The sequence below is a fragment of the Bogoriella caseilytica genome (genome assembly GCF_003752405.1).
Classification (GTDB): domain Bacteria; phylum Actinomycetota; class Actinomycetes; order Actinomycetales; family Actinomycetaceae; genus Allobogoriella; species Allobogoriella caseilytica.
The window spans coordinates 683878-798647 of the sequence record NZ_RKHK01000001.1 but is presented as its reverse complement, the minus strand read 5'-3'; the positions used below and the strand labels follow the sequence as shown (position 1 = coordinate 798647).

106 protein-coding genes and 1 pseudogene (2 of these 107 only partly in view) are annotated in these 114770 nt (G+C 69.5%); 76 read left to right on the top strand and 31 right to left on the bottom strand.

The genetic code is table 11. The annotated features are described in order from the left end of the window. Window positions 1-3808, top strand: partial view of a DUF4011 domain-containing protein gene (locus tag EDD31_RS03650; protein WP_170163172.1) — the 3' portion only. The gene continues 2774 nt to the left of window position 1, outside the view; only the last 3808 of its 6582 coding nucleotides appear in the window; its start codon lies beyond the left edge, outside the window; its stop codon occupies window positions 3806-3808. Between the two features lie 6 nt (window positions 3809-3814). On the opposite strand, the gene EDD31_RS03645 is transcribed toward EDD31_RS03650, so the two are convergent. After that, window positions 3815-5722 (bottom strand): hypothetical protein, encoded by a 1908-nt coding sequence (locus EDD31_RS03645; protein ID WP_123302951.1) that lies wholly within the window; start codon window positions 5720-5722, stop codon window positions 3815-3817. Window positions 5723-6100: 378 nt separating this feature from the next. Between EDD31_RS03645 and EDD31_RS03640 the strand changes: the two genes are divergently transcribed. Further along, window positions 6101-6670, top strand: a complete 570-nt coding sequence (locus EDD31_RS03640; RefSeq protein WP_123302950.1) for an Ltp family lipoprotein — start codon at window positions 6101-6103, stop codon at window positions 6668-6670. A gap of 150 nt (window positions 6671-6820) precedes the next feature. On the opposite strand, the gene EDD31_RS03635 is transcribed toward EDD31_RS03640, so the two are convergent. The 3 genes from EDD31_RS03635 to EDD31_RS03625 form a co-directional block, all read right to left on the bottom strand. Beyond that, window positions 6821-7999, bottom strand: coding sequence for a PD-(D/E)XK nuclease family protein (locus EDD31_RS03635; protein WP_245990857.1), 1179 nt, complete (start codon window positions 7997-7999; stop codon window positions 6821-6823). Between the two features lie 63 nt (window positions 8000-8062). Next, window positions 8063-8686, bottom strand: a complete 624-nt coding sequence (locus tag EDD31_RS03630; protein WP_123302949.1) for a TetR/AcrR family transcriptional regulator — start codon at window positions 8684-8686, stop codon at window positions 8063-8065. 3 nt (window positions 8687-8689) lie between these two features. After that, window positions 8690-9622 (bottom strand): alpha/beta fold hydrolase, encoded by a 933-nt coding sequence (locus tag EDD31_RS03625; RefSeq protein ID WP_245990855.1) that lies wholly within the window; start codon window positions 9620-9622, stop codon window positions 8690-8692. Between the two features lie 393 nt (window positions 9623-10015). Here EDD31_RS03625 and EDD31_RS03620 point away from each other — a divergent pair, with 393 nt between their 5' ends. Both EDD31_RS03620 and EDD31_RS03615 read left to right on the top strand, forming a co-directional pair. Then, a complete protein-coding gene (locus tag EDD31_RS03620; protein ID WP_123302947.1) occupies window positions 10016-10603 on the top strand; it encodes a hypothetical protein in 588 nt (195 codons plus the stop codon). A 31-nt stretch (window positions 10604-10634) separates the two neighbouring features. Further along, entirely contained in the window at window positions 10635-10949 is a 315-nt protein-coding gene (locus EDD31_RS03615) for a transcriptional regulator (RefSeq protein ID WP_211336045.1), read from the top strand. Between the two features lie 44 nt (window positions 10950-10993). Here the strand turns inward: EDD31_RS03615 and EDD31_RS03610 are convergent, their stop codons facing one another. Then, window positions 10994-11629 (bottom strand): DUF4203 domain-containing protein, encoded by a 636-nt coding sequence (locus tag EDD31_RS03610; RefSeq protein ID WP_123302945.1) that lies wholly within the window; start codon window positions 11627-11629, stop codon window positions 10994-10996. Window positions 11630-11955: 326 nt separating this feature from the next. Here EDD31_RS03610 and EDD31_RS03605 point away from each other — a divergent pair, with 326 nt between their 5' ends. The 6 genes from EDD31_RS03605 to EDD31_RS03580 all read left to right on the top strand — a co-directional run bounded on the left by EDD31_RS03605 (window position 11956) and on the right by EDD31_RS03580 (window position 18578). Continuing rightward, a complete protein-coding gene (locus tag EDD31_RS03605) occupies window positions 11956-13332 on the top strand; it encodes an SHOCT domain-containing protein (protein WP_123302944.1) in 1377 nt (458 codons plus the stop codon). Next, window positions 13333-14643 carry a TFIIB-type zinc ribbon-containing protein gene (locus tag EDD31_RS03600; RefSeq protein WP_245990852.1) on the top strand — a complete coding sequence of 437 codons (1311 nt, stop codon included), beginning with the start codon at window positions 13333-13335 and terminating at the stop codon, window positions 14641-14643. It abuts the gene before it with no gap. Further along, window positions 14643-15011 carry a growth/differentiation factor gene (locus tag EDD31_RS03595; RefSeq protein ID WP_123302943.1) on the top strand — a complete coding sequence of 123 codons (369 nt, stop codon included), beginning with the start codon at window positions 14643-14645 and terminating at the stop codon, window positions 15009-15011. The genes EDD31_RS03600 and EDD31_RS03595 overlap by 1 nt, the downstream gene beginning before the upstream one ends. A gap of 83 nt (window positions 15012-15094) precedes the next feature. Further along, window positions 15095-16321 carry a toxic anion resistance protein gene (locus tag EDD31_RS03590; protein ID WP_123302942.1) on the top strand — a complete coding sequence of 409 codons (1227 nt, stop codon included), beginning with the start codon at window positions 15095-15097 and terminating at the stop codon, window positions 16319-16321. A 2-nt stretch (window positions 16322-16323) separates the two neighbouring features. Further along, window positions 16324-17109: a hypothetical protein gene (locus EDD31_RS03585; protein ID WP_123302941.1), complete on the top strand. Its 786-nt coding sequence runs from the start codon at window positions 16324-16326 to the stop codon at window positions 17107-17109. 230 nt (window positions 17110-17339) lie between these two features. Then, window positions 17340-18578, top strand: a complete 1239-nt coding sequence (locus tag EDD31_RS03580; protein ID WP_123302940.1) for a hypothetical protein — start codon at window positions 17340-17342, stop codon at window positions 18576-18578. Between the two features lie 82 nt (window positions 18579-18660). Here the strand turns inward: EDD31_RS03580 and EDD31_RS03575 are convergent, their stop codons facing one another. From EDD31_RS03575 to EDD31_RS03555, 5 genes are all read right to left on the bottom strand, one after another. Beyond that, window positions 18661-19062, bottom strand: coding sequence for a VOC family protein (locus EDD31_RS03575; RefSeq protein WP_123302939.1), 402 nt, complete (start codon window positions 19060-19062; stop codon window positions 18661-18663). 18 nt (window positions 19063-19080) lie between these two features. Beyond that, window positions 19081-19581: a GNAT family N-acetyltransferase gene (locus EDD31_RS03570; RefSeq protein ID WP_245990849.1), complete on the bottom strand. Its 501-nt coding sequence runs from the start codon at window positions 19579-19581 to the stop codon at window positions 19081-19083. Window positions 19582-19590: 9 nt separating this feature from the next. Further along, window positions 19591-19923 (bottom strand): DUF1905 domain-containing protein, encoded by a 333-nt coding sequence (locus EDD31_RS03565; protein WP_123302938.1) that lies wholly within the window; start codon window positions 19921-19923, stop codon window positions 19591-19593. Between the two features lie 71 nt (window positions 19924-19994). Then, entirely contained in the window at window positions 19995-21590 is a 1596-nt protein-coding gene (locus EDD31_RS03560) for an ABC transporter permease (protein ID WP_123302937.1), read from the bottom strand. Beyond that, on the bottom strand, window positions 21587-22528 hold the full coding sequence (locus EDD31_RS03555; RefSeq protein WP_123302936.1) for an ABC transporter ATP-binding protein: 942 nt from the start codon (window positions 22526-22528) through the stop codon (window positions 21587-21589). Before EDD31_RS03555 ends, EDD31_RS03560 begins: the two co-directional genes overlap by 4 nt. A gap of 57 nt (window positions 22529-22585) precedes the next feature. Here EDD31_RS03555 and EDD31_RS03550 point away from each other — a divergent pair, with 57 nt between their 5' ends. The 3 genes from EDD31_RS03550 to EDD31_RS03540 all read left to right on the top strand — a co-directional run bounded on the left by EDD31_RS03550 (window position 22586) and on the right by EDD31_RS03540 (window position 24571). After that, window positions 22586-23197: a TetR/AcrR family transcriptional regulator gene (locus tag EDD31_RS03550; protein WP_211336044.1), complete on the top strand. Its 612-nt coding sequence runs from the start codon at window positions 22586-22588 to the stop codon at window positions 23195-23197. Between the two features lie 79 nt (window positions 23198-23276). Next, entirely contained in the window at window positions 23277-24200 is a 924-nt protein-coding gene (locus tag EDD31_RS03545; protein WP_123302935.1) for a hypothetical protein, read from the top strand. After that, the gene (locus EDD31_RS03540) at window positions 24200-24571 is read left to right on the top strand and encodes a GntR family transcriptional regulator (RefSeq protein WP_123302934.1); all 372 of its coding nucleotides are present in this window, start codon (window positions 24200-24202) and stop codon (window positions 24569-24571) included. Before EDD31_RS03545 ends, EDD31_RS03540 begins: the two co-directional genes overlap by 1 nt. Before the next feature lie 54 nt (window positions 24572-24625). On the opposite strand, the gene EDD31_RS03535 is transcribed toward EDD31_RS03540, so the two are convergent. After that, entirely contained in the window at window positions 24626-25483 is an 858-nt protein-coding gene (locus EDD31_RS03535; protein ID WP_123302933.1) for a helix-turn-helix domain-containing protein, read from the bottom strand. Between the two features lie 61 nt (window positions 25484-25544). Next, the gene (locus EDD31_RS14945; protein ID WP_245990847.1) at window positions 25545-26249 is read right to left on the bottom strand and encodes an Atu4866 domain-containing protein; all 705 of its coding nucleotides are present in this window, start codon (window positions 26247-26249) and stop codon (window positions 25545-25547) included. Between the two features lie 124 nt (window positions 26250-26373). Between EDD31_RS14945 and EDD31_RS03525 the strand changes: the two genes are divergently transcribed. Then, window positions 26374-27027: a CatA-like O-acetyltransferase gene (locus EDD31_RS03525; protein WP_123302932.1), complete on the top strand. Its 654-nt coding sequence runs from the start codon at window positions 26374-26376 to the stop codon at window positions 27025-27027. Here EDD31_RS03525 and EDD31_RS03520 read toward each other — a convergent pair. Together EDD31_RS03520 and EDD31_RS03515 are read right to left on the bottom strand one after the other, a co-directional pair. Then, on the bottom strand, window positions 27024-27743 hold the full coding sequence (locus tag EDD31_RS03520) for a response regulator transcription factor (protein ID WP_123302931.1): 720 nt from the start codon (window positions 27741-27743) through the stop codon (window positions 27024-27026). The genes EDD31_RS03525 and EDD31_RS03520 overlap by 4 nt on opposite strands. Next, window positions 27740-28933, bottom strand: coding sequence for a sensor histidine kinase (locus tag EDD31_RS03515; RefSeq protein WP_170163171.1), 1194 nt, complete (start codon window positions 28931-28933; stop codon window positions 27740-27742). Before EDD31_RS03515 ends, EDD31_RS03520 begins: the two co-directional genes overlap by 4 nt. 127 nt (window positions 28934-29060) lie before the next feature. Between EDD31_RS03515 and EDD31_RS03510 the strand changes: the two genes are divergently transcribed. Next, entirely contained in the window at window positions 29061-29942 is an 882-nt protein-coding gene (locus tag EDD31_RS03510; RefSeq protein WP_170163170.1) for a GAP family protein, read from the top strand. Window positions 29943-29986: 44 nt separating this feature from the next. Here the strand turns inward: EDD31_RS03510 and EDD31_RS03505 are convergent, their stop codons facing one another. Together EDD31_RS03505 and EDD31_RS03500 are read right to left on the bottom strand one after the other, a co-directional pair. Then, complete coding sequence (locus EDD31_RS03505) at window positions 29987-30646, bottom strand: potassium channel family protein (protein WP_123302929.1); 660 nt, start codon at window positions 30644-30646, stop codon at window positions 29987-29989. A gap of 76 nt (window positions 30647-30722) precedes the next feature. Beyond that, window positions 30723-32126, bottom strand: coding sequence for a TrkH family potassium uptake protein (locus tag EDD31_RS03500; protein WP_123305085.1), 1404 nt, complete (start codon window positions 32124-32126; stop codon window positions 30723-30725). Between the two features lie 248 nt (window positions 32127-32374). Here EDD31_RS03500 and EDD31_RS03495 point away from each other — a divergent pair, with 248 nt between their 5' ends. The 8 genes from EDD31_RS03495 (at window position 32375) to EDD31_RS03460 (ending at window position 39379) form a co-directional block, all read left to right on the top strand. Continuing rightward, window positions 32375-33568 carry an acetoin utilization protein AcuC gene (locus EDD31_RS03495; RefSeq protein ID WP_123302928.1) on the top strand — a complete coding sequence of 398 codons (1194 nt, stop codon included), beginning with the start codon at window positions 32375-32377 and terminating at the stop codon, window positions 33566-33568. A gap of 415 nt (window positions 33569-33983) precedes the next feature. Continuing rightward, window positions 33984-34190: a helix-turn-helix domain-containing protein gene (locus EDD31_RS03490; RefSeq protein ID WP_123305083.1), complete on the top strand. Its 207-nt coding sequence runs from the start codon at window positions 33984-33986 to the stop codon at window positions 34188-34190. Window positions 34191-34317: 127 nt separating this feature from the next. Next, entirely contained in the window at window positions 34318-34416 is a 99-nt protein-coding gene (locus EDD31_RS03485) for a 30S ribosomal protein bS22 (protein ID WP_109274628.1), read from the top strand. A gap of 22 nt (window positions 34417-34438) precedes the next feature. Beyond that, window positions 34439-35266: a DUF3027 domain-containing protein gene (locus EDD31_RS03480; protein ID WP_123302927.1), complete on the top strand. Its 828-nt coding sequence runs from the start codon at window positions 34439-34441 to the stop codon at window positions 35264-35266. Then, window positions 35263-36519: an MFS transporter gene (locus tag EDD31_RS03475; protein WP_245990837.1), complete on the top strand. Its 1257-nt coding sequence runs from the start codon at window positions 35263-35265 to the stop codon at window positions 36517-36519. The genes EDD31_RS03480 and EDD31_RS03475 overlap by 4 nt, the downstream gene beginning before the upstream one ends. Then, the gene (locus EDD31_RS03470) at window positions 36516-37538 is read left to right on the top strand and encodes a putative sulfate exporter family transporter (protein ID WP_170163169.1); all 1023 of its coding nucleotides are present in this window, start codon (window positions 36516-36518) and stop codon (window positions 37536-37538) included. The genes EDD31_RS03475 and EDD31_RS03470 overlap by 4 nt, the downstream gene beginning before the upstream one ends. Before the next feature lie 10 nt (window positions 37539-37548). After that, window positions 37549-38793 (top strand): AGE family epimerase/isomerase, encoded by a 1245-nt coding sequence (locus tag EDD31_RS03465; RefSeq protein WP_123302924.1) that lies wholly within the window; start codon window positions 37549-37551, stop codon window positions 38791-38793. An 82-nt stretch (window positions 38794-38875) separates the two neighbouring features. After that, window positions 38876-39379, top strand: coding sequence for a ClbS/DfsB family four-helix bundle protein (locus EDD31_RS03460; RefSeq protein WP_123302923.1), 504 nt, complete (start codon window positions 38876-38878; stop codon window positions 39377-39379). A 15-nt stretch (window positions 39380-39394) separates the two neighbouring features. On the opposite strand, the gene EDD31_RS03455 is transcribed toward EDD31_RS03460, so the two are convergent. From EDD31_RS03455 to EDD31_RS03430, 5 genes are all read right to left on the bottom strand, one after another. After that, the gene (locus tag EDD31_RS03455) at window positions 39395-40774 is read right to left on the bottom strand and encodes an NAD-dependent succinate-semialdehyde dehydrogenase (protein ID WP_123302922.1); all 1380 of its coding nucleotides are present in this window, start codon (window positions 40772-40774) and stop codon (window positions 39395-39397) included. Continuing rightward, entirely contained in the window at window positions 40771-41982 is a 1212-nt protein-coding gene (doeA, locus tag EDD31_RS03450; protein WP_123302921.1) for an ectoine hydrolase, read from the bottom strand. Before doeA ends, EDD31_RS03455 begins: the two co-directional genes overlap by 4 nt. Continuing rightward, window positions 41979-43238 carry an aspartate aminotransferase family protein gene (locus EDD31_RS03445; protein ID WP_123302920.1) on the bottom strand — a complete coding sequence of 420 codons (1260 nt, stop codon included), beginning with the start codon at window positions 43236-43238 and terminating at the stop codon, window positions 41979-41981. The genes doeA and EDD31_RS03445 overlap by 4 nt, the downstream gene beginning before the upstream one ends. 312 nt (window positions 43239-43550) lie before the next feature. After that, window positions 43551-43886: a DUF2530 domain-containing protein gene (locus EDD31_RS03435; RefSeq protein WP_123302918.1), complete on the bottom strand. Its 336-nt coding sequence runs from the start codon at window positions 43884-43886 to the stop codon at window positions 43551-43553. 65 nt (window positions 43887-43951) lie between these two features. Continuing rightward, complete coding sequence (locus EDD31_RS03430; RefSeq protein WP_123302917.1) at window positions 43952-44347, bottom strand: hypothetical protein; 396 nt, start codon at window positions 44345-44347, stop codon at window positions 43952-43954. Between the two features lie 100 nt (window positions 44348-44447). On the opposite strand from EDD31_RS03430, the gene EDD31_RS03425 reads away from it, so the two are divergent. Continuing rightward, window positions 44448-45926: an NCS2 family permease gene (locus EDD31_RS03425; protein ID WP_123302916.1), complete on the top strand. Its 1479-nt coding sequence runs from the start codon at window positions 44448-44450 to the stop codon at window positions 45924-45926. Window positions 45927-46022: 96 nt separating this feature from the next. Here the strand turns inward: EDD31_RS03425 and EDD31_RS03420 are convergent, their stop codons facing one another. Further along, window positions 46023-46562, bottom strand: a complete 540-nt coding sequence (locus tag EDD31_RS03420) for a YceI family protein (protein WP_123302915.1) — start codon at window positions 46560-46562, stop codon at window positions 46023-46025. A 275-nt stretch (window positions 46563-46837) separates the two neighbouring features. On the opposite strand from EDD31_RS03420, the gene EDD31_RS03415 reads away from it, so the two are divergent. From EDD31_RS03415 to EDD31_RS03385, 7 genes are read left to right on the top strand one after another with little or no spacing between them, the layout of a single operon-like run. Continuing rightward, window positions 46838-47605 carry a histidine phosphatase family protein gene (locus tag EDD31_RS03415; protein WP_123302914.1) on the top strand — a complete coding sequence of 256 codons (768 nt, stop codon included), beginning with the start codon at window positions 46838-46840 and terminating at the stop codon, window positions 47603-47605. Further along, a complete protein-coding gene (locus tag EDD31_RS03410) occupies window positions 47602-48180 on the top strand; it encodes a TlpA family protein disulfide reductase (protein WP_123302913.1) in 579 nt (192 codons plus the stop codon). Before EDD31_RS03415 ends, EDD31_RS03410 begins: the two co-directional genes overlap by 4 nt. Window positions 48181-48192: 12 nt before the next feature. Beyond that, window positions 48193-48978, top strand: a complete 786-nt coding sequence (locus tag EDD31_RS03405) for a cytochrome c biogenesis CcdA family protein (protein ID WP_425453684.1) — start codon at window positions 48193-48195, stop codon at window positions 48976-48978. Continuing rightward, complete coding sequence (gene resB, locus EDD31_RS03400) at window positions 48978-50555, top strand: cytochrome c biogenesis protein ResB (RefSeq protein ID WP_123302912.1); 1578 nt, start codon at window positions 48978-48980, stop codon at window positions 50553-50555. The genes EDD31_RS03405 and resB overlap by 1 nt, the downstream gene beginning before the upstream one ends. Then, window positions 50552-51619: a c-type cytochrome biogenesis protein CcsB gene (gene ccsB / locus EDD31_RS03395; RefSeq protein WP_123302911.1), complete on the top strand. Its 1068-nt coding sequence runs from the start codon at window positions 50552-50554 to the stop codon at window positions 51617-51619. The genes resB and ccsB overlap by 4 nt, the downstream gene beginning before the upstream one ends. Window positions 51620-51655: 36 nt before the next feature. Continuing rightward, complete coding sequence (locus EDD31_RS03390; protein WP_123302910.1) at window positions 51656-52168, top strand: PLD nuclease N-terminal domain-containing protein; 513 nt, start codon at window positions 51656-51658, stop codon at window positions 52166-52168. Between the two features lie 5 nt (window positions 52169-52173). Beyond that, window positions 52174-52539 (top strand): DUF4229 domain-containing protein, encoded by a 366-nt coding sequence (locus EDD31_RS03385; RefSeq protein ID WP_123302909.1) that lies wholly within the window; start codon window positions 52174-52176, stop codon window positions 52537-52539. Here the strand turns inward: EDD31_RS03385 and EDD31_RS03380 are convergent. Together EDD31_RS03380 and EDD31_RS03375 are read right to left on the bottom strand one after the other, a co-directional pair. Then, window positions 52465-53358, bottom strand: a complete 894-nt coding sequence (locus EDD31_RS03380; protein WP_123302908.1) for a 1,4-dihydroxy-2-naphthoate polyprenyltransferase — start codon at window positions 53356-53358, stop codon at window positions 52465-52467. The two genes, EDD31_RS03385 and EDD31_RS03380, sit on opposite strands and share 75 nt — an antisense overlap. Next, the gene (locus tag EDD31_RS03375) at window positions 53342-54682 is read right to left on the bottom strand and encodes an AMP-binding protein (protein WP_123302907.1); all 1341 of its coding nucleotides are present in this window, start codon (window positions 54680-54682) and stop codon (window positions 53342-53344) included. Before EDD31_RS03375 ends, EDD31_RS03380 begins: the two co-directional genes overlap by 17 nt. A 62-nt stretch (window positions 54683-54744) precedes the next feature. Between EDD31_RS03375 and EDD31_RS03370 the strand changes: the two genes are divergently transcribed. Then, window positions 54745-55830: a DUF3048 domain-containing protein gene (locus tag EDD31_RS03370; RefSeq protein ID WP_211336043.1), complete on the top strand. Its 1086-nt coding sequence runs from the start codon at window positions 54745-54747 to the stop codon at window positions 55828-55830. Between the two features lie 103 nt (window positions 55831-55933). Continuing rightward, a complete protein-coding gene (locus tag EDD31_RS03365; RefSeq protein ID WP_123302906.1) occupies window positions 55934-57526 on the top strand; it encodes an OFA family MFS transporter in 1593 nt (530 codons plus the stop codon). A gap of 28 nt (window positions 57527-57554) precedes the next feature. On the opposite strand, the gene EDD31_RS03360 is transcribed toward EDD31_RS03365, so the two are convergent. Next, on the bottom strand, window positions 57555-58553 hold the full coding sequence (locus EDD31_RS03360; protein ID WP_123302905.1) for a 1,4-dihydroxy-2-naphthoyl-CoA synthase: 999 nt from the start codon (window positions 58551-58553) through the stop codon (window positions 57555-57557). A 14-nt stretch (window positions 58554-58567) separates the two neighbouring features. Here EDD31_RS03360 and EDD31_RS03355 point away from each other — a divergent pair, with 14 nt between their 5' ends. The 6 genes from EDD31_RS03355 to EDD31_RS03330 all read left to right on the top strand — a co-directional run bounded on the left by EDD31_RS03355 (window position 58568) and on the right by EDD31_RS03330 (window position 64689). Further along, a complete protein-coding gene (locus tag EDD31_RS03355) occupies window positions 58568-59374 on the top strand; it encodes a DUF308 domain-containing protein (protein ID WP_148058855.1) in 807 nt (268 codons plus the stop codon). A gap of 252 nt (window positions 59375-59626) precedes the next feature. Beyond that, a complete protein-coding gene (locus EDD31_RS03350) occupies window positions 59627-59827 on the top strand; it encodes a hypothetical protein (RefSeq protein ID WP_148058854.1) in 201 nt (66 codons plus the stop codon). Window positions 59828-59924: 97 nt separating this feature from the next. Continuing rightward, window positions 59925-60677 (top strand): hypothetical protein, encoded by a 753-nt coding sequence (locus EDD31_RS14840; RefSeq protein ID WP_211336042.1) that lies wholly within the window; start codon window positions 59925-59927, stop codon window positions 60675-60677. A gap of 83 nt (window positions 60678-60760) precedes the next feature. Continuing rightward, window positions 60761-61690 carry an o-succinylbenzoate synthase gene (locus EDD31_RS03340; RefSeq protein WP_123305077.1) on the top strand — a complete coding sequence of 310 codons (930 nt, stop codon included), beginning with the start codon at window positions 60761-60763 and terminating at the stop codon, window positions 61688-61690. Beyond that, window positions 61687-63360, top strand: coding sequence for a 2-succinyl-5-enolpyruvyl-6-hydroxy-3-cyclohexene-1-carboxylic-acid synthase (gene menD, locus EDD31_RS03335; RefSeq protein WP_211336041.1), 1674 nt, complete (start codon window positions 61687-61689; stop codon window positions 63358-63360). Before EDD31_RS03340 ends, menD begins: the two co-directional genes overlap by 4 nt. A 102-nt stretch (window positions 63361-63462) precedes the next feature. Continuing rightward, complete coding sequence (locus tag EDD31_RS03330; RefSeq protein WP_245990831.1) at window positions 63463-64689, top strand: MFS transporter; 1227 nt, start codon at window positions 63463-63465, stop codon at window positions 64687-64689. Here the strand turns inward: EDD31_RS03330 and EDD31_RS03325 are convergent. Continuing rightward, window positions 64686-66038 carry an isochorismate synthase gene (locus tag EDD31_RS03325; protein ID WP_123302901.1) on the bottom strand — a complete coding sequence of 451 codons (1353 nt, stop codon included), beginning with the start codon at window positions 66036-66038 and terminating at the stop codon, window positions 64686-64688. The two genes, EDD31_RS03330 and EDD31_RS03325, sit on opposite strands and share 4 nt — an antisense overlap. A gap of 18 nt (window positions 66039-66056) precedes the next feature. On the opposite strand from EDD31_RS03325, the gene EDD31_RS03320 reads away from it, so the two are divergent. From EDD31_RS03320 to EDD31_RS03235, 18 genes are all read left to right on the top strand, one after another. Beyond that, on the top strand, window positions 66057-66758 hold the full coding sequence (locus EDD31_RS03320; protein ID WP_123302900.1) for a demethylmenaquinone methyltransferase: 702 nt from the start codon (window positions 66057-66059) through the stop codon (window positions 66756-66758). A gap of 247 nt (window positions 66759-67005) precedes the next feature. Then, the gene (locus EDD31_RS03315) at window positions 67006-68313 is read left to right on the top strand and encodes a geranylgeranyl reductase family protein (protein ID WP_123305073.1); all 1308 of its coding nucleotides are present in this window, start codon (window positions 67006-67008) and stop codon (window positions 68311-68313) included. A 14-nt stretch (window positions 68314-68327) separates the two neighbouring features. Continuing rightward, window positions 68328-68690: an NADH-quinone oxidoreductase subunit A gene (locus EDD31_RS03310; protein WP_123302899.1), complete on the top strand. Its 363-nt coding sequence runs from the start codon at window positions 68328-68330 to the stop codon at window positions 68688-68690. Window positions 68691-68699: 9 nt separating this feature from the next. After that, window positions 68700-69254 carry an NADH-quinone oxidoreductase subunit B gene (locus EDD31_RS03305; RefSeq protein ID WP_123302898.1) on the top strand — a complete coding sequence of 185 codons (555 nt, stop codon included), beginning with the start codon at window positions 68700-68702 and terminating at the stop codon, window positions 69252-69254. Then, window positions 69251-70084 carry an NADH-quinone oxidoreductase subunit C gene (locus EDD31_RS03300; RefSeq protein ID WP_211336040.1) on the top strand — a complete coding sequence of 278 codons (834 nt, stop codon included), beginning with the start codon at window positions 69251-69253 and terminating at the stop codon, window positions 70082-70084. The genes EDD31_RS03305 and EDD31_RS03300 overlap by 4 nt, the downstream gene beginning before the upstream one ends. Further along, on the top strand, window positions 70081-71463 hold the full coding sequence (locus EDD31_RS03295) for an NADH-quinone oxidoreductase subunit D (protein ID WP_123302897.1): 1383 nt from the start codon (window positions 70081-70083) through the stop codon (window positions 71461-71463). Before EDD31_RS03300 ends, EDD31_RS03295 begins: the two co-directional genes overlap by 4 nt. After that, window positions 71463-72392, top strand: coding sequence for an NADH-quinone oxidoreductase subunit NuoE (nuoE, locus tag EDD31_RS03290; RefSeq protein ID WP_123302896.1), 930 nt, complete (start codon window positions 71463-71465; stop codon window positions 72390-72392). The genes EDD31_RS03295 and nuoE overlap by 1 nt, the downstream gene beginning before the upstream one ends. Continuing rightward, window positions 72389-73720 carry an NADH-quinone oxidoreductase subunit NuoF gene (gene nuoF, locus EDD31_RS03285; protein ID WP_245990829.1) on the top strand — a complete coding sequence of 444 codons (1332 nt, stop codon included), beginning with the start codon at window positions 72389-72391 and terminating at the stop codon, window positions 73718-73720. Before nuoE ends, nuoF begins: the two co-directional genes overlap by 4 nt. Then, entirely contained in the window at window positions 73717-76353 is a 2637-nt protein-coding gene (locus tag EDD31_RS03280; protein WP_123302895.1) for an NADH-quinone oxidoreductase subunit G, read from the top strand. Before nuoF ends, EDD31_RS03280 begins: the two co-directional genes overlap by 4 nt. Further along, window positions 76350-77771, top strand: a complete 1422-nt coding sequence (nuoH, locus tag EDD31_RS03275) for an NADH-quinone oxidoreductase subunit NuoH (RefSeq protein WP_123302894.1) — start codon at window positions 76350-76352, stop codon at window positions 77769-77771. The genes EDD31_RS03280 and nuoH overlap by 4 nt, the downstream gene beginning before the upstream one ends. 106 nt (window positions 77772-77877) lie before the next feature. Continuing rightward, window positions 77878-78486, top strand: a complete 609-nt coding sequence (gene nuoI, locus EDD31_RS03270) for an NADH-quinone oxidoreductase subunit NuoI (RefSeq protein WP_245991273.1) — start codon at window positions 77878-77880, stop codon at window positions 78484-78486. After that, window positions 78483-79466: an NADH-quinone oxidoreductase subunit J gene (locus EDD31_RS03265; protein WP_245990827.1), complete on the top strand. Its 984-nt coding sequence runs from the start codon at window positions 78483-78485 to the stop codon at window positions 79464-79466. The genes nuoI and EDD31_RS03265 overlap by 4 nt, the downstream gene beginning before the upstream one ends. Then, on the top strand, window positions 79463-79762 hold the full coding sequence (gene nuoK / locus EDD31_RS03260; protein WP_123302892.1) for an NADH-quinone oxidoreductase subunit NuoK: 300 nt from the start codon (window positions 79463-79465) through the stop codon (window positions 79760-79762). The genes EDD31_RS03265 and nuoK overlap by 4 nt, the downstream gene beginning before the upstream one ends. Window positions 79763-79784: 22 nt before the next feature. Next, entirely contained in the window at window positions 79785-81746 is a 1962-nt protein-coding gene (gene nuoL / locus EDD31_RS03255; protein WP_245990824.1) for an NADH-quinone oxidoreductase subunit L, read from the top strand. Window positions 81747-81766: 20 nt separating this feature from the next. Continuing rightward, window positions 81767-83359 (top strand): NADH-quinone oxidoreductase subunit M, encoded by a 1593-nt coding sequence (locus EDD31_RS03250; RefSeq protein ID WP_245990822.1) that lies wholly within the window; start codon window positions 81767-81769, stop codon window positions 83357-83359. Beyond that, window positions 83356-85104: an NADH-quinone oxidoreductase subunit NuoN gene (gene nuoN, locus EDD31_RS03245; protein WP_123302890.1), complete on the top strand. Its 1749-nt coding sequence runs from the start codon at window positions 83356-83358 to the stop codon at window positions 85102-85104. Before EDD31_RS03250 ends, nuoN begins: the two co-directional genes overlap by 4 nt. Before the next feature lie 130 nt (window positions 85105-85234). Continuing rightward, window positions 85235-86182: a polyprenyl synthetase family protein gene (locus tag EDD31_RS03240; RefSeq protein WP_123305062.1), complete on the top strand. Its 948-nt coding sequence runs from the start codon at window positions 85235-85237 to the stop codon at window positions 86180-86182. A 129-nt stretch (window positions 86183-86311) separates the two neighbouring features. Further along, the gene (locus EDD31_RS03235; protein WP_123302889.1) at window positions 86312-87730 is read left to right on the top strand and encodes an FAD-dependent oxidoreductase; all 1419 of its coding nucleotides are present in this window, start codon (window positions 86312-86314) and stop codon (window positions 87728-87730) included. Here the strand turns inward: EDD31_RS03235 and EDD31_RS03230 are convergent. Further along, entirely contained in the window at window positions 87660-88376 is a 717-nt protein-coding gene (locus EDD31_RS03230) for a hypothetical protein (RefSeq protein WP_148058853.1), read from the bottom strand. The genes EDD31_RS03235 and EDD31_RS03230 overlap by 71 nt on opposite strands. A gap of 173 nt (window positions 88377-88549) precedes the next feature. Between EDD31_RS03230 and htpX the strand changes: the two genes are divergently transcribed. The 10 genes from htpX (at window position 88550) to EDD31_RS03180 (ending at window position 100107) form a co-directional block, all read left to right on the top strand. Continuing rightward, complete coding sequence (gene htpX / locus EDD31_RS03225) at window positions 88550-89404, top strand: zinc metalloprotease HtpX (RefSeq protein WP_123302887.1); 855 nt, start codon at window positions 88550-88552, stop codon at window positions 89402-89404. A 149-nt stretch (window positions 89405-89553) separates the two neighbouring features. After that, window positions 89554-90276 carry a biliverdin-producing heme oxygenase gene (locus EDD31_RS03220; protein ID WP_123302886.1) on the top strand — a complete coding sequence of 241 codons (723 nt, stop codon included), beginning with the start codon at window positions 89554-89556 and terminating at the stop codon, window positions 90274-90276. A gap of 108 nt (window positions 90277-90384) precedes the next feature. Continuing rightward, entirely contained in the window at window positions 90385-91482 is a 1098-nt protein-coding gene (locus EDD31_RS03215) for a heme/hemin ABC transporter substrate-binding protein (RefSeq protein WP_123302885.1), read from the top strand. A 53-nt stretch (window positions 91483-91535) separates the two neighbouring features. Next, window positions 91536-92612 (top strand): FecCD family ABC transporter permease, encoded by a 1077-nt coding sequence (locus EDD31_RS03210; protein ID WP_425453718.1) that lies wholly within the window; start codon window positions 91536-91538, stop codon window positions 92610-92612. Further along, window positions 92609-93502 (top strand): heme ABC transporter ATP-binding protein, encoded by an 894-nt coding sequence (locus EDD31_RS03205; RefSeq protein ID WP_123302883.1) that lies wholly within the window; start codon window positions 92609-92611, stop codon window positions 93500-93502. The genes EDD31_RS03210 and EDD31_RS03205 overlap by 4 nt, the downstream gene beginning before the upstream one ends. Continuing rightward, entirely contained in the window at window positions 93499-94794 is a 1296-nt protein-coding gene (locus EDD31_RS03200; protein WP_123302882.1) for a hypothetical protein, read from the top strand. The genes EDD31_RS03205 and EDD31_RS03200 overlap by 4 nt, the downstream gene beginning before the upstream one ends. Beyond that, the gene (locus tag EDD31_RS03195) at window positions 94791-96170 is read left to right on the top strand and encodes an HtaA domain-containing protein (protein ID WP_123302881.1); all 1380 of its coding nucleotides are present in this window, start codon (window positions 94791-94793) and stop codon (window positions 96168-96170) included. Before EDD31_RS03200 ends, EDD31_RS03195 begins: the two co-directional genes overlap by 4 nt. A gap of 13 nt (window positions 96171-96183) precedes the next feature. Then, on the top strand, window positions 96184-98076 hold the full coding sequence (locus EDD31_RS03190; RefSeq protein ID WP_123302880.1) for a WxL domain-containing protein: 1893 nt from the start codon (window positions 96184-96186) through the stop codon (window positions 98074-98076). Between the two features lie 105 nt (window positions 98077-98181). Beyond that, the gene (locus EDD31_RS03185; protein WP_170163168.1) at window positions 98182-99219 is read left to right on the top strand and encodes a COG1470 family protein; all 1038 of its coding nucleotides are present in this window, start codon (window positions 98182-98184) and stop codon (window positions 99217-99219) included. Between the two features lie 54 nt (window positions 99220-99273). Next, complete coding sequence (locus EDD31_RS03180) at window positions 99274-100107, top strand: siderophore-interacting protein (protein ID WP_245990816.1); 834 nt, start codon at window positions 99274-99276, stop codon at window positions 100105-100107. 19 nt (window positions 100108-100126) lie between these two features. Here the strand turns inward: EDD31_RS03180 and EDD31_RS15135 are convergent. Continuing rightward, window positions 100127-100249: pseudogene (locus tag EDD31_RS15135) on the bottom strand (N-acetyltransferase family protein); the annotation flags it as partial. A gap of 320 nt (window positions 100250-100569) precedes the next feature. On the opposite strand from EDD31_RS15135, the gene EDD31_RS03170 reads away from it, so the two are divergent. The 3 genes from EDD31_RS03170 to EDD31_RS03160 all read left to right on the top strand — a co-directional run bounded on the left by EDD31_RS03170 (window position 100570) and on the right by EDD31_RS03160 (window position 105615). Next, a complete protein-coding gene (locus tag EDD31_RS03170) occupies window positions 100570-102756 on the top strand; it encodes a BCCT family transporter (RefSeq protein ID WP_123302877.1) in 2187 nt (728 codons plus the stop codon). A 98-nt stretch (window positions 102757-102854) separates the two neighbouring features. Continuing rightward, window positions 102855-103844 (top strand): ABC transporter ATP-binding protein, encoded by a 990-nt coding sequence (locus tag EDD31_RS03165; RefSeq protein WP_123302876.1) that lies wholly within the window; start codon window positions 102855-102857, stop codon window positions 103842-103844. Beyond that, the gene (locus tag EDD31_RS03160; protein WP_245990814.1) at window positions 103837-105615 is read left to right on the top strand and encodes an ABC transporter permease; all 1779 of its coding nucleotides are present in this window, start codon (window positions 103837-103839) and stop codon (window positions 105613-105615) included. Before EDD31_RS03165 ends, EDD31_RS03160 begins: the two co-directional genes overlap by 8 nt. Window positions 105616-105832: 217 nt before the next feature. Here EDD31_RS03160 and EDD31_RS03155 read toward each other — a convergent pair whose 3' ends face one another. From EDD31_RS03155 to EDD31_RS03145, 3 genes are read right to left on the bottom strand one after another with little or no spacing between them, the layout of a single operon-like run. Continuing rightward, window positions 105833-106501: a hypothetical protein gene (locus EDD31_RS03155; protein WP_123302875.1), complete on the bottom strand. Its 669-nt coding sequence runs from the start codon at window positions 106499-106501 to the stop codon at window positions 105833-105835. A 31-nt stretch (window positions 106502-106532) separates the two neighbouring features. After that, a complete protein-coding gene (locus tag EDD31_RS03150; protein WP_123302874.1) occupies window positions 106533-107819 on the bottom strand; it encodes an ABC transporter permease in 1287 nt (428 codons plus the stop codon). After that, window positions 107816-108622 (bottom strand): ABC transporter ATP-binding protein, encoded by an 807-nt coding sequence (locus tag EDD31_RS03145; protein WP_123305058.1) that lies wholly within the window; start codon window positions 108620-108622, stop codon window positions 107816-107818. Before EDD31_RS03145 ends, EDD31_RS03150 begins: the two co-directional genes overlap by 4 nt. 135 nt (window positions 108623-108757) lie before the next feature. Between EDD31_RS03145 and EDD31_RS03140 the strand changes: the two genes are divergently transcribed. The 6 genes from EDD31_RS03140 to EDD31_RS03115 form a co-directional block, all read left to right on the top strand. After that, entirely contained in the window at window positions 108758-110347 is a 1590-nt protein-coding gene (locus EDD31_RS03140) for a family 20 glycosylhydrolase (RefSeq protein ID WP_123302873.1), read from the top strand. Window positions 110348-110393: 46 nt separating this feature from the next. After that, the gene (locus tag EDD31_RS03135; protein WP_123302872.1) at window positions 110394-111371 is read left to right on the top strand and encodes a metal ABC transporter solute-binding protein, Zn/Mn family; all 978 of its coding nucleotides are present in this window, start codon (window positions 110394-110396) and stop codon (window positions 111369-111371) included. Continuing rightward, entirely contained in the window at window positions 111361-112104 is a 744-nt protein-coding gene (locus EDD31_RS03130) for a metal ABC transporter ATP-binding protein (RefSeq protein ID WP_123302871.1), read from the top strand. The genes EDD31_RS03135 and EDD31_RS03130 overlap by 11 nt, the downstream gene beginning before the upstream one ends. Then, window positions 112101-112985 carry a metal ABC transporter permease gene (locus EDD31_RS03125; RefSeq protein WP_123302870.1) on the top strand — a complete coding sequence of 295 codons (885 nt, stop codon included), beginning with the start codon at window positions 112101-112103 and terminating at the stop codon, window positions 112983-112985. The genes EDD31_RS03130 and EDD31_RS03125 overlap by 4 nt, the downstream gene beginning before the upstream one ends. Window positions 112986-112989: 4 nt before the next feature. Next, window positions 112990-113673 (top strand): metal-dependent transcriptional regulator, encoded by a 684-nt coding sequence (locus EDD31_RS03120; RefSeq protein ID WP_148058852.1) that lies wholly within the window; start codon window positions 112990-112992, stop codon window positions 113671-113673. A 133-nt stretch (window positions 113674-113806) separates the two neighbouring features. Then, window positions 113807-114770, top strand: partial view of an MFS transporter gene (locus tag EDD31_RS03115; RefSeq protein ID WP_170163167.1) — the 5' portion only. Its footprint extends 299 nt past the window's final position; 964 of the gene's 1263 nt are visible here — the first part of the coding sequence; it begins with the start codon at window positions 113807-113809; its stop codon lies off the right edge, out of view.

Genomic DNA, 114770 nt, shown 5'->3' with positions numbered 1-114770 from the left:
CGATATCGTCAAGAAGCGTCTCGACGGTGTCGGCCTTGGCGCTTTCAGCCTCGACGTCCACGGCAAGAACCAGACCGTCACCGCCGTGAGGCAGCAAATCAGCGACGCGCTCGACGTGACGGCTCCGACGTCCTCGTCGTGGGAAGCCCTTCGCGCGAACTACCGAGCGCTGGTTGAGTCACTCGCGCGTTACCCCCGGCACCTGCACGAGGCCGGGCCGGTCGACATGTCCGCCTGGGACGCGCGCCAGGTGCTTCTCGAACTGAAGGAAGCCGTGGCTGACCAGGCGGCGGTGTCGCTGGAGGTGCCGCGTGGCATCGTCATGGGCCAGGTCGAGCTGAACGACGTATACGACGCTGGTCGTGACCTCGGTAACGCTCTGATGGACCTCGGTGTTTGTCCAGATCAGTCACCCTGGCGTCTCGCCGGGGTCGTCGACCCCGCGGCGATGGACCGTAACGCGGTCGCCCGAGTGTTGCAGGAGCTTCGCGAGTCTGAAGCCGCGCTCAGCGACTCCGCCGTCCGTGACATCGCGGCCATCGCCGCCACGCCGTCGGAGCTCGGCGCCATCGCAGCTTGGCTCGACTCCGTCCACGCTGGCCTGGGTCGCAGTTCGGGGGAGGCCGCGCAAGTTGTCACCCTCTCGTGGCGCAACAACGCCCAGCACGCCCGAGGTGCGGTGAGGCACTTCCGCGAGCACCAGGGCGGGCGGCTCGGTGACTTCCTCCCTGGTGTGCTCGATCTCGACCTCGATGGGATCGTCAATCGTTCGGTCGAGGCCGACGGGCGCATGTTCGGTAAGAAGAAGCGCCGCGCGTCGATCCTCGCTGACCTGCAGCACGTCATGCGAGGCCCGGCGACCTTCCCGCAAAAGCAGCTGACAGCGGTTCTTCGTAACCTGGCGACACTGCGGGACGAAATGCGCGGGCTCGTGCAGCACGTCGCCACCCTGCCGGGCATCTCACTGCCTTACGGATGGAACCCACTGGACGAGGGACAGGCTGACGCGCTGGACCGCGCGGTGCACAGTCTTGAGGTACCCGCTCACCTACGTGCCGTCCTTGGCGCGAGCCGGCCCGATGTGGAGACGATCAGAGTCTCGGTTGACCGGATGACCACTGAGGCTCTCAGCGGTCCCTCTAGCAGGGTGCCTAGCGGTGACGCCGTCCGACGACTCGACGGGGCGTGGACCGCGTTCCGTCAGCAGCTCGGCAGCACGGACAGCGAAGTCGCTCGCTGGCTCGGCTCCCGAACCCGTGGAGAGGCCCTGCGTGCTGACCTGCAGCACTGGGCCGCTGATGGCGCAGGTGGCGCGTTCATTGGTCTGCAGCGCTGGCTGCGGGTGCGGTTCGCCCTCGCGCGACTCGAGGCCCTCGGCCTCGGCGCAGTGACCGAACCGGTCCGTACCGGCGCCCTGCGCGGCGCGGACGTGGAGAACACCGTGCGGCTCGGCGTCGCCCGGGCCGTGCTCGATGAGCGGCTCGACTCCACAGGTTTGGCCGGTTTCGACGGAAGCGAACGTGGACGTCTGGTCGAGCGGTTCCTGTCCTCCGGTGAGGACGTGCGGGAGCGGATGGTTGCTGAGCTCTCCGGCCGCATCGTGCGGGCACGCACCTTCGACCCGGTAGCCCGCAAGGGCGACGTCGCCGAGCTGCGCGGGCAGCTGGGCCGCCGCCGGGGTGGCATGTCTTCGCGGCGCATGCTGCAGCGCTTCGGCTCGCTGGTCACCCAGATCACTCCGTGCTTCCTCATGAGCCCCGCCTCGGTGGCTCGGTTCCTTCCGGCGGACGCGATTGACTTCGACGTCGTCGTCTTTGACGAGGCTTCCCAGATCCGTGTCCCGGAAGCCATTGGTGCGATGGGGCGGGGACGGGCCGTGGTGATCGTCGGCGACTCCAAGCAGATGCCCCCGTCCTCGATGTTCGCCGCGGCTGGACCTAGCGAGGACGAGGAGGATGAGCTCGCCGACGACTCCCTCCCGGTCCCGGTGGATCTTGAGTCGATCCTCTCCGAGGGGGTGGAGTCGCGACTGCCCCAGCTACTCCTGACCTGGCACTACCGCTCCCGCGACGAGTCCCTCATCGCGTTCTCCAACAGCCAGTACTACGAGGGACGCCTGTCCAGCTTCCCCACGCCGCCAGCTCACGGAAAGGTGCCGGCCCTGCACCTGCGCCGGGTCGACGGCGTGTGGGAGGGCGGTGGTCGCGGCGCAGCTCGTATCAACCGCGCCGAGGCTGACGCCGTCGTCGCGGAGATCCGCAACCGCCTCTCCACACGCCCGGAGCGGAGCATCGGCGTGGTCACCTTCAATACGCGTCAGCGCGACCACATCCTTAACCTCCTCGACGAGGTCCGGCAACGAGACTTTCGCGTCGAGGAAGCACTGTCCCGGGCGGATGAGCCGCTCTTCGTCAAGAACCTCGAGAACGTTCAGGGCGACGAGCGTGACGCCATCCTCTTTACTCTGGCGTTCGCGGCCGACGCACGTGGGAAGGTGCCGCTGAACTGGGGTCCGCTCAGCCGGGCGGGCGGCGAGCGCCGCCTCAACGTCGCGGTGACACGCGCGAAGGAGCAGGTGGTGGTTTTCTGCTCCTTCGAGCCACACGAGCTGGACCTGTCCCGTTCTACCTCCATGGGCTTGGCCGACCTCAAGGATTACCTGCTCGCGGCGCGCAACGGTATCGAGGCGGCCGGCCTGCGTCGGGCCGAGGCGCGAGACCTACATCTCGAGGACGTCGAGCGGGCGCTGCGTAGTGCAGGGCTTGAGGTGCGGACGCACATCGGGCTGTCCGACTTCACCATCGACCTTGCCGTGCGCGCCGGGTCGGAGCGCCCCTGGGTAGCCGTCATGCTCGACGGTCCGGCGTGGGCAGGGCGTGGCAGCGTCGGTGACCGCGAAGGGCTCCCGAGCACCGTATTGACCAGCCGTATGGGATGGTCGCGCGTTGAGCGCATCTGGCTGCCCACCTGGGTGCGCGACGCCCAGCCCGTGGTCGCCCGCGTCGTCGCTGCCGCCTCCGAGCCGCACGCCACGGCACCCGAACCTGAAACGGTCGACTCGCTCGGCAACGCGGACTTGCCGGGGGTGGTTGAGCGTCCGACGAATCAACCTTTCGCTGTGGTAGGTGCTGGACGTCCCACCGTCATCGACAGTGAGTCGATCCCGGTGCCCGAACTCACCCCGCCGGGAAGCATCGAACCGATAATCAGCGCCGCACTTGCCCCACCGGTTGTCACCGCGTCCGTTGCGGCCACGACGGCACAGCCCCGCTTCGAGCCAGCATCGACCTCGGTTAAGCACGGTTTGTGGATGCTCGCCGACCACAGGCGGTCCTCGGTGGCGGCCATCCGAAAGGAGATCGGCGACGTCGTCCAGACGGAGGGGCCGGTGCTGGAAGAACGACTCGTGCGCATCGTCGCAGCCCGGTTCGACCTGAGCAGGGTACGTGAGACCCGGCGGGCGCAGATCCTTGCCTGCGCACCCCGCGGGCTTGCCGTCGAGGCGAAGAACGGTGACGTTGTCTACTGGCCCGAGGGCATGAATGCGGACGCCTTCACCGCCTACCGACTGCCCGACGACAAGCGCGATATTCACGATGTGCCGTACCAGGAGCTTCGCAACGCGATGGTCGATGTCGTTCGCAGTGCGCACGGCATGGAACACGAGGACGCACTGCGGGAGACTGCGCGGGTGTTTGGCGTGACGCGTTTGGGTGCCAAGGTCCGCGAGCGCTTAGAGGGCGTGTTGCAGGCGGCGGCTAGGGAGAACTTTCTCACTGCCCAAGACGAGCGGGTATTTGAGGCGTAGCGGAACTCAGTTAGTTGCCTGCGTTGGGAGATGCGGGCCGATATAGCCTACGTACACGCAACCGTCGACGGCTGTCGCGTCGTGATAGTGGAGTCGAGGCGAAACCATCGCTAACCGGGCGATCTTAAAGTGCGACCCCATGAACACTCGACCGTTGCTGTCGACTCCGGTCGGCACCGGTAGTATGCGCGGGCTAGAAAACTTTGGGTTCTTCCTGACATCCTCGCTCTCGTTTGCGGCATGCCGGTTCGCGGAGAACGTGGCGTACCCCTCGGGCGGATGGGTGAGATATTGCTGAACTCCGCCTACCACCTCACCCGACTTCTTTCCGCGGGCGTAGTGCTCGAGGGCCACGAGAGCGCTCCATGCTTTGGCCGCTGCTCCCACAGGCATCTTCTGGTCCAGTACCTCGCAAGGCGTCTCGTCGCCAGTGAAGCGCACGTGCGTGAACTCGTCGAAACGGACAAGGAGCTCGGCGAAGCTCTCAGGCGTGATTTCCAGTCCAGAGGGGTCGTCCGGGTCGGCCCAAGCGGACTCTTGTTGCCCTGCCTCCATCAGGCGTCGCCGAAGAGTTAGGACCGTTCGCTCGAGCTCAGACGCAGTCTGCTGGGCATCCGCCCACTCCAACTGGGCGTCCTCTGATTCTCTGCGTGACTCGGCGAGCTCATCTTCGAGTCGTAACAGCCGGTCGTTGAGCGCCTGGGCGCGTCCCACGGCCCGCTGGTGGGAGGCAGATAGCTGGGCGAACTCCGCTTCGCGGATTACCCAGTGGCCACGTTCGGTCGCCAAGCTCCGCAGCAGTTCCTCGCTGAGGTCGGTAGCGAACAGTTCGCGGGCCAGCTGTGCGAGTCCGTCCGGCGTGGTCGGAGTTGCTCGCGCAGAATGCGGGCGCGTTGTCTCCTGGGTCGGATCTGGCGTTCGCTGCGCTTCGTTCGCCTTAGCGCGCTTGGCCTCCGGGAGCGTTTCAGTGGTGCTGACCACGTGCTCAGAAGAGAGGGTGACCTTTTTGTCTTGGCCTACCAGTGCGGTCGGACGCCAATCCAGGACGCGGGCGTCGGTGGCCGCGAGCAAGCGTGACTCCACGCGCCCAGCCCATCGGGGCACTGAGGTTTTGAGGGCCAAGTCGCGGGCGCGCAAACCAAGCAACTTACGAATCCGCCCGGGTGGGCTCTCCAGGATAGTCTCGGTGGTGAGGAACCGGTGTCGGAGCGCGTCGAGATTACTGCTGGGATCGAGCCCGGGTAGGTAGGTGCGGAGCGTGCCTGGTCTGACGGCATGGCGGGCTCCGACAGCCTCCGCGAAGCGCTCCGTGGCCTTTCCGTCGAGGACATAACCTGCTGACAACCCGACGGTTTCGCGAAGCAGCCCTTCGACATAGTCCGCCCAGCGATTGATCGGCAGAGTCTCACTGCTGCCAGCTACGAACACGGGACCTCGGCGCTCACGGCTCGTGAGTACGTCGATCAGCCCATCCACTTCATCCGCGCCAAGCAGAGTAGGGCAAGGCGTGAGCGGGGCCCCGTGATCATCTCCTGGGAGCTTCGCAAGGAGCTCCCGCGCAACACGGGGGCGTGCCGCCCACACGTCGTCGACACCTTCCTGCTCCACATCGATCCACACCCACGGACGCTGGCCCGCCCCAGCCGGTGTGTGGGCGATGATCTGCGTAATCCAGGCCCCCCTCGGGTCCGAGTCCTCACGAAGAGTAAACAATGCGGATGAGGAACCGTCCGCGTCGGTTTCTGTGGTGATGACTGCTTCGGCACGGTCACCAACCTGCGCCACGTCGCCGTTGGCGGTCAGCGCCTGAGGTGCGTACTGCTTGCCTTGTAGCCAGGTTTGCACCTGCGCGAGTACAGCCGGAACGGGATCCCCGTCCACATCTACGGTGAAGATCGATCGGTACCCCAGCACAACAGCTCCTTCGTTGGGCCGCCGTCGCGGCTACCCACACTTTACGGGCCCTAGCGGTGTGACCATACGAAGTTCTGACGGCTTCCCGTCCGGGACGATCACCACGAGGTACAGTTCTAGCTGTGGCGAGGGTGGCAGGGATTGCTCCGTCCACACTTTGTGCTAAATCTCCAGCTCTGGCGCGTAGGCGAGCGAGTCGGTGGTGCGGATTGGTATGCGCTTGGCAATCTCGGCCGTCCGCCGTTTCCGGGTAGAGATAGCGGTGCTCCGACCGTTCGGCCTTGCCGGCGCCTTAACGGCATTGCGGAAGAATCCTTGTGCTGCTGGCAGGCCTGCCGCCGGGACCGGCAATTCTATGTCGAACTAGAGGGAGAGGGCATGGACCCGAATTCGGAACTGCAAAAAGCTCAACACTCCGCCCTGAACCACTATCGGTGGGGCATCAAAGAATCGGCGCAGCGGACGCAAGCCCTGCGGGCCGAATTGCGAGAGATTGAGGCGGAGTCGGCAGGTGTAGTGGGCCGGAATGACGAGGCGTTATCGAGCGCGGACTCTTACCTCGATTCGATGCCGTTTTCGCGTGCGGGTTTGATTGGGCAGTTGGAGCACGACGGCTACTCGTCGGGGGGTGCGACGTTGGCTGTTGATCAGGTGACGGTGGATTGGCGGGAGCAGGCCGTGAGGGCTGCCGAGAGTTACTTGGAGACGATGCCGTTTTCGCGTGCGGGTTTGATTGGGCAGTTGGAGCACGACGGCTACTCGTCGGGGGGTGCGACGTTGGCTGTTGATCAGGTGACGGTGGATTGGCGGGAGCGGGCCGTGAGGGCTGCCGAGAGTTACTTGGAGACGATGCCGTTTTCGCGTGCGGGTTTGATTGGGCAGTTGGAGCACGACGGCTATTCGACGGGGGATGCGACGTTGGCTGTTCATCAGGTAGCGGCGGAATAGCCTGGTCGTCCGTAGGGTCGTCTGGAATTCATTTAGCGCTCGCTGGCTGTCCAATGCTGACATTATCTGTCAGGAGGGCCTCCGGGATGAGTATTGGTGTGGTGATTCCCTCCCATGCCGAAGGTCCCACAACCTCCAGAGGAACTACACTTAGTCCCCGCAGAGTGCCAGCAAAGCGTCGTGCAGGCGGGTGTCGTCGCTGCTAAGGCCGCTGAGAACCTCGTCGAGGCCGACGCCGGTCTGCGCCATCCGATCGATGGTCTCGCCGCCGACGGGAGCCAGCCGGGAAACAAAGATCTGGGAGTAGTCAGGGTTCGAGATCGGCGCAGGAGCGCGTTCGTTCTGCACGACGGCCGTGGGCCCGAACACCAAGAACAACGGCGGACGGTCATCAGCTCTGTTGATCACCACGCGCCACTCCCACTGGCCCACGTAAGGCGTCGCGACCGCGGTGATGCGCCCGGCGGACTGGGATCTTTCGAGTTGAGGAACCAACTCGTGTTCGGCGAACCACCTCAAGCTCCGCTTCACGGTGGCGAGCGTCTTGCGCCCTTCTTCGAACTGTCGCTTGGCATGCAGGGCCAACACATCGCCGAACTCCTGCGCGGCCTTCTCCTGAGGCCGGTGGCCGTACCTCCCGCTCTCACCGGTCTCGCACATCGCCTTCAGGAACTGGATCTGATCGTCCGTGCTCACAACCCCGGGTCCTTCTGTGTAGTGCTCCACAAGCTCATTGATGAACGCGCCTTGGCGTGGATGATCGCGCCGCCAGGCCCGGTCGCCCGTGATGTGCCCCTGCAGGCTCTCGAGCAGTTCGCCGTACGTCACCACGACGGCCTGCTCCCAGCCATCACGGAGCAGATGGCTGACGCGCCGCACACACAGCATGACCACGACGCTCTGCCTGCCGCCGCTCGCACCGTGGGCGAGGTAGCGCTCGTATCCATGCCCGTGGCCGTCCGACCATTCGTAGTTCTCCACCACGATTCCCGCGCGATCACTCGTGAGCACGATGTCGGCGATGTCCTTCCCGAGGCCCTCGTCCCCGGAGGTGTCGACCTCCTGGGTGACCCGGTAGCCGTGGGTCGGCAGCGAATCCGCGGCAGGCAGATGCGCGTTGACGTGCTCGACGAAAATCCGCTGGAAGGCATCGCCCAGCTGGTGGGTGCCGTTGATATCCAGCAGCCAGGCGAAGACGTTGGACAGCTGCTTCTCGTGCGTGCCGTGGTGCATCACCTGAAAGACGTTGAACTGCTCGGCCAGGCTCCGCGACAGCGAAGGCACCAGCATGGTGACCACATGGTCGAGGGGGGTCTCGGATGTGGGCACCTCTCGAGGCTACCCACGGCCCGATCTACGCGCGCCGTTCCGCCCTCGCGCGCAGGCGGTTCGTCAGACGGTGGCGTGGATGCACGTTCGAATGAGCCGCCCGGCCGCGGTCATGTCGAAGGTGGAGTCGGTGAGCCACGCCGCGACGCTGGCATCGATCATGCCGGTCAGCGCTGTCGCCACAACGGCCGCGGGCTCTGCGGGATCGGCATGGGTGTGCCCGGCCGCCCGGGCGGTATCGATGAGCTCAATCAGCGGCAAGGTCCGAGACGGCGTGCTGGGCCGGTCCTCGATGCCAGTGGGGTGGGCATCATTGACGGACTCGGCGATCAGGCGTGCATGGTCGGGATGGTCGAGCATGTAGTCCAGATGCGCCTGGGTGAAGGCGACAATGCTGTCCATCGGGGTGTTGGCGGCGATGACGCTCTCGTGGACGAAGGTGGCGAACTCGTTGATGACGAAGCCGTAGGCCTGTTCCACGAGGCCGGCCTTGGTGCCCACGTGGTAGATCACGGCCGCTTTGGTCACCCCGATCTCGTCGGCAACGCTTTGCAAGGTGCATGCCGACCAGCCCGCGCGTCCGATGATCGCGATCGTGGCGTCCAGGATCTGCTGCCGTCGGGCGATCTCGGTGACGGTAGGGGGCCGGCCGTCGGCGTCACGGGTGCCGCGGGAGCGGGTGGGCATTGCTCAATTGTCCATGAACGCCGCGACCTCCTCAGCAATACTCGCCGGCTCTTCGCCCGTGATCGCGTGCGAGGCGCCGTCATAGGTCACCACGGTGCCGTGAGTGAGAAGTCGTTCGGCGTTCGCGGCGGCCTCGGCGCTGTCGTGCATGCGTGACTGGCCGGCCATGATGACCAGCATCGGGATGTCGATCTCTTGAAGCTGCTCGTCGTCGAAACGCGTTGGTGCAGGGCTCCCAAGGGCGAAGTGCTGCATGCCGGCTTCGATCATCTCAGCGATCGGCTCGTCCTCGACCGGGGCGTCATTCGCTGTCCAGCTCGCGAAGTCCTCACGCCAGGACTGTGGGAACCAGGAGACCGAGGCGGGAAGTGAGCGGGCCACCGCCCCGAGCGACAGGTCGCCGAACGTCATCACCGGGTCCACCACGATGACCCGCGAGACGGCCTCAGGCTGGTGCACCGCCAGGTTCGCGGCAATCCACCCTCCCAGCGAGTGGCCCATCACCACGGGGTCTCCCGGCAGCTGTTCGAGCACCTGAGCCAGCCATCGCGCATCGTCTTCGTGCCTCTCGATCGGACGCGACTGAATGCTTCGGCCCGGTTGGCCCAGGAGGTCGAGGACGTACACAGGCTGCGTGGCTTGCAGGGAGTGGATGTTGTCGGCCCACATGGGCGCACCCGACTGCGTCCCGGGAAGCAGGACCAAGGGGTCCGCTTCTGCCCGGCCAGGATCCGTCGCGTCATAGCGCAGAACCCGCACCACGCCGTACTCGGTCTCGAACGAGAGCCTCTCCGAAACCTCAGGGCCCTCCGCGATCGCCCGCTCATACGCGGCCAGATACTCCGTCTGGCCGGCCGCGCTGCGGAAGTGGCCGACCGGCGCGGAGGACGCGAAGATCAGCGCGCCCGCGACCAGACCAACCGTTGCTGGCAGCAAAATCCGCGCTATCCGGCGCCAGCGAGGGCGCTGTCGCTGTCCTTGCCTGCCAATCTCGCTTGCCTCGGCGGATGCCTCCGGCGTTCCTCTCGACGCCGCCTCGCTGCCGCCGTCGTGCCCCTGTGCGGATCTCACACGCTTCACTAACCTCATAGTCAGTTATCTAACCACATGGTTAGTCGTAACTCAGTACGGGTCGCGTGCGGCACTGATGGCGTCCGTCGTCTCTGGGCGTGGCGTACTTGCACCGCAACTCCCACGGCGGGCAACGCGACCTGACCCGCGAACCGCACTGGCTGAAGGTCACCCATCACCACCGTTGTTTGCGCGACAAACTTGACTGTGTGAGCATGGAGACATCGAGTTTGCAGCGCAAACAAAGGAAGGTGAGTCATGTCTGCCGAACAACTGCCCATCGATCCGCAGCGGGCTCGGGCCATCGCGCAAGAGTTCGACATGCTGCAAGGGCTGATCCTCGTTCCCGCCGGGATCGGGACGGTCTTCTTCGGCGTCCTGTATCCGATCAGCTTCACAACGGGCACGCTGCTGCTGTTGGCCGCGATCGGACTGGGCATGCCACTGACCACAAGCTGGTATGCCAAGCACTATGGTCGAGTCCGCACCAGCAGGAAGCGGGACGCCGCCGCGGCGGTCATCGCCTTGCTGGTGATCGCCGCCCACCTCGTGGCCCTCGGCCTCGACCATTTCGAGCAACTGCCGGTGATGGTCTCCCTGCTACTGGCCGCGGTCGTGCTCTGGGTCTCCATCCGTGTCGCCGCTCGGCGACTGGGAATGCGGGCCGTCGACCACCTCGTGCCGGCAGCGCTCGCGGTGGCGGCACTGGGACCTCTGGCCGTGGGTACTGGGGAGTTTCCCGCTGTGCCCTACTTCTTCGTCCTCACGGGCACCGGTCTCGTCATCCTGGGATTCGCGTGGCATCACAGGCTGGTCAATCTTCTCGGTGACCCCCATGCCGCATGAGCCTGCAGCACACTCACGCCCAGAAGGCACTGTGCCCGGGTTTGATCGCACCGTTCACGAGCCTGCGCGCCTGGCCGTCTTGACGGTGTTGGACGGAACCGCGAAGGCGGATTTCGTCTTCCTGCTCAGGCTACTGGGCCTCACCCAGGGAAACCTCTCCAGCCACCTCTCGAAACTCCAAGCCGCTGGACTGATTACCTTGACCAAAACGGCTGGTGGCATCGGCCCGCGCACCTTCGCCGCTATCACCGACTCAGGAAAGGCCGCAGTACAAGAGCACTGGAAGAAGCTCGATGAGCTACGCAAGCTGAGCGGTGATCAACAGGCCGGCACCGGTGTCGACTAGCCCGCGGGCGACTCCCGCTCCATCGAGCGTGCCGGCCGTCGTCCCTACACCCGCCCCTGACCTGCCCAGGTCCTCCGCACCGAGCTCATCCGCCTCCGCCGCGCGTGCCGCACCTGCACCACGATGCCCACCACGGCGAGCACGAGCTGGCCCACGAACCACGCCGGCTGGTCCGCGACCAACCGGGCCTCGGTCACGCCGTCGAGGTCGACGGCGTCCAGCAGCAGCATCAGGCCCGTGATCGCCACGCTCGCGCCGGCGAAAGCACTGACCACGATGAGCACGAGCTCGGGCAAGTTGGTCACGATCGCCAGCACACCGAGCAGCGCGCCGCCGACGACCCCGGCGATGATGAGCGCCCAGGGCGATTCCGCCCCCAACGCCGAGCCGACGGTCTGGCCGAGCACGAAGCCCATCGAGGCGAAAGCGAGCACCACGGCCAGGGCGAAGAACAGGTAGGCGAGCCCGGCCGCCACCAGCGCGAGCACGATCGCCGCGATCCAGCCGGCGGCCGAATCCAGATACCCCTGATCGGTGAAGGCAGCCACCAGCGCGGCGCCGAGGTTGAAGCCCACGAAGGCCCCCCACAGCGCCAGCAGCACCCGCATGGCGCTGTTCCCGCGCAGCGCCAGCAGTAGGCCCACGAGCAGGGCCAGCACACCCACAACGACGTCGGTCATCGCACACCTCCTCAGGTCAGGCCTTTCATCATCACCGATCCGGCCCGAGCGTGCGGCACACCGCCGGGGTCCGACCCCGCCGCAGATCCCCCGTGGGCGGTGCTGAGCGGCTCGGCACGTCCGCTTTCCGGCGGGCACCGGTCTCCGAGCACGGGTGAGCGTCGGGCGCCACCGCGGGGGAAAGGCCGCTATCCAAAACACCACGATCGGCCTGTTCCGACTGGTACGTTCGTCGCATTCAATGACTGACGGAGTGCAAGCGCGGCAGGCCCAACGTACGGTCGGCCGACTGCAGGCGCGTTCGACGAGCTCCTGGAGGAGTGCACATGGGTTTCATCAAGGCTTTCTCGGGTGCACTGGGCGGCTCGATGGCCGACCAGTGGAAAGACTTCCTCGTCCCGCCACGCGGCCTCGCACCGACCGCCGCGATCTTCCCAGCAGTACCCCAAGGTCAGAACGCGGGGCGCGGCTCGAACACCAAGGCCTCCGAGCACATCATCACCAACGGCAGCAAGATCGTCGTGCCGGAGGGATACGGCCTCGTCACCCTCCAGGACGGAGAGATCACCGGCTTCATCGCCGAACCCGGCGGCTTCATCTACACCTCCGAGGACCAGAACTCGAAGTCGGTCTACGCCGGCGACGGCATCGTGGCCTCCACGGTGAAGATGTCGTGGGAGCGCTTCAAGTTCGGTGGCCAGCCGGGCTCACGCCAGCTGGCGTTCTACGTCAACCTCAAGGAGATCCCGAACAACCGCTTCGGCACCCAGTCGGAGATCTACTGGGACGACGCATACCTCGGTGCCCAGGTGGGTGCCATCACCCGCGGCACCTACACCCTGCGGATCGTGGACCCGATCCTGCTGGTCAAGCAGTTCGTGCCGCTGACCTATCTCAGCGCCTCGGCACGTGTGTTCGACTTCTCCGACCTGGACAACGACGCGGCCAGCCAGCTCTTCAACGAGGTGGTCGGCTCATTGGCGCAGGCCTTCTCGCTCTACACCAATGATCCGAGCCAGGGGAATCGGATCAGCCGGATCCAGTCCGACTCAGTGGGCTTCGCGCAGTCGCTGAGCCAGGCGGTCGAGGACGGCTACCGGTGGACGTCCGACCGGGGCCTGACGATCGAGAAGGTCGCGCTGCAGGCGATCGAGTACGACGAAGACACCCGCAAGCTGCTCAGCGACGTCAAGAAGGCCGATGCGCTCGGCGGCGCACGCGGCAACTCCTACATGCAACAGGCCGCCGCCCGGGGCTTCCAGGCAGCCGGGGAGAACGGCGGCGGGGGAGGCGCGGGCATGGCCTTCCTCGGCATGGGCATGAACGCCGCAGGCGGAGCTGCCGGCGGTCTGCAACAGCCGGTGGTGCCCGGGCACCAGCAGAACTACCAGCAGGTGCCCCCGCAGCAGCAGTACGCCCCGCAGCAGTACGCCCAGCCCGCTCCGGGCTACGGCCCGCAGCAGGGGCAGCCACCCCAGGGCTACGGCCCCCAGCAGGGACAACCCGCCCAGGGTTACGGGCCGCCACAGGCGCAGGGCCAGCCGCCACAGGCGCAGTCGGCGCCGGCTGCGCCGTCGAGCGAGCCCGCACCCGCGCAGGAGGACCCGGTGGCCAAGCTCGGTCAGCTCAAGCAGATGCTCGACCAGGGGCTGATCACCCAGGACGACTACGACGCGGCCAAGGCCAAGGTTCTTGGGCTGTAGATGACCACCGCGCACAACCCTCCTGATCCAGCCGGCCACCAGGAGTTGCCGACGGCGGCGGTTCCCCCCGCCGTCGCCGAGCCGGCCACCGCTCCAGGCGAGCCCACTGCGCCCGCCGGGCATGTCGCTCCAGGCGAGCCCGCCACGCCGACCGTCGTCAGCCATGACGACGCCCAGGACGGGCTGGCGAAGTGCCCCCGCTGCGGGGCCACCGAGATTGCGCTCAACGTGGCCTCGGGCATGCTGCGGTGTGCGTTCTGCCGCCACGAGTGGACCGGCCAGGGCGGGTCCGATGACCTGTTCATCAACCAGGACATCACCACCCTGGCCGGGATGGTCATCGGCGCCGGGTCGCAGGACATCGTCGCCTCGACCGATGACGTCCTGACCTTCAAGTGCTCGGCCTGCGGGGCCGAAGTGGTCGTCAACACCGCTGAGAGCACCCAGTCCCGGTGCCACTGGTGCCGGAACAAGCTCTCGATGAACCAGCAGATCGCCAACGGTGCAGTGCCTGACATCGTCCTGCCGTTCTCCCTGAAGAAGGAGCAGGCGGTCGAGCGGATCCAGGCTTTCGTGAAGAAGCGCCGGGCCTTCGCCCACCCTCAGTTCCTCAAGGAGTTCGCCCCGGAGAACGTCATGGGCGTCTACCTGCCCTACATGGTGGTCGACATCAACGCCCACGCGCAGTTCGCCGGCGAGGGCGAGCACCGCACGCGGACCTACACCATCGGCAGCGGCGACAAGAAGCGCACCGTCTATGACGCCGACGTCTACGGTGTGCGGCGCGAGACCGACATCTACATCAACGACCTCACGGTCGAGTCGTCCTCGGAGCGGCGTGACCAGAACACCTCGGTCAACTCCAACAACATCATCAACTCCATCATGCCGTTCGACGTGGAGAACGCCGTGCGCTACGACTCCAACTACATCGCCGGTTTCTCCTCCGAACGGCGGGACTCCGACATCGACCACCTGGCACCCCTCGTGCAGACCCAGGCTCGGGACATTGCCCGATACAAGGTCGCCGAGGAGACGTTGAGCTACTACGACCGCGGTGTGCGCTGGGAGAACCAGCAGATCGACATTCGCGGCCAGCGCTGGGCCGCCGCCTACCTGCCGGTCTGGCTCTACAGCTACCAGCAGCGCAAGTCCAACGGGCAGACCTTCCTGCACTACGTGGCCGTGAACGGCCGCACCGGCGAGACGATGGGAAGCGTCCCGGTCAACCAGGCCAAGCTGCTCGCGATCTCTGCCGCCGTCCAGGCCGCAGGAATGGTCATCGGCAGCATCATCATGGTGGTGGGCTGATGAGCACCGCGATCCCGCTGTCGATGGCGAGCGGCGACATCTTGGCATCCAGTTCCGACGGTGGCGGCTCGATCGGGCTGCTGTTCTTCCTGTCCGGCTTCCTGTTCTACGGTCTGATGTTCCTGCGGTACCGCAACACGGACAAGCATCATCGACACGCCCAGGAGACCGAGGCGAAGCTCGCCAACGTCCAGGCTGGCGACGAGCTGCGCGGCAAGCGCACCCGGCTGCGTGAGAAGCGGATCAAGGGCGCCAACGAACGGCAGGTCGAAGGCGTGCAGTCCAGTGGCGCGATGGCCGGTCTGCTCGGCAGCGGGCCCGGTGGCTCCGGTGGTTCCGTCCGCAAGATCTTCGACACCTTCCGATAGCCGGCCCAGGCACCTGCGCCCCCACCTGGCCGGGCCATTCCTGAGATAATCGGGGCAGACCCCAGCCCTGAGGAGCGTCCAGGATGTCGAACCCCCTCGATCTCGGTGACCACGAGCCCACCGGAGTGCCGAATCCGCTGCGGCTGGACGCGCCTGCCCCGGCCGAGGAGGCCGAGGTGCACCAGCCGGAGAAGGTCGGCGGCGTCATCCTGGTGGACGCCGAAACCCAGCAGCAGCACGCCGAAACGGCCACGACGTTCCTGAACGAGCTGCTCGAGGCCCCCCTGCACAGCCCCGAGTTCCAAGCCAAGCTCGCCCAGCTCACCCGCCTGGGCGCGGACACCATGAACCAGGCCGCGGACTCCTCCAACCGCATGCTGCAGCGCCCCGCCGCCGCCCTGGCCGCCACCGGGGAGGACCCGGCCTCGCGCACCGGCAACAGCCTGGCCGAGCTGCGCAGAATAGTCACCGAGCTGGACCCGAACCGCCACGACCTCACCGGCGGCAAGCGGCTGCTGAAGTTCCTGCCCGGCGGGAACTCCATCGAGAAGTACTTCCGCAAGTACGAGTCCGCCCAGGACCAGCTCGACGCCATCACCAAGGCGCTCCAGGGCGGCCAGGACGAACTCCGCATGGATAACGCCGCCATCCAGACCGAACGCGAACACCTCTGGGCGGCGCTCGGCCAGCTCGCGAACTACGCCGTCCTGGCCCGCCACCTCGGCGATGGTCTCGAGGAGCGCATCGCCACCCTGCGCAGCGAGGGCAAGACCGACGAAGCCACCACGCTGGAGACCGACGCCCTGTTCTACGTGCGCCAGCGTCACCAGGACCTGATGACCCAGATGGCGGTCTCCGTCCAGGGCTACCTCGCCCTCGACGTCGTGAAGAAGAACAACACCGAACTCATCAAGGGCGTCGACCGCGCCCTGGACACCACCATCGGTGCCCTGCGCGTGGCGGTCATCGTCTCCCAAGCCCTGGCCCAGCAGCAGATCGTGCTGAACCAGATCGAGGCGCTCAACTCGACCACCTCGGACATGATCCTCTCCACCTCCGAGCTGCTGCGCTCCCAGGGTGCCGCCATCCAGCAGCACGCCGCCCAGGCCACCGTGGACCCGGCCAAGCTGCAGCAGGCCTTCGACAACGTCTTCCAAGCCATCGACGAGATCGACCGCTACAAGGTCGAAGCCACCCGCTCGATCAAGCAGACCGTGCAGGTGCTCGAAGGCCAAGTGGGCCAGGCCCGACTCCAACTCGAACGGAGCCGCTCCTCCGACGCCACCGGCGACGAGCCCCCGAGGAGCTAGCGATGTCGCGACTCACCCTCGGCAACGTCGTCAAAGTCTGGCTGGTCCTCCTCGGCTTCCCGCTGCTCGCCTTCCTGGTGCTGCTCATCGGCGGGGTGAAGAAGCGCCTGCCGGTGGTGCTCGAGGGGCTCGTGTACGCGGCCGGTTTCTCGGTGAGCCTGCTGACGCTGGACTTCCTCGGCCTCGGCGGACTGCTCGCCCTGACCGCGATGGGCGTCTCGGGCGTGCGCGCCTGGCACCTGCGCGACCTGTGGTTGCCGAAGCGGCGCCGCTGGTGGCACCGCTTCACTCAGCCCGAGGTGCTCGAGCCCGTCTCGGCCCTGCCACCGCCGGAGGCCGCTTTGGAAGGGCCGGAGGGCCGGGCCGCGGCGCTCGGCTGGGTCGCATCCCTGGGGCAGCAGAGCCAGCAGCAGCTCCCCGCTCACGCCTACGGCAGCTTAGAGGAGACGCTGCAGAAACTGGGCGCCGTCGTCGAGGCGGAACGCGCCGAACCCACCCGCGATCCGCGCTTCGAGTACGAACTGGACGCCATGGTGCGCCAGTACCTGCCCGGGGTGCTGAACGGCTATCTCGCCATCCCGCCCGACATGCTCCAGGCCCGCCAGCCCAACGGGCGGACCCCGAACGAGGAGTTCGCCGAACAGCTCCAGCTCCTGGCCCGCCAGGCCGAGAACCTGCGCCAGGGCCGGCACAGTGAGCTGCCTTCGCACCTGACCACCACCGGCAACTTCCTGCGCGAGAAGTACGGGCAACGGCGCGAGGAGCCGTTCGACTTCGGGGTGAAGTAGCCCGCGCGCCGGGCGCCGGGCGCGATTGTGGTCAGAATGCGCCGCTATTCCGGCGACATTCCGCACGAGTAGCGACCCCAAGTGACCACAATCGCGCGAGGTAGCGAAGAGGATTGCAGCGCTCGATAAGCGGGTCCCGAGGGATCAACAGGGCATAGGATTTCTGGGCCGGTGCTCAGCCCCCGGATACCGATGACGTCCCGCCCGGGGCCCTGAACAAGGAGCGAGCTATGGCTAGCGAGATCCAACTCATCAGCGATGGCGACGGGCTCGCAGTGATCGGAGATTCCGGGGCCGTGGACCGGCTGATCAAAGCCCAGGGGCTGCAGACTCGGGACCTCGGGCTCCCGCGGCTGCAGACGGCTTTGACGGCTTCCTCCGGCTTCGCGCAAGCCGGCTCCGAGGTGGCCGCCCATGCCGGGCGCTGGGTCAAGCTCACCGAAGAGTCAGCGCGGAAGCTCGCGACCTCGGAGATGATGACTGGCTCGAAGGAGATCTTCAGTCGCGCTGTCTTCGTCGATGACAAAGGCACCATCACTGGTCTGGCTGAGATCGTGAAGCCCGGCTTGTCGTGGGCGTCCAATCCAGCGGTGCTCGCTGGCGCGGCTGGCCTGATGGCCCAGCTCGCCATGCAGCAGACCATGAACGAGATCACCGAGTACCTCGCGGTGATCGAGGTGAAGGTCAATGAGGTCCTGCGTTCGCAACGCGACGCCGTGCTGGCCGACATGATCGGCGTGGATTTCGTCATCGAGGAAGCCATGGCGATCCGCGAGCAGGTCGGCCGCGTCTCCGAGGTCACCTGGTCCAAAGTGCAGGGCACGGCCACGACGGTGGCGCAGACCCAGGCGTACGCCCTCCGGCAGCTCGACGGTCTCGCAGACGACCTCGAGAGCAAGAGGCTCGGTGATCTAGCGGAGGCAGCGAAGACCGCAGAGCTCAAGACCCAGGAGTGGTTGGCGGTCCTGGCGCGCTGCTTCCAACTGCAGGACGCGATTGCTGTTCTTGAACTCGACCGCGTGTTGGATGCCTCTCCTGATGAACTCGACCAGCACCGGCTCGGGCTGCGCACAGCTCGCGACAACCGTTCCGCTCTCATCGCCGAGACCGTGGAGCGGCTGATGATGCGCATGAATGCCGCCTCCGGAACGGCGAACGCCAAGGTGTTGTTGCAGCCGGGAAACGCCCGCTCCATCCTGAAATCCGGTCATCACGTATGTGACGCGGTCATCGAGTTCGAGGATCGGCTGGGAATCGAGGAGCAGCGCCAGTCCATCGAGGCGCGCCGCTGGGCGGAGGCCGCCACGGAAGCCCGGGACAAGGCGGTCACCGCCGGCGTCGACGGTCTGGGAGCGGTTCGTCGCCGGGGCGTCCAGACGTTCGGGAAGGCCAAAGTCGGCCTGAACCGCTTCTCCACTGGAGCCTCTGCGCGTTTGTCTCGGCGGGATGCCGAGACCGACGACGAGTAAAGGCTGCTCGGCGCCGCGCCATGGGTGGCGGCCCTATCCGTCGAACCGGGTCGTTCTCCCCGCGGTAAGAACGACGAGGACGTCACCCCGCCTGCTCGGCCACCTCGGCCTCGCTGCGGAGGATGCAGAACTCGTTGCCCTCCGGGTCGGCGAGCACCACCCAGCCGCTGCCGGGCCCGTACTTGCCGCGATGGTCGGCCACCTCCGTGGCCCCCAGTGCGCGCAGCCGGTCCAGCTCCTCGTCACGTGTCCCTTCTTCAGGCCGGAGATCGAGGTGGATCCGGTTCTTGTCCTGCTTCTTGTCGGGCACCTCGAGGAACAGCAGAGAGTGGCCGCCGTCGGGCCGGACGATCATGCACGCCTCGTGACCGGGCTCGTTCGGGTCGTCAGCAACATCGACATAACCCAGCACCTGCTTCCACCACTCGGAGAGCTGGAAGGCGTTCTGGCAGTCGATCGTCGTATGGGAGATGAAGGAAACCATGGGCCCTACCTTCCCGCGTCACGCCGGCTTGTGCGAGAGCTTTTCTTGCGGAGCCGGTGATCCGAGCTCCAACCTCATGAAGATGCTCATCGGATCCGGCGTGTAGTCACCGAAGGGGCCGGTCTCGACGAAACCATGGCGGGCATACAGCCGTCGAGCCGCGGCGAAGTAGTCCATCGAGCCGGTCTCCAGGTACACGGTGGCGTAGCCCCGCTCGCGGGCAACGCCCACCAGGTGCCGCAGCATCGCGGACCCCACGCCGCGCCCGCGCGCCGCCCGGACCGTGCGCATGGTCTTGAGTTCGGCGGCCTGCGCACTGAGGCGCTTGATCGCGCCGCAGCCCAACAGTGCGCCGTCCTCGCTGCGCGCGGTGTAGAAGCTGACCGCAGGATCCCGGAGCGCGTCGGTACTCAGCGCGTGCACGCTCTCCGGCGGCGAGGTCGCGTACATGTCCACCAGATGCTCGCGCAATAGCGCTGTGACGTCCTCTGCTGTCAGATCCCCGATCCCGAAGTGCACAGCGGCAGCTTATGGCTGGTGGCGCCCCGGCCCCGCCTCGCCGGCGGCCTCCAGATCCACCAGGCGCAGGCGCAACGACACCGTCTCGCCGATCGCCAGGCGCTCTGCGGTACGCACCGCCTTCTTGATCGGCAGCACGTAGGTCTCATCCGAAGGGAAGATCGAGGTGCGCCACACCGTGCCGCCCACGGTCACCTCCACCCGCAGCGACCCGAAGCCGCGCTCAATCGGCCCGGCCAGATGCAGGATCTCGTCCGCAACCTCGGCCGGCAGGGACACGAAGGTCCACGTGTCGGTGCGCACCTCCCACCGCCACAGCTCGGCGTCGAAGGTGAAGTCCATGGGGAGGAATGGTGGCGGGTGGGGCCGGGCTGGTCAAAGCCCTCGCCCGGCGCGTGGGGCGATCGTCAGTCTCAGCCCGCGCGCAGGTCGCGCCGTCGGATGGTCAGCGCCGAAACTGCGAAGGCCACCACGGCGCCCGCGCCCAGTCCCAGCACGGCCGTCAGCGCAGGGTCCTCCCGCGGCAACGTGCCCACCAGGTGCAGCGGGGAGAGGTCTCGGGCCCAACCGGGCAGGCGCAGCGTCTCGGCCAGGAAGCCGACCACGACGATCCACCCGACCAGGAGCCAGATCAGTCCTGCCAGCTGCGGCGCCGCCGCACCCAGCAGGGCGGCCACCGCAGCCACGAAAGCCACCGGCACGGCGTACCCGGCGCCGACTCCGAGCGCATGGCCCACGGCGGCGGAATCACCAGTCACCGCCCAGGTCGCCAAGCCCAGACTCGCGGTGCCCAGCGCCAACACCGCTAGGGACAGTGCGGTGACCACGGCCCACCAGCCAAGCCACAGCCGCAGCCGCGGCACCCGGGTGGCCAGTAGCGCCCCCAGCCGTCCGGATGACTCCTCAGTGCTCAGCCGGCCCGCACCCTGCGCTGCCACCGCAGTAGCCGCCAAGCAGATAACCACCACGGCCAGGCTGGTGACGATGTCGACCCCGCTGCCCACGCCCAGAGCCTCAACCAGGTTGGGGTTCGCGTCGATCAGCTCGGACATCTCCTGACTGAGCGCGCCGAAGCAGGCGGCCCACAGCACCGCGATCACCGTCCAGGTGAGCGTCGGTCCCTGCATCATCCGCCAGGTCAGCCCCGGCACGGTGGCCAGCGTCGGCCGGGCCCGCGCGGGCCCTGGCCGAGGAGTGAGCACCCCGGCGCCCAGATCGCGGCCGCGGGCGATGACCACCGCTCCGGTCAGCAGGGCCGCCCCGCTCGCGGCATAGGCGAGCAGCGGCCAGGCCTGCGGCTCGGCGAAGGCACGGACCTCGGGCAGCCAACCCAGCGGGCTGAGCCACACGGCGTCCCAACCGAGCCCGTCGACCAGCGCGCGCAGCAGGTAGACGCCGGTGAGCAGGCCCAGGCCCATCAGGTAGGCGGTGCGGGCGGACTGGGCGAGCTGCCCGAGCAGCAGTCCGGCGGCCCCGAAGAAGGCCATGACCAGCGCGACACTCGTCGCATACCAGGCCGAGGCCGCGGTGGGCACGCCGACCGCCACCAGCCCGGTGAGCATGAGGGCGCAAATGGCCAGGCACGTCCCGGCGAGCAGGATCGCGCCGGACGCGAGCGGGGCCAGGCGGCCCACCTGCCCGGCGGTGAGCACCTCGGTGCGCCCCGCCTCCTCCTCGCGGCGCGTGTGCTTCACTGCCACATGCATGGCCAGCAGCGGGAACAACAGTTGGCCCATGAAACCGACCTCGAGTGCGGAGATCCCGCCGATGGTCTCCAGCCCGTAGCCGCGGCCGTTGAAAGCCAACGCGGCCGGCGAGGCGCCGATGGTCTCGGCGTACACGAGCCGTTCGCCGGGGTCGTCGTACAGCACCGCAATGCTGGCGGCCGTCAGCGTGACCAGGCCGGCGGCCACGACCACGATCAGAAGAAGGCCGATCCCGCCGGTGCGCAGCCCCAGCCGGGTCAGGCCCGCGGCGCCGGTCGTCAGGCCTCGCAGACGGGTGCTCATCGGGGCACCTCGGCCCCATCTGCGGCGGTGGGGTCCTGGTAGTGCTCGAGGAAGAGCTGCTCCAGGCTCGGCGGGTGCACGGCCAGATCACGGGGTGCGGCGGTGCTGAGGGCAGCGACGGTGGCGGGCAGCGCGGCGTGGGTGGTGAACAGAGTGGTGCGGATCCCCTGGGCGTGCTCCTCGTGGGAGAGCTCGGTGACGCCATCGATCTGCGCCAGCTCACGCGGGGCCTGCGCCGAGATGAACTCGATGGACGTCAGCGTGCCGGCGCGCAGCTCGGCCAGCGTGCCGCTGGAGACGGTGCGCCCGCCACGGATGATGGTCAGGCGGTCGCACAGCGCCTCCACCTCGGCCAAGATGTGGCTGCTCAGCAGCACCGTTCGTCCGTCGCGACTGAGCTCGGCGACCACCTGCTGGAAGATGGACTCCATGAGCGGGTCCAGGCCTGAAGTGGGCTCATCCAGCACGAACAGCTCGGCCTCACAGGAGAGAGCGGCGACCAGCACCACCTTCTGGCGGTTGCCCTTGGAGTAGGTGCGCGCTTTCTTCGTGGGGTCCAGCTCGAAGCGCTCGATCAGCTCATTGCGGCGCTGGGGGTTCATGGTCCCCTGGAAGCCGCCGAGCAGGTCGATGCACTCCCCGCCGGACAGGCCCGGCCACAGCGAGGTGTCCCCGGGCACGTAGGCGAGGCGTCGATGGATGGCCACCGGCTCGTGCCAGGGGGAGACGCCGAACACCTCAGCGGTACCCGAGTCGAGGCGAAGCTGCCCGAGCAGGGCGCGGATCGTCGTCGACTTGCCGGCCCCATTGGGGCCGAGGAAGCCGTGCACCTCCCCGGCGCGGACGTGCAGGTCCAGCCCGGCCAGCGCATGGGAGGTGCCGAAGCTCTTGTACAGGCCTTCGGCACGAACGACAAAATCTGAAAGTGACTCGCTCATGACAGTGACTGTACCGGATACTCTGACAGTGACTATCACTTGAAGCTTGGAGATGCTGTGCCGACCCCTCCCGACCTGCCGCCGCCGCCCCGGCCGGGCCTGCGTGAGCGCAAGAAGGTAGCCACGATGCGTCACGTGCAGAGCGTCGCGCTGGGCCTGTTCCTCGAGCGTGGCTTCGAGGCGGTCACCGTCGAGGAGGTCGCCGAACGGTCCGAGGTCTCGGCCAGCACTGTCTACCGCTACTTCGGCACCAAAGAGGGCCTGGTCCTCCATGACGAGTTCGACGACCAGGTCCTCACCGGGCTCACCCACTTCCTGCACCAGGGGCTCACTCCGTGGCAGGCCTTCGAGGGGGCGCTCGAGCTGGTAGGTGAGGCCCACTTCGTCGTCGAAGAGGAGGCCACACTGGCCCGGATCCGGCTGTGCCTGCAGAACCCTTCGGTGCGGGCTGCGGCGCATCTGATGCTTGAGGAGATGGTCGACGGGCTGGCCGAGATCACCGCGAAGGCCGGGCACTTGACGTTCCCGCAAGCGCGGGTGCTGCTCGGCGGCATCGGCGGGGCTCTCTTCGCCGCCTTGAAGAACTGGCACGACGCCGGCGGCGAGGGTGGCTGGCGGCGGCATGTATCCGAGGCGGTCGAGACGGTCAAGAGTTCCGTGCCGGGGTAGATCGGCGCTGACACTCTCGTTCTGTGTTGACACAAAACCGCCATCGCCCTACGTTTGTGTCAACACAAAGGAGGTCCTCATGATGATCGACGCGCTCGTGATCCTGGTGGCCGGGCTGCTCATCACCCTGCTGCCCCGGAGTCGGCGGTACGCCTCGTTCCTCACCTGGCGGGCGAGCCGGAAGGCCGGCGGGCAGGTGCCACCCGAGCGCCTGCCGGCGCTGCGAGAGCGCGCCGCGCGACGGGAACGTGCCACCGGTGTCGGGATCCTGATCGCTGGCGTGGTCTGGCTCCTGGTGAGCCAGTTCTGGCCTGGCTGGCGTGAGCAGCCCGGTGCCCTCTATCTGGTGCTGTCGCTCTTGGTCGTCTTCAGCGCCGCGTGCCTGGCGGTGGTGGAGATCGTGTGGCCGGGCGATGTCTCCGACGGACCGCGCTTCGCCCGCGCCACCTCGCCCACTTTCGCCGACTATGTGGCGCCACAGACGCGGGTGGTGAGCGGGCTCTTCGTCGGTGTCAGCGTGGTGGTGCTGGCCGGATCCCTGGCGCTCGCTCAGTCGCAGTGGTTCGATGCGGCGACGCTGTGGCGCAGCCCGGTCCCGTTCCTCCTGGCCGCGGTGCCAGTGCTGGCGCTGCTCTTCGCGCTCGCGATCAAACGGGTGCTCGATGCCCCGCAGCCGGCCCGCGACCAGCGCGAGCTCTACTGGCAGGATGCGATCCGCGCTGAGACCCTCTACACGCTGGCTATCCCCCCCGCCTTCGTCGGAGCGTTGTCACTCTTGATCGCCGCCGCCTCGCTAGACAACGCGGCCTCGGCGACGGCCACGGCCACCGGGGAGATCGGGCCGGACTGGACCGGCTGGTTGCTGTTCGTCGGCTACGTGCTGCCTCTGCTGGCCATCATGGCGGCCGCCGTCGCGATTGCCAGTGCGGGTGGAGTGATGCGCCAGTTCAACCGGCGCCTATGGTCCACCGTCGCTCCTGAAACCGGGGCGGAGGCGAACTGATGGTGCGCCTGGACCCGCACTCCGAGGAGCCTCCCTTCGCCCAGCTGCGCACCCAGCTCACCGCGCAGATCGCCGATGGCACTCTCAGCGAAGGGGACCGGCTACCCACCGTGCGCCGCCTAGCGGGGGACTTGGGTATCGCGCCGAACACCGTGGCCCGCGCATACCGCGAGCTCGAAGGCGACGGCCTGATCGTCGGCCGGGGCCGCTCGGGCACCTTCGTCACGGGCCCCGGCGGCGGTCAGCAGCCCACCGCAGCCGACCGGGAGGCCGCTGCCGAGGCGGCGCGCGCCTACGCCCGGGCCGTGCGCTCCCTGCGCATCAGCACCGGCGAGGCCCTGGTGATCGTGCGCGAGGCCCTGCGCGCCTGAGTAGTGCGCCGCTGGGGTTCCCCTGCCCTGCTCCGCACGCCGCGACCCTCGTCCTTAACCTTCCGGCGGCGCGGAGGGCATCCCTCGGGCGTCCCGGACAGGTGCGGCGTGCAGTGAGGCCAGCAAGGTCAGCTTCTCGGCGCTGGGTGAGCCCGCAGGAGCGTGGTAGACCACCAGCTGCCAGCCGGCAGAGCCCCGGACCTCGAAGGCGTGGTAGTCGAGCGTGAGATCACCGACGTCGCGGTGCGAGAAACGCTTCGAGTCGTGAGTCTTGCCGCGCACATCGTGGGTGGCCCACAGGCGCCGGAACTGTGCGCTGCCGGCGCAGAGCTCGACCACCAGCTGCCGCACGGAGTCTGCGGACTCCACATGCCCCAGCGCCAGCCGGAGGTTGGCCACAGTCGCCTCCGCGGCCCGGTCCCACTCAAGATGGAAGCGGGTGGCTGCCGGATCGAGGAAGGTCATACGGGCGAGATTGTCGACCCGCTCGAAGTCGGCGTATAGCGCGGCCGTGAGGGCATTGTGCGCGAGCACGTCGAGCTGGTGGCTGATCACCATCGCCGGAGTGTGCGGCCAGGCCTCGAGCAACTCGATCAAGGCGTCTGGTGCCGCGTGCCGGACCGGAGTCGCGGCCACCGGAGCCAGCTCCGCAAGACGGAATGCGTGCTGGCGCTGATCGGCGTCGAGGCAGAGCGCTGTGGCAAGTGCATTCAGCACCGACGGTGAGGGGTTGCGCTCACGCCCCTGTTCCAGGCGGGTGTAGTAGTCGACACTGACGCCGGCCAGCATGGCGACTTCCTCGCGCCGCAGGCCCGGCACCCGGCGGGAGGTCTGCACCGGCAGTCCGACGTCGCCGGGCTGAACCTGGCCACGGCGCGCATGAAGGAACGCGCCGAGCTCTGAGTTGCTCATGGCCCCACGCTAGGGCGCGAGTCGTGGGCCAACCAGGCCCTGGCGCCCCCTGGTTGCGCGGTCAGTGCCGGACCATCACGAAACCGGCGTGGTGCAGCACGCCGTCAACCAGCTCGCCGAAGGCCCAGAAGCCGGAATCGTCAAAGTAAGTGATCCGGGTGCCGTGCACCCAGTACCGGCCGGTGTAGGCGTCCCGGCGACCACCGCGGGTCTCGGAGTACCGGCCATCCGGCAGGAGATGCTGCACGAGATCGCGGCGAGCGTCCCGCCAGGCCCCGGTCCAGGCGGATCTGACCGCGGGATCGGCCAGGTCTTCGCCGGCGCTCCGGGTCGGCTCGCCCTGCCAGGCCTCGAGCTGTCCCGAGACCCAGACCCCGAGCAGGTCGGCGGGGGAGACGACGAGCATCGAGCGCACCTGGGAGGCACTCACCGGGCGGTGGACCACAGCAAAGGTGGCGAGGTTGCCGGGCAGCAGGTCGTAGCTGCGCCGGTGCTGGGGCGGCAGCTGATTCACGATGGTGTCCACCATGAGCGGTACGGCATAGGTGCCGCCGGCATCAACTACTTCCGAGGCCGGCTCGGTGAGGGAGGCCGTCAGGCGTTCGCCCGCGAGGTGCAGATCCTCGCGGATGATGTAGGCGGGTCGCCACACCTGCGCGCCCGTGATGAGGGTGGTGGCGGCAGGGGACGGAACGGGCGGGCTGGGGTCGGAGGCAGCGCGGACGGCCATCCGTCCGGCCGGAGCGGAGGCGGGGTGAGAAGTCATGGCTTGAGCCTCGCGCGATGCGAGCCCGTGGAGAAGGCCCTGCTGCACCCAGGCAGGGCGCGCCGCCCAGTGGTGCACCGAAAACTCCTCGCGAGGTGCTGGGCGGTGCTGTGAAGATGGCCGGATGATCCTGCCCGAACCGATCGACCTCGAAACCTGGACTCGCCGGGAGACGTTCGACCACTACCGCGAGCAGGTGCCGTGCACCTACGCCATCACCGTCGAGATCGACGTGACGCAGCTCCTCGCGGCGCTGCGACGCGCCGGGCGCAAGACGTACCCCGCGCAGATCTGGGCGATCGCGAACGCCGTCAATCGTCGCGGTGAGTTCCGGATGGCGCTCACCGAGGTGGGCGCGCCCGCGACGTGGCCCGTCGTGCATCCAGCGTTCACCGTGTTCAACGCGACGCGCGAGACCTTCGCTGTGGTCTGGTCGCAGTACGACCCGGACTTCGTCACCTTCCACGAGCGCACTGCCGATGTCCTCGCGGAGGCGGCCTCAGCGACCACCATGTTCCCGCAGGGCGAGCTGCCGCCGCACGTGTTCGACGTCTCGAGCCTGCCGTGGACGCACTTCACCGGATTCTCGCTACAGATCGACGGCGGTACTCGGCATCTCCTGCCCATCTTCACGATCGGCCGGCATATCGACCGGGACGGGCGCACGTACATGCCGCTGGCCGTCCAGGTGCACCATGCCTCCGCCGACGGCTTCCATACCGCGCGACTCGTCGATGACATCCGCGAACTGATGGCGGCGCCGGGATGGGTGGGCTAGGACCCCAGCCCGCACTCCCGGGCGAGCACCGCGGCCTGCATGCGGGAGTTCAGGTGCAGCTTGGCCAGCACGCTGGAGACGTGGGACTTCACCGTGGCCTCGGTGATCACCAGTTCCCGCGCCAGCTGGGCATTGCTCAGCCCGCGCCCCAGTGCTGCGAGCACCTCCCGCTCCCGCGCGGTGAGCACCGCGAGCCGGTCAGTGGCAGCCGAGGTTCCGCCACCGGAGTCGCCGCCACCGCTCACGCCGTCGTCATCCCTGCCCGCCGGTCCGCTGCCGCTGTCCGCAGATCCGCCGCCCCGCCCGGCGAAGGCGTCCAGCACCCGCCGGGTGACCTCGGGTGCCACCACGCCGTCCCCGGCAGCCACGCGCCGGATCGCTTCGACCAGGTCGGCCGGCTCGGCGGACTTCAACAGGAAACCGGCAGCTCCGGCCCGTAGCGCCCCGAAGACCACCTCGTCGAGGTCGAAGGTGGTCAGCATCAGCACATCGGCGCTGGACTCCGCCACGATCTGCCGGGTGGCCGCGATGCCGTCCGTGCCGGGCATCCGCGCGTCCATCAGCACCACATCGGGGCGTAGTGCCCGCACCTGCGTCACCGCGGCCGCGCCGTCGGCGGCCTCACCGGCCACCGCGATGTCCCCTGCGCTCTCCAGCAGCAGACGCAGCCCGCTGCGCACCGTGGCGTGATCGTCGGCGATCACCACCGTGATCATGGCTGACCCGGCTTCATCGGCAGTACCGCTTCCACCAACCATCGCCCTGCCTCCTCTTCGGTGCGCAACCGTCCACCCACTAGCTGCACTCGCTCCTGCATAGCCGCCAGCCCGGTCCCGCCACTGAGCGTGGCCGCCAGCCCGCCCTCCGTCCCGTCCGCGGGCAGCGGGGAGGCCACGCGCAGCGTCAGCGCGCCCCGCCCGCTGCTCAGCTCCACCCGAGCCGCGCCGTCGCCGTGCTTGGCCGCATTGGCCAAGGACTCCTGCAGCACCCGCAGCAGCACCGCGCGCGGGGCCGGGGGCAGCGCAGGGGGCGCGCCGTCGACGTCGATGGACAGACCGGACGCCCGGCCGCGCGCCAGTACCTGCTCCCAGGTCACCTCAGTGAGCAACTCGCCGGCCCCGCCGTCCTCCTCACCGCGCAATACCCGCACCATCTGCCGTAGCTCCTCCAGCGCCTCCACGCTGGTGGCGCGAATGGTCTCCAGGGCCTTGCGGTCCCGCGCGGACTCCGGCTCGGCGTGCAGCACCCCGCCCGAGGTCAGCGCGATCGAAGCCACCTGCGCGGAGACGACGTCGTGCAGCTCGCGAGCCATGCGGCGCCGCTCGGCCTCGATCGAGCCCTGCCGGCGGCGCTCGTACTCGGCCACCAGTGCCGGTTCCCGCTCCGCGGCCAGCCGTTCCTTCAGCGCACGGTCCTGCATGGCCGGATAGCCCTGGCGCACCTCCGAAGCCCACCACAGCGGCACGAACAGCACGCCCACGCAGAGCAGCAGCGCATTCAGCGGGGAGAGCCCGGCATCCACCACCGCCGTGAGCGCCACCAATGCCGCCGTCACCGTCAGTGACCCGACCCGCACCCGCCGCACCTGCGCCGGCGAGGCGCGCAGCACCTGGTTGTAGATCAGATCCGTCAGGCACAGCACCACCCCGATGCTCAGCCCGAAGCTCAGATCTGCGAGGACGACGCCGGCGCCGCAGAGCAGCGCGAGCGTGGGCCAGCGGACCTTCGCGGCCAGTGCCCCGGCCATCGCCGCCAGTGTCAGACCATGCCACCACGGCGCGGGCTCCAGCCCCCAGCTCTCCCAGGGGAGGAAGCCCGCCCGCTCGTACCAGCCGGCCAGCAGCGTCAGCGCCGCGAACACCACGTAGCCCGTGGAGTGCAGATGCGCGCGCAGCTCACGGTTCATGTGCCGATTGCAGCACAGCGCGCGGCCGCCGTCCTCCATCGAAAGATCGAGACCGCGGCGGTCAGTGCCCTGGCCTCCCACCCTTTGGCCGATGTGCGCCGGGGCGGCGCCGGCCCAGGATGCCGGGGTGATCGACACTCTGACCTTCTTGGCGCCGCTCGGCGGGGCCGGAGCACTCGACCTGGCCGGGCCGCTCGGCGGGACCGGAGCACTCAACCTGGCCGGGCCGCTCGGCCTCACCGGCTCCCTGAGCGTGCCCGAGGGCGGCGGCCTGGCCGGCGTCCTCGCCATCCTCGCGCTCATCGACTCCACCAGCTTCGGCACCCTACTGATCCCGCTGTGGCTGCTGCTCAGCCCCGGGCGGCTGCGCGCCGGGCGGGTGCTGATCTATCTGGCCGTGGTGGCCGGGGCCTACCTGCTGATCGGGCTCGCGCTGCTCACCGCCCTGCTGACCGTGGGGGATGTGGCCCTGAACCAGGTGCAGAGCTGGCGCGAGCAGCCGGTTTTTCTGCTGGCCCAGGGCGCACTCGCCGCGGGACTGATCCTGTTCTCGCTACGCCTGGACCCGATGACCGAGGCCGGCAAGGCACGCAAACGCGAGCGCGAGGCTGCGCGCGGCAGCAGCGGCCGGGTGAGCCGGCTGCGCGAGCGCGCCGTGGGGGAGGGCGCCCGGGGCGGGCTCGCGGCCCTGCTCGCCCTGGCGCTGAGCGCCGTGGCGCTGGAGATCGCCACGCTCATCCCGTACCTGGCCGGCATCGGCCTGGTGGCCGGCGCCGACCCCGGCGCACCGGCGTCCGCAGGCCTGCTCCTGCTGTACTGCGCGGTGATGATCGCCCCGGCACTGCTGCTCCTGCTCGGGCGGGTCCTCGCACACCGGCACCTGGAACCGCTGCTGCGCAGGCTCGAAGGCTTCCTCAGCAAGCACGCCCACGGCACGGTGGCCCTCGTGCTCTTCTTGCTCGGGATCTTCCTCGGCCTGAACGCCCTGGAGGGTCTGGACCTCGCGTGAGGTGCGCTGGAGTGCGCCCGGCCCGGCAAGCCGGCACCATCCGCTCAGCTGCGGTGCGCGAACTTCTCCAGCATCGCCGAGTCACCGGAGACGATGAGCAGATCCTTCGGACCGATGCGGGTGGAGGAGTCCGCGTAGGCGAAGGGCTCACCAGGGGACTTCACGCCGAGCACCATCACCCCGTACTTGCTGCCGATCCCGGCCTCACCGAGGGTCATGCCGTGGGTCTCGCGCGGCGGGCGCATCTTGACCACCGCGAAGCCGTCCTCCATCTCGATGTAGTCCAGCATGCGGCCCGAGACCATGTGCGCCACGCGCGCCCCGGCGTCGTACTCCGGGTACACCACGTGGTGGGCGCCGATGCGGCGCAGGATCCGACCGTGCTCGGCGGAGATCGCCTTGGCCCAGATCTGCGGCACCTTCAGGTCCACCAGGTTCGCGGTCACCAGCACCGAGGCCTCGATCGAGGTGCCCACCCCCACCACGGCCACGGGGAAGTCCTTCGCACCGAGCTGGCGCACGGCGTCGGGGTTGGTGGCATCGGCCTCGACCACCGCCAGGCGGTGTGACCACTGCTGGGCCAGGTCGATGTCCTTCTCCACCGCCAGCACCTCGCGGCCCAGCTTGTCCAGTGTGTTGGCCAGGGCCGAACCGAAACGCCCCAGCCCCACCACCAGGGTCCCGGTCTCCCGTTTATCGCTCATGCCCCCATCATGCTCTCTGCGCGGCAGGGGGCAAAGGTGGCGCCTACCCGAGGCGGCGGGTGGCGCTCGGGCCGGGTCAGCCGATCACCGGGCGCTCGTTCGGCCGGCGGATCAACCGGCGCCGCTCGCGCAGGGCGAGGGCGGCCGCGAAGGAGATGGTGCCGGTGCGCCCGAGGAACATCAGCGCCGAGAGCACGTACTTCCCGGCGTCGGGCAGCTGATCGGTGATGCCGGTGGTCAGGCCCACCGTGGCGAAGGCGGAGATGACCTCGAAGAGCACCTCACCCAGGCGGAAATCGGTGATCAGCAACAGCGCCAGGGTGCCCGCACCCACCAGGGTCGCGCCGAGAAAGGCCACGGCCACCGCCAGGCGCACCACGGAGGAACCGATGCGCTTGCCGAAGGCCTCGACGTCGCGGTCACCTCGGGCCTCGGCCACGATGGCGAGCACCATGACCGCAAAGGTGGTCACCTTGATCCCGCCGGCGGTCGAGGCCGAGCCGCCACCGACGAACATCAGCGCATCCATCACGAACCAGGTGGACTCGCTCATGGCCGAGATGTCCACAGTGGCCAGGCCCGAGGAACGTGGCGCCACCGAGTGCACGCCCGCCGCAAGCAGCCGATCGACCGGATCGAGAGCCCCGAACGTGGCCTCGTTGCCCCACTCCAAGGCTCCGACGGCGATCGCCCCGGCCACCGCCAGGATGCTGTAGGTGGCCAGCGTCAGCTTGGTGTGCAGGGTCCAGGTGCGCCACACCCGGAAACTGCGACGGCGGCTCCTCTTGCGGTGGCGCAGCGACTTGGAGATGTCCAGGATCACCGGGAAACCGAGGGCTCCGACTGCGGCGCCGAAGATCAGGGGGAGCCCGAACCACCAGTCGCCGGCCAGCGGCTCGATGCCTTCGACCAGGACGACGAACCCGGCGTTGTTGAAGATCGAGATCGACATGAACAGGCCGTGCCAGATGGCCGTGCCGATCGAGTCACCGAGCGCGAGGAAGCGCGGCACCAGCACCAGGGTCAGTACCGTCTCGATCACCAGAGAGGCGATGACGACGGCGCGCACCAAGGTGCCGACCTCACCGAGTCTGGCCTCCTTGGTCTCCGAGGCGGCCAGCATCTTCTGCGTCAGGCCGATGCGGTGAGAGATGGCCAGGGCGAGGATCGAGGCGAGGGTCATGATGCCCAAGCCGCCCACCTTGATGGCCACCAGGATCACGGTCTGGCCGAAGTTCGACCAGTACTCCGCGGTGGGCACCACCGTCAGACCGGTCACGCACACCGCGGAGACGGCGGTGAAGAGCGCATCGGCGAAGGAGGCGCTCTCATCCCCGGCTGTGGCCTGCGGCAGGGAGAGCAGCGCAGTGATCACCGCGATGATCGAGGCGAAGATCGTCAGCGCCAGGCGGGCCGGCGAGTGGCGCGCCACGTGGTCGATGCCGTCTTGCACGCGGCGGATGAACCCGCCTCGGGGGATGGGTAAAGAGCGGCGCGGCCGGCGCGGAGCCGGCCCCACGCCGGATTCTGGCGGGACGCCGTGACGATGAGCGTGATGCTCGTGAACCACCCGCCAACTCTGGCACACACCCGCAGCATCGTCAGCCGACGCGGACCAGGCATTGGTATCCGCGTTCCGGACGCTTCGCCACGCTATTCGTGCCCTGGGCCGGCGTAGACGTGGTTAGTGTGGGCATCTATGGAGAGGCACCTGTGTCGTCGTCGGTGATGGTGTGGTCCGACGATCTCGTCGGATATGACTTCGGTTCCGGCCATCCCATGCGCCCGGTCCGCCTGGTGCTGACCTTGGAACTCATGCGAGCCCTCGGCGTCCTCGAGGTGTCGGGCCTGGAGATGCGCGCGGCCGCCGAGGCCGGTGACCATGACCTGCAGCGGGTGCACACCCCGGCCTACATCGCCGCGGTCAAGCGGGCCGAGGCCGACGGGGTCAGCGATCTCGACGCCGGCCTGGGCACCGAGGAGAACCCGGTCTTCGCCCAGATGCACTCCGCCTCGGCGCGGTTGGCCGGGGCCACCCTGGAGGCGGCGCGCTCGATCTGGCCGGCCGGACCCGGTGATCTCGGCCAAGCCCCCACGCGGGCGCTGAGCCTGGCCGGCGGAATGCACCACGCCATGGCCGGCCGCGCGTCGGGCTTCTGCGTGTATAACGACCTTGCCGTGGCAATCTCTTGGCTGCTGGATCACGGTGCGAGGCGCGTCGCGTACGTGGATCTCGATGCCCACCACGGCGACGGCGTGGAGCGTGCCTTCTGGGATGACCCCCGGGTGCTGACCGTCTCGGTGCATCAGCACCCGAGCACTCTCTTCCCGGGAACTGGCTACTCCACCGATATCGGCGGAGCGGAGGCTCCCGGGACGGCGGCGAATGTCGGCCTGCCGGTGGGCACGAGGGATGCCGCGTGGTTGCGCGCCGTTGATGCGGTGGCCAGTCCGCTCGTGGCCCATCACGCCCCCGACGTGCTGGTCACCCAGCATGGCTGCGACTGCCACGGCAACGATCCCCTCGCCGGGCTGAACGTCTCGGTCGATGCTCAGCGGCAGTCCGCGATCATGATGTCCCGGCTCGCCGCGGATGCCGGAGCTCGCTGGCTGGCCACCGGCGGGGGAGGGTACGACGTGCTCAGCGCGGTGCCACGGGCGTGGTCACATCTGGCCGCCGTCGTCGCCGGTGCCCCGATCGATCCGCAGACACCGGTGCCCACCGGATGGCGCGAACTGGTGACCGAAGCCGGCGAGCCCTATCCGCCGCGTGCGATGTCCGACGGCGTGGAGGCCTCGGTGGTGGAGAACTTCCCGCGATTCATTGACGGCTACAACCCCGAGGACGCCGTGGACCGCGCAATCATGGCCACCCGGCAGGCTGTCTTCCCCGGGCACGGCCTCGACGTCTTGCTGGACTGACCAGCCCCTCCGGCCCTCCTCCGGCCCTCCTCCGGCCCTCCTCCGGCCCTCCTCCGGCCCTCCTCCGGCCCCCTCCGATCGATTGTGGTCAGTTGGAGCCGCTCTGACGCCGATTCGGCCCTCGAAACCGGCACGAACTGACCTCAATCGCGAGGGGTGGGGCCGGGTGGAGGCGGGGGCGGACCCGGGTGGAGACGAGGGGTGGAGGCGAGGGGCGGGCGCGGGTGGCGGCACAGGTCGGGGCCCGGGTGGAGGCCCCGGAAGCGGGCGGCAGCGGCGGGCTGAGCGGGGCCGGAAACTGCGACTCGCGAGACGTCTGCGACGGGAGAGGTTTCCCGATGAGGTGGTTTACCTCTATATTGCGATGTGCGTAACCGCTGCGACTTCGCGGCAATCACGAGAGACAAGGGTGGAGATGGACCAGCAGCAAGGTGCCCCACGGTTCCTGACCGTGGCCGAGGTCGCCGCCCTGATGCGCGTCTCCAAGATGACCGTCTACCGCATGGTTCACTCCGGCGAGCTCCCTGCCGTGCGCATGGGCCGTTCCTTCCGCGTCCCCGAGGCCGCGGTGGAGAAGCTCATCGCCGACGGCCTCGGCGACGAGTGGAGCGCCGCGCGCTGAGTGCAGTGCCACTGCCTCGACCTGCCGTCTCGACTGTCACGGCCGCTGTCAGCGGTTAGACTTTCGGGGTTGTGCGCTGTTTCGGCAGCGTCCCCCATCACCTGTCACCAACGAACGAGGTACCTCAGTGGGCTCCGTCATCAAGAAGCGCCGCAAGCGGATGTCGAAGAAGAAGCACCGCAAGCTGCTGCGCCGTACTCGCCACCAGCGCCGCAACAAGAAGTAAGACCCTCGGCGCAGCCCGACTGATGCCCGCGACGATTACCCGCGCCCGCCTGACCGCCTCCACCAAGGAGGCGGTGCTCGCTGCTGCCGTGGACCTGGCACGCAGCGCCGCCATCGATGTCGGTGGCGAGCAGGCGGTCGGTGAGCACTTGGGCGTCATCGTCGACGGCGAGCGGCTGCTGACGCACGTCTTCGCCTCCACCGCTCCGGGCTACCGGGGCTGGTGCTGGGCGGTGACGCTGGCGCGCCCGCCGCGCGGACGCCGGGCCACCGTCTGTGAGGTGGAGCAGCTCCCGGGCGAGGAGGCCATCCTCGCGCCGGAGTGGGTGCCCTGGGCCGATCGGCTCAGCCCGGAGGACGTCGGCCCGGGCGATGTGCTGCCCTACCTCGAGGACGACCCCCGGCTCGAGCAGGGCTACGAGGCCACCAGCGAGGACGATGCCGATCTGCTCGGTGGCCAGCTGCTCTTCGAGCTGGGACTCGGCCGTGAGCGGGTGCTCTCCGCTGAGGGACGCCGGCAGGCGCTCACCCGCTGGTACGACAGCCGCGGCCCGGAGGCCCCCGAGGCCAAGGCCGCGCGGTCACAGTGCTCCACCTGCGGGTTCTTCCTCAAGCTCGCCGGAAGCCCACGGCGGCTCTTCGGCGTTTGTGCCAACGAGTGGTCGCCCTCCGATGGTCAGGTGGTCTCGCTGGACCACGGCTGTGGAGCGCACTCCGAGACTCACGGGCCCAAGCCAGCCTCCCTGTGGCAGCCCACTGAACCGGTGATCAGCGAACCGAGCCTGGAAGTCATCGCGACCGAGCCGCTCCGGCCGGCCGCAGAAGCTGGCGACGCCCCCTCTCCGGAGTGAACCGGCCGCAGGCTCCCCACCGGCCGATGTTCCCCTTCCGCTCGGTGGTGCTCGGCGCCCTGATCCCGGCGTTCATCCACGCGATCGGCGTGGGCGCGATGGTCCCGGTGATCGCGCCCTCGGCCACCTCACTGGGTGCGAGTCTCGCGGCAGCCGGCTTCATCGCCGCGTTGCTGCACATCGGGCAGATCCTCGCCGATCTCCCCGCGGGCGCCTTCGCCGCGCGCGTGGGCGACCGGCGAGCCATGCTCGTCGCCGCAGTGGTGGCGGGCCTCGGCTTCGCCGGCGCAGCCCTCTCCCCAGGGCTGATCACCCTCGGCCTGGCCATCCTGCTCATCGGCGCGGCCTCCGCCGTCTTCCACCTGGCCCGGCACTCCTACCTCACCGAGATCACCCCGCCGCTGCAGCGCGCCCGGGTGATGTCCACCCTCGGCGGCGTGCACCGTATCGGGCAGTTCCTCGGGCCCTTCCTCGGCGCTCTGGTGATCTACAGCGGCGAGGTGCACGCGGTGTACCTCCTCGGCACTCTGACCTCGGTGGCGGCCGCAGCCACCGTGCTGCTCTCCCGCGAGGAGAAGCGCAGCCCGGCCGTCACCGACGGCGTCGGGACCGGGGAAGCGACGCCGCTGGCGCCGGAGCCCAGCCTGCTCGCCCTCGCCCGGAACTACCGCTCCATGCTCTCCACGCTCGGTGTGGGTGTGCTGCTGATCGGCGCGATCCGCGGCGCCCGTGAGACCGCCATCCCGCTGTGGGGGGAGTACCTCGGGCTCGATCCGGCGGTGACCTCTCTGATCTACGGCCTGGCCGGCGGGGTGGACATGCTGCTCTTCTACCCGGCGGGCAAGCTGATGGACCGCATGGGCCGCCTGTGGGTGGGGGTGCCCGGCACCTGCGTGATGGGCGCGGCACTGCTCGCCATGCCCTTCACCGTGGGGCCGGCCAGCCTGGCCGCGGTGGCCGCCGTTCTCGGCTTCGGTAATGGCATGACCGCGGGAATCCTGATGACCCTCGGCTCCGACGTCGCCCCGGCCGCCGGCAGGGCGCGATTCCTCGGCATGTGGCGGGTACTGACCGACACCGGCGCTGCCGGTGGTCCGCTGGTGGTCTCCGCCGGCGCCGCGCTCGGATCGCTGGCGGCGGGGATCTGGGCGGCCGGCGTCCTCGGGCCGGCTGCGGGCGGTGCCCTGGCGCGCTGGCTGCCCCGGTGGTCGGTGCATGCCAATCGCACCACCAGGCGGCGGGCGGGACTGTGACCGCGTCACTCCTGCGCCCCTGGCCGCCACTCCTGCGCGCCTGGCCCGCGTTGCTCGCCGCCGGCGCCGCGGTGGGCCTCGGTCTGCTGGCCCCGCTGATCAGCCCCCTCCTCATCGCGCTGGCTCTTGGCGCCCTGTGCGCGAACACCCCGGCGGTGCGGGCGCTCTCCGCCGTCGCCCCCGGTGCGAAGACGATGTTGCGCCTCGGCGTGGTGCTGCTCGGCACCCGTCTGACCTGGGAGGCAGCTGCCGCCCTCGGCTGGCGCGGCGTGGTCGTGGCGGTGGTGACCACCGCTGCAGTCTTCGCCGTGACCTGCTGGGTGGGCGATCGCCTCGGGCTGGAGCGCGGCCTGGTGACGTTGGTCGCTGCGGGCTTCGCGATCTGCGGCGCCGCGGCCATCGCCGCCGTGGAATCAGGCATCCGCCGCCGCGATCGCGATGTCGCGCTCGCCTTGGCGATGGTGACGATCTTCGGAACCGTCATGATTCTGGCGCTGCCCCTGGCCGCGAACGCCCTGCAGCTGAGCGACCTGCAACTCGGGGTCTGGGCGGGCGCTTCGATCCACGAGGTCGCTCAGGTGGTGGCGGCCGCTTCCGTGGCCGGCACTGTGGCCCTCACGTCCGCCACGACGGTGAAGCTGCTCCGCGTGGCGCTGCTGGCCCCAGCAGTGGTGGCCGCGCGCTGGCGCGACGACCGGTCCCAGCCGGCACCAGACACAGCCGCCGCAGCACTCAGCTCGCCGTCCGCGGTCCCCCGCCGGGCCCCGCTCCTGCCGTGGTTCGTCGTCGGCTTCCTCCTCGCCGCCGTGGCCGCTTCCGCCGGGCTGGTGCCGGACGCTGCCCGGCCGGCCATCGACAATGCGGGCTTGGTGCTGCTCGCCGCGGGCATGTTCGGCCTCGGCCTGGGCATCCGGGTGCGTGATCTCCTGCCGGTTCCCTGGCGCGTGGTGGCGTTGTCCTCCTTCTCCACTGCCGTTGCCGCTGGACTGGCGCTGCTACTCGTGCTGACTTTGTGGTGAGATCGAGACCATGTCCTGGTTGAACAACGCTGCCCATGCCCGCTGGCTCGAACAGGAGAGCGACGCCCTCCTGAGTTTCGGGGCCGGATCTCGTACACCGGTCGCCTTCGGTGCCCTCGACGACGCCGGGCAGGTCCCCCCGGGCGCCGGCCACGAGTTGTGGATCACCTGCCGGATGACCCACTCCTTCGCTCTGGGCGCCCTGCTCGGCCGCCCCGGGTACGCGGCGCTCGTCGACCATGGCGTACGCGCCCTCACCGAGGTCTTCGCCGACGGTGAGCACGGTGGCTGGTTCTCTGCCGTCGGCCCGGACGGCCTCCCCGACGCCACCGACGAGGCCGCCACCCGCAAGGACGCTTACCCGCACGCCTTCGTGCTGCTCGCCGCCTCCTCCGCCACAGCAGCAGGACGTCCCGGGGCTGCCGAGCTGCTCGCCCGGGCCCAGCGCGTCCAGCTCGAGCACTTCTGGCGCGAGGACGACGGCATGGTGGTGGAGAGCTGGGACCGCAGCTTCACCGAGCTGGAGGACTACCGCGGCGTCAACGCGAACATGCACACCGTCGAGGCCTACCTCGCGACGGCCGACGTCACCGGCGATGCCGTGTGGCTGGACCGCGCCGTGCGGATCCTGCGCCGCGTGGTCGATGACTTCGCCCGTGGGCAGGACTGGCGCCTCCCGGAGCATTTCGACCCGCAGTGGCAGATGCTCCCGGACTACAACCGCGACGAGCCCGCTCACCCCTTCCGGCCCTACGGCGCCACCCCCGGGCACTGGTTCGAGTGGGCACGCCTGACCCTGCAGGCCGGCCACGCGCTGCAGCAGCGCGGCAGGGAGTTGGAGCCCTGGATGCTCGAGGGTGCCACGGCGCTGGTCGAGCGCGGTCTGGGCGACCATGCGGCCGACGGCGTGGAGGGCTTCGTCTACACGGTCGACTTCGACGGTACGCCGGTGACCACGCAGCGCATGCACTGGGTGGTCACCGAGGCGATTGCCGCCCTGGCCGCGCTGCACCGCGCCACCGGCGAGGAGCGCTACGCCGAGTGGTATCAGCGCTGCTGGGACCACGCCGCGGAGTACTTCCTCGAGGCGCCCGGCCAGTGGCGCCACGAGCTCGGCGCGGACCTCCAGCCCGCGCACGGCACGTGGTCGGGCAAACCGGACATCTACCACGCGCTGCAGACCACGCTGCTGCCCCGCCTGCCGCTCAGCCCGGCGCTGGCCCCCGCTCTCGCCGCGGGTCTGCTCGAGGCCTGAAACAGTCTCCGCGTCGTAGAATGGTGTGCGAGAGCTGAGGTGTGGCTGATCCACCGCAGCCCGTGGAGAACCGAGGCCGGTCATGGCTGTTCCAGCAACGAAGGACGAGCTCCTCACCGCGATCGAGAAGACCTTCGCGCAACTCGACCATGACCTCGACCGGGTGCCTCCCGCAGCAGCGCGGGAACCCGTGCTCGAGGGGCAGGTCAAGGACACCATGATGAGCCCGGCAGATCTGCTCGCCTACCTCATCGGGTGGAACCGGCAGGTGCTCATTTGGCATCAACGCCGGGCTGGCGGGCTCCCCGATGAGCTGCCCGCTCCTGGTCTCGCCTGGAACGAGCTCGGTCTGCTTGCCCAGCGCTTCTACGGCGACCATGCCGACGACGGCTGGGAGGAGTTGCGCCTTCAGTTCCGTGAGGCCAAGGACGACGTCGTGGCCCTCGTGGAGGGATACTCCGACGACGAGCTCTACGGGGCACCCTGGTACGGGAAGTGGACCATGGGGCGCATGATCTCCTTCAACACCTCCTCGCCCTATGCCAACGCCCGCCGTCGACTCCGTGCCTGGCTCCGCACCCGGTGAGCTCCCGCGCCGCGATCAACCCCGGCGCGGCCCCACCCACACCTGCTGGGCGTTGACGAACTCCAGGACGCCCTCGCGGCCCAGCTCACGGCCGTAGCCCGAGCGCTTCACCCCGCCGCTGGGCAGCCGCGGATCGGTCTTGACGATGCCGTTCACGGCCACCTGACCGGCGACGATCTGCCGGGCGATGGCCTCACCACGATCGGTGGAGGTCCACACGCTCGCACCGAGGCCGTAGGGCGTGTCGTTCGCGAGGTCCAGCGCCTCCTGCGCCGAGCCCGCCCGCAGCACAGCGGCCACCGGCCCGAAGGTCTCCTCCACGCACGCCGTCATACCCGGGCGCACCTCGGTGAGCAGGGTGACCGGGTAGAAGAACCCTGGCCCCTCCGGCAGCTCGCCGCCGAGGCGGCACTCGGCCCCGGCCTGAACCGTCTCGACCACCTGGCGGTGCAGGTTCTCGCGGAGGTCCTCCCGGGCGATCGGCCCGATCTGCGTGGTTTCCTCGCGCGGGTCGCCCACCACCAGCGCGTCGAGCCGCTCGTGCAGCAGCGCGACGAACTCGTCGTGCACGGCGTCCTCGACGATGATGCGCTTCGCGGCGATGCAGGACTGGCCCGCGTTGATGATCCGCATGGTCGCGATGGTCGCGGCAGCGGCCTCGAGATCGGCATCGGCCAGCACGATCGCCGGGTCCGATCCGCCGAGCTCGAGCACATGAGGCTTGATCTCTGCGGCTGCCACCGAGGCCACGGCCGAACCGGCCCGGTCCGAACCGGTGAAGGAGACCGCCTGGATCCGCGGATCCCGGATCGCGGCCTCGACGTCCGGCGTCTGCACGAGCAGTGCCTCGACCAGCCCCGGGGGTGCGCCCACGGACTCATCGAAGAGCGCGGCGATCGCCTGGGCGCAGCGCGGCACCCGCGGGTCATGCTTGAGCACGCCGGTGTTCCCCGCCATGAGGGTGGGAGCCAGGAAGCGGAAGGCCAGCCAGAAGGGCGCATTCCACGGCAGGATCCCCAGTACCGGCCCCAGTGGCAGGTACTGCACATAGCTGCGGGTGGCGTCCGAGGGAATCTCCTCGGTGGCCAAGTAGGCGGTGGCGTGCTCGGCGTAATGCTCCGCAGCCCAGGCGGCCTTGTCCACCTCGGCCCGGGCCTCGGTGATCGGTTTGCCCATCTCCAGGGTCATCAGCGGGGCGAGTTCCTCACGCTCGGCGCGCAGCCGACCGGCCACGGCGTGCAGGACGGCGGCACGCTCGGCGATGCTCCGCTGGCTCCAGCCCCCGAAGGCCCGGTGCGCCCGGCCGATCACCTGCCCGACCTCCTCAGGGCCGGCGGCCGGGACCTCGTGGGCGACCGTGCCGGTGCGCGGGTCGATGACGGTCAGCACACTCATGCTTCCTCCATGTTCTCGACGGCGCTCAGCACAGGCGCCGTCTCAGCCGGGGTGACGGTGAAGTCCTCGGGCAGGTCGAAGAAGGAGGCGCAACCGTCCGCGGTGACCCGGATGGTGTCGGAGATGCCCACGGTCTTGTCGCCGTCCACGCCCCACATCCACGGGATCACATGGAAGGTCATGCCCTCCTCCAGCACGGTGAAGTCGCCGGGGTTCAGGCTCAGGATGTATCCCTCGTCCCAACTGGGTGGGAAGGCGATCCCGATCGAGTACCCGGACCGAGTGACCAGGCGGGCATCGACGTCGTTGTCCGTGATGATGTTGCGCACGATCGAGTCGGCATCGGAGACGGTGAGCCCAGGGCGCATCTCGGCCTTGAGTTCGCGCAGCGCCATCTTCATCCGCTCCTGGGCCTTCTCCATCGACGGGCTCAGCTCGTCCAGCACCACGGTGCGCATCATGGCGGTGTGGTAGCGCCGGTAGCAGCCGCCGACCTCGAGGAACACGTGCTCCCCGGGCTGGACCTCGCGGCCCTCCCATGTGGCGTGACCGATCATCGACCGCGGCCCCGAGGCCACGTAGGGCATCACCGCGGGGGGTTCACCCCCGGCGCGGAACATCGCGGCGCTGATCGCCGCACCGATCTCGTTCTCGGTCACCCCCGGCTGCGCGGCCTCCAGCCCGGCGGCGATCCCGGCCTGGGTCGCGATCGCCGCCCGGGTCATGATCTCGATCTCCGCGGGAGACTTGCGGCGCCGGCCCTCCTCGACGATGCCGAAGCAGTCGCGCAGGGTGCCGCGCTGGAAGCTGGTGTGGATGCGGTCTTGCTGGTAGGCGGGGAAGAAGTAGCTGTTCCGCTCGTAGCCGATGCGCTTGGTGGCCAGATCGAACTCGGTGAGCGCGGCGATGAGCTGCTGGATCGCGTCCCCGGTGTCCGGGTAGGGCCGGGTGATCTCCACCCAGGTGCGCTCGATGACGTTGGACTCCTCCATGGCGCGCGTGATCATGAAGGGCTCGTCCTCGAGCGGGACGACCAGGGCCTGGAAGAAGGAGTACCCGGTGGTCTGGTAGTCGGTGAGGTAGATGAGGTTCTCGGGGTCGGTGATGATGACCGCGTCCAGGAGCCGGGCTGCCATGCGCTCCCGCAGTTCGGTGATCCGGCGCTCGTACTCCTCGGGCGCGAAGGTCATGTCGTCACGGCGCCTCATCCCGCGACCGCCGTCGCAACCGCCTGGTCGAGCAGGCCCAGCCCTTCGGTGAGGTCGTCCTCGGGGATCGTCAGCGGCGGGATCAACTTGATCACTTGCCCGTTGGTGCCGCACGGGCCGAGCAGCAGGCCACTGTGGAAGGCGAGGCTTTGCACCTCTTTGGCCAGCGCGCCGTCGTGCAGGTCCAGGCCCTGCATCATGCCGCGGCCGCGCACCTCCCAGCCGCGGCCCGGATGGGCGGCGGCAATGTCCTCGAGCGTGGCGCGCATGGTCTCGCCCTTGGCGTGGACCGCAGTCATCAGCTCGTCGTCGGTGAAGTAGTCCAGTGCCACCGCCCCGGCCACGAAGGACAGGCCCTGCCCGCGGAAGGTGCCGGTGTGGGCACCGGGGGACCAGTGCGCATCCACCTCCGGCTTGTTGAGGTTCATCGCGATGGGCGTCCCGAAGCCGCCGAGGCCCTTGGCGAGGGTGATGATGTCCGGGTCCAGGCCCATGCCGTCGAAGCTGAAGTAGGAGCCGGTGCGCCCGCAGGAGGCCTGGATGTCGTCAATGATGAACAGCGCACCGACGTCCCGGGCGAGCGCCTGGATGGCGTGCAGCCACTCGGCGCTGGCGACGTTGACGCCGCCTTCGGCCTGCAGCGGCTCCACCAGGAAGGCCGCCGGGGGCTTCTGCCCGCTGGAGGGGTCCGCGAGGGCCTGCCGGTAGGCCTCCAGCCCCGCCAGGCCGCCACCGGGGGAGCTCTCGTTGGGCAGGCGCACCACGTTCTCCAACGGCACTCCGGCCCACTGGCGGAAGGCGTCGTTGGCGGTCGCTGCCAGCGAGCCGAGGGTCATGCCGTGGAAGCCGTGGCTGAAGGCGACGACGTCGCTGCGACCGGTGGCCAGGCGCGCCAGCTTGAGGGCGGCCTCGACCGCGTTGGTGCCGGTGGGGCCCATGAACTGCATCTTGTGGTCCATGCCGCGCGGCTCGAGGATCACCTCGCGGAAGCGCTCGATGAAGTCCCGCTTGGTGGTGGTGTAGGTGTCGAGGCTGTGCGCGACACCGTCCCCTTCGAGGAAGGCGATCATCGCCCGCTTCATGCGTTCGTTGTTGTGACCGAAGTTCAGCACGCCGGCCCCGGCGAAGAAGTCGATGTAGGACTTCCCGTCCTCATCGACCTGGCGGGCATTCGATGCCGAGGCGAAGACCGTGGGGTACGCGCGGCAGTAACCGCGGACCTCGGACTCCCACTGCTCGAAGGGGGTGGTATCCATGTGTGCTCCTTCTATGGCGGTGTCGCGGCCTCCTGGGCGGCCCGGACGGCGGATGAGCTGTGGGGTGGCGTGACGTCGCCGTGGCGTGGCAGGTGCACGCGGGTGACCCGCTCCGGCTGGTCGCCGTTGACGCCGGAGCGGGGGCTGAGGACCGGTCCACGGCGGTGGTGGCGGATGCCGTGTGGCTGCCAGGCGCGCACATGACCTCCTCTACGGACGGCGCACGCGCACGTGGGGCCATCGACTACCGGTCGGGTGATTCTGGACACTTCGACGACCGTAACCGTCAGGACGCCAGTTCGTCGATACCTGCTAGGGCGCGGAGTTCCTCGCGGCCCGCTTCATCGCCTTCTGCTCGGCGCGCTGGGCCTTGATCTCAGCCTTCTGCGCCCGCTGGATCGCTCGCACGCGCTTGCGGTAGGCGCGGTAGACCCGCGAGTAGGCCCAGAGCATGCCGAGCAGACCGAGGCTGAGGCCGGCCACGCAGATCCACAACCAGCCCTCGGGGGCCCGGTCCATCAGGTCCAGCCCGGCCACGACCGCGGTGGCGATCAGCCAGGCCACGGTGCCCGTCCCCATGAGCGTGACGGGGTTGATCTTGGCCGGCGGCGGGGTCGGCGCATCACCGAAGAGGTCCATGGGCGGCATGGCCTGATCCTAGGAGACGCAGGCCACAGCGTCAGGGAGTTGGCGTCTCGGAGCCTGGATCGGATTCACGGCCCAGCAATCGGAATGAGCCGCGTCCACGACGTCCGGTCCCTCGGGCAGTAAAGCTCCAGGCCTGCGGGCGCGAGCCCGGCATTCGCCGGGTGGTGCGGATGCGCACCGCAGAGGGGGAGCGGCTGGCCCCAGAGCTGATCCTGGCTCACCTCCTGCTGGATGGTGTCGAAGAAGTGCAGCAGCGCGTGGCCGAAGTCGAATTCTTCCAGCGGAACGAAGCCCTGGGACCAGGCGGTGACGACGAATCGACGTTCCCGGTGCTCGGCCAGGATCCGGCCGGATCCGCGGTCGCGCCCGGGCTCGATCCGGATGCTCAGCCCGGCGTCCCGGAAAGCCTCGCTCAGCACGGTGCTGGCCAGCTCAGCGGGCGCGGGTGGTGCAGGGACCATGTGGCGAGGTTACTCACTCCGATTCGCCACCCACTGCGCGAGAGCGCTCACCTCGGCCGGCGTTCCGGAACGCGCCCGATATCTGACAGAATCCGCGCCTATGACCACCACTGCGCCGCAGGCCGGCGACACCGACGTGCCCTGGCTCGACCGCGCCTTCCGGATCACCGAACGCGGCTCCACGGTGGGCGGTGAGATTCGCGGCGGATTCGTCACGTTCTTCGCGATGGCCTACATCCTGGTGCTGAACCCGCTGATCCTCTCCGGCCCGGACTCCATGGGCGGATACCTCGGTGGCGGCGACGAGGCCAACATCCCGGCGATCGCGGCAGCCACGGCTCTGGTGGCCGGCCTGTGCTCGATTCTGATGGGTGCGGTGGCCAACTACCCGCTGGCGCTGGCCGCTGGCATGGGGCTCAACGCCTTCGTCATGTACGGCGTGGCCTCCTTGCCGGGCATGACCTGGGCCGACGCCATGGGCCTGGTGGTGCTCGAGGGCATCGCGATCTTCGTGCTGGCCCTGACCGGCCTCCGCGAGAAGGTCTTCCTCGCGGTGCCGCGCGCCCTGAAGGTGGCCATCACCGTGGGTATCGGCCTGTTCATCGCTTTCATCGGCCTGGTCGACGGCGGAATCATCCGCCCGGCGGCGGGCACGCCGGTGGAACTCGGCGTGGGCGGCTACCTCACCGGCTGGCCCACCGTGGTCTTTCTCGTGGGCCTGTTCCTCATCGCGATCCTCATGGTGCGCAAGGTTCGCGGTGCCATCCTCATCGGGATCGGCGTCGCCGCCGTGCTGGCCATCGTCCTCGAAGCCGTGACCACCATCGGACCGGGCGGCGAGGACAACGCCACGGGCTGGTCCAGCAACGTTCCTGCGCTGCCCGGCTCGTTCGGTGAGCTGGTCCAGCTCCCTGACTTCTCCACCCTGGGCCAGGTCTCGCTCTTCGGTGCCTTCACCTCCCCGATCGGGTGGCTGGCCGCGTTGCTGCTGGCCTTCTCGCTGATGCTCACCGACTTCTTCGACACCATGGGCACGATGGTGGCCGTGGGCGCCGAGGGTGATCTGCTGGATGAGGATGGCAACCCGCCCCACACCCGCCGGATCCTGCTCGTCGACGCCATCGGTACCTCCGGTGGTGGCCTGGCCGGCGCCTCGACCGCCACCAGCTTCATCGAGTCCGCCGCCGGTGTGGCGGACGGCGCCCGCACCGGCCTCGCGCCGATCGTCACCGGAACGGCCTTCCTCGGTGCGATCTTCCTGGCGCCATTGACCGCGCTGATCCCCTTCGAGGCAGCCACCCCGGCGCTGGTGATCGTCGGCTTCATGATGATGACCCAGGTGACGGCCATCCCGTGGAAGGACCTGGCCGTCGCCTTGCCGGCCTTCCTCACCATCATCTTCATGCCCTTCAGCTACTCGATCGCCACCGGCATCGGGGTCGGCTTCATCGCCTACACCGTGCTCACGGCGACGCGTCGGGGCGGGTTCAAGCAGGTCCACTGGATCATGTGGATCTCGGCGGCGGCCTTTGTCGTCTACTTCATCTCCGGGCCGCTCCAGGAGTTCCTGCTCGGCTGAGCCTCAGCCAGAGCCCGGCACCGCCGAGCACACGAGAAGGGCCGGTTCCCTGCGGGGGGCCGGCCCTTCTCGTCGAGCGACTCAGACGTGCTGAGGTCAGCCCTGGGGGATGGCGGAGATGTCCAGCTCGATGGAGATCTTGTCGCCCACCAGCACGCCACCGGCCTCAAGGGCGGCATTCCAGGTGAGGTCGAACTCCTTGCGGGAGATGGCGGTCTTGGCGGCGAAGCCCACGCGGGTGTTGCCGAAGGGGTCCACGGCCGAGCCGTTGTACTCGACCTCAAGCTCGACCGGCTTGGTCACGCCGTTGATGGTGAGATCGCCGGTGAGCGTGAACTCCTCGTCGGAGGAGCCGCTCACACCGGTGGACACGAAGGTCCACTCCGGCTTGTTCTCGGCGTCCCAGAAGTCGGCGGAGCGCAGGTGGTTGTCGCGGTTCTCGTCGCCGGTGTTGACCGAGGCGGACTGAATGGTGACGTTGGCCTGGGAGTCGGCCAGGTTCTCGGCCACCTGGATCGTGCCGGTGTAGGACTCGAACTTACCGCGCACGCGCGAGATGCCGGCGTGGCGCACGGAGAAGCTGAGCTCCGAGTGGGAGTTGTCGATGGTGTAGGTGCCTGCGGGAATCGCTGACATGAAGATCTCCTGATGTATCGGGGTGGCCTGCCCTGCGGCCCTAGGGACTCGTGAAGCCTCCCAGGTGCGGGCACGCCCATGGTGGACAGAACATGGCTGCTCTCGCACTGTAGGACGAGAACCCCTTTGCATGCAAATGCATGAAACCGGGACGTGCCAGGACGGGACTCGCCCGGGTCTCCGCCGTGCCGCTCTGGCCGGACGGGAAGGGCAATGTGAGGGCTGCCACGGCAACTCCGTCCTACGGAGCGTCGTAGTTTGCGAGACTGGGAGACATGGAGCGCACCATCGTCCACCTCATGCGCCACGGCGAGGTCCACAACCCCGCCGGGGTGCTCTACGGGCGCATCCCCGGATTCGGCCTCTCCGCACTCGGCCACCAGATGGCCGAGCGTGTGGCCGAGCACCTCGTCGCCGAGGGCCACGACATCCGCGCCGTCCTGGCCTCGCCGCTGCAGCGCGCCCAGGAGACCGCCACCCCCGTGGCGCGGGCCTTCGGGCTCGAGCTCGGCACCGATGAACGCGTCATCGAGGCGGAGAACCACTTCGAGGGCGTCAGCGTGACCCCGGCCGAGCTGATGCGCCCCGCCCACTGGCGCGCCTACCTGAACCCCCTGCGCCCGTCGTGGGGTGAGCCCTACCGCAGCCAGGTGGCCCGGATGCGCCAGGCGATCATCGATGCTCGGGGCCTCGCAGAAGGCGGGGAGGCGGTGCTGGTCAGCCATCAGCTCCCCATCTGGTCCACCCGCCGTCACCTCCAGGGTCGGCCGCTGTGGCACGACCCGCGGCGCCGGGAGTGCTCCCTTGCCTCCCTGACCTCGCTGACCTTCCTGGGTCAGCGCCTGATCGGCGTGCGGTATTCCGAGCCGGCAGGTGAGCTGCTCGTGGGCGCCAAGGACACCGTGCCCGGCACCTCTCCGGCCCTCATCCCCGCCGCTCCAGGCACCGTGGAGGCCACTGAGCAAGCCCGAGTCAGCGAACACGATGCTGCCGGTGGCGCCGGCGCTCCACCCCGTTCCGACTCGCCGGAGGCCTCCGAGTGAAGCCAGGTCTGGTGCTGGTCGCCCTCCTCGCTCTGGTACTGACTGCGTGCGCCCCGCCCGGCAGCAGCCAGGACGGCGTCATCCGCACCAACCCCGGCTACGAGGCAGGCGACGGATCCTTCTCCGTGTGGGAAGCCGATGAGCGCGACGAGCCCGTCGAGCATGTCGGCACCACCTACGAGGGTGAGGAGATCGACCTCGCCGAGCTGCGCGGAGACGTCGTGGTGCTGAACTTCTGGTACGCGGCCTGTCCGCCGTGCCGGGCCGAGGCCCCGGACCTGGCGGCCTTCCACGAGGACTACTCCGGCAACGGCGTCCACCTCCTCGGCGTCAACCCGCGTGACGACGCCGGAGCGGCCCAGGCCTTCGAGCGCACCTTCGGTATCCCCTATCCCTCCTTCCACGATGCCCAGGCACGCGGTGTGGCCGCCCTGGAGGGCAAGGTGCCGCTGCAGGCCATGCCGGTCACGGTGGTGCTCGACCACGAGGGCCGGGTCGCCGCCCGCATCCTGGGGCAGGCCGAGCCGGTCATCCTGCGCGGCCTGGTCGACGACGTGCTCGCCGAGCAGGCCTGAGGTCTCCCCCGCGTGAACTCTGTGGCGCAGTTCTTCGAAAGCACCGTGCTCAGCGGCTCGATGCTCGCTGCCCTGCCGGTGGCCGCCCTGGCGGGCCTGATCTCCTTCGCCTCGCCCTGCGTGCTGCCGCTGCTGCCCGGATACGTCGGCTATCTGGGTGGCATGGCGGGGGTGAGTTCCGCGGCCGTGGGCGGTGCCTCCGGCACCAAGCGCGCCACCGGCAGCGGGCGGCTCCTCGCCGGCGTACTGCTCTTCGTGGCCGGATTCTCCGCCGTCTTCATCATGCTGGGCGTGGCCTTCTCCATGGCGGGTGCGCTGCTGCAGCCGTGGATGGATGTCATCCTGCGGGTGGCCGGTGTGCTGGTGATCCTCATGGGGCTGGCCTTCTGCGGTTTCGTCCCCTTCCTGCAGAACGAGCGTCGCCTGCACGTGGCCCCGCGCGCGGGCCTGGCGGGGGCGCCACTGCTCGGCGTGGTCTTCGGACTGGGCTGGGCGCCCTGCATCGGCCCCACCCTGGCCGCTGTGCTGACGCTCTCCCTCGATACCGCCGACCCCGGGCGAGGGTTGGTGCTCCTGACTGCCTACTGCCTGGGACTGGGAGTTCCCTTTGTGCTCGTGGCCATGCTCTTCTCCCGCTCGGCCCACGCCATCGGGTTCCTACGACGGCATCGCCGTGCCATCCAGATCGCCGGAGGCGTCATGCTGATCCTGCTCGGCCTGGCACTGGTGACCGGCGCGTGGTCCTGGCTGGCCGGGCATCTCCAGGGCTGGGTCGCTGGATTTGAGACGGTGGTCTGATGGAACTGGGACTTCTCGGATGGCTACGCTGGATGTGGCGCCAGCTCACCAGCATGCGCGTGGCCATCATGCTGCTGCTCCTGCTCGCCGTGGCCGCACTGCCCGGCTCGATCATCCCGCAGGTCACCCATGACCCCACCGGAGTGGCTCAGTACCACCAGGACAGTCCGCGCCTGGCCGAGTGGCTCGACCGCCTGGGCTTCTTCGACGTCTACGCCTCGCCCTGGTTCGGGGCCGTGTACCTGCTCCTGTTCATCTCCCTCATCGGCTGCATCGTGCCGCGCACGGCTGTGCACTTCCGCGCCCTGCGAGCCGCGCCGCCGAAGGTCCCCAGCCGTCTCTCGCGCTTCCCGGTGCGCCGTGAAGCCACCGTCGAGGGCTCACGGGAGACCGTGGAGGCCGGCCTCGTCACCGCGCTGCGCCGCGGCCCTCTGGGACTGCCGCGCTATCGCACCACGGTCAGCCCGGAGGGCATCAGCGCCGAGCGCGGCTATCTGCGCGAGACCGGCAACATCGTCTTCCACCTCTCCCTGGTGGCGCTGCTGGTGATCTTCGGCCTCGGTCAGGTCTTCTCCTACCGCGGCCAGGCGATCGTGATCGAGGGGCAGTCCTTCGCGAACTCCGTGGTGGACTATGACTCCTTCGAAGCCGGCCGGTTCTTCGATCCGAACAGCCTGGAGCCCTTCACCTTCACGCTGGAGGAGTTCCGCTCCGAGTTCACCCCGGACGCGCAGGCGCGCGACTTCGCCGCCGACCTCACCGTCTACGAACCTGACGGCAGTGTGCGCGAGGAGGTGCTCGAGGTGAACCACCCGGTGGGCGCTGCGGGGGCACGGGTCTACCTCTCCGGTAACGGCTACGCCCCCGTCATCACCGTGGAGGACGGCGCCGGCGAGGTCGCCTTCTCCGGCGCGGTGCCCTTCCTGCCGGAAGACTTCGTCTACACCTCGCGCGGCGTCATCAAGGTCCCCGACGTCTCCGCCGGCCAGGAGCAACTCGGCCTGACCGGAGCCCTGCTTCCGACCGCCGTCGTCGAGGAAGACGGATCCGGCGCCCGTTCCCTGCACCCCCAGCCCAACAACCCGCTGCTGGTGCTCACCCTCTGGGCCGGGGACCTCGGCCTGGACGCCGGGATCCCGCAGAACGTCTACGTCCTCGACACCGAGGACATGCGCCAGATCTACGAGCCCCAGCCCGATGGCGCCGCCGGATCGGCGGAGGACGGGCAACGGCCGGTGACCCTCTTCCTCGAGCCCGGGGCCACGGTGGAACTGCCCGAAGGGCTGGGCACCATCACCTGGGACGGGCTACCCCGTTTCGCTGCCCTCGACCTGCGCTACGACCCCACCATGCCCTACCTGCTCGCAGCAGCGATCCTGTCCATGGCCGGCCTCTTCGCCTCGCTCTTCACCGCGCGCCGCCGCCTGTGGGTGCGACTCGACGAGCAGGGCGGATGCGTCCAGGTCGAGGCCGCAGCCCTGGCCCGCGGTGACGACGCCGGCCTGGCCAAGGACCTTGACCGAGTCTTGCACGCTGTGGGCATCGAACCGCCTCACGACGAAAGGCACCAGCCATGACCGATCTCGCCCTGGCGAGCCTCAACCTTGTCTACGGTGCGATGGCCGCCTACACCGTGGCTCTGGTGGCCTTCGCCATCGACCTCTCCGGGTTGCGGGACCGCGGGCCTGTGCCCGTGACCGAGCGTCCCCGGCGCGCCGCCGGGATCGCGGTGGCCACCACCTGGCTCGGTGCCGCCCTGCATCTCGGCGCGGTGGTCTCCCGGGCGGTCGCCACCACCCGCGCTCCGTGGGCGAACATGTACGAGTTCACCCTCGTCTCGACTTTCGTGGCCGTCGCGATCCTGCTCTGGATGCTGCGGATGCGCCGCGACATGCGTTTCCTCGGCGTCTTCGTGGTGGGTCCGACACTGCTGCTGCTCGGTGTGGCCGTGGCCGTGCTGTACGTCCAGGCCGACGACGTCATGCCGGCGCTGCAGTCCTACTGGCTGGTCATCCATGTGTCCGTGGCCACCATTGCCACCGGTGTGGTCACGGTGGCTGCCACGCTGTCGGTGTTGCAGCTGGTCCAGGAACGGGCCGAGCGCAACCGGATCGAGGCCGCGGCCCGGCTCGATCCGGCCGAGGCGGTGCCCACCAGCTCGGCCGCCCCGGCCGCCGCCGGGACGGGAACCGGCATTCTCAGCGGACAGCCCACCGACCGCACCAGCTGGCAGGACGATGTCGAGAGCGCCACCAGCCGCACCGGCGCCCTCGAGTCCGGCGCAGCCAAGCAGGCCCCGGCGCGCAAGCTCATGAGCCACCTGCCCAGCTCGGCCGACTTCGAGCGCCTGGCCTTCCGGCTCAATGCGATCGGCTTCATGCTGTGGACCTTCACGATCATTGCGGGTGCCATCTGGGCCGAGCACGCCTGGGGCCGGCCCTGGGGCTGGGACCCCAAGGAGACCTGGTCGCTGATCGTCTGGGTCATCTACGCGGCCTACCTGCATGCGCGCTCGACCCGCGGATGGGAGGGGCGTGGCGCAGCCGTGCTCTCGATCCTCGGCTTCCTCGCCGTGATGTCGAACTACTTCCTCGTGAACCTCATCTTCGACTCCCTGCACTCGTACTCGGGAATCGGCTGAGCCCCGCGTTTCCTGAGATCAACCTAGGCTGGCACTATGCTCCGCTTGCTCCCCGTCTTCCTCGCCGTCGCGATCTGGGTCTACGCCCTCGTCGATTGCGCGCGGACGCCTGAGGACGAGATGCCCTACCGCGTGCCCAAGGTCGTCTGGATCATCCTCGTGGTGGTCTTCCCCTTCGTCGGTGCCGTGGCATGGATCATCGTGAGCCGAGTCGCGCGTTCGCAGAACGGCGGCGGGTCCGGCGTGTGGAGCTCCGGGCCGCCGAAGCCTGGGCGCCCCAGCGCGCCCTCGGGGCCTAGGGCCCCCGATGACGACCCCGAGTTCCTCTTCCGGATCGAGCAGCGACGGCGGCGAGAAGCGGCGGCCGAACGCCGCCGGCAGGCGGAGAAGCGCGGTGAGAAGCCTGGGCACGACTCCGCAGGTGGCGGTGACGCCCGCGAGGGTGGCGCCCCGGGCACCGGCGCTCATGGCGGCTCTGCCGATGAGCCCGGCGAGGGCAACCCCGGTCCCTCCGGCGGCAGCGCGCCCGACGTCGACAGCTCCCGATGAGGTTCGTGCTCTACACCCTGATCCGGGTGGGCCTGATCCTCGCAGCAGGCGTGCTCCTCTCCCTGGCGGGTCTGCGCTCCTGGCTGCTGTGGATCACCGCGATCCTGGTGGGTGCGATGGTCTCCTTCCTGCTCCTGCGCCGTCAGACGGCCGAGTTCTCGCAGTCACTGACCAGCCTGACACCTCGGCGGACAGCAGGCCGGCAGGCCGCGCAGGATGCCGCCGCAGAGGATGCGCTGGTGGACCAGGCCGCCGAAAGCGAGGGAGACCGTGCGCCGCGCGTCGGCGCGGCCGAGTCAGAAGGTGGCCGGGGGAATCAGGGCGATGGTGAGGAAGATTCCGTAAACCAGGACCAGAAGCCCCGTCCCTGACAGCAGCGGGATCAGGTCCCGCCCCTGGGCGGTGGACAGTGCCCGCGTGCTCAGCCGGAGGGCGGCCGGTATCAGGACGGCCATGAAGAGCACCGCCGTGGGTGCCCAGAAGGCGCACAGGCCGCCGAGGGCCAGCGCCGTCCACACCAGGGCCACATAGGCGCGCCGCGCACGGCGCTCGCCCAGGCGAACCGCCAGTGTTCGCTTGCCGGAGAGCGTGTCCGTGGGGATGTCACGCAGGTTGTTCGCCATCAGGATCGCGCAGCTGAGCAGCCCCACTCCGCTCGCGCCCAGCCAGGCCGTCGGCGGCAGGGTGTAGCTCTGCGTCCAGGTGGTGCCGAGGGTGGCGACCAGGCCGAAGAAGACGAAGACGAAGACCTCGCCCAGGCCCAGGTAGCCGTAGGGCCGGGCGCCGCCGGTGTAGTACCAGGCCGCCAGCACGGCGAGAGCGCCGACCGCCAGCAACCACCAGGTTCCGGAAACGGCGACCAGTCCCAGTCCGAGCGCAGCCGCCACCGCGAAAGAGGCGAAGGCTGCGCGTTTGACCGTGCCGGGCGCGGCCTTCCCGGTGGCGGTCAGCCGCATGGGGCCGGCCCGGACGTCGTCGGTGCCGCGGACGCCGTCGGAGTAGTCGTTCGCGTAGTTCACGCCCACCTGCAGGGCCACGGCCACGCCCGCCGCGAGCAGTCCGCGGGGTACGGAGACTCCCAGTGTGGCCCCCTCGCGCAGGGCTGCGCCGGTGCCGATGAGCACGGGCGCCAGCGCCGCCGGCAGGGTGCGTAGCCGCGCACCCTGGATCCATTCAGTGGCCGTGGCCATCGGTGCCTTCCTTCTCAGAGATGTGCTGTACTGCGAGCCGGGCGGCAGCCCGGCGATCGCGCTTGCCTGGTCCGAGCGTGGGGAGTTCGGTGGTGGTCACCAGCGCGCGCGGCGCGTGCGGCGGACCGAGTCGGCGGATCACCTCCGCCCGCAGCTCCGCCAAGCTCGGGGGGCGATCCGGTGCCGTGGGCACGACCACGGCCACCACGGACTGTCCCCAGCGTGCGTCCGGGATGCCGACCACCATGACCTCGGCGACTCCCTCCATCGCGCCGAGGAGATCCTCGACCGGGCCGGGGGAGACCTTCACCCCGCCGGTATTGATCACGTCATCGACCCGGCCCACGATCTGCAGCCGACCGTCCCTGATCACGCCGAGGTCGGAGGTCTGCAGCCAGCGGGTGCCGGCGTCGTCGAGGCGGAAGCCGCTTCCGGAAGCTGCGCGCCCATCGACCGTCTCGGCCGGCTGGTCGAGATAGCCGGCAGCAAGCATGGGGCCGGAGATCTCCACTCGTCCGGGCACAGGCTCCTCGTCGTGCGACGGTGGATGTGGCGCTCCCGATGCATACCCGGTCATGATCCGCACGCGCATGCCCTCGAGCGGGAGACCGTCGTAGGCGCAGCCCCCGCAGGTCTCCGTCATGCCGTAGCTGGTCACGAGGGACAGGCCTGCCGCGCGGGCGGCCTGCTGGAGCGAGGGCGCAGTGGCTGCCCCGCCGACCAGCACCGCCGAAGCCTGACGCATTGCCCCGAGGACGGCGGGGCCGCTCTGGAGCACCCGGTGCAGCTGGGTGGGCACCAGGGAGACGTAGGCGCGGGCGCCCCTAGCTGCCTGAGTGATGGCCTCGGCCAGCCGGTGGGGGTCGAATCCGCCGCTGGTGTCCACCAGCACCGGCTCGGTGGCCCCGACCACGGAACGCACCAGGATCTGGAAGCCGGCAATGTGGTGGGTGGGCAGGGCCAAGACCCACCTTCCCGGTCCGCCCAGGGCCTGTTCGCCGGCGCGGGCCCCAGCGCGGAGGGCCTCGGCGGTCACGGCGATGAGATGGCCGCGCCCGGAGGTCGAACCGGAGCTGCGGAGCACCGCCACGGTGCCCCCCGGCAGCGGGATGCGTGCGCGCTCACTGATCTCGGTCAGTGCCGCGTCCGCGGAGGCTGTGGGCTCGTGCGGAAGCAGCGGGCGGGGTGAGGCCGCCGTGCGGGAGTCCGGCTCCTCATCACCCAGCCGGAGGCGGAGCGCTGCCATCAGCCGGACCACGTCCTCACGACCGGTCCCGCCAGGGAGGGGGAGCAGTTCATCCGGTCGGATGGCGGTCGGGGGCACTGGTCCACCCTACGGCGGCCTGGCGCGGCAGAAATGCCGCGCCGGTTGCCTACAGTGTGCGCATGCAGCTTCCTCGTGAACCGTCTCGGCGCGCTGTCACGGCAGGGTTGGCCGGCATCGTCCTGGCTGGGTGTGGCGTCTCCAGCGGCCGCCTGCACGAACCGTCCTTCTCGCCCGAGCCCCCTGAAGAGCCGGAGCCGGAACCCACCGAGGAACCGGAGCCGGAGCCCGTGATCTGGCCGCTGACCGGCATCGAGTACGACGGGTCGGAACTGCCGGAACGGACGGCTCTGGCCGTCAAGGTCGAGAACTCCGTGCAGTCCCGGCCTCAGACCGGGCTGGAGTTCGCCGATCTCGTCTTCGAGCAGCAGGTCGAAGCCGGCATCACCCGGTTCAACGCGATGTACCACTCGGTGGTGCCCGAGACCATCGGACCGATCCGCTCGGTGCGGCCGATGGACGCCGCCCTCGCGGCGCCGATCGCGGGCGTGCAGGTCTTCTCCGGGGCGCAACCCCCCTTCACGGCGCGTGTGCGAGACGCCGGCGTGCAGACCATGATCTTCGACGCCTCCGATCCCGGGCTGGCCCGGCGCGGCAACCGCCCGGCTCCGCACAATGTCTACGCCGACGTCGAGACCCTGTACGCGCACGCCAACACCACCGAGGGGCCGGCTCAGGATCTGTTCCACTTCTCGGAGGACCGCGACTCCGCCACCGCTGCCGAGGTGGGTGAGGAGCCGATCAACGAGATTGCCATGACCTTCAGCGGGCCCACTGGCTCGGCACCGGGGTGGCGGTGGGACCCCGAGGCCGAGGTCCGCGGGATTCCCGGCGGAGCGTGGCAACGCCTGGAGAACGGCGTCGAGCAGCTCACCACGGATTCGAATCCGATCCGCGCCACCAACGTGGTGGTCCTGCGGGTCGAGATGGCGCCCTCCGAGGCCGATCCGCACGTGCCGGAGACCCTGCTGCGCGGCTCGGGGGAAGGCGTGGTCTTCACCGGAAATCGCGTGGCCAGCTTGACCTGGGAGAAGGGTGGCGAGGACTCCGCGCCCCTGCGCCTGACCCGCGAGGGTGATCCGATCCTGCTGGCGCCCGGGATCACCTGGATCGAACTTCTGCCTCACTCAGGGGTGCTGAGTTACTGAGCTCAGCACCCGGCTTCGGTGGTCCTGAGCCCGTCCGATCTGGCGATACACTAGGCGGTGGGAGCACACCGTGACGCCGCTGCGGCGAAGGAGTCGATCGTTCATGCCCGTGCTGCCCCTGCTTTCGCGAGAGAAGACCGTGGCCAAGCCCGGCTTCAACCGATGGCTCGTCCCGCCGGCGGCCTTGCTGGTGCACCTGTCCATCGGCCAGGTCTACGCCTCGAGCGTTTACCGCCGTGACCTGACGGCGCACTTCTCCGACGACTGGCTCGCCTCCCTGCTGGGGGAGCAGACCTCGATCGGTCTGATCTTCTCGATCGCCGTCGTCTTCCTCGGTCTTTCGGCAGCGGTCTTCGGCAAATGGGTGGACCTCGGCGGCCCCCGCCAGGCGATGGTGACTGCTGCCGCGCTGTGGACCACCGCCTTCCTCGTGGGGTCACTGGGCATCGCCACCGAGCAGCTCTGGTTGCTGTACCTCGGCTACGGGGTCATCGGTGGTATCGGCCTGGGCATCGGCTACATCTCGCCGGTCTCCACTTTGATCAAATGGTTCCCCGACCGGCCGGGCGTGGCCACCGGCATGGCGATCATGGGCTTCGGCGGTGGCGCCGCAGTGGCCAGCCCGCTCTCGGCCTGGCTGCTCGGCATGTACGACCCCGACCGTGCCGAGGTGGGCGTGGCCAGCGGCAGCGCCCTCGCGAGCCTGTTCCTCACCTTGGGCGCGATCTATCTCGTGGCCATGCTGATCGGCGCTGCCCTGGTGCGGGTGCCCGCCGACGGCTGGGCACCGGAAGGCTTCGACAAGAATGCCGTGGCGACGAACGCCATGATCACCCGGGCGTCGGTCTCGGCGAACAACGCCTTGAGGTCCCGCCAGTTCTACCTGCTGTGGATCGTCCTGTTCGTGAACGTCACCGTCGGCATCGGGATCCTGGAGCGCGCCGAGCCGATGATCCAGGAGTTCTTCCCCGACTCCACCGCGATCACCGCGGCCGCGGCTGCGGGCTTCGTGGGCCTGCTCTCCCTGGCCAACATGCTGGGCCGCTTCGGCTGGTCCTCACTCTCGGACAAGCTCGGCCGGAAGAACATGTACATGATGTACCTGGGCGTGGGCGCCACCGGCTATCTGCTGCTCGCGCTCTTCGGTGCCTCCTCGGTGGTGGTCTTCGTGATCCTCACCGCCGTGCTGCTCAGCTTCTACGGCGGCGGTTTCGCCACGATCCCGGCCTACCTGCGTGACATGTTCGGCAGTTTCCAGGTGGGAGCCATCCACGGCCGGTTGCTGACCGCGTGGTCGGCCGCCGGTATTGCTGGCCCGCTCATCATCAACCGCACCCTGGACGCCTCGGGCTCGGGCGAGGTACGCGCGGCCGACGCGGCCTTCGAAGCCGGCGACTACCGTCCCGCGCTCTTCATCATGGTCGGTCTCCTGCTGGTCGGCTTCGTCGCCAACCTGCTGGTGAGGCCCGTGGACAGCAAGCACCACGAGCCGGAGGAGGAGGCCGTGGCGGCAAAGGAGGAGGCAGCGGTGGCGGCGCAGGAGGTCCCCGTCGATGCCCCCGCGGCCGGAGTGTCTACTCCAGCGCCGCGCCCACGGCGATCGCCCATGCTGGTGTTCGCGTGGATTCTCGCCGGCGTGCCGCTCAGCTACGGCATCATCATGACCGGAATCAAGGCGAGCCAGCTCTTCCTCTAGCGCCCGGCGGAGCGCCGGCCGGGCCGGGCTAGAAGTAGTAGGGGTACGGGCTCCAGTCGGGATCGCGACGTTCGAGGAAGGCATCGCGGCCTTCCTGTGCTTCCTCGGTCATATACGCCAGGCGCGTGGCCTCGCCGGCGAAGACCTGCTGTCCCGCGAGGCCGTCGTCGGTGAGGTTGAAGGCGAACTTCAGCATCCGGATGGCCTGGGGTGACTTGGACGCGATGATCCGCGCGTACTCCAGGGCGAGATTCTCCAGCTCCTCGTGCTCGGCCACCTCGTTGATCACGCCCCAGCGCTCAGCGTCCTCGGCCGAGTACTCCCTGGCGAGCAGGAAGATCTCGCGGGCACGCTTGTCTCCCACCTGCCGGGCGAGCAGCGCGGAGCCGTACCCGGCGTCGAAGGAGCCCACGTTCGCGTCGGTCTGCATGAAGCGGGCGTGCTGGCGCGAGGCGATCGAGAGGTCGCACACCACGTTCAGGCTGTGCCCACCTCCGGCTGCCCAGCCCGGGATCGCGGCGATGACCGGCTTCGGCATGGTGCGGATCAGGCGCTGGACCTCCAGGATGTGCAGTCGGCCGGCGCGGGCCGCATCGATCTGCTCGCGGCGCAGATCGGTGGGTGCCGTGGCATCAGCATCAGGCACCTCGTACTGGTAGCCCGCGCGGCCGCGGATGCGCTGATCGCCACCGGAGCAGAAGGCCCAGCCCCCGTCCTTGGGGCTGGGGCCGTTCCCGGTCAGGATGACCGCGGCGACATCGGGCGTCATCCGGGCGTGGTCGAGAGCGCGGTAGAGCTCATCGACGGTGTGGGGGCGGAAGGCGTTGCGCACCTCGGGCCGGTTGAAGGCGATGCGGACCACCGGCAGGTCGCGCTCGCCGCTGGTATCGCCACTGCTCGCCTCGCGCGCCGCAGCCCGTTCGACGCCGCGGTGGTAGGTCACGTCAGTGAGATCCTCGAAGCCGGCGACATCGCGCCAGCGCTGCGGATCGAAGAGGTCGGACACCGGCTCGGGAACTGAAGTCATGCGCTCAGCAGATCATGACGATTGCCCGATGCGCCATGATGGAGACCGACGTGACCGACGAAGGGGAGATCGAGATGACCACGCCCGGCCCTGGTGCCGAACAGCCGAAGGACCCCTCGGATCCCTACGCCGATCTCCGCGGCCGGCAGCCGGAACCGCTCGCCTACCCGTCGTACTCCGCGCCGGCGGGTGATCAGCCCGCGACGGCGCCCTCGTCCCACCACGCCGCACCCACGCAGCATGCGGCGCCCACGCAGCACGCCCCGGCCCAGCCTGTGCCCCCGCAGCCCTTTCCGCCTCAGCAGCCGGGCTACGGCGCGCCAGGTGGCTACGACGGCGCGCCGCCGGAGTACGCACCCTGGGGTGCCCCGGGGTCGGCCTTCCGGCCGTCCTCGGAACGCCCGGGCACGGTCATTGCCGCGGCGGTGATGGTCTGGGTGGGTGCCACGGCGCCGACGGTGGCCGGGATCCTCGCCCTGTTCGGTGGCGGCATTGCCACCTTTCTCTTCAGCTCGGTGGTGGGGCCGAGCGACCTCGGCTTCGCTCCGGCGGCCGTGGGCGTGCTCTTCGTTGTTGTGGCCCTCATCTGCTTGTTGTGGGCCGCGCTCATGGTCTGGGCGGGGATTGCGGCCTTCCGCGGCCGCGGCTGGGGCCGGTGGGTGCTCGCCGTCCAGGGTGGGCTGTACCTGCTGCTCGCGGTCGGTACCCGGCTGCTCGTCCTGGACCCGACCGTGATCATTGACCTCGCCTATGTCGGCGGCTGCCTCACGATGCTGTTCCTGCCGCCATCGAACCGGTGGTACGCCCAGATGCGCTCCTGAACGGCTGAGAGCGCGCTGGCGGCGGCGCTGCTGGCCGGCTCCACAGCCGCGCAGCTCCATGCCGGACCAGTTCCGTACCCCACCGGATCCACGCCGGACCGGCTCTCAGGGTCATCCCGGAGGTGCGGTGCGGGCCCCGATGGAGTCTTCTCCACCCAAAGGATGACTCGAAACCATCCCACAGCCCGACGCCATCGCGGTGGGCTCTCCGTAACGTTCTGTGCAGTGAGCACGAGAACCATGGAGGACCGAATGTCAGTGGTGATGGACGTGACCAGGCACGAGAACGACCGGGCCGAACGCGGGAACGGGGCCCCGCACCCAGAACCGGCCGATGGCGCCTCGAGCCCGCGGCCGCGTCCCCGGCACCCGGTGAGCACCTTCGTGCTCTGTACCGCTGCCGTGCTGGTGCCGATCGGCCTGGCGGCTGCGCTCGTGGCACTGCTGGGCTGACGCCGGCTGTGCTGTCCGGCTGACCGTGGGCTTGCATTCGCCGTTTTCGGGTGACATGCGCCAAGATGGGCCGCACGATCAGCGACCAGGGAGACTCATGAGCACCCCATACACGCCCCAGCCCTCCGACGGCAGCCCCGAGCAGCCCTCTGCCGGCACTCCTGGTCAGTTCGGTGGCCAGAACCCGCAGTACGGCCAGCAGCCCCAGTACGGCCAGCAGAACCAGCCCCAGTACGGGCAGCAGCCGCAGTATGGTCAGCAGCCCGAGTACGGGCAGCAGGCCCAGTACGGCGAGCAGCCCCAGTACGGCCAGCAAGCGAGCTATCAGGGCGCCGAGCCGGCCCCGTGGGGTCCGGCGCCGACACGTGACCCGGGCGCCCGTCCCGGACTGGTCACCGCCTCCGCCATCCTGTCCTGGGTGGGCGCGGCCCTGCAGATCATTTTCGGCCTCCTGGTCGTCCTGGCGGGCAGCGCCTTCACCGACGCCCTGGTCGATGAGATCCTCCGCGACCCCCAGCTCAGCCAGCAGGACGCGCAGACGATCGAAACTCTCCTCGGCGCTGTCACCGTCATTGGCATCGTGATGATCCTGTGGGCCGCGGCCGTCGCCGTCTTTGCGACCCTGGCCTTCCGCGGGGCGAACTGGGCGCGCTGGGCAGTGGTGGCCACCGGCGGCATCGCTCTTGCCCTCAACCTCTTCAGCCTGGTCCTCGGCAACGTCTTTGCCATCCCGGTCATCGCATGGGTCGGTGCCGCCGTGGTCTTCCTGGTACTGCCCCAGGTCAACGCCTGGTACAAGGCGAAGTCCGCCGGATCCGGCCAGGCGCATCCCGGCTCCTACCCGGCCTGACCGCAGCGCGCCGGGGGCGGTGCATCCCGGCCTATCCTGGGCGGGTGCCTCTGCCCTCGGTCCGCGCCACCTATGCCATCGGGATGCGCACCCGCTTCCGGCGCATCACGGTCCGCGAGGGCATGTTGCTGCGTGGAGCAGCTGGCTGGGGAGAGTTCTCTCCCTTCACTGACTATGCGGCGGATGAGTCGGCGTCCTGGTTGCGCGCAGCGCTCGAAGCGGCCGAGCTCGGCTGGCCGGCGCCCCGGCGCGACCGGATTCCGGTCAATGTGACCGTTCCTGCGGTCGGCCCCGCGCGCGCACACGAGGTCGTCACCACCTCCGGAGGCTGCACCACGGCCAAGGTCAAGGTGGCCGAACCCGGTCAGTCGCTCGGTGAGGAGCAGGCGCGCCTGGAGGCCGTCCGCGACGCCCTGGGGCCAGGTGGCAAGATCCGCATCGACGCCAACGCGGCCTGGGACCGTGAGACCGCCCTGTCCCGCATCCCCATGTTGGATCGGGCCGCAGGAGGACTGGAGTACGCCGAGCAGCCCTGCGCGCAGGTGAGCGATCTCGCCGCGCTGCGCCGCCGCCTCGACGTGCCCATCGCTGCCGACGAGTCGATTCGCCGCGCGGCCGATCCCCTGGCGGTGAAGCGAGCCGAGGCCGCGGACGTGGTGGTGCTGAAGGTGCAGCCGCTCGGCGGCGTGCGGGCCTGCCTCGAGCTCGCCGAGCAGGTGGGGCTGCCCGTGGTGGTCTCCTCCGCCTTGGAGACCTCGGTGGGGATCGCCGCTGGTCTGGCCCTGGCCGCCGCGCTGCCGGAGTTGCCCTACGCCTGCGGTCTGGCCACCGTGCATCTGCTGAACCAGGACGTAGTGGCTGAGCCGCTGCTCCCGGTCCAGGGCGCGATCGCCGTGGGCCGGCCCCAGCCTGAGGCCACTCTGCTGGCTGAGGTGGCCGCCCCCGCTGACCTCGCGCACTCCTGGCAGCAACGGCTCGATGCCGTGGCGGCCGAGTTGGAGCGCACTTCATGACCACTACTGACTCGGTGGAGCCCTCCGCCGCGACGGCCCGCCTGCTGGTGACCACGCTGGTCGCGCAGGGCGTGCGCGACGTCGTGCTCGCGCCGGGCTCGCGCAGCGCCCCGTTCGCCTATGCCGCCCACGAGGCCGAACAGGCAGGCTGGTGGCGCCTGCACGTGCGTCTCGACGAGCGCGGTGCGGGCTTCTTCGCTCTAGGGCTGGCCCGCGCCACGGGGCAGCCCGTGCCCGTGATCACCACCTCGGGGACGGCGGTGGCCAATCTGCATCCGGCGGTGCTGGAGGCCGCCCACGCGGGCGTCCCCCTCGTGGTGGTCTCCGCGGATCGTCCGCACGAGTGGCGCGGCACCGGTGCGAACCAGACCACTGACCAGGTGCGCCTCTTCTCCAGCGCCGTGCGCTTCGACGCCGATATCCCGGCCGGGGTGCCCGCGGGCCGCGGACTGGCGCAGATCGTGACCCGGGCTCTGGCAGCGGCGCGTGGCGTGCGGAGCGCGCACCCCGGGCCGGTGCAGCTCAATGTGTCCTTCGCCGATCCGCTCACGCCGGCACATGCCTGGCAGCCCGGCCCCCGTCCGGAGGTGCATGAGGTGGTGAGCCCCCTGAGCTCGCCGTCGGCGGCACCGATCTCACCGGGGCCACGCACGGTGGTCGTCGCGGGGGACGGCGCGGGCCCGGCCGCGCGTTCCCTGGCCGAGCAGGGCCGGTGGCCCGTGCTCGCGGAACCCACCTCGGGAGCCCGGGCGGGGGAGTGCGCCATCGGCCCCTACCGTCTGCTCCTCGATGTCCCGGAGCTGGCCGCGCGGGTCCAGCGGGTGATCGTGACCGGTCGTCCCACGCTCTCGCGCCCGGTCTCCGCGCTGCTGGCACGCACCGACGTCGAGGTGGTGGTCGTCTCGCCCGGTGGGCTCTGGCCCGACGTCGCCGGATCGGCCGAGCGGGTCCTGCCGGCCGTGCGGGCCGCGGGGCTGCCGTCCGCTGCGGACGAGGAGTGGCTCGCCCTCTGGAAGCGTGCCGGGACCGCGGTGGAGGCTGCCCTGGACGAGCATGTGAGCGGACGGCCGCTGGAGGGACTCGGTGTGGCGCGCGAGATCTGGCGCGCCGGCGGTGCTGAGGCGCTGATGATCGGTTCCTCCAACCCGATCCGCGACCTCGACCTCGCGGCGACCCCCGGCGAGAGTGCGCCCGCCCGCGTGCTCGCCAACCGCGGCCTGGCCGGCATCGACGGCACGATTGCCACAGCCACGGGCCTCGCCCAGGGATTCGCCTCACCCGTGCGCGCCTACCTCGGTGATCTCACCTTCCTGCACGACGCCAGCTCCCTGATGCGCGGGCGCCTGGAGGCGGAGAGCGACCTCCAGGTGGTGGTCCTCGACGATTCCGGTGGCGGCATCTTCGCCACACTCGAACACGGGGAAGCGGGCCGCGCCGCCCACTTCGCTCGCCTCTTCGGCACCCCGCAGGACGTCGACATGGCGGCGCTGGCCGGAGCGTACGGCGTGAGGTACACCCGGGTGGCCAACTCCGGGGAGTTGCGTGCGGCGTTGGCGGCGCCTCTGCGTGGCCGCTCGCTCGTGCACATCCCGGTGGACGGCTCCGCCCTCCGCGAGAGCCGCCGCGAGCTGGAGGCAGCCTCACGCGCGGCAGTGCGCGCCTCGCTGTAACGGCGCTCATGCTCCAGCAAGACCGTCACCGCCTCCGCCACTGTGGCGGAGGTAATGGGCCTCGTGGCGTGCCCCGACGGCGCCGTCGGCCATGATGGATCGGTGACCGCTCCCCCCTCCGCCCCGGCGCCGGCGCCGACCCGCAGCGATGTGCTCGCCCGCTGGTCGGTGGCGGCCTTCTTCCTCACCAACGGTGCGATGATCGGCAACCTGCTGCCGCGCCTGCCCGAGATCAAGACTGACCTCGGGCTCACGGTCGGCACGTACGGCCTCGTGATTGCCGCCATGCCCTTGGGGGCTGTGACCCTCGGTGCGCTCTCCGCCGCAGCGGTGCGGCGGTTCGGCTCAGCTCAGGTTGCCGCGGCTGGGGCGATCGCCACCGCAGTGGCGATCGTCGGCGCCGGGCTGGCCCCGTCGGTGGCGCTCTTCGCCCTGACGATCTTCGTGGCCGGCGCTCTGGATGCCTTCACTGACGTGGGGCAGAACGCCCACGGCCTGCGCGTCCAGCATCGCTACCAGCGGTCGATCCTCAACACCTTCCACGCCCTGTGGTCCGTGGGCGCGGTGCTCGGCGGGCTCATGGCCACCGCAGCCATCGCCCTCGACGTCTCCCGCGGGCTGCACCTGGCGATCGCCGGTGCCCTGTTCTCCGCGCTCGCACTGCTGGCGCTGCGTCATCGCCTCCCCGGCTCCGATGGCGATGAACACGACCAGCGCGAGGATCGCGATGAGCCCTCATCCGGGCCCGCTCCCCGCCTCACCATCCGCACCGTCGCCATCCTGACGGCGCTGGTGGTCATCGCCATCGCTGCGATCCTCGTCGAGGACGTCGGCGGCGCCTGGGCCACGCTCTACCTCGCCTCGGACCTGCAGGCCGCGGCGGCCGTGGCGCCCCTGGGCTACGTCGGCCTCGCCGGGGGCATGGTGATCGGCCGCTTCGCCGGCGACGCACTGGTGGACCGCTTCGGCCAGCGCGCCGTCGCCCGTTGCGGCGGTGCCGTCACCGCCCTCGGTATGGGCCTGGCCCTGGCTTTCCCCACCATCGGCGGCACGGTGGCCGGCTTCGCTCTCGCCGGACTGGGGGTGGCCACGATCATTCCGGCAGCCATGGAGGCCGGCGACAAGGTGCCCGGGCTGAAGGTCGGCACGGGCCTGACAGTCGTGTCCTGGCTGATGCGCCTGGGATTCCTGGCCGGCCCACCGCTCGTGGGCGCCATCGCTGAGGCGACCGAACTGCGGGTGGGGCTGCTCATCGTGCCGCTCGGCGGCCTGGCTGCCGTGGCTCTGGCCGGCGTGCTGCCGGCGGGGAAGAAGCCGGCCGATCCTTAACCCTGGCCGAGCGCCCAGCGCATCGGCTCCAGCTTGGCCTCGGACTCGGCCAGCTCGGCCGTGGGCTCGGAATCGGCGACGATCCCGCAGCCGGCGAAGAGCCGGATGAGATGCGGATCGGAGGTGAGCATTCCCGAGCGCAGCGCGATGCCCCACTCGCCGTCGCCGTCCGCGCCGATCCATCCCACCGGGCCCGCATAGCGGCCCCGGTCCATCTGCTCGACCTCGGCCAGGATCTCGGTGCTCCGGCCGGTCGGCGTGCCACCGACTGCAGCGGTGGGGTGGAGTGCGCTCGCCAGAGCCAACGCCGAGGGGGCGGGCACATCGGTCCGCAGCGAGGCGACGACGTCGGTCGCCAGGTGCAACACGTTGGGCAGTTCGAGCACGCGCGGCTCGGGCGGTAGCTCCACGGACTCGCAGTGGGGCCGCAGGCCCTCCAGCAGGGAGTCCACGGCGAGTGCGTGCTCCCCGAGATCCTTCTCCGAGGCGCGCAGTTCCGCCCCGAGGTGGGCGTCCTGCCGGGCGACGGCACTGCGCTGGATGGTCCCGGCCAGCACCCGCGAGGTGGCCGTGAGCCCGGTGCGGCGCACCAGGAGCTCTGGTGTGGCACCCAGGAGGCCATCGACCGCGAAGGTCCAGCACCATCGATAGCCCTGCGCCAGCCGGGCGAGCAGGTGGCGGGCATCGATCTCGTCAGCGGCGCGCGCGAGCACATCCCGGGCGAGCACCACCTTCTCGGCCTCGCCGCCGCGGATGCGTGTGACCACCTCGGCCACGGCGTCTTGCCACGCTTGCGGCGTGAGGGCACCGGGGGAGTAAGAGATCTGGCCCGGTGTTGCAGGTGCCGCGGGTGCCGGGATCCCCGGAACTATGACGGGACGGTCGTGCTCAACGACGGTGGCTGCATAGTTTGTGCCAGCGAAGTCAGCGCCCGGCGAGTTTTTGCCGGGGGAGCCGGCGCCGATGTGCGTCACCCACGCGCGGCCGTCACGGCGTCCGACCACCACCTCGGGCACGATCAGCGCGCCGCCGGAAGCCGAGTACGGCGCGAAGGAGAAGGAGCCGAAGGCCACCGCGCCGGTTCCCGGGAGCTGGACCTCGTCGTCGATCTCCATGCGCGCCACGGTCCGGCGCCAGGCCTCGTCGGCCTCGGTCATCCGGCCAGGCCCGGAGGTCTCGATACGCAGGGCCTCGCCCCAGCCCACGATGCCCTCACCCCGGCGCACCCAGGACATGACCGCGCCGGCGCCGGGGAGCAGGGAAAGGAGGTCGCCCGGGTCCGTGACCTCGCGGGTGCGGGCCAGCAGAGGCGGGGCGGGCGCCCCGGTGGCGAACTCAGGCGTGCTCATCGCCGGTAACTTACCTGTATGAGCACCTCGAGCACTCGGGCTGACCTGGCCAAGGACCCCCGCCAGGTGGCGGGCATGTTCGACGGCGTGGCGCAGCGCTACGACCTGACGAACACAGTGATTTCCTTGGGTCAGGACCGGATCTGGCGCGCTGCCACCCGCGCTGCCACCGGCGCGCGGCGCGGCCAGCGTGTGCTCGATCTCGCAGCCGGAACCGGGGTCTCCTCCGAGGATTACGCCAATCGCGGCATCGACGTCGTGCCTTGCGACTTCTCCACCGGCATGCTCGGGGTCGGCAAGGCCCGGCGACCCGACCTGCCCTACGTGGCCGGCGATGCCATGGCCCTGCCTTTCGCCGACGACAGCTTCGACGTCGTGACCATTTCCTTCGGGCTGCGCAACGTTGCGGACACCGCGCTGGCCCTGCGCGAGATGCGCCGCGTGACGCGGGCGGGTGGGCGCCTGGTGATCTGTGAGTTCTCCCGCCCCACCTTCGCTCCCTTCCGCGTGGCCTACGAGACCTACCTGGGCAAGGTCTTGCCGCAGATGGCCTCGATGGTGTCCTCGAACACTCCGGCCTACGGCTACCTCGCCGAATCCATCACCGCCTGGCCCGCCCAGGAGGAGCTCGGAGCGATCATGTTGGAGGCCGGGTGGAGTGATGTTGCCTACCGAAACCTCTCCGGCGGCATCGTCGCGCTCCATCGCGCTCGAAAATAACCGGCTGACGTCGGCCGAAACCGCGGGATACCGCCGGTTCTGCGCCACTGCCTCCGCAGACACTGTTTACGTGACAACCTGCTTGCGGAATCCTCTGAGGGTGACCTTGGAGGTTGCTCTCGCATGCCGACCGTAGACTGACGCAGGGCCACATGGGCCAACATTCGTATGTCCAGGAGCGATATCGGTGGGTAGTGCGCGAGCCGCGAAGGCCGGAAGCCCGGCTACGCCTTCGGCTACCCCACCCCTGGGATGGCCCGCCCACCTCACGCCCGCCGACGAAGCCGACGTCATCGTCGTCGGTGCCGGTCCGGGCGGTGCGGCTGCCGCCCACTACCTGGCCTCCACCGGCCTGGACGTGCTGCTCCTGGACAAGGCACGCTTCCCGCGGGACAAGATCTGTGGTGACGGCCTGACCCCGCGCGCCGTGGCCGAGCTGATCCGCATGGGTGTCTCCACCAGCGAGGAGGACGGGTGGATCCGTAACTGGGGCCTGCGTACCCACGGCGCTGGTCACACGATCGAGCTGCCCTGGCCCGAGCTCGCCGAGATGCCCTCCTACGGCCTTGCCCGTGCCCGCACCTCCCTCGACGAGACCCTGGTCCGTCACGCCGAGCGAACGGGGGCGCGTCTGCTCGAGGGGATGGCGGTCACCGGCGCCGTCGCGCACGAGCGCTCCGGCCGCGTGCTGGGCGTCACGGCACGCCCGGTGGACGAACGCGGCCGCCGCAGCGGTGAGGATCAGACTTTCCGGGCCCCCATCGTGATCGACGCCGGCGGGGTCTCCGCCCGGCTGGCCACCTCGGTGGGGATCGAGAAGAACGAGAACCGGCCCATGGGCGTGGCCGTGCGCACCTACTTTCGCTCCCCGCGCCATGACGATCCGATGATGGAGTCCCACCTCGAGTTGTGGGACGGCGAGCCCGGCAAGTCCAACCTCATCCCCGGGTACGGCTGGATCTTCGCCCTGGGTGACGGCACCGTGAATGTGGGCCTCGGCTCGCTCTCCTCCACCGCCAAGCCGACCGGCCTGGATTACAAGGCCATGTTCCGCACCTGGATGAAGCACACACCGCCCGAGTGGGGTTTCACCGAGGAGAACCAGCTCGCCGAGCTGCGCAGCGCGGCCCTGCCGATGGCCTTCAACCGCCAGCCGCACTACCGCCAGGGCCTGCTGCTGGTGGGGGACTCCGGCGGTATGGTCTCGCCCTTCAACGGCGAGGGCATCGCCTACGCCATGCAGTCCGGTCGCATCGCCGCCGATGTCGTCAGTCAGGCGCTGGCTCGCTCCAGCGCGTACGAGCGCGAGAAGGCGCTGCGCACCTACCCGAAGCTCCTCTCGGAGGAGCTGGGTGGCTACTTCAGCCTCGGCCGTGCCTTTGCCCGGATCATCGAACACCCCGAGGTGATGCGCGTGTGCGTCAAGCACGGTCTGCCGCGCCCCACCCTCATGCGTTTCACCATGAAGCTGCTCTCCGACGGGTTCGACCGCCGAGACGGTGATTGGATGGACCGCACCATTACTGCACTGACCAAGCTGGCCCCGGCTGCGTGAGGTAAGGAGGAAAGATGACGAACCCCTACGTTCCCCTGCTCATCATGGCCGCGGTGGCTGCCGTGATGGCGGTCGGTGGTCTGGCCGCGAGCGCCTTCATCGGCCCCAAGCGCTACAACCGCGTGAAGGTGGCCAACTATGAGTGCGGGATCGACCCCACGCCCACCGCCGGATCCGCCGGGCGATTCCCGGTGAAGTACTACCTGATCGCGATGACCTTCATCATCTTCGACATCGAGGTGGTCTTCCTCTACCCGTGGGCCGTCGCATTCTCTGAGCTGGCAGTCTTCGGACTGGTCGCCATGCTCACCTTCATCGCCCTGATCACCGTGCCGTACGTCTATGAGTGGCGTCGCGGCGGACTCGAGTGGGACTAAGGAGACGCCATGGGTCTCGAAGAAAAGGTGCCGGCCGGCTTCGCGCTGGGCACCGTAGAAAAGATCGTCGGGCTCGCCCGCAAGGGCTCGGTCTGGCCAGTGACCATGGGCCTGGCGTGCTGCGCCATCGAGATGATGGCCGCGGGCACCCCCCGTTTCGACATCTCACGCTTCGGCATGGAGGTCTTCCGGGCCTCCCCGCGGCACGCCGACCTCATGATCGTGTCGGGGCGGGTGAGCCACAAGATGGCTCCGGTCGTGCGCAACATCTACGACCAGATGCCCGAGCCCAAGTGGGTCATCTCCATGGGTGTCTGCGCCTCCTCGGGCGGAATGTTCAACAACTACGCGATCGTGCAGGGCGTGGACCATGTGGTGCCCGTGGACATCTACCTGCCCGGCTGCCCGCCGCGGCCTGAGATGCTGATCAACGCGATCATCGCGATCCACGAGCAGATCAAGGCCACCCCGCTGGGCGTCAACCGCGAAGAGGTCGCCCGCAAGGCCGAAGAGGCCGCGCTGGCCGCGACCCCGACGCACAAGATGAAGGGGTTGCTCGCGTGACGGACGAGAAGAACCCCAAGGACGTCGGCGCCACCGAGGAGAAGCAGGACGCCGCCCGGGCCGTCAAGCCCGGTGAGGGTGAGCACGCCGCCACGGGGCAGTCCGTGACCGGCGCTGCGCTCGAGGCCGGTGGCCAGCACTCCGCAATCTCCCCGGGGGAGCGCCGCCGTCTGGAGGTCGTGGACTCCCGCAAGGGCCTCTTCGGCGCTCAGGGCTCTGGAGACACCTCCGGCTTCGGGGGTCTCGTCACCGAGATCGCGCTGCCGCCGGCCGCCCAGCGCCCGTACGGGAGCTGGTTCGACGAGGTGGTGGACATCCTCATCGAACTCCTCACCGAGCAGGGCATCGACCCGGAACAAGCCCTGGAGAAGGTGGTCGTCGACCGCGGCGAACTCACGATCTTCGTCGATCGCGAGCGGCTGCCCTTCGTGGCCCGCTCCCTGCGTGACGACCAGGACCTCCGCTTCGAGTTGTGCCTCGGAGTCTCCGGCGTGCACTACCCCGGTGACCAGGGGCGCGAACTGCACGCCGTCTATCAGCTGATGTCGGTCACGCACAATCGCAACCTCCGCCTCGAGGTCACCTGCCCCGACGCCGATCCCCACATCCCGACCGTGGTGGACACCTACCCCGGCAACGACTGGCACGAGCGCGAGACCTTCGACATGTTCGGCATCATCTTCGACGGCCACCCCGATCTGGCTCGCTCGCTCATGCCGGACGACTGGGAAGGCCACCCCCAGCGCAAGGACTACCCCCTCGGCGGCATCCCGGTGGAATACAAGGGCGCCGTCGTTCCGCCGCCGGACAACCGGAGGTCCTACCGATGACCACGCACGCACACCCATCCCACGGCCCCACGGCGGCGCAGTCCGCCGGCGCTGACGCCGAGGTGGCCGACGCGCCGGAGTTCGTGGCCGAGGGCGGCGACTGGGATCAGATCACCGCCGAGGCCGAGCGCCTCGCCGAGGAACGCATCGTGGTCAACATGGGCCCGGTGCACCCCTCCACGCACGGCGTGCTGCGCGTGATCCTCGAGCTCGACGGCGAGATCGTCCGTGAGCTGCGCCTGGGCACCGGTTACTTGCACACCGGCATCGAGAAGAACATGGAGTACCGCACCTGGACCCAGGGCGTGACCTTCTGTACTCGCATGGACTACGTGGCCCCCTTCTCCCAGGAGGCCGCGTACTGCCTGGCCGTGGAGAAGCTGCTGGGGATCACCGCCGAGGTGCCCGAGCGCGCCTCGCTAATCCGTGTGCTCCTGCTGGAACTGAACCGCATCGCCTCCCACCTGGTGGCGATCGGCACCGGCGGTAACGAGCTGGGCGCGACCACGATGATGACGGTGGCCTTCCGTGGCCGCGAGGACATCCTGCGGATCTTCGAGCGCATCACCGGCCTGCGGATGAACCACGCCTACATCCGCCCTGGCGGCGTGGCCGTGGACCTCACCCCGGGTACCACCGAGTACGTGCGCGAGCTGCTGCCGAACATCCGGCTCTCGCTCAAGGAATTGCAGGACCTCACCCAGGAGAACCCCATCTTCAAGCTGCGCCAGCAGCGCACCGGGGTGATCTCCCTCTCGGCAGCGATGGCACTGGGCCTGACCGGCCCCGCCGTGCGCGCCGCGGGCCTGCCGCTGGACCTCCGCAAGACCCAGCCCTACTCCGGTTACGAGACCTACGACTTCGACGTCCCCACCCGCCAGTACTCGGACAACTACAACCGGGTCATGGTGCGCTTCGAAGAGGCCTATGAGTCCATCAAGATCGTGCTGCAGGCACTCGAGCGTCTTGATGCCGAGGACGGGCCCGGGGGCCCCGGCACCCCGGTGATGGTGGCGGACAAGAAGATCGCCTGGCCCGCGCAGCTCTCCATCGGTACGGACGGTCAGGGAAACTCCCTGGAGCACATCCGCCAGATCATGTCGACCTCCATGGAGTCACTCATCCACCACTTCAAGCTGGTGACCGAGGGCTTCCGCGTGCCGGCCGGCCAGGTCTTCCAGCAGATCGAGCAGCCCCGCGGCATCCTCGGGGTCCACCTCGTCTCCGACGGCGGAACCCGGCCCTACCGGGCGCACTTCCGTGATCCCTCGTACTCCAACCTGCAGTCGACGGCCATCATGTGCGAGGGCGGTCAGCTCGCCGACGTCGTCGTCTCCCTGGCTTCGATCGACCCCGTGCTCGGAGGTGTGGACCGCTGATGTCCGAGAACCAGACGCCGACCACCACCGGGCAGTTCTACCCGGCCGAGGTGGAGACCCGCCTGCGCGACGAGGCCGCGCAGATCGTGTCGCGCTACCCGCAGTCCCGCTCGGCGCTGCTGCCCCTGCTGCACCTGGTGCAGTCCGAGGATGGCTACGTGGCTCCACGGGGCATCGGCCTATGCGCCGACATCCTGGGCCTCACCCGCGCCGAGGTCTCGGCCGTGGCCACCTTCTACTCGCAGTACAAGCGCCACCCCAACGGCGAGTACACCGTGGGGGTGTGCACCAATGCCCTCTGCGCCGTCATGGGCGGGGACATGATCTGGGACAAGGTCTCCGAGCACCTGGGCATCGGGCACGACGAGACCACCGCAGACGGCAAGATCTCCCTCGAGCAGCTCGAGTGCAACGCCGCCTGTGACTATGCGCCGGTGGTCATGGTGAACTGGGAGTTCTTCGACAACCAGACGCCGACCTCGGCGATCGACCTGGTCGACGCCATCGCCGCCGGTCAGCCCGTCACACCCACGCGTGGCGCGGAGACCGTGGCGACCTTCAAGGAGATCTCGCACGTGCTCGCCGGCTTCGAGGACGGGCGCGCCGACGAGGGTCCCGCCGCCGGGGAGGCCACCCTGCTGGGTCTGCGCATCGCCCGCGAGAAGGGCTGGACCGCCCCGCAGCTCGTGGACGACACCGACGTCCAGCCCGAGGCGCACGAGGATGTCACCGAGCCCAGCGTGGACGTAGCCGCCGCCGAGGAGAAGGCCGAGGAAGCCATGGAGGAACGGAGCTCCGCGGAGCGGCGCACCGAGCCCCCGGAGTCCGCGGTGCGCCCGGGTGAGCCGAAGAAGAGCACGGAGATGAAGGACGATCCCGAGCCGGGCACCGGCCGGGATGCCGGCACCGCGACGGAGGACGACCAGTGAGCTACACCGTGGACACGCTCGCCCCGGTCCTGTCGGACCTCTGGGACGCCGAGCGCGCCTGGACCCTGGAGACCTACCGCTCCCGGGGCGGCTACGAAGGCCTCGCGAGCGCCCTGACCATGGCGCCGGGTGACATCGTCGAGGCGGTCAAGGCCTCCGGACTGCGCGGCCGTGGCGGCGCCGGCTTCCCCGCCGGCCTGAAGTGGTCCTTCCTGCCCCCGCCCGACGGCGGCCCCCGCTACCTCGTGGTCAACGCCGACGAGTCCGAGCCGGGCACCTGCAAGGACATCCCGGTCATGATGGGCAATCCCCACTCCCTCATCGAGGGCGTGGCGATCACCTCCTACGCGATCGGCTGCACCCACGCCTTCATCTATCTGCGCGGCGAGGTCGTGCACGTCTACCGGCGCCTCATGCAGGCCGTGCGGGAAGCGCGCGAGGCCGGCTTGATCGGCCAGGGTGTCGGGCCGAACGGCGACTTCGATCTGGAGATCACCGTGCACGCCGGAGCCGGCGCCTACATCTGCGGTGAGGAGACGGCGCTGCTGGACTCCCTGGAGGGCCTGCGGGGCCAGCCCCGGCTCAAGCCGCCCTTTCCGGCCGTCGCCGGCCTCTACGCCCGCCCCACCGTGGTCAACAACGTGGAATCCATCGCCTCGGTGCCGGGCATCCTGCGCCACGGCGTGGATTGGTTCACCGCGATGGGCACCGAGAAGTCCACCGGCCACGGCCTCTTCTCGGTCTCGGGCCACGTGAAGAACCCCGGGCAGTTCGAGGCTCCGCTGGGCATCACCATGCGTGAACTCATCGAGATGGCCGGGGGCATCCGCGAGGGTCACACTCTGAAGTTCTGGACCCCCGGTGGCTCGTCCACGCCGATCCTGACCGCCGCTGAGCTCGACGTCCCGCTGGACTACGAGTCGGTGGGTGCTGCCGGATCGATGCTCGCCACTCGAGCGCTGCAGGTCTTCGACGACACCACCTCGGTGGTGCGCGTGATCTCGCGCTGGACGGACTTCTACCAGCACGAGTCCTGCGGTAAGTGCACGCCCTGCCGCGAGGGCACCTTCTGGATGAAGCAGGTCATGCACCGGCTCGAAGCCGGCCAGGGCCGCTCCTCCGACATCGACCTGCTGCTGGACGTCTCGGCCAACATCGCCGGCCGCTCCTTCTGCGCGCTGGGCGATGCCTCGGCTACACCCATCCAGTCCGGCATCAAGCACTTCCGCGAGGAGTTCGAGGCGGGCTGTCACACGCCGGCCTGGGAGCTCTTCCCCTACGAAGCCTCCGCCGTCTTCTCCGAAGCAGGCGAAAGGAGCGCAGCGTGACCGCTACAGCTGACAAGGCCAATCTCCCGCAGAAGCAGGAACTGGTCTCCCTCACCATCGACGGGATCGAGGTCGAGGTGCCCAAGGGCACCCTGGTCATCCGCGCGGCCGAGCAGATCGGCATCCAGATCCCGCGGTTCTGCGATCACCCGCTGCTCAAGCCGGCCGGTGCCTGCCGGCAGTGCCTGGTGGACGTCGCCATGCCAGACCGCGAGGGCAATGTGCGGCCCATGCCCAAGCCGCAGGCTTCGTGCACGATGGCCGTGGCCCCCGGCATGGAGGTGAACACCCAGCACACCTCCGAGACGGCCGACAAGGCCCAGCACGGGATCATGGAGTTCCTCCTGATCAACCACCCGCTGGACTGCCCGGTGTGCGACAAGGGCGGCGAGTGCCCCCTGCAGAACCAGGCCATGTCCAACGGGCGCGCCGAGTCGCGCTTCGTGGACATCAAGCGGACCTTCCCCAAGCCGATCAAGGTCTCCACCCAGATCCTGCTCGACCGCGACCGTTGCATCCTGTGCCAGCGGTGCACCCGCTTCTCCTCGGAGATCGCCGGCGACCCCTTCATCGCCCTGCAGGGCCGTGGCGGTGGCACCCCCGGCGAGGACATCCACGCTCTGCACGGCTCCCAGATCGGCGCCTTCGACTCCGGCGTCCTGCAGTTCACGGACGACGACGGCGAGCAGGTGCCCGCCGAGCGCACCGGCGCCGTGGTGGGTCCCACGGGTGAAGCCGGCCTGCAGCAGGGGCTGGCCGCGGGGCCGGTCGGGCTCTCGGAGACGGATTCCTCCGGGCGGCCCTTCGCCTCCTACTTCTCCGGGAACACCATCCAGATCTGCCCGGTGGGCGCGCTGACCTCGGCGAGCTACCGCTTCCGATCCCGTCCCTTCGACCTGGTCTCCACCCCGGCGATCGCGGAGCACGACGCCTCCGGTTCGGCCATCCGCGTGGACCACCGTCGCGGTGTCGTGGTGCGCCGCCTGGCGGGGGACGACCCGGAGGTCAACGAGGAGTGGATCACCGACAAGGACCGCTTCGCCTTCACCTGGCAGCAGGCCCCGGACCGCCTCACCCAGCCGATGGTGCGCGACGAGAACGGTGAGCTGGTTCCCACCTCCTGGGCTGATGCCTTCGACGTCGCCGCCCGTGGCCTGGAGCAGGCCCGCGCTGCCGGAGTGGGACTGCTCCCGGGCGGCCGCCTCACCCTCGAGGACGCCTACGCCTGGTCGAAGTTCGCCCGCACGGTGCTCGGCACCAACGACATCGACCACCGGGCTCGCCCGCACACCCAGGAGGAGAGCGACTTCCTCGCCGCACGCGTGGCCGGCTCCGGCCTCGGGGTGACCTACACCGACCTGGAGAACGCCGGTCAGGCGCTGCTGGTGGACTTCGAGCCCGAGGACGAGTGCGGCACGGTCTTCCTGCGCTTGCGCAAGGGCGTACTCGCCGGGGGCGTCAAGGTCGCCACCGTGGCGCCCTGGGCCACCCGCGGCACCGCGAAGCTGCGCGCCGAGCACATCCCCGCAGCCCCGGGCACCGAGCCCGAGGTGCTGGCCGCCATCTCCGAGAACGGCCCTGAGCACCTGGCGACCCTCGCCGGGCGTCTCAGTGAACCCGGCGCCGTCATCCTGGTGGGGGAGCGGGCCGCGGAGATCCCCGGCACCCTCAGCGCCGCCGTGGCCTTGGCCGATCGCACCGGAGCCCGCCTGGCCTGGATTCCCCGCCGAGCCGGCGACCGAGGCGCGATCGATGCCGGGCTGCTGCCCGGGTTGCTGCCCGGAGGGCGCCCAGTCACCGACGCCGAGGCCCGCGTCGACACCGGTGCGGTCTGGCACGCAGACTCCCTGCCCGCCGCCGTGGGGCGCGACCTCGGCGGCATCGTCGAGGCGGCCCGCACCGGCGAACTCGGCGCACTGGTCGTCGGCGGTATCGACCCGGCCGACCTGCCCGACCCGGCAACGGCACGCGCGGCGCTGTCCGCCGTGGGCTTCGTGGTCCAGCTCGAGGTGCGGCGCTCGGAGATCACCGAGCACGCCGACGTCGTGCTGCCCGTGGCGCCGCCGGTGGAGAAGGCCGGCACTTTCGTGAACTGGGAGGGACGGACACGTCCCTTCGGTCAGGTGCTCACGTCCTCCGCACTCTCCGACCGTCAGGTGCTCAACCACCTCGCCAGCGAGCTCGGTACCGATCTCGGCCTGGAGGATGTGCAGTCCGTGCACGCCGAACTGGCTGAACTCGCCGAACCCGTCGGCCAGACGGCGATCGCGGCGCCCTCGACCGAGGCCGCGCCGGTTCCCGAGCCCGGGGCGCAGGAGGCGGTGCTGGCCACCTGGAAGCTGCAGCTGGACTCCGGCCGCGGCCAGGACGGCGAACCGCACCTGGCCGGAACGGCGCACCGCCCCGTGGTGCGCCTGGGCCGAGCGACGGCCGCCGAGCTGGGAGTCTCCGACGATGACGCCGTCACGGTGACCGGGCCCGCAGGCTCGATCACCCTGCCGCTGGCCATCACCTCGATGCCCGAGAAGGTTGTCTGGCTGCCCGCCCACTCGCCCGGTTCCCGGGTGCGCGAGCAGCTCGGAGCCGGCGCGGGCGCTCTTGTCACCCTCGCACAGGCGGAGGCCACCTCATGACCCTCGGATTGCTGCCCATGGGGCTGGGTTCGCCCGCCGGGCCCTCGGCGGACTTCAGCAACGACACCTGGTGGATCTGGATCATCAAGGCCGTCGGGATCCTGGTGTTCCTGCTGCTCTCGGTGCTGGTGGCCATCTGGGCCGAGCGCAAGGTGCTGGGCAAGATGCAGACTCGCACCGGCCCGAGCGTGCACGGCCCCATCGGTCTGCTGCAGTCCTTGGCCGATGCGCTGAAGCTGATGCTGAAGGAGGACTTCACGCTGCGCGGCGCGCACAAGGTGCTTTACCTCCTTGCTCCGCTGCTGGCCGCCTTCACCGCCTTCATGGTCATGGCCGTGATCCCCTTCGGTCCCGAGGTCTCGATCTTCGGCGTGGTCACCCCGCTGCAGTTGACTGACATGCCTGTCGCGGTGCTCTACATCCTGGCCATCACGGCTCTGGGTGTGTACGGCATCGTGCTGGGCGGCTGGGCCTCGAACTCCCCGTACCCGCTGCTGGGCTCGGTGCGGTCCTCGGCTCAGATCATCTCCTACGAGCTCTCGATGGGACTGTCGCTGGTCAGCGTCTTCATCGTCTCGGGTTCACTGTCCACCTCGCAGATCGTCAGTGCCCAGTCACAGATGTGGTGGGCCTTCGCGCTGCTGCCGGCCTTCCTCATCTACATGGTCTCCATGGTCGGTGAGGTCAACCGCCTGCCCTTCGACCTCCCCGAGGCCGAGGGTGAGCTGGTGGCCGGCCACATGGTGGAGTACTCCTCCATGAAGTTCGCCTGGTTCTTCCTGGCCGAGTACATCAACATGTTCAACGTCTCGGCGATCGCCACCACGCTGTTCCTGGGTGGCTGGCGCGCTCCCTGGCCGCTGAGCCAGATCAACGACGGCATGTTCAACGAGGGCTGGTGGCCGCTGCTGTGGTTCGTGGCCAAGGTGTGGCTGTTCATGTTCTTCATGTTCTGGCTGCGCGCCACGCTGCTGCGGTTCCGCTACGACCAGTTCATGAACCTCGGCTGGAAGGTCCTGATCCCCGGTGCTCTCGCCTGGGTGGTCGCTGTGGCCATCCTGCAGGGACTCCAGCAGTTCTACGGCATCCCCCTGACCACCGTCATCGGCTGGATCGCCGGTGTCTTCCTGGTCATCATGCTGGTGTTGCTGTTCTGGCCCGAGAAGAAGGGTGCCGAGGAGGAAGACGAACGCGACGCGCTCCCGGCCACCCCAGGAACGGCTCGCCGCGGAGACGTGCTCGCGGCCGAGACTGAGTTCGACCCCTTCGCCGGCGGCTACCCGGTACCGCCGATGCCGGGCCAGAAGCTGCCGCCGTCGCCGCGTCAGCAGCGCCGGGAGCGCGAGACCCAGCTCGCTGCACTGGGTACCGGTGCCCCGACCACCCCCGAGCCACAGAAGGAGGACGACGATGGCTGACGTCCCAGAGCGCAGGCCAGAGACCGCCCCCGGCGAGGTCCAGCGCCCCGCGCACCGTGAACTCCCCGCGGAACTCGCCCCGGCCAAGAAGGGCGCCCTCGGGCAGATGCTTGCGCCCGTGGCCGGTTTCGGGGTCACCGCTTCCTCGATGTTCCGGCCCTCGGTCACCGAGGACTACCCCTTCGTCAAGACCCCCACTCAGCCTCGCTACCACGGCCGCCACCAGCTCAACCGCTACGCCGACGGGCTGGAGAAGTGCATCGGCTGCGAGTTGTGCGCCTGGGCCTGCCCCGCCGACGCGATCCTGGTCGAAGGCGGAGACAACTCGCCCGGCGGGCAGTACTCCCCGGGTGAGCGGTACGGCCGCGTCTACCAGATCAACTACCTGCGCTGTATCTTCTGCGGCCTGTGCATCGAGGCCTGCCCCACCCGGGCGCTGACCATGACCAACGAGTTCGAGCTGGCCGGCCCGAGCCGTGAGGGCCTGATCTACGAGAAGCAGGATCTGCTCGCCCCGCTGCCGCAGGGCGCACTCGCCGCTCCGCACCCCATGGTCGAGGGCACCGACGACGACGACTACTACCGCGGTGACGTCACCGGCCCCACGCAGGCACAGGTGGACTGGATGCGTGAGCACCGCCCGGACGACCCCTCGCTCGAGGACGTCCAGACGGTGGAGGCCCCCACGACCGCCCAGAGCGGAGGCCACCGGTGAGTGCCACCACGATCCTCCTCGCCGCCGGCGAGGGCGCACAGGCGCCAGGCGCCGCAGCGATGGGCACCGGAGAGACGGTCCTCTTCTGGGTACTCGCGCCGGTCATGATCCTGGCGGCCTGCGGCGTGCTCTTCTCCCGCCGGGCGGTCTACGCCGCCATGGGCGTCGTGCTGATCATGATCTGCCTCGCGGTCATGTACATCGCCCAGGGTGCCACCTTCCTCGGGGTGACCCAGGTGGTCGTCTACACCGGTGCCATCATGATGCTCTTCCTCTTCGTGCTGATGCTGGTCGGTATCGACCCCTCCGACTCCCTGCACGAGACCATCGCCGGGCAGCGCTGGATCGCCGCCCTGGCGGGCCTGGGGCTCGTCGGCGTCCTGGCCGGCATCGTCACCCGGGTGAGCCTGCCCGATCCGGTGGGGGTCGAGGCGGCCAATGCCGACTCCAACCCGGTGGGCGTGGCCCGGCTGATCTTCTCCGATCACGTCTTCGCCATGGAGCTCACCGGTCTGCTCCTCATCGTGGCCGCCGTCGGTGCGGTCACCTTGACCCATGGCGAGCGCCTGGGCAAGAAGTTCTCCCAGGAGGACGTCCAGCGCGCCAAGATGAACGCCTACGCCGCTGGCAAGGGCCGGCTCGGCCAGCTGCCCGCTCCGGGTGTCTACGCTCGCTCCAACGCCGCTGACCTTCCGGCGCTGTCGGCCGACGGTGAGCCGCTGACCGCCTCGGTACCGCGCGTGCTGCGTGTGCGCGGGCAGGCCCGCACCATTGCCGAGGTCAGCCCCGAGCTCATCGAGCGGCTGGCCCGCGAGCAGGGTGGTGGCGCCGGATCGGCTGACACACGCACCGCACGCCTGCCCGCGATGCGCGGCGACAGTGCTCCGGTGCCCTACGATCAGCCGGCTGCCGGCGGCACCGAGCCACCGCAGATCGAGCAGTCCGATGCCCCCACCGAGCAGAACGAGGAGGAGAAGTGAGCCTCGTCCACTACCTGGTGCTCTCCGGCATCATCTTCTCCATCGGCGCCACCACGGTGCTGATCCGGCGTAACGCCATCATCGCCCTGCTGGGCGTGGAGCTCATGCTCAACGCCTCGAACCTGACGCTGGTGACCTTCGCGCGGCTGCACGGAGACCTCACCGGCCAGGTGATCGCCTTCTTCGTGATGATCGTCGCGGCGGCGGAAGTCGTGGTCGGCCTGGCGATCATCGTGTCCATCTACCGAACCCGCAGGTCCGCGTCCGTGGACGACGCCAGCCTGCTGAAGAGCTGACGGGGCCCGCCTGATGCCACTGATGACTCATGTCGGCCTGCAGACCAGCGAGGCGGCCACCCTGGCGAGCCTGTCCTGGCTGCTGATCGCTATCCCGCTCGCCTCCGCAGCTGTGCTCCTGCTCCTCGGCCGCCGCGCCGATGGCTGGGGCCACTGGCTCGGCGTGCTGGCTTGTGGCGCCACCGCCGTGCTCGGCACCGGCATCCTGATCGAGATGCTCGGCCTGGCCGACGGCGACCGCGTCCAGGCGGTGCACCTGTTCAGCTGGATCCCCGCCGGGGACTTCTCCCTCGACGCCGGCCTGCTGGTCGACCCGCTGACAGTCGTCTTCATCATGCTGGTGACCGTCGTCTCCACGCTGATCCACGTGTACTCCGTGGCCTACATGGAGCACGACCCGAACCGGCGCCGCTTCTTCGCCTACCTCAACCTCTTCGTGGCCGCCATGCTGCTGCTGGTGCTCGCCGACTCCTACGCCCTGCTCTTCGTGGGCTGGGAGGGCGTGGGCCTGGCCTCGTACCTGCTCATCGGGTTCTGGCAGCACGAACGCGCCAACCACGTGGCCGCCAAGAAGGCCTTCGTGATGAACCGCGTGGGCGATGCCGGCCTCATCCTGGCCATGGGCGGGATGTTCGCCGCTCTGGGTTCGGTGGGTTACGAGACCGTGCTGAACGGCGCCGAGGGCCTGAGTCAGGGCGTGGTCACCTTCATCGTGCTCATGCTGCTCCTGGGCGCCTGCGGTAAGTCCGCGCAGGTGCCGCTGCAGGCCTGGCTGGGCGATGCCATGGCTGGCCCCACGCCCGTCTCGGCTCTGATCCACGCGGCCACGATGGTCACCGCCGGGATCTACGTGCTGGTGCGCTCCGCAGCCTTGCTGGAGCAGACCACCACGGCGATGCTCGTGATCGCGATCGTCGGTGCCGTCACGCTGGTCTTCGGTGCGATCGTCGGTTCGGCCAAGGACGACATCAAGAAGGTGCTCGCCGCCTCGACCATGTCGCAGCTCGGCTACATGATGCTCGCGGTGGGGCTGGGCCCGGTGGGCTTCGCCTTCGCGATCTTCCACCTCTTTACCCACGGCTTCTTCAAAGCCGGGATGTTCCTCGGCGCCGGCTCGGTCATGCACGCCATGAACGACGACGTCGACATGCGCCGCTTCGGTGCGCTGCGCGGCGCGATGCTCGTGACCTGGCTGACCTTCATGGCGGGCTGGCTCGCGATCCTCGGCGTGCCGCCCTTCGCGGGCTTCTTCTCCAAGGACCTCATCATCGAGGCGGCCTTCGCCGCCGACACCCACGCGCCGTGGATCCTCGGTCCGATCGCGCTGCTCGGCGCGGGGCTGACCGCCTTCTACATGTCGCGCCTGTTCTTCATGACCTTCCACGGCACCGCCCGCTGGAGCGAGGATGAGCGGGAGGCCAACAAGGATCCGGAGCTGGTGCACCGCCACCCGCACGAGTCCACCGCGCTGATGACGGTGCCGATGATCATCCTGGCCGTCGGTTCGGTCTTCCTGGGCCTGGTGCTCGCCGTGGTCTTCCGCGACGGCTTCGTGCACTTCCTCGAGCCGGTGCTCGGCTACCACGGTCACCCCGAGACGGTGATCCCGGTCTGGTCCATCCAGGTGCTGGTGCTCGCCGTGGTGCTGCTCGGTGCGGTCATCGCCTGGTTCCTCTTCGGAGCGAAGAAGGTCCCGGCCACCGCCCCGGAGGCGAACGTGCTGGTGACCGCGGCCCGCCAGGACCTCTACCAGGACGCCGTGAACGAGGGTGTTTTCATGCGACCGGGGCAGGGGCTCACGGTCGCCGCGCGGGCCACCGACCACTCGGTGATCGACGGCGCGGTGCACGGTCTGGCGCGCGGCACCGCGGCGCTGGGACAGATCATCCGGAAGACCCAGACCGGCTATGTGCGGTCCTATGCCGCGCTGATGCTCGGTGGTGTGGTCCTGACCCTCGCCTACGTCCTGTTCACACGGGTCTGAGCAGGAAGAGGTAGCGAGAGATGAACGGAGTCGATTCGATGGCCGCTGTGCCGTGGCTGACCCTGCTGATCGTGGTGCCCTTGGCCTCCGCGCTGGTGCTGTGGCTGGTGCCGCAACTGCACCGCTTCGCCCGCCAGATCGGTCTGGTGGTCTCCCTGCTGGTGCTCGCCGGGGCCGTCGTGGCCGCCGTCGGTGCCTTCGATATGGGTGCCGCGGGCACGGTCCAGCTGAACGAGACCTACGCGTGGATCCCGCAGATCGGCGTGTCGTACGCGGTGGGTGTCAACGGCCTGGGCCTGGCGATGGTGCTTCTCGCGGTCTTCCTGGTTCCGCTGGTGCTGCTCGCCGGGTGGCGGGAACAGGACCAGCCCGCAGGAACCGCGGCCGCTGATCGCGATCAGGCCTCCGTGCTGCGCCGTCAGGCCGGCTTCGTGGCCCTGATCCTGGTGCTCGAAGCCCTCATGATCGGCATCTTCGCCGCCCGCGACGTCTTCTTGTTCTACGTCATCTTCGAGGCGATGCTGCTGCCGGTCTACTTCCTCATCGGCGCCTACGGCGGCCCGCGCCGCAAGGCCGCCGCCATGAAGTTCCTGCTGTACTCCCTGGCCGGCGGTCTCATCATGCTGGTGGGCGTGGTGGCCCTGTATGTCATGGGCCCCGGTGGGGAGCAGGGCTTCCTGATTGACTCCCTGGCCGGTTCGATCCAGACCGGCGTGTGGGGCGAGCGGCTGCTCTTCCTGTCCTTCTTCATCGCCTTCGCGATCAAGGCCCCGCTGTGGCCGGTGCACACCTGGCTGCCGGACACCGCCGAGCAGTCGCCCCCGGGGAACAACGTGCTGCTCGTCGGCGTGCTCGACAAGGTCGGCACCTTCGGCATGATCGCGCTGATCCTGCCGCTCTTCCCGGAGGCCTCCCAGTGGGCGGCACCGGTCATCATCGTGCTGGCTCTGATCTCGATCATCTACGGCGCGATCCTGGCCATCGGTCAGCGGGACCTCATGCGCCTGATCGCCTTCACCTCGGTGAGCCACTTCGGCTTCATCGTGCTGGGCATCTTCCTGAGGGAGCCGGTGGCCTTGACCGGCGCGATGATCTACATGGTCGCGCACGGTGTCTCCACCGCCGCGCTCTTCCTGGTCGCGGGCTTCCTCACCCAGCGCACCGGCAGCCAGCGCATCGGCGACCACGCCGGACTGCAGAAGGTCGTCCCGGTCATGGCCGCCATGTTCCTGGTGGCCGGCTTGGCCTCCATCGCCCTGCCCGGCCTGTCCGGCTTCATCCCGGAGTACCTGGTGCTGGTGGGCACCTTCCGGGTCAACCTCGTGGCGGGCGTGATCGCCGTGCTCGGCGTCATCCTCTCCGCGCTCTACCTGCTTCTGCCCTACCAGCGGATCTTCGCCGGGGCCACCCGCGAGGGCCAGGAGACGGTGCCCGACCTCACCGGCCGGGAGCGCTGGGTCATGGCCCCGCTGGTCGCCGCGATGCTGGTCCTGGGCATCTACCCCGCCCCGGTCCTGGACGCCGTACGTCCCGTCGCTGAGGACTCCGCGATCGAACAGACCACCACCTTCGCGCCCGCCGGCGACGCCGCCACTGAGGAGGCCGACCAGTGACCTTCAACGCTCCCGAGATCGCGTGGGGCGGGCTCACACCCGTCCTGATCATCGCCGGTGCCGCCGTGCTCGGCATCCTGGTCGAGGCCTTTGTGCCGCGCGGGCCTCGACGCACGGTGCAGATCGTGCTGGCCCTGGGAGCCGCTGCCGCCGCCGTGGTGGCGGTCGCCTGGCGCTGGACCGAGGTCCAGGCCGGCGGTGCCCAGCACCTGGTCGGTGACCGGGTGGTCGAGGACCTCCCGGGCTTGGCTGCGCAGGGCATGATCGCCGCCGTCGCCCTCCTGGGCATCCTGGTGATCGCCGACCGCACGGAGACCGGCGAAGGCTCCTTCGTGGCCCAGGCCTCCACCCGGCCGGGTTCACCGGCGGAAGCCGACGCCACCCGCGCCGGGCTGGTGCAGTCCGAGATCTTCCCGCTCACCCTCTTCTCGGTGACCGGAATGCTGGTGTTCGTCCAGGCCAACGACTTGCTCACGCTGCTCATCGGCCTGGAGGTGCTGTCCCTGCCGCTGTACGTGCTCGCCGGCACCGCCCGGCGTCGCCGGCTGCTCTCGCAGGAAGCCTCCATGAAGTACTTCCTCATGGGTGCCTTCGCCTCGGCCTTCACCATCTTCGGCATCGCCCTGCTCTTCGGCTACTCCGGCACCGTGACCTATGAGGGCATCTCGCAGGCTGCGCCGGCCACCGCCGGCCTGGACGAGATGTTCCTGGCCGGCTCCGCGCTGGTCATCATCGGTCTGCTGTTCAAGCTCGGTGCGGCGCCCTTCCACGCCTGGACCCCCGACGTCTACACCGGCGCACCGGCCCCGATCATCGGCTTCATGGCCGCCACCACCAAGGTGGCTGCCTTCGTGGCGCTCATGCGTTTCGTCTACGTGGCCGTGCCCAGCATGGAATGGGACGTGGTGCCTTTCCTGTGGGCGGTCGCCACCTTGACCATGGTGGTCGGCACCGTCGTCGCCGTGGTGCAGTCGAACATCAAGCGCATGCTCGCCTACTCCTGGATCGCGCACGCCGGCTTCGTGCTCATCGGCGTGACCGCGCTGGAGCAGGTGGCCATTCCTGCGGTCCTGCTCTACCTGCTCACCTACGGTGTGGCCACCATCGGCACCTTCGGGATCATGACGCTGGTGCGCGAACGCGATGCTGCCGGCAACATCAACGCCGAGGCCACGAGCATCGAGCAGTGGGCAGGGCTGGGTAAGCGTGCCCCGTGGCTCGCGGTCGCCATGACGATCTTCATGCTGTCCTTCGCGGGCATCCCGCTGACGGCGGGCTTCATGGGGAAGTTCACCGTGTTCTCCGCGGGTGTGGCGGCCGGCCACACCTGGCTCGTGGTGCTGGCCGTGATCGCCTCGGCGGCGACCGCGTACTTCTACATCCGCCTGGTCGTGGTGATGTTCTTCTCCGAGCCCAACAGCGAGGAGGCTGCGAAGATCGCGGTGGAGTCCGGCGTCTCCGAAGTGCCCCAGGGCGATGTACCCACCGGGGACCTCGAGCTGGACAATCTCTCCGCAGCGGGCAGCGAGGCCGCCGCCGTGGCTCGCTCCGAGGCCGCCGCTGCAGCGAACACCGTGTCCTACGACGCCTCCGGTCCGCGGAATGCCAGCCCGGTGGCCGTGGTGGCCTCCGAGGGCCTGACCGGCGTGGCGATCGTGGTCACCGCCGTGGCCACGGTGGCCGTAGGTGTCTTCCCCGGGCCGCTGATGAACCTGCTCGCCCAGGCTTCCGCCTTCCTGCCGTGAGGACCATGGGCACCATCGTGCAGCCTGGGTACTCCGCCTATTCACCAGGTACCGTGCTGCCGTGACCTCCCTTCCTGCGCACGTGCTACCGCTGGGCGACCCGGAGCTGGAGGCGCGGCTCCAACCCGCCATGGAGCAGGTCGAGGAGCGGCTGGCACGCGCCGTCGTGGGCGCCGACTCGCTGGTCGACTCGCCCAGCGCGCACCTCGCTGCCGCCGGGGGCAAGCGGTTGCGGCCTTTGCTCACCCTGCTCAGCGCGGAACTCGGGAACGGATCCAACGATCGCGTGATCGAGGCCGCCGTCGCCGTAGAGCTCACCCATCTGGCCACGCTCTACCACGACGACGTCATGGATTCGGCGCCGCTGCGCCGGGGCGCCCCGGCTGCCCACGAGGTGTGGGGGAACTCGGTCGCCATCCTCACCGGCGACCTGCTCTTCGCCCGTGCCTCCCGGCTGGTCGCTGAACTCGGTGCCGATGCGGTGCGCGCTCATGCCGAGACCTTCGAACGACTCTGCCTCGGGCAGTTGCACGAGACGCTCGGCCCGCAGGACGGCGGTGACCGGGTGGGGCACTACTTACAGGTGCTCGCCGATAAGACCGGCTCCCTCATCGCCACCGCCGCCCGCTACGGCGCGCACTACTCCGGTGCCGGCGACGACGTCGCACGGCTCCTGACGGCCTACGGCGAGAAGGTGGGCGTGGCCTTCCAGCTGGCGGATGATGTCATCGACCTGTCTTCCGACGCCGCCACCACGGGCAAGACGCCAGGGACGGACCTGCGCGAGGGAGTGGACACCATGCCGGTGCTGTTGCTGCGGCGCCGGGAAGGTGACGGCCGGATCGACGCGGCGGGCGCGCAGATCCTGCGGCGCCTGGCCGACGATGACCTCAGCGAGGACGCCGCACTGGCCGACGTCGTGGCTGCGCTGCGCGCCCACGAGGTGGTCGAGGAGGCACGCTCGCTCGCAGAGGAGTGGGCCGAGAGCGCGGTGGCCGAGCTCGGACCGCTGCCCGAAGGGGCGCCCAAGGTCGCGCTCAGTGCCTTCGCCGGGCTGCTCGTCGACCGCATGGCCTAGGAGCGGTCACCGGCGCGGCCCCGGGATGAGATGACGGACACAGCCGGGCTGTGACGAGGGCGTGCCCCATAGACTGGACGGCGGCATTCCCGGCGGAGACTCCCGGGCTCCGGACGTCGAAAGGCACTCGTGAACAACTCCCGCCCGCTGCACGTTGCTCTCATCGGTGCCGGCCCCGCCGGCATCTACGCCGCCGACATCCTGTCGAAGTCCGGCCTGGACGTCTCGATCGACCTCTTCGAACGGCTCCCCGCGCCCTTCGGGCTCGTGCGCTACGGCGTGGCCCCGGATCACCCGCGCATCAAGCAGATCATCCTGGCCCTGCACAAGGTGCTCCAGCGCGGCGACGTGCGCCTGATCGGCAATGTCGAGGTGGGGCGCGACACCACGATCGATCAGCTGCGGGAGCACTACGACGCCGTCATCTTCTCCACCGGAGCGGACCGCGACGCGCCCTTGGACCTGCCGGGCTCCGACCTGCCCGGCGTCTTCGGTGGCGCGGACTTCGTTTCCTGGTACGACGGTCACCCCGATGTGCCGCGCACCTGGCCCCTGGAGGCCGAACAGGTGGCCGTTCTCGGCGTCGGCAACGTCGCCCTCGATGTGGCCCGCATCCTGGCGAAGCACCCGCGCGATCTCCTGCCCACCGAGATCCCGGAGAACGTTCTCCGCGGGCTGGAGGCCAGCCCGGTCTCCGAGGTGCACGTCTTCGGGCGCCGTGGCCCCGCGCAGGCGAAGTTCACCCCGCTGGAACTCCGGGAACTCGGGCAGGTCCCCGACGTCGACGTCGTGGTCTACGACGAGGACTTCCAGTTCGACGAAGGCTCCGAGGACGCCATGCGCTCCTCGAACCAGACCAAGCAGGTCGTCAAGACCCTGGTGGACTGGACCCTGAAGGAGCCCGAGGACCTCACCGGCTCGCGCCGGATCCACCTGCACTTCCTGCACCGCCCCGTGGAGATCCTCGGCGACGGCAGGGTCGAGGCCCTGCGGACCGAGCGCACCGAGCTGACCGGCGACGGGGGAGTGCGTGGCACCGGAGAGTTCGTGGAGACGCCCGTCCAGGCCGTCTACCGCGCCGTGGGCTACTTCTCCTCCCCGGTACCCGGGGTGCCCTTCGATGAGGTGCGTGGCGTGATCCCGAACCTCGAGGGGCGGGTCATCGACCCCGAAGGCGCGTCGATCCCCGGCCTGTACGCCACCGGCTGGGTCAAGCGCGGCCCGGTGGGGCTGATCGGCTCCACCAAGTCCGATGCCCGGCAGACCATCGGCCATGTGGTCGCCGACGCCGAGGCGGGTGAGCTGGTCTCTGGTGCGGTGCGAGCGGGCCGAGCCGAGACCGCCGGTGGCGATGCCCTGCTCGCGGAGCTGGACGCCGCCGGGGTGCGCTACACCACCTGGCAGGGATGGGAACTGCTCGACACCTTCGAGCGCGACCTGGGCGGTGCCTGGGAGGGCGAACCGGTGCGTGAGCGCATCAAGGTCGTCGACCGCGAGACGATGACCGCGATCTCCCGCGGCGAGCAGCACGAGGGCCGCCTGTACTGAGCGAACGCAGCAGGTGCACCGGCTGAGCGAGGATGACCACCGCCGGCACGACCGCAGCGATGACCAGCGCTCCACCGAAGAGCAGCAGCGTGGTCTGCAGCGCAGGGAGGTAGGTCAGGTCGGGCTCCTCGCCCAGCCAGATGGTGGAGGTCGGAGCGCCGCCCGAGCCATCCTGGGCGACCGTGCACGTCAAGGAGACCTCACCGTTGCCGGTGGCGAAGCGCCAGACAGCGACGTAGTCATCGTGGTCCTGCGGCATGGCCGGCACCATGGGCAGCGCTGTGCCCACCGAGGACATCGCCTCGCAGGTGAGGGACTCGGCGTGCCGTTCCGGTGCCCAGACCAGCGCCTCGGAGCGCGGCGCGAGCGTCAGCTCGTTCGCCTGCTCCATGGGGAGCTGGTACTCCCAGCCGATGTAGCGGTCGTTGACGTGGGACATCGCCAGGGCGATCGGCACCACGGCGCCGAACAGCAGGAGGAGCCCGAAACCGATCGCGGGCAACACGCGCGGCCGGCGCAGAGGGACGCGCGCGAGCGGGGCCTGCGCGGGAAGTTCGTCACCTGGCCCCGGGACGCCGGGGTAGGGGTGCTGGGAGAGTTCCCCGGGCAGCACCACCGTCACGGCTGGCCCTTCGCGCTGATCCACCGGGCAAGGATACGCGGGCGCGCTGCGGCTGGGCCGGTGCAGGGTGTGTGGCCGGTGCGCTGAGGCTGAGCCCGTGTGCGGTGGCTGGGCCCGCGCCCCGCGGGAACGAGACGCCTCCGTGAAGCGTTGTCATCAGAGGAAGCCACGGAGCGGACAGCAGCAGGAGGTGGGCAGTGCAGGGTCTGGGTAACGGCCTGAAGACGGCGGCTTTGCTCGGCGGATTGTGGGCGGTGTTGCTGGCCATCGGGGCGATCATCGCGAACACCCAGGGCGATTCCGTCTTCTTGTGGATCTTCGCCGGGATCGCACTGGTGGGCACCTTCGTCAGCTACTGGAACTCCGACAAGCTGGCCTTGCGTGCCATGCAGGCCCGTCCGGTGGCAGAGATCGAGGCCCCGCAGCTCTATGCCATGGTGCGCGATCTCGCCACCACCGCCCAGCAGCCAATGCCGCGTCTCTACATCTCGCCCACGGCTCAGCCCAATGCCTTCGCCACCGGGCGGAACCCGCGCAATGCCGCGGTGTGCTGCACCGAGGGCATCATGCGGCAGCTCAATGAGCGTGAGCTCCGGGCGGTGCTGGGGCACGAGCTGATGCATGTCTACAACCGCGACATCCTGATCTCCTCCGTGGCGGCGGGCCTGGCCGGCATCATCACCTCCATCGCGCAGTTCATGCTGTTCTTCGGCGGTGCCCGCCGCGGGGGTAACCCCCTGGCGATGCTCGCCGTCGCCCTGCTTGCGCCCTTCGCGGCCACCGTGATCCGCATGGCGGTCTCGCGCACCCGCGAGTTCTCCGCCGATCGCGGGGGCGCCGAGCTCACGCGTGACCCCCTGGCGCTGGCCTCGGCGCTCCGCAAGATCGAGCGGGGTGTCGGTGCCCAGCCCATGGAACCGAGCCCGCGTCACGAGAACGTCAGCCACATGATGATCGCGAATCCGTTCCGCGGGCAGGCCGCGCGGCTGTTCTCCACCCACCCCTCGACCGACGAGCGGGTCGCGCGGCTGGAGAAGATGGCCGGCTACTGACGGTGTGGCGTAGACCACTAAGGATAGCCTTGCCGTAGCCTGCACTAATTAGGTTACGCTAACCTCGCATAATTCCTGGGGTGGGCAGATGCCGCACCCGTCCTGCTCCGCCGCTCCCCGGCGCGGAGCTCAGCCAGCGAGGACGCATTGTGACCACTCTTCCGCAGCATCAGCAGGCCACCCTCGCCCTCAACGAGGCGGTCCTCGCACCGGACTTCGATGAAGCCCGCTTCTCCCGGCAGCTTGCTGCGCTGACCACCAGCCAGCACGAGGACGCCGAGAACTCCAGCTTCATGCAGGACCTCATGTCCGGCCGGCTCGACGTCACGGCCTATGCCCGCCTCTCCGGCCAGCTCGTCCACGTGTACACGGCACTGGAAGAGCGTGGCCGGGAACTCGCATCCGATCCGCTGGCCGCCGCAGTCCACGACCCGGCGCTGGAGCGCACTGTGGCGCTCGAGGCCGATCTGCTCGCCCTGAGCGGTCACTCCTGGCGAGAGCAGCACCTGCCGCTGTCGGCCACGCGGACCTATATGGACCGCATCGCGCAGCTGGACGGTGTCGGCTACCTCGCCCACCATTACGTCCGTTACCTGGGCGACCTCTCCGGAGGCTTCATCGTTGCCCGCCTGGTCTCCCGCGCCTACGGCCTGGTGCCCGGTGAGCCCGGTCTGCTGTTCCACCACTTCCCAGCGATCGCCAAGCCCAAGCCGTACAAGGACAGCTACCGGCTGCGCATCGATGAGGCAGCACAGCGCCTCACGGAGGCGGGGCGGACCGCCATCATCGCTGAGGCCCGTGCGGCCTTCGCGCACAACACCGCGATCTTCCGTGAGCTTGCCTCCCCGGTGGGCTCACCGCCGGGGCACTAACGCCGTCCTGCCTCGCTGGGCGAGGCCACCTCACACCACTGTCCACTGTGCTCGCTCGCCCGGCTCTGCTGAGCGGACGCCCCGCATCCACCACCGCCCGGAGACCCTATGCCTGCGCGTGCCCGCATGCCCCTCGCCGCTGTGATGGCCGCCCTGCTCCTCGCGCTCACCGGATGTCAGAGCGATGCGCAGGCCGGTTCCTCAGCTGAGGGAGTGCGCCTCGCCGAGGTGGAGATCGCCAGCACGCCACGAGACCTCGAAGGCCCCTCCACGGCGGTGCTGCCCGAGCTGGACATCGAGCCGGTCACGCGATGGCCCGACCCCGAGCTCCCGGCCACGGTCACCGATGCGCAGGGCACCCAGACCGTGGTGCACGACGTCTCCCGGATCCTCGCTCTCGACCTGCACGGCACGCTGGCGCGCACCGTCTTCGAGCTGGGCCTCGGTGAGAACGTGGTCGGCCGCGACACCTCCTCCAGCTTCCCCGAGATCGCCGACCGGCCCCTGGTCACCGCCAACGGCCACCAGCTCAATGCCGAGGCGATCCTGGAACTCGGCCCATCGGTGATCATCACCGACACCACCCTGGGCCCGTGGGACGTGCTGTTGCAGATGCGGGAGGCCGGGATCCCGGTGGTGGTCCTGGACGCGCACCGCTCGGTGGACAACGCCGGCGATCTCATCCGCCAGGTAGCCGGCGCCCTCGGGCTCCCCGGCCCCGGCGCGGAGCTCGCCGAGCGCACCGAGACCGAGATCGCCGGTGCCCTGGAGGAGATCGCCGCGATCGCCCCCACCGGCGAGGACCGCCTGCGCATGCTCTTTCTCTACGCCCGCGGTCAGGCGAACACCTACTACCTCTTCGGCACCGGATCCGGGGCCGACCAGCTCATCGAGGGAATCGGGGGCATCGATGTGGCCACCGAGATCGGGTGGCAGGGCATGCAACCGATGACCGACGAAGCGCTCATCTCCGCCCGGCCCGATCTTGTCATCATGATGACCTCTGGCCTGGAATCGGTCGGTGGCGTCGACGGCCTGCTCACCAGCGTGCCCGCCCTGGCCCTGACCCCCGCCGGAGAACAGCGCCGGGTGGTGGACATGGCCGACGCCGAGGTCCTGGCCTTCGGGCCCCTGACCGCCGGGGTGCTGGAGGCGATGGCGGTGGCCGCCTACTCGCCGGCCGCCCTGGCCGAGGTGGCCCCGTGACCGCCCCCGCGCCGGTGCGTCTGGCGGGCCCTGGCCCCGAGAGTTCGAGCACCCTGGCGGGCACTGCTGGTGATGCGGCCGCCATCACGGGTGCCCCCGCCCGACGCAGCGGACTGACCTTCGGCGCCCTGGCGCTGGTGCTCCTCGTCCTGGTGGCGGTCTCCGCCGGCAGCGGCCAGATGAACATCCCGGTCACGGAGGTGGCCGGTTCGGTGCTGCGCCGCCTCGGCCTCCCCTGGGGGCCGGCGCCGGCGGCTGACCATGCGGAGGCCGCGTTGTACCTCGTGCGCTTCCCCCGCGTGATGCTCACCGTCCTGGTCGGGGCGGCGCTCGCAATCGGCGGGGTGCTCATGCAGGGCATCTTCGGCAACCCGCTCGCCGAACCGGGCGTGGTCGGAGTCTCCGCCGGAGCGGCGGCCGGGGCCTGCCTGGTCATCGTGACCGGATTCTCCGGGCTGGGTGAATGGTCGGTGGTGGCGGCCGCCTTCGGCGGCGGTCTCCTGGCCACCTGGCTGGTGTACACCACCGCCCGCCAGAGCGGACGCACGGAAGTGGTCACCCTGATCCTGACCGGCGTGGCCGTCAATGCGGTCGGCGGCGCCCTCATCGCCTTCTTCACCTTCATCGGCGACGCCTCCGCCCGCGAGGAGATCGTGTTCTGGCAGCTCGGTTCCTTCAATGGCACCCGCTGGCAGCACGTGGCAGTCGTCGCCCCCATCGTGCTGGTCGGGTGCGCCCTCGCCTGGAGCCTCGCCCGCCGCCTCGATCTACTGGCCCTGGGGGAGCGGCCGGCTCGACATCTCGGTGTCGAGGTCGAACGGCTGCGTGGCGTGGCGATCGTGATCGTGGCCCTGCTGACCTCGGCGGCCGTGGCCTTCACCGGGATCATCGCCTTCGTGGGGCTCGTGGTCCCGCACCTGCTGCGCATGGTGCTGGGCCCCGGCCACCGGCTCCTCCTACCCGCCGCGATACTCGGAGGCGCGGTGCTGCTCAGCGCGGCCGATCTCGGCGCTCGCACGCTGGTCTCCTTCGCCGACCTCCCGATCGGGATGCTCACCGCGCTGATCGGCGGACCGTTCTTCTTCTACCTGATCCGCCGCACCCGCCGCGGTGCGGGGGGCTGGTCATGACGGTCAGCTCCCGGCCCGCCCCGGGCGAGGCCCTGCGTGCACACTCCGGCCCCAGCGTTCTCGGCGACGTGGCGCCGAGCCGCCCGGGCCCTCACGCCGCTGAGCCCGCCGTGCTCAGCGCCACCGGCATCGACGTGGAGGTCGACGGCCACGCCATCCTGCGCGGCGTCGATCTGGCGGTGCGCCCCGGGGAGGTCCTGGCCCTGGTGGGGCCGAACGGGGCGGGCAAGTCCACCCTGCTCGGCGTCCTCGCGGGTGACATCGCGCCGACCGCCGGCACGGTGACTCTCGACGGACTCGATCTCGACCGGCAGGGCGCAGAGCAGCTCGCCCGCCGTCGGGCGGTCCAGCTCCAGGAGGCTCGGCTCTCCTTCGCCTTCACCGTGATCGAGGTGGTGCGCATGGGGCGGGCGCCGTGGCACGGCACGACGCACATCGCGCGGGACGACGAGGTGGTCGGCACGGCGATGTCACTGGCCGAGGTGGGGCACCTGGCCGGCCGCAAGCACCCCACCCTCTCCGGTGGCGAGAAGGCTCGTACCGGATTCGCCCGGGCGATGGCCCAGGAGACAGCGGTGATGCTGCTGGATGAGCCCACTGCAGCCCTGGACATCCGCCACTGTGAGGCGCTGCTCGCCACCCTGCGGCAGCGCGCCTCGGACGGCGTGGCCGTGGTGGTGGTCCTGCACGACCTTTCCCTCGCAGCCGCCTACGCCGATCGCATCGCGTTGGTGGCCCAGGGGCGAGTCGTCGCAGACGGACCACCGCAGGAGGTGTTCACCCCCGCCGTGCTGGGCGAGACCTACCGGCACCCGGTCACGGTGATCGACCACCCGAGCGGACTGATCGTCGTGCCGGAACGGCCCGACCGCAGGAAGGACCTCCGATGAACCCTCGACTCTCCGCGCAGGGCGCGTCTCGCCGGCACCGGATCGCCGCCGGGCTCCTCGCGATATGTCTGGGTCTGGTTCTGGCCTCACCTGCTGCCGGCGCGGCCCGGGTGAGTGTCGAGTCCGAGCTCGGAGGAGCCCAGGTGCACGCCGACCAGGCCACCACCGTGCGCGTCTCGGGTGCCGGCTTCCAGTCGGTGCCCGGCGGCTTCGGCGGCATCTACGTGCTCTTCGGCTCCATCTCGGGTGACTCGTGGCGGCCGAGCCAGGGCGGGCAGACGGGGCGGGACTACCTCTATGCCCCGGATGCCGAGGCCCGGGACAACCAGGGCTACCAGCGCTTCGTGGCCTTCCCCGGATCCTCCACCGATCAGGCCGCCAATGGTGGCGTCCTCGCCGAAGACGGCAGCTGGTCGCTGAGCATGGTGGTGCCCGGAGCGCGCTTCACCGCGCGCGATCGCGATGGGGCACCGGTCGACGTGGACTGCACCCAGGTGCAGTGCGGATTCCTCACGGTGGGCGCCCATGGCGTGGCGAGCGCCGCGAATGAGACCTTCACGCCGGTGAGCTTCGCCGGCGCCCCCAGCAGCACGGCCACCAGTTCCGGAGCCGGACAGACCGGGACGGAAGCCGGCGGCCAGACCGGCACCGCCGCGCAGCCTGGAGCTGCGGGTGAGGGCGCCGCGGAGCCGGGCACAGACGACCAGCCCGCGGGCTCCGGCGCAGAGAGCGCCCCGGCCAGCCCGGACGAAGGAGCCGAGGACGAGGACACCGAGGCCCCGGCGATCAGTGGACCGGCCACAGTGGGCCTGGAGCGCAGCACCATCCAGGCCGGCCGCGTGCTCTCCTTCACCGGGCGTGGGTTCGCCGTCGGAGAGCAGGTCGTGGCCTCCTTGGGTGCCGGCCTGGCGGGGGTAGGCCCGATCCTGGCCGGTGACTTCGGTGAGGTGGCGGGCGCGGTGCAGATCCCGGCCGACATCCGCCCCGGGACGCACCTGCTCCGTCTGGAGGGTGCGGGCTCCGGCCAGATCGCCGAAGTAGAAATCTCCGTGGCCGCTGACCCCGCTGCCTTCGCACCGGCCGATCAGCCCTCCAGCGGCTGGGACTGGGTGTTCATCGTCGCGCTGCTCACCGGCGCGCTCCTGGTGGCGCTGCTGGTCACCTCGCTGGTCGACGCCATCCGGCGCCGTCGCCGTGCGCGGCGTCCCGACGCAGCCGCGGCGCCGGAGCCGGCTCCGCCGCCGCCTGATCCGGCTACGCGCCCGGAGCCCGTTCTCGGCGGTGCCCGGTGACCGCGCGCCGGTGGGCGCTGGCCCTCCTCTCGGCTGCCGTGCTCACACCGGCCCTCGCCGTGCCGATGGCCTCCGCGGATGAGGATCGCGTCGACATCGCCGTCGAGATCCCCCGGTCGGCGCAGACGCCCGTCGGCACCATTGCGGTGGACGATGCCCAGTTGCGCTGGGGCCTGAACCCCAACGCCGGCTCCGGGGCCTACGCGGGCGGCTGCAACTTCCTCTCAGCAGGCCGGGCAGGCAACAGCGGGGGCTCGCGCGTGTGGGACACCGCCGACGCCAGCGGCCCGGATGCGCTCTTCCGCAGCGCTCAGGGAGCAGTGCGGGTGGAGAAACCCACCGCCAAGGGTGGCTGGGAGGCCGTGACCTGGGCGAACAAGTGCCAGGACCATCGCGGCCGGGCGGTGACCACCGTGGCCAGCGACATGGGCACCGGTGCGACCTTCGTCTTCGATGGCGGCACCGGTGTGGTGGATGGCGCGAGCGGCACGGCGCGGATCCGGTGGCAGGGCAGCGCCACGGTCGTCTTCTACGGCGGCATGACCTACTGGTGGCTCGCCGATCCCGTGCTGACGCTCACGCCGAGCGGCGGCCACCTCACGGCCACCGTCGGGGGATACGGCACCTCGATGGAAGACCAGAGCCGTTGGCGGGAACTCGCGCCCCGGCAGGTCCACCTGGCGACCTTCGGCGCGGCGGAACTCCGGCAGCGCGGCCTCGTGATCTCCCCCGACTACTACCGCGTGCCGGTCAGCATCGACTCGAGTGTCTCCGACCCCCAGGTGCGGCAGGGCCCGCACTGGGGCTCCTTCCCGCAGGACTTCGTGACTTTCCACGCCGAGACCGGTCAGTCCAGCTACTGGCACTCCTCCGGTGGCGCGGCCGATGCCCGCAAGCCGCCCTCGCCGATGTGGATCAGCTACGACGCGAGCGACGTCATCCGGGAACCCCCGCCACTGAGCGAGCCCCCGGAGGAACTGCCACCGCCGAGCTCGCAGCCCGGCGGTAGCTCGAGTGGCGTGCCGGACGACGCCGGGTCCGGGGTCCCGGCAGCGCCCGGTCCCGGCAGCGGCGGCGGCGGTGACATCCGGCCGGGCACGTCAGCGCCGGGCTCCAGCCCAGGTGCCGGGAACCTCGGTGCGCTCGACGCGCCACCCGGCGCCCGGCGCGGCATCGTCCCCACCCTCGCGCAATGGCTCAGCGGTGAGGGCCTGATCCCGGAGCTGGTGTCGCTGACCGATCCTCGCCACCGCGCCGTGGGGGCGCTCAGCGCGGTCTTCCTGCTCTCCTCCCTGGCCGTCGTGGGTTTCCGCCGCGGCTGGCTCACCCTGCCCTGGACCACCCACCCACCGACCGCCGGACCACCGGCACCCTGACAAAGGAGCACTGTTGCGTACTGCACCACGCCTGACCCGATCCGGCCTGGCCGCGGGCCTGACCGCCGCGCTCGCGGCCTCAGCCCTCGGCCTGTCCGCCCTCCCGGCCGCTGCCGCCATGCAGCAGGTCGAGGACGTCACCTTCAGCTGGGCCATCAGCAATGAGGCCGGCAACTCCGCCTACGACGGATCCTGCAACTTCCTCGTCGCCGGGGTGGCCGGTGACCACGGCCGCGGTCAGCGCACGGCCTGGGCGGACCTCGGCAGCGAGTACATCGCGCAGAACTACCGCAGCCAGGCCGGGAATGTGGCCATCCGCAAGCCGGACGGTTCCGGTGGCTGGACCACGCCGACCTTTGCCACCCGCTGCGCGGGTGCCCAGTTCCCCCCGGGCTCCGATGGCGTCTCGAACAACGAGGTGGTCTTCTCCGCAGGCACAGGCCAGGTGGACCTCGATGCCGGGACTGCGGAGATCTCCTGGACCGGCGGGGTCACCATCGCCATGTACGGCGGACTGACCTACTGGTCCTTCGCGGATCCGACACTCTCCGTCGCCGCCGACGGCACCGGGGTCATGACGGCGACCGCCACCGGTTTCGCCTCGGACATGGCGGACGCCGGGGCGTGGGAGCCTATCGCTCCGCGGCAGATTGAGATCGCGCAGTTCACCGATCTGGAACTGACGGAGGAGGGCTTCACGCAGACGCCGAGCTACCTGGGCCGGGCCCTGGGCATCGATCCCTATCCCTTCGAGCCCCAGTCCACCGGCGGCGCGAACTGGGGCGCCTTCCCGGACTCGTGGGTGGACTTCAACATCGCCACCGGTCAGGGCTCGTACTGGTACTCCTCGGGGAGCACACTGGACAAGCACAAGGTCGCCCGTCCGGTGGCCATTGCCTGGGACCTCGCCTCCTCTGCGCCGGCCGAGCCCCAGGGGCAGGTGCAGGTCTCGCGCACCGAGTTTTCCGCGGAGGGGGAGTACACCGTGACGGTGAGCGGCTCGGGCTTCACCCCGACCGCCAACGTTCCCGCCCGCCCACCGCTGGCCGGCAGGCAGCCCGGTGCCTATGTCGCCTTCGGGGACTTCGCGCAGCCGTGGCGCCCCTCTGAGGGGGCGCCCTCCTCGGCCCGCACCACGCTCGACGTCGTCTGGGCTCTGCCGCAGGAGAGCTACGACGTCGTGGCGGGGATGGGCAGCTCCGCCGAACTGGCGCTGATCAACGAGGACGGCACCTTCGAGGTCGAGCTCACCGTCGCCCGCCCCGACCAGGTCACCGGCATGCTCGGCATCTACACCTACCCGGGCGGCGGAGCAGCGGTGCCGGGCTACGAGACGGCTACCGCGCTGTCCTTCGCCCCGGCCGCCGGCGACGGCGAGATCGGCATCGGCGTGGAGGTTCCTGGCGCCGGCGACCCAGGTGACCCAGGTGACCCCGGCGACCCGGGCGATCCGGGCGATCCGGGTGACCCGGGCGAGCCAGGGGCCCTGGTCGTGAGCGTCTCAGATGACCATGCCTCTCTCGGTCGCGCGGTGCAGGGCTCCGACGGCGGCTTCACCGCCACCGGGGCGCTGCCGACGGTAGTGGTGGCCGACTCGCGCACCGGCTCCCCGGCATGGTCGGTCTCCGCCCAGGCGGCCAACTTCGTGGGCCACAGCGGCGGATCCATCACCGCTGCGGCACTGGGCTGGGCGCCGGAGATCCTCGCTGCGGGAATGAACGCCGTGGCGGGTGCAGCCATCCCACCGGGAGCGGAAGGCCTCAGCATCAACCGCAACCTCGCCGAAGCGCCGGCCGGTCACGGTGGCGGATCCGTCGAGGTGGGCGCCGACCTGCAGCTGCACGCCCCGGCGGGTACCCCTGCCGGGCAGTACACCGCCATCCTCACCCTGACGACCCTCGGCTGAACCTCTCCTGGGCCCGGCAAGCGCCGGGCCCAGGAGAGGGTTGGGCCTCTCAGCGCCGGGGCCAGGAGAGCGCCGGGCCACGTCAGCATCGAGAAAGGACCTGTTGTGTCTTCATCCCGCCCTGCTGGGCTGCCGGACCGATCCCGGTCCGGCTGGCAGGTTCTGGATCATCCGGCACGGCGGCGGCTGATCACCGTGCTCGCCGTGGTGCTGACACTGCTCGCGCAGGCAGTGGCTGCCCCGGCCCTGGCCACCGCCGACGATCCGGGCGGGCTGGTGGTGGCCGTGCGCACGGCGGACAACGACCAGGGCGCCGGCCGGCCCAACTATGCGTACTCGGTGGAGGCGGGTGCCGAGATCGAGGATGCCTTCGTCATCGAGAACCGGGGCGATGTGGCGGCCAGCTTCACAGTGACGGTCGCCGACGGCTACACGAGTGCCGAGGGGCGCCTGGAACTCCATACCGCCGATGCCACGCCGGAGAGCATCGGCGCCTGGACGGACGTGGGCGAGAGCGAACTCGACCTGATGCCGGGTGAGAGTCGTGCGGTCCCCTTCACCATCACCGTGCCCGAGGGCGTGGCCGCCGGGGACTACACCGGAGGCATCCTTGCGGTGCACCGCTCCGAGGGCGGGGCCACCGTGGATGTGGACCGCCGCTTCGGACTGCGCATCCACCTCCGGGTGGCCGGCGAGCAGCACGTGGAGATGGAGTTGTCCGACCTGGAGGTCTCAGTCCGCCCGAGCTGGAACCCCTTCGCCCCGGGCCGCGCGGAGGTGGCCTACCGCCTGCTCAATGAGGGCACACTGCGCACGGTGGCCCACGAACGCCTCACCGCCTCCGGGCCGGGCGGGGTCGCTGCGAGCACCGGCGGCGACCTGGTGGAGGAGGTGCTCCCCGGGAGCCAGATTGAACGGCAGGTCGAGGTCCCCGGCGTCTGGCCGCTGCTGCGCACCAGCGTGGAGGTCCAGCTGGTGCCGGAGGCGATCGATGGCCATCTCGCCGAACCGATACACCGGTCGGTGACCGTGTGGGTCATCCCGTGGAGCCTGCTGGCCGTGCTGCTCGCGCTCGCGGGAGCGGGCGTTCTGGGCACTCGCCTGAGCCGTCGTCGGCCACCGGCCGCCCCCGAGACCGACTGAGCCTGCCTATGGTGGATGCGCCACGTGCGTCCGCCCCACCGAGAAGGAGAGTTCGTGACACGTCCCCGCCGTCCCGCCCGGCCACAGGTGGTCCTGGAGGTGCGCCGCGTGGAGCGCCCGAGCCCGCACCTGATCCGCATCGTGGCCGGCGGCGAGGGTTTCGCCGCCTTCCAGGACAACGAGTACACCGACGCCTACGTCAAGCTGCACTTTGCTGATCCCGCATTGGGCCTGCAGCCGCCCTACGACATGGCGGCGCTGCGGGAACAGCTTCCCCCCGAGAAGATGCCCAGCACCCGGACCTACACCGTGCGCTGGGTGGATCACGAGGCGGGTGAACTCGCGCTGGACTTCGTCCCGCACGGTGAGGGCGGGCTCGCCGGGCCCTGGGCGGAGCAGGCCGAGCCGGGCGACGTGATCTGCTTCGCGGGCCCCGGCGGCGGCTATCGCCCGGACCCCGAGGCCGACTGGCACCTCCTTGTCGGTGACGACGCGGCCCTGCCGGCCATCGCGCGATCTCTCGAGCATCTCGCGTCCACGCAGCCGGACGCTGTGGGGCACGCGTTGATCGAGGTCGACGGCCCCGCCGACGAACTCCCCATCGAATCCCCGCCCGGCATCGATCTCACCTGGCTGCACCGCCGCGGAGCGGAGCCAGGCACCACCAGGCTGCTCGACGAGGGGATCCGGGCAGTGGGGTGGCGTGCCGGGAAGGCCTGCGCCTTCGTGCACGGGGAGCGCGAGACGATGAAGCGCATGCGCGACTACCTCTTCACTGAGCGCGGCATGGACCGCGCCGACGTCTCCCTCTCGGCCTACTGGGCCTTCGGCCGGAACGAAGACCGCTTCCAGGCCGAGAAGCGCGAACCGGTGGGCAAGATCCTGTAGTCGTTCAGAGCGGAGGTGCTCAGCGCACCGGGCTGCGACGCTCGAGCAGAACCGTGTCTCGCCAGACGCCGTCGAGCCGGGCGATCCGGCTGCGGAGCCCCACGGTACGGAAACCGGCGGAACGATACAGCGCGATACTCGCGCCAGGCACTCCTGGTCGATGGCCAGAACCCGAGGTATGTCTGCCTGACTCACCTCACGCGTGGTCACCTCGGCCGGGGGCGCTCCTGCCCGCGTTCGCCGGTCGGTGGCGGCGGAGCGGTCGGCCGTCCCGGCATGGCATCAGGCTATCGGCACCCTCAGCGGTGGCGGCCGGGTGCGGATTGTCCGGCTCGGTCGTGCGTGCCTGACCCATCCCGGATGCCGAGGGCTCATTGGACAGCTCCAGGGTCGTCCACTATTACTTAACCGCTGGGGTATCTCCCGCAGCCACTCGAATCCCTCACCTCAGGAGCGTCCCGCATGAGCGGAGAGCACGCCGACCACCGCACGCCGAGGGAGCCGGAGGCCCCCCACCGCACACTGGCAGACCGCGAGGATGAGGGCTCCGCCCCGGCAGGCGGTGACGAATCCACCTCGCCGGCGGACCGGCCGCTGCACGTAGAGCGCATCCGCGCCGCCTCCCGCCGCGCCGGAGAGACCTTCGGGCACCTCTCGCTCTACACCGAGTCGGTCTACCCGCACGGCACCCACCCGGCGCTGGTGCCGGGGATCGGCGTGGACGAGCAGCGGCGGCGTTACACCCTCGACTGGCTGATCTTCGCCGTCGCCGGGCTCGCCACCGCCGCCTTCGTGGTGTGGGGCGTCCTCGCGCCGGAGCAGGTCGGGGAAGTCACCGGTGATCTCTTCGACTGGACCATGGCCAACGCCGGATGGTTGTTCACCGTCATCGCCTCGGTGATCACGGTGTTCATGCTCGGTCTGGCGATCTCCAAGTACGGGCGGATCCGCCTGGGCCGGGACGACGAGAAGCCGGAGTACTCCAACTTCGCGTGGATCGCCATGCTCTTCGCAGCCGGCCTCGGCGTGGGCGTGTTCTTCTTCGGCCCCTCCGAACCCTTGACGCACTTCATCACCCCGCCCCCCGAGACCTACGAGGCGGAAAGCGTCCAGGCGCTGCATCGCGCGCTCGCCCAGTCCTTCTACCACTGGGGCTTCCATGCCTGGGGCATCTACGCGCTGGTCGGCGCTTCCATCGCCTACGTCGCCTACCGGCGTGGACGGGTGCCGCTGTTCAGCTCGCTGTTCCGGACCCTCTTCGGTCAGCGGCACGCAGAAGGCTTCGCCGGTCAGCTCGTGGACATCTTCGCCATCGTCGCCACCCTGTTCGGTACCGCGGCCTCGCTGGGTTTCGCCGCGTTGCAGATCGGCGAGGGGAGCCGCGTCGCGTTCGGGGTCGAGGTGTCCAACCCGGTGATCGTGGTGATCATCGCGATCCTGGCGATCGGCTTCATCGTTTCCGCGGTCTCGGGGATCTCGCGCGGCATCCGGTATCTCTCGTCGATCAACATCGTGCTCACCCTCGGGGTGGTCTTGATGGTCTTCCTGCTCGGGCCCACGCTCTTCCTGCTGAACCTGCTGCCGGCCAGCCTCATGGAGTACCTCGGCGAGATCTTCGACATGATGGGCCGGACCTCCTCCTGGGGCGAGGAGACCACCGCCTTCCAAGGCTGGTGGACGGTCTTCTTCTGGGCCTGGTGGATCGCCTGGTCGCCCTTCGTGGGAATCTTCATCGCCCGCATCTCCCGCGGGCGCACCCTGCGCCAGTTCATCCTGTGCGTGATGTTCATCCCGAGCTCACTGGTCACCCTCTGCTTCGGCATCCTCGGTGGTGCCTCCATCTGGATGTATCGCGAGGGGGCTGACGGTTTCAGCGACGACATGAGCGATGAGGAGGTGCTCTTCGAGCTGGTCGCCAACATCCCCTTTGCGGACTGGCTGCCCTACTTGCTCATGGTGATCATCGCGATCTTCTTCATCACCGCCGCGGACTCCGCTTCGGTGATCATGGGCATCATGTCCACGCGGGGGAACCCGAACCCCCGGCGTCTGGTGGTGGTCTTCTGGGGCCTGGTGATGGCGGGAGTGTCCGCCGTGATGATCCTGACCTCGGGGGACACGGCGATCACCGGCATGCAGAACCTGCTGATGGTGGCCGCGCTTCCGTTCACCGTGGTGTTGATCCTGGTGATGATCGCCTTCCTGAAGGAACTGCGGTCCGATCCGCGTACCATCCGGGAGGCGTACGCGCGTCAAGCGGTCACCGATGCCGTTGTCGAGGGCGTGGAGGCGCACGGCGACGACTTTGCGATCGCGGTGCACAAGACCGCACCGGGGGAGGGCGCCGGCCGCGACTTCGACACCTCCACCGAAGATGTCACGGAGTGGTACCAGCGCACCGACGAGGACGACAACCCGGTCGAGTACGACTACGCCACCGACTCCTGGGCCGATGGTTGGGAACCCGACGAGGAGGCCGCGCTGGACCGGGCGCAGCGCTTCGCCGTGCCGGGGACGACTCCCGACGACGTGAGTGAGGCGGACGCCCAGCCGAACCCTGGGGACGAGCCCACGACGGCATCCGGGGACGACAGCCCGCCGGCCGGGGGCGAGCCGCACGCTGGGGGCGAGCCCACCAGGAACAGCTAACGCACCACCTCCACCGCGCGAGCTACCGCCCCCGCGCCGTCGTGGAGCGAAGGAAATCACCGGGGCGGCCTCGGTCAGCAGGCGTAGGATTTCCAGCGATGACCACCACCGCTTCCTCCCGGGCCCACGCGCGCCCCGAATCCACGGGCACGCCCGCCATCGAGGCGCGCGGGCTGACCAAGAAGTACGGCGATTTCTCCGCCGTGCGCGGCATTGACTTCGCCGTCACCCGAGGGGAGGCCTTCGGGCTGCTCGGGCCCAACGGTGCGGGCAAGTCGACCACCATGCGAATGATCGCCGCCGTCGCCTCCCGCACCACCGGCGAGCTGCGGGTGGCCGGCATCGACCCGGAGGCCGAAGGGCCCCGGGTGCGCGCCCGTCTCGGTGTCGTGCCGCAGCAGGACAACCTCGACGAAGAGCTCAGCGTGCGGGAGAACATCATCATGTATGGCCGGTACTTCGGCCTCCCGCGGCGCTACCTGGTGACCAAGGTCGAGGAGCTGCTCGAGTTCGCCCAGCTCACGCACAAGGCACGCGCCCGGGTGGAGGACCTCTCCGGCGGCATGAAACGACGGCTGACCATCGCCCGCGCCCTGGTCAACGAGCCCGAGATCCTGCTGCTGGATGAACCCACCACCGGCCTGGACCCTCAGGCCCGGCACGTGTTGTGGGACCGTCTCTTCCGCCTGAAGGAAGCCGGTACCACCCTGGTGCTGACCACGCACCACATGGACGAGGCCGAGCAGCTCTGCGACCGGCTCGTCGTCGTCGACGAGGGCCGGATCATGGCGGAGGGGTCGCCCGCCGGCCTCATCCGGGAGCACTCCACTCGCGAGGTGTTGGAGCTGCGGTTCGGCATGGAGCGCAACCCCGAACTCGCCGCCGTGCTGGAGGAACAGCTCGGCGACGCCGTGGGCTTCAGTCACGTCGAGGTGCTGCCCGACCGCCTGCTGGTCTACGCCGAGCAGGCCGATCACGCCCTTGAGGCGATCTACGCCGCAGGCCACAAGCCGATGACCTCCCTGGTACGCCGCTCCTCGCTGGAGGACGTCTTCTTGCGCCTGACCGGGCGGAGCCTCATTGACTGAGACGACGACCGCGCCGGCCAGCGCACCCACCTCCCCGGCGCTCGACAAGGACCTGCTCGCCAGCCGTGCGCGGCGCTACGGCCCGCTCTACCAGGCGGAACGTCAGCTGCGTTCGATGCGCGCCTATGCCTCGGTGATCGTGGCCAGCGCGGTCTTCCAGCCGCTGATGTATGTGCTGGCCATGGGTCTGGGTCTCGGTGTGCTGGTGGGGGCCGGTAACGACTTCTCCGAGTACGGCGCCACCAGCTACCTGATGTACATCGGACCGGCGATCCTGGCCTCCACCGTGGCGCTGAGCGCGGGCGTGGAGTTCACCTTCCCGGTGATGTCCGGTTTCCGGTGGCAGCGGCTCTACTACGGAGCGCAGGCCACCGCACTGCGGCCCGAGCAGATTGCCGGCGGGCACATCCTGGCCGTGTGCTGCCGCTTCGCGCTGCAGGCCGCGGTCTTCCTGGTGGTGCTCACACTTTTCGGTGCGCTGAGCTCGCCCTTGGCCGTGCTGCAGATCTTCACCGCAGCCCTCGGCGGCTTGGCGATCGGCCTGCCAATCATGGCGTACTTCTCCTCTTTGCGTGAGGAGAAGGGGCATGCCGCCCTGGCCCAGCGCTTCGTGGTGATGCCGCTTTTCCTCTTCTCCGGCACCTTCTACCCCCTGGAGAACCTGCCCGCGTTCTTGCAGGTGATCGGCTGGGTCTCCCCGATCTGGCATGCCAATGAGCTCGGTCGCCTGCTCGCCTTCGGCCAGCCCACCCCGGGCTGGCTGATCCTGGTGCACCTGCTCTACCTCGGCGTGCTGGCGCTGGCCGGGGGCCTCGTGGTGCGCCGGATGTTCGCTCGGCGGCTGGGGTACAGCGAGTGGCGCGGGCGCACCCCGGGGTCGCGGGCCGATGCGAGGCGGGCAGCCAAGCAGGATGTGAAGGAGCTGGCGTACTCCGAGGGCGGCGCCTACCAGCGCAGCGAGGGGGTGCCGCCGGCGCGTTTCAGCCGCGGCCCCCTCTCCCACCTGTACTCGGGCAACATCCGCGCCGTCTTCCAGCGCGGCCTGACCGCGATCCGGAACAACCGGGGGGTCATTTTCCTCTCCGGTTTCCTCGAGCCGGTGCTCTTCCTGACCTCCTTCAGCCTCGGCATCTCCCCGATGATCGAGGGGGTGGAGATCGGCGAGCGCGCGGTGAGTTACGCGGCGTTCATCGCCCCGGCCCTGCTGGCGGTCTCGGCCATGAACGGCGCGGTCTTCGACTCCACCTGGAACGTGTTCTTCAAGCTGAAGATCACCAAGCTGTACCAGAACATGATGGCGACCTCCCTGGGGCCGATCGACGTGGCCGCGGGCGAGATCTTCCTGGCGCTCTTCCGTGGCGGCATCTACGCCGCCGGCTTCCTGGTGGTCCTCACCGGCGCCGGTCTGGTGGACCCGCTCCCCGCCGTGCTGATGTGGTGCGCCGCGCTGTTCATCGCCTTCGGTTTCGCCTCGGTGGGCATGGCCCTGACCAGCTTCATGAAACGCTTCCAGCAGATGGACTGGATGACCATGGCGCTCATGCCCATGTTCCTGTTCTCGGCCACGCTGTTCCCGATCGACGTCTACCCCCAAGGGGTGCAGTACGTGATTCAGGCCCTGCCACTGTGGCACGCCGTGGAACTCATGCGGGCCATCGCCTTCTGGGACCTCACCGCCATGACCGCGGTGCACGTGGGCTACTTCCTGGCCCTGATCGCGGTGGGCATGTCGGTCACCACGATCCGCATGCGCGCCCTGTTCCAGCGCTGAGTGGAGTTCGTCGGGGGCTGGCGGATGCTGCCAGCGCTGAGTGGAGCCGCGCCGGGGCTGAATCGACTCAGAGTGAGGAAGTGGTTGCTTTCGGCGACCATTTCCTCACTCTGAATCGTCTCAACCCAGCTGGTGGCGGCAGGTCTCAGCCGGAGGTCTCAGGGCCGGGTTTCAACCGGAGGTCCAGGCCCGAGCTCCGGCCTCCTCAGACCCGCCCTCAGGCCTGCTTGGGCTGCCGGAGGTAGCCGGCCACCTTGGAGTTGAACGCCAGGATCAGCCAGTAGATGGCGCCCGCGACCCACAGCAGGGTCACCACGCTGGACACGATCATGACCGGGGTGGCGAAGGCGGCGCCGAGGCCGGTCACCAGGCTTCCCAGGGTGAAGAGAACTCCCAGGATTCCCAGGACGATGCCGGTGATCCGGGCCCAGTTCTTCTGGGCACGCAGGCCGAAGTAGACGAGCAGGTACAGGCCGATGGAGACGATCAGCAGGATCAGCGCGAAGACCCCGGCGCCCACAGCGATCAGGCTGAGCGCTGTGTCGATATCCGCGGCGCTGGCGCCCGCGGCCTCCATCTCTGTGCGCATGGTGTCTTCGAGCTCGCCGGTGAAGACGGGGATGAGGCCGAGCACGGTGGAGACCAGATCCAGAGCGAAGATCACCAGCGTCATGGTCAGGAGCAGGCCGAACTCCTTCGGCCGCTCGAGCGGACCGCCGTAGCTCCCCGGCTGGTAGCCCTGCGTGCCGAACTTCGAGCCCGGCGCGCTGTGGCCTGGTTGCTGGCCGTAATCCGGCTGCGCGCCGTAGCTGGGCTGGTTCCCCTGCCCGGAACGCTCCGGCGGCGGGTTAGTGGAATCGGGGGTGCTGAACGGGTTGTTGGACACATTGCCTCCTGGATGTGATGAACGCTGAAATCTACTCGTAGCGCAGTGCCTCGATCGGGTCCTTTCGTGCCGCGCGCACGGCGGGGAGCGTTCCGGCGAGGAAGGCAATGACCACGATGAGCCCGAGTGTGCCTGCCAGTGCCGGCACGTTGATGCCGAACAGACTCAGCTCGGCGAAGCCACCCAAGGGGCCGTCCTCGCCGGTGAGCAGGGCATCGGCGATCAGCCCGGTGCCCAGGCCTGCGCCCACTCCGAGAACCGATCCCATCACTCCGATCGCCACGGCTTCGAGGGAGAAGAGTCCGAAGACCCGGCCTGAGGACATGCCGAGGGCCTTCATCAAGCCGATCTCACGGGTGCGCTCCTGGACGGACATCAACAGGGTGTTGACGATGCCGAAGCTCGCTGCCAGCAGGGCGATGAGGGCGAAGCCGGAGAGCACCCAGGTCACCGCATCGATGACCGCCTGGAACATGGAGATCTGGTCCTCGACCGACAGCCCCCACATGTCCTCCTCGAGCAGATCGTCCTTGACCGCCTGCTCGTTCTCGGCGAAGTCATCGACCGTGACCACGGCCATGATGTAGGCGTCCTGGCGTTCCCCCTGGTAGCCGTCGCCGTTGATCGCATAGATCTCCTCGGTCAGCGCCACCGAAGGAACCGGATCGAAACCGGCGCCGGCCAGGTTCCCCGCCGTGACGCCGACGACCTCGGCTTCGAGGGTGGACTGCTCGCCCACCACGTTGCTCACCCCGATGAGCACGGTCTCGCCGATCGCCTCCTCGGGCGTGCTGGCTCCGAAGATCGTGATCCAATCCTCGGGAATCGTCATCTCCATCGCCGTCCGTGCCGGGGCGTCACCGGCCACCATCTCGACGAGGGCGCCGTTCGCGGCCATGTCCATGTTCAGTTCGAAGCGCTCACCCGCGGAGGTCTCCAGGAAGTCCGTCTGCGTCATCAGCACCGGATCGACGTCGAGCACGTGGTCGATCCCGCGGATCGTGTCGAGCTGGTCGTCAGTGAGCACGCCCATGCCCTGACCCATGGGGTTGGTCGCCTCGCCGGCCTGCGGGTCGTATTCCGGCGGACCCTCGCGCTCGGTGGCGTCCACGGAGGTGGCCGGCAGGACGTAGAGCTCGTCGCTCTCCCCGAATCCGGCCACGATGCGGTCCACGGTGGCGTTGATGCCGGCGCCCAGGCCGAAGGTCAGGGTGAGGGTGAAGGCGCCGATGACGATGGCGATGACGGTCAGGGCGGTGCGCAGCTTCGAACGCAGGGTGTTCCCGAAGGCGGTGGCCACCAGTGAGGTGAGTTTCATCGGGCGTTCCTCCGTCCGAACAGGCGACGGCGGGTGGCGGCGGGGGCGCCGCCGCCAGAGGGCCCGCTGCCAGAGGGCCCGCTGCCAGAGGGCCCGCCGCCAGAGGGCCCGGCGACGCCGCGCTCCTCGCGCACGATCAGACCGTCCTGCATGAACAGGCGCCGCTCGCACTTGGCAGCGAGATCCTCATCGTGCGTGACCACCACCAGGGTGATGCCCTGATTGCGGTGCAACCCGAAAAGGATGTCCTCCACGACATCGGAGGTGGCGGTGTCCAGATTGCCGGTGGGTTCGTCGGCGAAGAGCACGCTGGGTTCGTTGATCAGGGCGCGGGCGATGCACGCACGCTGCTTCTGGCCGCCCGAGAGCGTGGTGGCCTTCTTGGTGGCTTTGTCCGCCATCTCCAGCTGCTCCAGCACGGCGAGACCGCGGCGCTGGCGTTCCGAGCGCCCGATCCCGGCGATCTTGAGGGGGAGCGTGACGTTCTCGAGCACGGTCTGGTTGGGATTGAGGAAGAACTGCTGGAAGACGAAACCGAAGGTCTCGTTGCGCAGCTTGGAAATCTTCTTCGCGTCCAGGCCCGACACCGGCCTGCCGTCCATGGCCACCACCCCGTGGGTGGGTTCGTCGAGGAGAGCAAGCAGGTGCATCAACGTCGACTTCCCGGAACCGGATTTGCCGACCACGGCGACGGACTCGCCGTACTGGATCTCGAAGGTCAGGCCTTTGAGAGCCTCGAAGGCGGTGGAGCCCTGGCCGTAGACCTTGACCAGGTTCTCTGTCTCAAGTACAGGTACGGACATGCCCACCATCATCGTGGATGCCGCACCGCGCCGGCCTCCTCCTTCAGGATGAATTTCCTCAGCCTCCAGGCCTGGTGCGCCGCGGCTGAAGGTTCGGCGCCCCCGGCAGTACCGAGGAGCCGATAGCGTCGGAGGATGTCTGTGATCATTCCCGCCCCCGCCCGCTACACGCAGGCCGACGGCGAGCCCTTTGCCCTGACTGGACCGATCCGCCTCGCTGTCCGTGGCCTGCCCGAGCCGGTGCCGACGGCGCTCGCCGACCTCCGTGACGCGCTGAGCGCGGCCGGCGCGCTCGTGCTCGGCGAGCCCCCAGAGGACGGCGAGACCGGGGAGGGTGAGGAGCCACCGGAAGGTCGCGATTCTGGCGCTGACGAGCCCCGGGAGATCTCCCTGGAGCTCACCGGCGGCACGCCCGACGCGCTGCCGTTGAGCGCGCAGTCCGCCGAAGGTGAGGCCTATCGGCTGGTGATCGCGGCTGACCGGATCGCCCTGCATGCTCTCGCTCCCACCGGCCTGGCCTACGGTCTGCGCACGCTCACCGAACTCGTACGTGGCGCGGATGAGGCTGGCCAGAACGGCCTGGCGCCGGCCGAGATCACCGACGCGCCGCGCTACCCCTGGCGCGGTCTGAGCCTGGACGTGGTCCGGCACTTCTTCGACGTCGACGCGGTACGGGAGGTCATCGACCTGCTCGCGTCGGTGAAGATGAACGCGCTGCACCTGCACCTCAGCGATGACCAGGCCTGGCGCCTGGAGCTCGCCTCGCGGCCCCGGCTGACCGAGGTCACCGGTCACGGCCAGGTTGACGACTCCCTGACCGGCGACTCGCCGCACGAGGTCGGGCGCGGCGGCGGGGAGCCCGGCTTCTACAGCCGTGCGGACTGGGAGAGCATCCTGGACCACGCCGCGGCACGCGGCGTCACGATCATCCCGGAGTTCGATGTGCCGGGGCACACCCACGCCGCTCTGGTGGCCTACCCGGAACTCACCGCGGACGGCGAGCAGCTCGAGCCGTACTCCGGCACCAGGGTGGGCTTCTCCCAGATCACGCTGCACCAGCAGGCCGCCGAGCCGTTCCTGCGTGACGTCTTCGATGAGCTCGCCGAGATCACCCCGGGCCCTTACCTGCACGGTGGTGGCGACGAGGCGCAGGTGACCACGAAGGAGGACTACCGCGAGGTGCTGGGCCTGCTCGGCCAGATCGTGCAGGAGTCCGGCAAGGTGCTGGTGGTCTGGCAGGAGGCGGCGCAGGGTGACCTGCCCGAGGACGCCGTGGTCCAGTACTGGTCGCCGGGGGGAGAGGCCACCGACGCCGTCGTCGAAGCCGCGCGCCGCGGGCACGACATCCTCATGTCCCCCGGGGACCGGGTCTACCTGGACATGAAGTACGACGAGGACTTCCCGCTCGGCCTGACCTGGGCCGGCACCGTCGACGTCGCTGCCTCCTATGACTGGGATCCGGGCAATTACCTCGACGGTGTGCCGGCTGACCAGGTGCGCGGCGTCGAAGCTGCGGTGTGGACCGAGACCCTGACCAACTCCGAGGAGCTCTTCCGCATGCTGCTGCCTCGGCTGGCTGCCGCGGCAGAGGTGGCGTGGAGCCCGCAGGAAGTGCGGGAGGAATCCGGCTTCGAGGGCTTCGCCTCCCGGCTGGCCGCGTTGGCCCCGCAGTGGCAGCGACGGGGCTGGGCGTTCCACCGTTCCGCGCAGATCGACTGGAGCTGAACACACCCGGAGATCGGCGCCCACCACCTCTGTTAGCATCGCCTGCATGGGAAACTTCGGTGCACCGAAATCGTCAACTCTGGCAAACCGAAGCCGCCTGGCCGCCTTCCTGAGCGCCGGCGTGCTCCTGGCGGCGTGTGCCTCGCCGTCCGAGGGGCAGGACCCCGGTAGCTCGGGTACTGACGACGCCGACCGCCCGCTGGTGCTGACCACCTTCACAGTGCTGGCTGACATGGCCCAGCAGGTGGCTGGTGAGCACGCGGAGGTGGAGTCGATCACCGGGGTGGGGCAGGAGATCCACGGCTACGAGCCGGCGCCCGATGACCTGCGCCGCGCCGCCGAGGCCGACCTGCTGATCGCCAACGGACTGCACCTGGAGGACTGGCTCGATCAGCTCCTCATCGACGTCGACGCGCCCCGGGTCACTGCCTCCGACGGCGTGGACACGATGGCGATCCAACCGGAGGACGGGTCTGCGCCGGGGGAGGCCATCAATCCGCACGCCTGGATGTCGCCAGCCGAAGGCCAGGTCTACCTCGCGAACATCGCCGCAGCGCTCAGTGACATCGACCCTGACCGTGCCGCTGAGTACCAGGCCAACGCTGCGGCCTACATATCCGAGCTCGAGACCGTCGAGTCAGAGCTACGCGACGCTCTCGAGGACGTGCCGGCCTCCGCCAGGGTGCTGGTGACCTGCGAGGGGGCGTTCTCCTATCTCGCCCGCGACCTGGGGCTGGAGGAGGCCTACCTCTGGCCGGTCAACGCCGAGTACGAAGCCACGCCCCAGCAGGTGCGCGCCGTGATCGAGCGCGTGCGCGCCGATGACATCCCCGCCGTCTTCTGTGAGTCCACCGTCTCGGACTCCGGCATGCAGCAGGTGGTCGCCGAGACTGAGGCCGAGCTCGCCGGGATCCTCTATGTCGATTCGCTCTCGGGCCCGGACGGGCCGGTGCCCGGATACCTCGACATGCTGCAGCACACGGCTGAGACGATCGCAGTGGGGTTGGCCGGCGATGACGACTAACGGCCAGTACCCGCGGGCGCTCGCGGTCTCCGGCCTGACGGTGCGTTACGGAGCGACCACTGCCTTGGATCGGGTGGATCTCGACCTCGCCGCCGGCAGCGTGACTGGGCTGATCGGGATGAACGGCTCGGGGAAGTCCACCTTCTTCAAGGCGCTCATGGGGCTGGTGCGGCCGACGGCCGGGCGGATCGAGATGTTCGGAGGCGCCCCCGAGCGCGCTCGGGCCAGCGGCCAGGTGGCCTATGCGCCGCAGTCCGAAGAGATCGACTGGACCTTCCCGCTCAGCGTGGCCGACGTCGTGGCGATGGGGCGCTATCCGCACTGTGGCCGCTCCCGCCGCCTGCGGGCGCCGGACCGCGTCATCGTGGCCGAATCGATGGAGCGGGTGGGGCTGACCGGGCTGGCCGGCCGGCAGATCGGCGCCCTCTCCGGGGGGCAGCGCAAACGGGCCTTCGTGGCGCGGGCACTGGCCCAGGAGGCGGACCTGATACTGCTCGACGAACCTTTTTCCGGGGTGGACCGCGCCACGCAGCAGGTGCTCAGCAATCTGCTCCGCGAACTGGCCGCAGCCGGCGCCGCAGTGCTGGTGTCCACCCATGACCTCGACGGGCTCCCGGAGCTGTGTGACTCCGCGGCGCTGCTGCAACGACGGCTGGTCGTGCATGCCGCGCCGGAGGAGGTCCTGCGCCCGGAGAACCTTGCCCGCGCCTTCCATACGAGCGAGCTCTCATGAACGAGCTCCTGGCCGCGCTCGCCGAGCCCTGGGCTTACGGCTTCATGCAGCGTGCCTTCGCCGCAGCGATCATCTCGGCGATGGCCTGTGCGCTGCTGTCCTGTTGGCTGGTGCTCATCGGCTGGTCCTTGATGGGCGACGCCGTCTCCCACGCCGTGCTGCCCGGGGTGGTGCTCGCCTATGTGCTGGGCCTGCCCTTCGCGGTGGGGGCGCTGGCTTTCGCGCTCGTGGCGGTGCTGCTCATCGGGGTGGTGCGTGAACGGAGTGTGATCAAGGAGGACGCCGCCATGGGCATCGTGTTCACCGTGCTCTTCGCGCTCGGGCTGGTGTTGCTCTCCGTGATCCCCAGTCAGGTGGACCTCGGTCACATCCTGTTCGGCAATTTGCTCGGAGTCTCCCCGGCCGATCTGTGGCAGGTGGCGCTGTTGGGCGCCCTGGTGCTGGCCGTGGTGCTGGCCAGGCATCGCGAGATCACCCTGGTGAGCTTCGATCCCGTGCAGGCCCGTGCCATCGGGCTGAGCCCGCGGCGGATCAACGCCCTGGTGCTCGTCCTCCTGGCCATCACCGCCGTCACGGGCCTGCAAGCCGTCGGCGTCGTCCTGGTCATCGCGCTGCTGATCATCCCGGGCGCCACGGCGCGTCTGCTCACCGAGCGCCTGAACCGCATGCTTCTGATCGCCCCGGCGGTGGCGGCGGTGTGCGCGGGGGTGGGCATCTACCTCTCCTACTGGCTGAACACCGCCACCGGCCCGATGGTCGTGCTCGCCCAGGGTGCGGTCTTCGCAATGGTGTACCTCGCCACCGCGGTGCTCCGGTCCGGGAAGTCACGCCGGGCGACGGGCGGGCGCGGGGGTCAGCATCGGCCCCTCCCGGTACGGTGAGGCTGTGGTCTCCGAACTCACCTCCTCCAGCCAGGACTACCTGAAGGTGGTGTGGGCTGCCCAGGAGTGGTCCGACGAACCGGTGACCACCACCTTTCTTTCCAAGCGACTCGACCTCCGTCCCTCGACCGTCTCCGAGGCGGTGAAGAAGCTCAGTGGGCAAGGGTTGCTCACGCACGCGCCCTATGGGGCGGTCGAGCTCACCGAGGAAGGCCGCCGCGCGGCGCTGGCAATGGTGCGCCGCCATCGCATCATCGAGACCTTCCTGGTGGTGGAGCTCGGCTACGGCTGGGACGAGGTTCACGACGAGGCCGAGGTGCTGGAGCATGCCGTCTCCGACCGGCTCATCGCTGCGATGGCGGAGCGACTCGGTGACCCCGAGCGCGATCCGCACGGCGATCCCATCCCACGCATCGATGGCTCGGTGCCCACGACGCCGGCTCAGCAGCTGCGCGCTGCAGAGGTGGGATCCCAGGTGCGCGTCGCGCGCTTGTCCGATGCCGATCCTCAGGTGCTGCGCTACTTCGACTCCCTGGGCATCGCGCTCGACACCGAACTCGAGATCCTCGAACGCCGGGACTTCGCCGGCACGCTGACGGTCCGGTTCGCCTCGGCAGAGGCGGGAAAGCCCTTCGAGCTCGGTCTGGCCGCCGCCGAAGCGGTGTGGGTGGTGCCGAGCGGCGGGTAGAGGTGCTGCGGCTGACTAGCCGCGGTGCCGAGATCATGCGCAAGGGGTGTTGCGCAATATTCCTTGCGCATGTTTCCCTGGTGCGATGACCACGGGGCGACGCGTCCCTGGTGATCGAGTCGGGGAGGGCGTCATGCGGGCTGGGAGCGCTGGCTCACGGTGGTGGTCGGGCGACTACGCGCGCTGGCTGGTGGCCGATACGCTCGGCTCGGCGGCCGCTGGCGTACACATGATTGCGACGCCGCTCCTGGCGCTCGCGGTCACCGGCGATCCGGCGCTGGCCGGGGTAGTGGGCGCGGCGACCTCAGCCACCGTGGTGCTGGCGACGCTGCCCTCGGGCATGATCGCGGATCGCTATCCACGGCGGCCGGTCATGGTGTGGGGAGCGCTCGCCACTGCTGCGGCGTACGGCACCGGGGTGGTGCTGTACTCCGCCGGAGTCCTGGGGACGCTCCCGCTCGTCGCGGTCGCAGCAGGAGGCGCGTTGGCCGCCACACTGAGCGCGGGCGCGACCTCGGCAGCGCTGCGCCAGATCGTTCCGGCGGATCGCCTCCCGCAAGCCATGAGCGTGACTCAGGGCCGAGACGCGGCGATCTCGCTTGGTGCCGGACCGGCAGCGGGTGCCCTCTTCGCCCTGCTTCCGATTCTGCCGTGGCTGCTCTCCGCGGTGGCGCAAGTGGGAAAGGGGGCCGCCAGCGCGCTGCTCTCGCAGGCCCTCGATCCTGGTGCGCCGGAAGCTGACCCACCGGGGCGGCTGCAGTGGCTGACTGCCGGTCTGCGCGTGCTCCTGCGGGTGCGCCTCCTCGGCGGTCTCGCTGTGGTGGCAGGCGTGCTGAACTTCGCGGGATCGGGAGTGGTGCTCGCAGTCATCCTCGGCCTCCGGGTGGACGGTCAGTCGCCGCAGGTCGTGGGGCTGACCGGCACGGCGATGGGTGCGGGGGCCCTGCTCGGTGCGGTCATCTCCGGACTCTGTGTCTCGCGGGTCGCCACGGGCCGATTGCTGATCGGCGGGTTCCTGGTGCAGGCACTCGCCCTGGGATCACTGCCTCTCGTGACGGCCCCGGCGTTCACGTTGCTGGGGCTCTTTGTCGCGTTCT

Bases quoted from the DNA above. Each gene is read 5' to 3' on its own strand.
- EDD31_RS03640 (WP_123302950.1), top strand. From the start codon at position 6,101: ATGGACCCGAATTCGGAACTGCAAAAAGCTCAACACTCCGCCCTGAAC.
- EDD31_RS03630 (WP_123302949.1), bottom strand. From the start codon at position 8,686: ATGCCCACCCGCTCCCGCGGCACCCGTGACGCCGACGGCCGGCCCCCT.
- EDD31_RS03620 (WP_123302947.1), top strand. From the start codon at position 10,016: ATGTCTGCCGAACAACTGCCCATCGATCCGCAGCGGGCTCGGGCCATC.
- EDD31_RS03610 (WP_123302945.1), bottom strand. From the start codon at position 11,629: ATGACCGACGTCGTTGTGGGTGTGCTGGCCCTGCTCGTGGGCCTACTG.
- EDD31_RS03605 (WP_123302944.1), top strand. From the start codon at position 11,956: ATGGGTTTCATCAAGGCTTTCTCGGGTGCACTGGGCGGCTCGATGGCC.
- EDD31_RS03600 (WP_245990852.1), top strand. From the start codon at position 13,333: ATGACCACCGCGCACAACCCTCCTGATCCAGCCGGCCACCAGGAGTTG.
- EDD31_RS03595 (WP_123302943.1), top strand. From the start codon at position 14,643: ATGAGCACCGCGATCCCGCTGTCGATGGCGAGCGGCGACATCTTGGCA.
- EDD31_RS03590 (WP_123302942.1), top strand. From the start codon at position 15,095: ATGTCGAACCCCCTCGATCTCGGTGACCACGAGCCCACCGGAGTGCCG.
- EDD31_RS03585 (WP_123302941.1), top strand. From the start codon at position 16,324: ATGTCGCGACTCACCCTCGGCAACGTCGTCAAAGTCTGGCTGGTCCTC.
- EDD31_RS03580 (WP_123302940.1), top strand. From the start codon at position 17,340: ATGGCTAGCGAGATCCAACTCATCAGCGATGGCGACGGGCTCGCAGTG.
- EDD31_RS03575 (WP_123302939.1), bottom strand. From the start codon at position 19,062: ATGGTTTCCTTCATCTCCCATACGACGATCGACTGCCAGAACGCCTTC.
- EDD31_RS03565 (WP_123302938.1), bottom strand. From the start codon at position 19,923: ATGGACTTCACCTTCGACGCCGAGCTGTGGCGGTGGGAGGTGCGCACC.
- EDD31_RS03560 (WP_123302937.1), bottom strand. From the start codon at position 21,590: ATGAGCACCCGTCTGCGAGGCCTGACGACCGGCGCCGCGGGCCTGACC.
- EDD31_RS03555 (WP_123302936.1), bottom strand. From the start codon at position 22,528: ATGAGCGAGTCACTTTCAGATTTTGTCGTTCGTGCCGAAGGCCTGTAC.
- EDD31_RS03545 (WP_123302935.1), top strand. From the start codon at position 23,277: ATGATGATCGACGCGCTCGTGATCCTGGTGGCCGGGCTGCTCATCACC.
- EDD31_RS03540 (WP_123302934.1), top strand. From the start codon at position 24,200: ATGGTGCGCCTGGACCCGCACTCCGAGGAGCCTCCCTTCGCCCAGCTG.
- EDD31_RS03535 (WP_123302933.1), bottom strand. From the start codon at position 25,483: ATGAGCAACTCAGAGCTCGGCGCGTTCCTTCATGCGCGCCGTGGCCAG.
- EDD31_RS14945 (WP_245990847.1), bottom strand. From the start codon at position 26,249: ATGACTTCTCACCCCGCCTCCGCTCCGGCCGGACGGATGGCCGTCCGC.
- EDD31_RS03525 (WP_123302932.1), top strand. From the start codon at position 26,374: ATGATCCTGCCCGAACCGATCGACCTCGAAACCTGGACTCGCCGGGAG.
- EDD31_RS03520 (WP_123302931.1), bottom strand. From the start codon at position 27,743: ATGATCACGGTGGTGATCGCCGACGATCACGCCACGGTGCGCAGCGGG.
- EDD31_RS03515 (WP_170163171.1), bottom strand. From the start codon at position 28,933: ATGAACCGTGAGCTGCGCGCGCATCTGCACTCCACGGGCTACGTGGTG.
- EDD31_RS03505 (WP_123302929.1), bottom strand. From the start codon at position 30,646: ATGAGCGATAAACGGGAGACCGGGACCCTGGTGGTGGGGCTGGGGCGT.
- EDD31_RS03495 (WP_123302928.1), top strand. From the start codon at position 32,375: ATGGTGTGGTCCGACGATCTCGTCGGATATGACTTCGGTTCCGGCCAT.
- EDD31_RS03490 (WP_123305083.1), top strand. From the start codon at position 33,984: ATGGACCAGCAGCAAGGTGCCCCACGGTTCCTGACCGTGGCCGAGGTC.
- EDD31_RS03480 (WP_123302927.1), top strand. From the start codon at position 34,439: ATGCCCGCGACGATTACCCGCGCCCGCCTGACCGCCTCCACCAAGGAG.
- EDD31_RS03465 (WP_123302924.1), top strand. From the start codon at position 37,549: ATGTCCTGGTTGAACAACGCTGCCCATGCCCGCTGGCTCGAACAGGAG.
- EDD31_RS03460 (WP_123302923.1), top strand. From the start codon at position 38,876: ATGGCTGTTCCAGCAACGAAGGACGAGCTCCTCACCGCGATCGAGAAG.
- EDD31_RS03455 (WP_123302922.1), bottom strand. From the start codon at position 40,774: ATGAGTGTGCTGACCGTCATCGACCCGCGCACCGGCACGGTCGCCCAC.
- doeA (WP_123302921.1), bottom strand. From the start codon at position 41,982: ATGAGGCGCCGTGACGACATGACCTTCGCGCCCGAGGAGTACGAGCGC.
- EDD31_RS03445 (WP_123302920.1), bottom strand. From the start codon at position 43,238: ATGGATACCACCCCCTTCGAGCAGTGGGAGTCCGAGGTCCGCGGTTAC.
- EDD31_RS03435 (WP_123302918.1), bottom strand. From the start codon at position 43,886: ATGCCGCCCATGGACCTCTTCGGTGATGCGCCGACCCCGCCGCCGGCC.
- EDD31_RS03430 (WP_123302917.1), bottom strand. From the start codon at position 44,347: ATGGTCCCTGCACCACCCGCGCCCGCTGAGCTGGCCAGCACCGTGCTG.
- EDD31_RS03425 (WP_123302916.1), top strand. From the start codon at position 44,448: ATGACCACCACTGCGCCGCAGGCCGGCGACACCGACGTGCCCTGGCTC.
- EDD31_RS03420 (WP_123302915.1), bottom strand. From the start codon at position 46,562: ATGTCAGCGATTCCCGCAGGCACCTACACCATCGACAACTCCCACTCG.
- EDD31_RS03415 (WP_123302914.1), top strand. From the start codon at position 46,838: ATGGAGCGCACCATCGTCCACCTCATGCGCCACGGCGAGGTCCACAAC.
- resB (WP_123302912.1), top strand. From the start codon at position 48,978: ATGGAACTGGGACTTCTCGGATGGCTACGCTGGATGTGGCGCCAGCTC.
- ccsB (WP_123302911.1), top strand. From the start codon at position 50,552: ATGACCGATCTCGCCCTGGCGAGCCTCAACCTTGTCTACGGTGCGATG.
- EDD31_RS03390 (WP_123302910.1), top strand. From the start codon at position 51,656: ATGCTCCGCTTGCTCCCCGTCTTCCTCGCCGTCGCGATCTGGGTCTAC.
- EDD31_RS03380 (WP_123302908.1), bottom strand. From the start codon at position 53,358: ATGGCCACGGCCACTGAATGGATCCAGGGTGCGCGGCTACGCACCCTG.
- EDD31_RS03370 (WP_211336043.1), top strand. From the start codon at position 54,745: ATGCAGCTTCCTCGTGAACCGTCTCGGCGCGCTGTCACGGCAGGGTTG.
- EDD31_RS03365 (WP_123302906.1), top strand. From the start codon at position 55,934: ATGCCCGTGCTGCCCCTGCTTTCGCGAGAGAAGACCGTGGCCAAGCCC.
- EDD31_RS03360 (WP_123302905.1), bottom strand. From the start codon at position 58,553: ATGACTTCAGTTCCCGAGCCGGTGTCCGACCTCTTCGATCCGCAGCGC.
- EDD31_RS03355 (WP_148058855.1), top strand. From the start codon at position 58,568: ATGACGATTGCCCGATGCGCCATGATGGAGACCGACGTGACCGACGAA.
- EDD31_RS03350 (WP_148058854.1), top strand. From the start codon at position 59,627: ATGTCAGTGGTGATGGACGTGACCAGGCACGAGAACGACCGGGCCGAA.
- EDD31_RS14840 (WP_211336042.1), top strand. From the start codon at position 59,925: ATGAGCACCCCATACACGCCCCAGCCCTCCGACGGCAGCCCCGAGCAG.
- EDD31_RS03340 (WP_123305077.1), top strand. From the start codon at position 60,761: ATGCGCACCCGCTTCCGGCGCATCACGGTCCGCGAGGGCATGTTGCTG.
- menD (WP_211336041.1), top strand. From the start codon at position 61,687: ATGACCACTACTGACTCGGTGGAGCCCTCCGCCGCGACGGCCCGCCTG.
- EDD31_RS03325 (WP_123302901.1), bottom strand. From the start codon at position 66,038: ATGAGCACGCCTGAGTTCGCCACCGGGGCGCCCGCCCCGCCTCTGCTG.
- EDD31_RS03320 (WP_123302900.1), top strand. From the start codon at position 66,057: ATGAGCACCTCGAGCACTCGGGCTGACCTGGCCAAGGACCCCCGCCAG.
- EDD31_RS03310 (WP_123302899.1), top strand. From the start codon at position 68,328: ATGACGAACCCCTACGTTCCCCTGCTCATCATGGCCGCGGTGGCTGCC.
- EDD31_RS03305 (WP_123302898.1), top strand. From the start codon at position 68,700: ATGGGTCTCGAAGAAAAGGTGCCGGCCGGCTTCGCGCTGGGCACCGTA.
- EDD31_RS03295 (WP_123302897.1), top strand. From the start codon at position 70,081: ATGACCACGCACGCACACCCATCCCACGGCCCCACGGCGGCGCAGTCC.
- nuoE (WP_123302896.1), top strand. From the start codon at position 71,463: ATGTCCGAGAACCAGACGCCGACCACCACCGGGCAGTTCTACCCGGCC.
- nuoH (WP_123302894.1), top strand. From the start codon at position 76,350: ATGACCCTCGGATTGCTGCCCATGGGGCTGGGTTCGCCCGCCGGGCCC.
- nuoI (WP_245991273.1), top strand. From the start codon at position 77,878: ATGCTTGCGCCCGTGGCCGGTTTCGGGGTCACCGCTTCCTCGATGTTC.
- nuoL (WP_245990824.1), top strand. From the start codon at position 79,785: ATGACTCATGTCGGCCTGCAGACCAGCGAGGCGGCCACCCTGGCGAGC.
- EDD31_RS03250 (WP_245990822.1), top strand. From the start codon at position 81,767: ATGAACGGAGTCGATTCGATGGCCGCTGTGCCGTGGCTGACCCTGCTG.
- EDD31_RS03240 (WP_123305062.1), top strand. From the start codon at position 85,235: ATGGAGCAGGTCGAGGAGCGGCTGGCACGCGCCGTCGTGGGCGCCGAC.
- EDD31_RS03215 (WP_123302885.1), top strand. From the start codon at position 90,385: ATGCCTGCGCGTGCCCGCATGCCCCTCGCCGCTGTGATGGCCGCCCTG.
- EDD31_RS03205 (WP_123302883.1), top strand. From the start codon at position 92,609: ATGACGGTCAGCTCCCGGCCCGCCCCGGGCGAGGCCCTGCGTGCACAC.
- EDD31_RS03200 (WP_123302882.1), top strand. From the start codon at position 93,499: ATGAACCCTCGACTCTCCGCGCAGGGCGCGTCTCGCCGGCACCGGATC.
- EDD31_RS03170 (WP_123302877.1), top strand. From the start codon at position 100,570: ATGAGCGGAGAGCACGCCGACCACCGCACGCCGAGGGAGCCGGAGGCC.
- EDD31_RS03165 (WP_123302876.1), top strand. From the start codon at position 102,855: ATGACCACCACCGCTTCCTCCCGGGCCCACGCGCGCCCCGAATCCACG.
- EDD31_RS03150 (WP_123302874.1), bottom strand. From the start codon at position 107,819: ATGAAACTCACCTCACTGGTGGCCACCGCCTTCGGGAACACCCTGCGT.
- EDD31_RS03145 (WP_123305058.1), bottom strand. From the start codon at position 108,622: ATGTCCGTACCTGTACTTGAGACAGAGAACCTGGTCAAGGTCTACGGC.
- EDD31_RS03140 (WP_123302873.1), top strand. From the start codon at position 108,758: ATGTCTGTGATCATTCCCGCCCCCGCCCGCTACACGCAGGCCGACGGC.
- EDD31_RS03135 (WP_123302872.1), top strand. From the start codon at position 110,394: ATGGGAAACTTCGGTGCACCGAAATCGTCAACTCTGGCAAACCGAAGC.
- EDD31_RS03130 (WP_123302871.1), top strand. From the start codon at position 111,361: ATGACGACTAACGGCCAGTACCCGCGGGCGCTCGCGGTCTCCGGCCTG.
- EDD31_RS03125 (WP_123302870.1), top strand. From the start codon at position 112,101: ATGAACGAGCTCCTGGCCGCGCTCGCCGAGCCCTGGGCTTACGGCTTC.